97 protein-coding genes and 4 pseudogenes (1 of these 101 running past the window's edge) are annotated in these 115,343 nt (G+C 60.5%); 54 read left to right on the plus strand and 47 right to left on the minus strand.

What is annotated here, in order from left to right; genetic code table 11:
• Positions 1-822: 822 nt before the first annotated feature.
• Positions 823-3,447: an EAL domain-containing protein gene (locus LB551_RS24670; protein WP_224660858.1), complete on the plus strand. Its 2,625-nt coding sequence runs from the start codon at positions 823-825 to the stop codon at positions 3,445-3,447.
• Positions 3,448-3,654: 207 nt separating this feature from the next.
• Here LB551_RS24670 and LB551_RS24675 read toward each other — a convergent pair whose 3' ends face one another.
• Positions 3,655-4,899, minus strand: coding sequence for a metal-dependent hydrolase family protein (locus tag LB551_RS24675; RefSeq protein ID WP_224660722.1), 1,245 nt, complete (start codon positions 4,897-4,899; stop codon positions 3,655-3,657).
• A 35-nt stretch (positions 4,900-4,934) separates the two neighbouring features.
• A complete protein-coding gene (locus LB551_RS24680; protein WP_224628808.1) occupies positions 4,935-5,687 on the minus strand; it encodes an SDR family NAD(P)-dependent oxidoreductase in 753 nt (250 codons plus the stop codon).
• A gap of 253 nt (positions 5,688-5,940) precedes the next feature.
• On the opposite strand from LB551_RS24680, the gene LB551_RS24685 reads away from it, so the two are divergent.
• The 4 genes from LB551_RS24685 to LB551_RS24700 all read left to right on the plus strand — a co-directional run bounded on the left by LB551_RS24685 (position 5,941) and on the right by LB551_RS24700 (position 9,735).
• A complete protein-coding gene (locus tag LB551_RS24685) occupies positions 5,941-6,834 on the plus strand; it encodes a LysR family transcriptional regulator (RefSeq protein WP_140552972.1) in 894 nt (297 codons plus the stop codon).
• Positions 6,835-7,026: 192 nt separating this feature from the next.
• A complete protein-coding gene (leuB, locus tag LB551_RS24690; RefSeq protein WP_140552971.1) occupies positions 7,027-8,121 on the plus strand; it encodes a 3-isopropylmalate dehydrogenase in 1,095 nt (364 codons plus the stop codon).
• A gap of 107 nt (positions 8,122-8,228) precedes the next feature.
• Positions 8,229-9,071, plus strand: coding sequence for a fumarylacetoacetate hydrolase family protein (locus LB551_RS24695; RefSeq protein ID WP_224660723.1), 843 nt, complete (start codon positions 8,229-8,231; stop codon positions 9,069-9,071).
• Positions 9,072-9,126: 55 nt separating this feature from the next.
• Positions 9,127-9,735, plus strand: coding sequence for a flavin reductase family protein (locus LB551_RS24700; protein ID WP_140552968.1), 609 nt, complete (start codon positions 9,127-9,129; stop codon positions 9,733-9,735).
• A 63-nt stretch (positions 9,736-9,798) separates the two neighbouring features.
• On the opposite strand, the gene leuD is transcribed toward LB551_RS24700, so the two are convergent.
• From leuD to LB551_RS24730, 6 genes are all read right to left on the minus strand, one after another.
• On the minus strand, positions 9,799-10,425 hold the full coding sequence (leuD, locus tag LB551_RS24705) for a 3-isopropylmalate dehydratase small subunit (RefSeq protein ID WP_140552966.1): 627 nt from the start codon (positions 10,423-10,425) through the stop codon (positions 9,799-9,801).
• A gap of 7 nt (positions 10,426-10,432) precedes the next feature.
• Positions 10,433-11,839 carry a 3-isopropylmalate dehydratase large subunit gene (gene leuC, locus LB551_RS24710; protein WP_224660724.1) on the minus strand — a complete coding sequence of 469 codons (1,407 nt, stop codon included), beginning with the start codon at positions 11,837-11,839 and terminating at the stop codon, positions 10,433-10,435.
• A 380-nt stretch (positions 11,840-12,219) separates the two neighbouring features.
• On the minus strand, positions 12,220-12,912 hold the full coding sequence (locus LB551_RS24715; protein WP_224660726.1) for an ABC transporter ATP-binding protein: 693 nt from the start codon (positions 12,910-12,912) through the stop codon (positions 12,220-12,222).
• Between the two features lie 2 nt (positions 12,913-12,914).
• Positions 12,915-13,661, minus strand: coding sequence for an ABC transporter ATP-binding protein (locus LB551_RS24720; RefSeq protein ID WP_181172622.1), 747 nt, complete (start codon positions 13,659-13,661; stop codon positions 12,915-12,917).
• Between the two features lie 43 nt (positions 13,662-13,704).
• A complete protein-coding gene (locus LB551_RS24725; RefSeq protein ID WP_224660727.1) occupies positions 13,705-15,600 on the minus strand; it encodes an ABC transporter permease in 1,896 nt (631 codons plus the stop codon).
• Positions 15,601-15,679: 79 nt separating this feature from the next.
• Complete coding sequence (locus LB551_RS24730; protein WP_224628797.1) at positions 15,680-16,894, minus strand: ABC transporter substrate-binding protein; 1,215 nt, start codon at positions 16,892-16,894, stop codon at positions 15,680-15,682.
• Between the two features lie 378 nt (positions 16,895-17,272).
• Here LB551_RS24730 and LB551_RS24735 point away from each other — a divergent pair, with 378 nt between their 5' ends.
• Positions 17,273-17,497, plus strand: a complete 225-nt coding sequence (locus tag LB551_RS24735; protein WP_263496028.1) for a hypothetical protein — start codon at positions 17,273-17,275, stop codon at positions 17,495-17,497.
• Here LB551_RS24735 and LB551_RS24740 read toward each other — a convergent pair.
• From LB551_RS24740 to LB551_RS24755, 4 genes are all read right to left on the minus strand, one after another.
• Positions 17,462-17,755 carry a hypothetical protein gene (locus LB551_RS24740; RefSeq protein WP_224660729.1) on the minus strand — a complete coding sequence of 98 codons (294 nt, stop codon included), beginning with the start codon at positions 17,753-17,755 and terminating at the stop codon, positions 17,462-17,464. The genes LB551_RS24735 and LB551_RS24740 overlap by 36 nt on opposite strands.
• Positions 17,756-17,818: 63 nt before the next feature.
• The gene (locus LB551_RS24745) at positions 17,819-18,052 is read right to left on the minus strand and encodes a DUF1127 domain-containing protein (RefSeq protein WP_140552953.1); all 234 of its coding nucleotides are present in this window, start codon (positions 18,050-18,052) and stop codon (positions 17,819-17,821) included.
• A 92-nt stretch (positions 18,053-18,144) separates the two neighbouring features.
• On the minus strand, positions 18,145-18,384 hold the full coding sequence (locus LB551_RS24750) for a DUF680 domain-containing protein (protein ID WP_224628791.1): 240 nt from the start codon (positions 18,382-18,384) through the stop codon (positions 18,145-18,147).
• A gap of 298 nt (positions 18,385-18,682) precedes the next feature.
• Positions 18,683-19,594, minus strand: a complete 912-nt coding sequence (locus LB551_RS24755; protein WP_140552949.1) for a LysR family transcriptional regulator — start codon at positions 19,592-19,594, stop codon at positions 18,683-18,685.
• A 122-nt stretch (positions 19,595-19,716) separates the two neighbouring features.
• Here LB551_RS24755 and LB551_RS24760 point away from each other — a divergent pair, with 122 nt between their 5' ends.
• A complete protein-coding gene (locus tag LB551_RS24760) occupies positions 19,717-20,871 on the plus strand; it encodes an HlyD family secretion protein (RefSeq protein WP_224660730.1) in 1,155 nt (384 codons plus the stop codon).
• Between the two features lie 131 nt (positions 20,872-21,002).
• Positions 21,003-22,586, plus strand: a complete 1,584-nt coding sequence (locus tag LB551_RS24765; protein ID WP_224660862.1) for an MDR family MFS transporter — start codon at positions 21,003-21,005, stop codon at positions 22,584-22,586.
• A gap of 430 nt (positions 22,587-23,016) precedes the next feature.
• Here the strand turns inward: LB551_RS24765 and LB551_RS24770 are convergent, their stop codons facing one another.
• From LB551_RS24770 to LB551_RS24780, 3 genes are all read right to left on the minus strand, one after another.
• Positions 23,017-23,328 carry an aldo/keto reductase gene (locus tag LB551_RS24770; protein ID WP_224660731.1) on the minus strand — a complete coding sequence of 104 codons (312 nt, stop codon included), beginning with the start codon at positions 23,326-23,328 and terminating at the stop codon, positions 23,017-23,019.
• A gap of 70 nt (positions 23,329-23,398) precedes the next feature.
• Positions 23,399-24,277, minus strand: coding sequence for an NmrA family NAD(P)-binding protein (locus LB551_RS24775; protein ID WP_224660733.1), 879 nt, complete (start codon positions 24,275-24,277; stop codon positions 23,399-23,401).
• 37 nt (positions 24,278-24,314) lie between these two features.
• On the minus strand, positions 24,315-25,595 hold the full coding sequence (locus LB551_RS24780; RefSeq protein WP_224660735.1) for a serine hydrolase domain-containing protein: 1,281 nt from the start codon (positions 25,593-25,595) through the stop codon (positions 24,315-24,317).
• A gap of 194 nt (positions 25,596-25,789) precedes the next feature.
• Between LB551_RS24780 and LB551_RS24785 the strand changes: the two genes are divergently transcribed.
• From LB551_RS24785 to LB551_RS24805, 5 genes are all read left to right on the plus strand, one after another.
• Complete coding sequence (locus LB551_RS24785) at positions 25,790-26,710, plus strand: LysR family transcriptional regulator (protein ID WP_140552940.1); 921 nt, start codon at positions 25,790-25,792, stop codon at positions 26,708-26,710.
• An 85-nt stretch (positions 26,711-26,795) separates the two neighbouring features.
• Positions 26,796-26,987, plus strand: a complete 192-nt coding sequence (locus LB551_RS24790) for a PIN domain-containing protein (RefSeq protein WP_224660736.1) — start codon at positions 26,796-26,798, stop codon at positions 26,985-26,987.
• Between the two features lie 19 nt (positions 26,988-27,006).
• Positions 27,007-27,255, plus strand: coding sequence for a hypothetical protein (locus tag LB551_RS24795; RefSeq protein WP_224660737.1), 249 nt, complete (start codon positions 27,007-27,009; stop codon positions 27,253-27,255).
• A 537-nt stretch (positions 27,256-27,792) separates the two neighbouring features.
• Positions 27,793-28,092 carry a DUF1236 domain-containing protein gene (locus LB551_RS24800; RefSeq protein ID WP_140552938.1) on the plus strand — a complete coding sequence of 100 codons (300 nt, stop codon included), beginning with the start codon at positions 27,793-27,795 and terminating at the stop codon, positions 28,090-28,092.
• Positions 28,089-28,406: a hypothetical protein gene (locus LB551_RS24805; RefSeq protein ID WP_318012757.1), complete on the plus strand. Its 318-nt coding sequence runs from the start codon at positions 28,089-28,091 to the stop codon at positions 28,404-28,406. Before LB551_RS24800 ends, LB551_RS24805 begins: the two co-directional genes overlap by 4 nt.
• A gap of 1,185 nt (positions 28,407-29,591) precedes the next feature.
• Here the strand turns inward: LB551_RS24805 and LB551_RS24810 are convergent.
• The 3 genes from LB551_RS24810 to LB551_RS24820 all read right to left on the minus strand — a co-directional run bounded on the left by LB551_RS24810 (position 29,592) and on the right by LB551_RS24820 (position 31,180).
• Positions 29,592-29,981, minus strand: coding sequence for a low affinity iron permease family protein (locus LB551_RS24810; RefSeq protein WP_224660739.1), 390 nt, complete (start codon positions 29,979-29,981; stop codon positions 29,592-29,594).
• Between the two features lie 165 nt (positions 29,982-30,146).
• A complete protein-coding gene (locus LB551_RS24815; protein ID WP_224660741.1) occupies positions 30,147-30,656 on the minus strand; it encodes an ABC transporter permease in 510 nt (169 codons plus the stop codon).
• A 107-nt stretch (positions 30,657-30,763) separates the two neighbouring features.
• Positions 30,764-31,180: an ABC transporter permease gene (locus tag LB551_RS24820; protein WP_224660742.1), complete on the minus strand. Its 417-nt coding sequence runs from the start codon at positions 31,178-31,180 to the stop codon at positions 30,764-30,766.
• Here LB551_RS24820 and LB551_RS24825 point away from each other — a divergent pair.
• A pseudogene (locus LB551_RS24825) lies at positions 31,106-31,567 on the plus strand (ABC transporter ATP-binding protein); the annotation flags it as partial. The gene LB551_RS24820 and the pseudogene LB551_RS24825 sit on opposite strands and share 75 nt — an antisense overlap.
• Positions 31,568-31,938: 371 nt before the next feature.
• On the opposite strand, the gene LB551_RS24830 reads toward LB551_RS24825, so the two are convergent.
• The 4 genes from LB551_RS24830 to LB551_RS24845 are packed head-to-tail and all read right to left on the minus strand — an operon-like array spanning position 31,939 to position 35,692.
• Entirely contained in the window at positions 31,939-33,393 is a 1,455-nt protein-coding gene (locus tag LB551_RS24830) for an aldehyde dehydrogenase family protein (RefSeq protein WP_140552932.1), read from the minus strand.
• Positions 33,390-33,581, minus strand: a complete 192-nt coding sequence (locus LB551_RS24835; protein WP_224660744.1) for a hypothetical protein — start codon at positions 33,579-33,581, stop codon at positions 33,390-33,392. Before LB551_RS24835 ends, LB551_RS24830 begins: the two co-directional genes overlap by 4 nt.
• 57 nt (positions 33,582-33,638) lie before the next feature.
• Entirely contained in the window at positions 33,639-34,817 is a 1,179-nt protein-coding gene (locus LB551_RS24840) for an alanine racemase (protein ID WP_224660865.1), read from the minus strand.
• A gap of 11 nt (positions 34,818-34,828) precedes the next feature.
• Positions 34,829-35,692 (minus strand): GNAT family N-acetyltransferase, encoded by an 864-nt coding sequence (locus LB551_RS24845; RefSeq protein WP_224660747.1) that lies wholly within the window; start codon positions 35,690-35,692, stop codon positions 34,829-34,831.
• A gap of 305 nt (positions 35,693-35,997) precedes the next feature.
• On the opposite strand from LB551_RS24845, the gene LB551_RS24850 reads away from it, so the two are divergent.
• Positions 35,998-36,936 carry an ornithine cyclodeaminase family protein gene (locus tag LB551_RS24850; RefSeq protein ID WP_224660748.1) on the plus strand — a complete coding sequence of 313 codons (939 nt, stop codon included), beginning with the start codon at positions 35,998-36,000 and terminating at the stop codon, positions 36,934-36,936.
• Here the strand turns inward: LB551_RS24850 and LB551_RS24855 are convergent, their stop codons facing one another.
• The 8 genes and pseudogenes from LB551_RS24855 to LB551_RS24890 form a co-directional block, all read right to left on the minus strand.
• Positions 36,937-37,296 carry a hypothetical protein gene (locus LB551_RS24855; protein ID WP_224660750.1) on the minus strand — a complete coding sequence of 120 codons (360 nt, stop codon included), beginning with the start codon at positions 37,294-37,296 and terminating at the stop codon, positions 36,937-36,939.
• Positions 37,297-37,519: 223 nt separating this feature from the next.
• Positions 37,520-38,842: an NAD(P)/FAD-dependent oxidoreductase gene (locus LB551_RS24860; protein WP_140552929.1), complete on the minus strand. Its 1,323-nt coding sequence runs from the start codon at positions 38,840-38,842 to the stop codon at positions 37,520-37,522.
• Positions 38,843-39,114: 272 nt separating this feature from the next.
• Positions 39,115-39,252: pseudogene (locus LB551_RS24865) on the minus strand (IS481 family transposase); the annotation flags it as partial.
• Positions 39,253-39,379: 127 nt separating this feature from the next.
• Positions 39,380-40,630 (minus strand): NAD(P)/FAD-dependent oxidoreductase, encoded by a 1,251-nt coding sequence (locus tag LB551_RS24870; protein ID WP_263496030.1) that lies wholly within the window; start codon positions 40,628-40,630, stop codon positions 39,380-39,382.
• Positions 40,631-40,742: 112 nt separating this feature from the next.
• Positions 40,743-41,621, minus strand: a complete 879-nt coding sequence (locus tag LB551_RS24875; protein WP_140552927.1) for an ABC transporter permease — start codon at positions 41,619-41,621, stop codon at positions 40,743-40,745.
• Between the two features lie 33 nt (positions 41,622-41,654).
• Entirely contained in the window at positions 41,655-42,605 is a 951-nt protein-coding gene (locus tag LB551_RS24880) for an ABC transporter permease (protein WP_140552926.1), read from the minus strand.
• Positions 42,606-42,683: 78 nt separating this feature from the next.
• A complete protein-coding gene (locus LB551_RS24885) occupies positions 42,684-44,354 on the minus strand; it encodes a peptide ABC transporter substrate-binding protein (protein WP_224660868.1) in 1,671 nt (556 codons plus the stop codon).
• Between the two features lie 22 nt (positions 44,355-44,376).
• Positions 44,377-46,041, minus strand: a complete 1,665-nt coding sequence (locus LB551_RS24890; protein WP_224660751.1) for an ABC transporter ATP-binding protein — start codon at positions 46,039-46,041, stop codon at positions 44,377-44,379.
• A gap of 659 nt (positions 46,042-46,700) precedes the next feature.
• Here LB551_RS24890 and LB551_RS24895 point away from each other — a divergent pair.
• From LB551_RS24895 to LB551_RS24905, 3 genes are all read left to right on the plus strand, one after another.
• Positions 46,701-48,026 (plus strand): NAD(P)/FAD-dependent oxidoreductase, encoded by a 1,326-nt coding sequence (locus LB551_RS24895; protein ID WP_224628733.1) that lies wholly within the window; start codon positions 46,701-46,703, stop codon positions 48,024-48,026.
• Positions 48,027-48,100: 74 nt separating this feature from the next.
• On the plus strand, positions 48,101-49,126 hold the full coding sequence (locus tag LB551_RS24900) for a tartrate dehydrogenase (RefSeq protein ID WP_224660753.1): 1,026 nt from the start codon (positions 48,101-48,103) through the stop codon (positions 49,124-49,126).
• A 58-nt stretch (positions 49,127-49,184) separates the two neighbouring features.
• On the plus strand, positions 49,185-49,661 hold the full coding sequence (locus tag LB551_RS24905) for an Lrp/AsnC family transcriptional regulator (protein ID WP_140552924.1): 477 nt from the start codon (positions 49,185-49,187) through the stop codon (positions 49,659-49,661).
• Positions 49,662-49,772: 111 nt separating this feature from the next.
• Here LB551_RS24905 and LB551_RS24910 read toward each other — a convergent pair whose 3' ends face one another.
• Together LB551_RS24910 and LB551_RS24915 are read right to left on the minus strand one after the other, a co-directional pair.
• Positions 49,773-51,149, minus strand: a complete 1,377-nt coding sequence (locus LB551_RS24910) for an aspartate aminotransferase family protein (protein ID WP_224628729.1) — start codon at positions 51,147-51,149, stop codon at positions 49,773-49,775.
• Between the two features lie 14 nt (positions 51,150-51,163).
• Positions 51,164-52,003: a GNAT family N-acetyltransferase gene (locus tag LB551_RS24915; RefSeq protein WP_140552922.1), complete on the minus strand. Its 840-nt coding sequence runs from the start codon at positions 52,001-52,003 to the stop codon at positions 51,164-51,166.
• A 320-nt stretch (positions 52,004-52,323) separates the two neighbouring features.
• Between LB551_RS24915 and LB551_RS24920 the strand changes: the two genes are divergently transcribed.
• Positions 52,324-53,013, plus strand: a complete 690-nt coding sequence (locus tag LB551_RS24920; RefSeq protein WP_224660755.1) for a haloacid dehalogenase type II — start codon at positions 52,324-52,326, stop codon at positions 53,011-53,013.
• A 154-nt stretch (positions 53,014-53,167) separates the two neighbouring features.
• Here LB551_RS24920 and LB551_RS24925 read toward each other — a convergent pair whose 3' ends face one another.
• From LB551_RS24925 to argE, 5 genes are all read right to left on the minus strand, one after another.
• The gene (locus LB551_RS24925; RefSeq protein WP_140552920.1) at positions 53,168-54,643 is read right to left on the minus strand and encodes an NAD-dependent succinate-semialdehyde dehydrogenase; all 1,476 of its coding nucleotides are present in this window, start codon (positions 54,641-54,643) and stop codon (positions 53,168-53,170) included.
• A 19-nt stretch (positions 54,644-54,662) separates the two neighbouring features.
• The gene (locus LB551_RS24930; protein ID WP_224660758.1) at positions 54,663-55,706 is read right to left on the minus strand and encodes a tartrate dehydrogenase; all 1,044 of its coding nucleotides are present in this window, start codon (positions 55,704-55,706) and stop codon (positions 54,663-54,665) included.
• Between the two features lie 226 nt (positions 55,707-55,932).
• Positions 55,933-56,289 carry a cupin domain-containing protein gene (locus tag LB551_RS24935; RefSeq protein WP_140552918.1) on the minus strand — a complete coding sequence of 119 codons (357 nt, stop codon included), beginning with the start codon at positions 56,287-56,289 and terminating at the stop codon, positions 55,933-55,935.
• A gap of 14 nt (positions 56,290-56,303) precedes the next feature.
• Positions 56,304-57,227, minus strand: coding sequence for a 2-hydroxyacid dehydrogenase (locus LB551_RS24940; RefSeq protein ID WP_224660759.1), 924 nt, complete (start codon positions 57,225-57,227; stop codon positions 56,304-56,306).
• Between the two features lie 17 nt (positions 57,228-57,244).
• Positions 57,245-58,369: an acetylornithine deacetylase gene (gene argE / locus LB551_RS24945; protein ID WP_224660761.1), complete on the minus strand. Its 1,125-nt coding sequence runs from the start codon at positions 58,367-58,369 to the stop codon at positions 57,245-57,247.
• 233 nt (positions 58,370-58,602) lie between these two features.
• Between argE and LB551_RS24950 the strand changes: the two genes are divergently transcribed.
• Positions 58,603-59,481, plus strand: coding sequence for a GNAT family N-acetyltransferase (locus LB551_RS24950; protein WP_224660763.1), 879 nt, complete (start codon positions 58,603-58,605; stop codon positions 59,479-59,481).
• 260 nt (positions 59,482-59,741) lie between these two features.
• Positions 59,742-61,142 (plus strand): annotated as a pseudogene (gene istA / locus LB551_RS24955) (IS21 family transposase); the annotation flags it as partial.
• 854 nt (positions 61,143-61,996) lie between these two features.
• Here the strand turns inward: istA and LB551_RS30060 are convergent.
• Together LB551_RS30060 and LB551_RS24965 are read right to left on the minus strand one after the other, a co-directional pair.
• The gene (locus LB551_RS30060) at positions 61,997-62,326 is read right to left on the minus strand and encodes a helix-turn-helix transcriptional regulator (RefSeq protein WP_318012759.1); all 330 of its coding nucleotides are present in this window, start codon (positions 62,324-62,326) and stop codon (positions 61,997-61,999) included.
• A gap of 95 nt (positions 62,327-62,421) precedes the next feature.
• Positions 62,422-63,066, minus strand: a complete 645-nt coding sequence (locus LB551_RS24965; protein ID WP_224660766.1) for a hypothetical protein — start codon at positions 63,064-63,066, stop codon at positions 62,422-62,424.
• 119 nt (positions 63,067-63,185) lie between these two features.
• Between LB551_RS24965 and LB551_RS24970 the strand changes: the two genes are divergently transcribed.
• The 8 genes from LB551_RS24970 to LB551_RS25010 all read left to right on the plus strand — a co-directional run bounded on the left by LB551_RS24970 (position 63,186) and on the right by LB551_RS25010 (position 74,820).
• The gene (locus tag LB551_RS24970; protein WP_031252501.1) at positions 63,186-63,431 is read left to right on the plus strand and encodes a helix-turn-helix domain-containing protein; all 246 of its coding nucleotides are present in this window, start codon (positions 63,186-63,188) and stop codon (positions 63,429-63,431) included.
• 238 nt (positions 63,432-63,669) lie between these two features.
• The gene (locus LB551_RS24975; RefSeq protein ID WP_224660767.1) at positions 63,670-64,614 is read left to right on the plus strand and encodes a hypothetical protein; all 945 of its coding nucleotides are present in this window, start codon (positions 63,670-63,672) and stop codon (positions 64,612-64,614) included.
• Positions 64,615-64,947: 333 nt separating this feature from the next.
• Positions 64,948-65,853 (plus strand): tyrosine-type recombinase/integrase, encoded by a 906-nt coding sequence (locus tag LB551_RS24985; RefSeq protein WP_224660771.1) that lies wholly within the window; start codon positions 64,948-64,950, stop codon positions 65,851-65,853.
• Positions 65,854-65,857: 4 nt separating this feature from the next.
• Positions 65,858-67,051, plus strand: a complete 1,194-nt coding sequence (locus tag LB551_RS24990; RefSeq protein WP_224660773.1) for an IS91 family transposase — start codon at positions 65,858-65,860, stop codon at positions 67,049-67,051.
• A gap of 719 nt (positions 67,052-67,770) precedes the next feature.
• Positions 67,771-69,327 (plus strand): type I restriction-modification system subunit M, encoded by a 1,557-nt coding sequence (locus tag LB551_RS24995; protein ID WP_128289666.1) that lies wholly within the window; start codon positions 67,771-67,773, stop codon positions 69,325-69,327.
• Positions 69,324-70,553, plus strand: coding sequence for a restriction endonuclease subunit S (locus tag LB551_RS25000; RefSeq protein ID WP_224660775.1), 1,230 nt, complete (start codon positions 69,324-69,326; stop codon positions 70,551-70,553). Before LB551_RS24995 ends, LB551_RS25000 begins: the two co-directional genes overlap by 4 nt.
• Before the next feature lies 1 nt (position 70,554).
• A complete protein-coding gene (locus LB551_RS25005) occupies positions 70,555-71,718 on the plus strand; it encodes an anticodon nuclease (RefSeq protein WP_224660777.1) in 1,164 nt (387 codons plus the stop codon).
• On the plus strand, positions 71,719-74,820 hold the full coding sequence (locus LB551_RS25010; RefSeq protein WP_224660779.1) for an HsdR family type I site-specific deoxyribonuclease: 3,102 nt from the start codon (positions 71,719-71,721) through the stop codon (positions 74,818-74,820).
• Positions 74,821-74,996: 176 nt separating this feature from the next.
• Here the strand turns inward: LB551_RS25010 and LB551_RS25015 are convergent, their stop codons facing one another.
• The 3 genes and pseudogenes from LB551_RS25015 to LB551_RS30190 form a co-directional block, all read right to left on the minus strand.
• On the minus strand, positions 74,997-75,332 hold the full coding sequence (locus LB551_RS25015; protein WP_224660781.1) for a hypothetical protein: 336 nt from the start codon (positions 75,330-75,332) through the stop codon (positions 74,997-74,999).
• A pseudogene (locus LB551_RS25020) lies at positions 75,269-76,465 on the minus strand (IS3 family transposase). Before LB551_RS25020 ends, LB551_RS25015 begins: the two are co-directional and overlap by 64 nt.
• 433 nt (positions 76,466-76,898) lie before the next feature.
• Positions 76,899-77,090, minus strand: coding sequence for an NUDIX domain-containing protein (locus LB551_RS30190; RefSeq protein ID WP_224660785.1), 192 nt, complete (start codon positions 77,088-77,090; stop codon positions 76,899-76,901).
• Positions 77,091-77,146: 56 nt separating this feature from the next.
• On the opposite strand from LB551_RS30190, the gene LB551_RS25030 reads away from it, so the two are divergent.
• Entirely contained in the window at positions 77,147-77,641 is a 495-nt protein-coding gene (locus tag LB551_RS25030) for a hypothetical protein (RefSeq protein ID WP_031213832.1), read from the plus strand.
• 728 nt (positions 77,642-78,369) lie between these two features.
• Positions 78,370-78,750 (plus strand): hypothetical protein, encoded by a 381-nt coding sequence (locus LB551_RS25035; protein ID WP_224660799.1) that lies wholly within the window; start codon positions 78,370-78,372, stop codon positions 78,748-78,750.
• 539 nt (positions 78,751-79,289) lie between these two features.
• Here LB551_RS25035 and LB551_RS25040 read toward each other — a convergent pair.
• Complete coding sequence (locus tag LB551_RS25040; RefSeq protein ID WP_224660870.1) at positions 79,290-79,928, minus strand: hypothetical protein; 639 nt, start codon at positions 79,926-79,928, stop codon at positions 79,290-79,292.
• 601 nt (positions 79,929-80,529) lie between these two features.
• Between LB551_RS25040 and LB551_RS25045 the strand changes: the two genes are divergently transcribed.
• Positions 80,530-80,847, plus strand: coding sequence for a YMGG-like glycine zipper-containing protein (locus LB551_RS25045; RefSeq protein WP_224660801.1), 318 nt, complete (start codon positions 80,530-80,532; stop codon positions 80,845-80,847).
• A 112-nt stretch (positions 80,848-80,959) separates the two neighbouring features.
• Entirely contained in the window at positions 80,960-81,574 is a 615-nt protein-coding gene (locus LB551_RS25050; protein WP_224660804.1) for a class I SAM-dependent methyltransferase, read from the plus strand.
• Between the two features lie 882 nt (positions 81,575-82,456).
• Here LB551_RS25050 and tssH read toward each other — a convergent pair.
• Entirely contained in the window at positions 82,457-85,228 is a 2,772-nt protein-coding gene (tssH, locus tag LB551_RS25055) for a type VI secretion system ATPase TssH (protein ID WP_224660805.1), read from the minus strand.
• 319 nt (positions 85,229-85,547) lie between these two features.
• On the opposite strand from tssH, the gene tssA reads away from it, so the two are divergent.
• From tssA to LB551_RS25145, 18 genes are all read left to right on the plus strand, one after another.
• On the plus strand, positions 85,548-86,720 hold the full coding sequence (gene tssA, locus LB551_RS25060; RefSeq protein ID WP_224660808.1) for a type VI secretion system protein TssA: 1,173 nt from the start codon (positions 85,548-85,550) through the stop codon (positions 86,718-86,720).
• Positions 86,721-86,726: 6 nt separating this feature from the next.
• Positions 86,727-87,266 (plus strand): type VI secretion system contractile sheath small subunit, encoded by a 540-nt coding sequence (tssB, locus tag LB551_RS25065; protein WP_224660809.1) that lies wholly within the window; start codon positions 86,727-86,729, stop codon positions 87,264-87,266.
• Between the two features lie 3 nt (positions 87,267-87,269).
• A complete protein-coding gene (tssC, locus tag LB551_RS25070) occupies positions 87,270-88,775 on the plus strand; it encodes a type VI secretion system contractile sheath large subunit (protein ID WP_140552898.1) in 1,506 nt (501 codons plus the stop codon).
• A 45-nt stretch (positions 88,776-88,820) separates the two neighbouring features.
• Positions 88,821-89,276, plus strand: coding sequence for an Hcp family type VI secretion system effector (locus LB551_RS25075; protein ID WP_140552897.1), 456 nt, complete (start codon positions 88,821-88,823; stop codon positions 89,274-89,276).
• On the plus strand, positions 89,263-90,018 hold the full coding sequence (gene tssE, locus LB551_RS25080; protein ID WP_224660872.1) for a type VI secretion system baseplate subunit TssE: 756 nt from the start codon (positions 89,263-89,265) through the stop codon (positions 90,016-90,018). The genes LB551_RS25075 and tssE overlap by 14 nt, the downstream gene beginning before the upstream one ends.
• A 1-nt stretch (position 90,019) precedes the next feature.
• Positions 90,020-91,894, plus strand: a complete 1,875-nt coding sequence (gene tssF / locus LB551_RS25085) for a type VI secretion system baseplate subunit TssF (protein ID WP_224628706.1) — start codon at positions 90,020-90,022, stop codon at positions 91,892-91,894.
• The gene (gene tssG / locus LB551_RS25090) at positions 91,858-92,925 is read left to right on the plus strand and encodes a type VI secretion system baseplate subunit TssG (protein ID WP_224660811.1); all 1,068 of its coding nucleotides are present in this window, start codon (positions 91,858-91,860) and stop codon (positions 92,923-92,925) included. Before tssF ends, tssG begins: the two co-directional genes overlap by 37 nt.
• Complete coding sequence (gene tagH, locus LB551_RS25095; protein WP_224660813.1) at positions 92,922-94,385, plus strand: type VI secretion system-associated FHA domain protein TagH; 1,464 nt, start codon at positions 92,922-92,924, stop codon at positions 94,383-94,385. The genes tssG and tagH (LB551_RS25095) overlap by 4 nt, the downstream gene beginning before the upstream one ends.
• 3 nt (positions 94,386-94,388) lie before the next feature.
• Complete coding sequence (tssJ, locus tag LB551_RS25100) at positions 94,389-94,841, plus strand: type VI secretion system lipoprotein TssJ (protein ID WP_140552893.1); 453 nt, start codon at positions 94,389-94,391, stop codon at positions 94,839-94,841.
• Between the two features lie 39 nt (positions 94,842-94,880).
• Positions 94,881-96,215: a type VI secretion system baseplate subunit TssK gene (gene tssK, locus LB551_RS25105; RefSeq protein ID WP_224660815.1), complete on the plus strand. Its 1,335-nt coding sequence runs from the start codon at positions 94,881-94,883 to the stop codon at positions 96,213-96,215.
• A gap of 4 nt (positions 96,216-96,219) precedes the next feature.
• Complete coding sequence (icmH, locus tag LB551_RS25110) at positions 96,220-97,542, plus strand: type IVB secretion system protein IcmH/DotU (RefSeq protein ID WP_224660817.1); 1,323 nt, start codon at positions 96,220-96,222, stop codon at positions 97,540-97,542.
• A gap of 1 nt (position 97,543) precedes the next feature.
• Positions 97,544-101,080 carry a type VI secretion system membrane subunit TssM gene (gene tssM, locus LB551_RS25115; RefSeq protein ID WP_224660819.1) on the plus strand — a complete coding sequence of 1,179 codons (3,537 nt, stop codon included), beginning with the start codon at positions 97,544-97,546 and terminating at the stop codon, positions 101,078-101,080.
• Positions 101,062-101,604 carry a type VI secretion system-associated protein TagF gene (tagF, locus tag LB551_RS25120; protein WP_224660821.1) on the plus strand — a complete coding sequence of 181 codons (543 nt, stop codon included), beginning with the start codon at positions 101,062-101,064 and terminating at the stop codon, positions 101,602-101,604. Before tssM (LB551_RS25115) ends, tagF begins: the two co-directional genes overlap by 19 nt.
• Before the next feature lie 66 nt (positions 101,605-101,670).
• Complete coding sequence (locus LB551_RS25125; RefSeq protein WP_224660822.1) at positions 101,671-102,729, plus strand: DUF2169 domain-containing protein; 1,059 nt, start codon at positions 101,671-101,673, stop codon at positions 102,727-102,729.
• Positions 102,726-103,781 (plus strand): beta-ketoacyl synthase N-terminal-like domain-containing protein, encoded by a 1,056-nt coding sequence (locus LB551_RS25130; protein WP_224660824.1) that lies wholly within the window; start codon positions 102,726-102,728, stop codon positions 103,779-103,781. The genes LB551_RS25125 and LB551_RS25130 overlap by 4 nt, the downstream gene beginning before the upstream one ends.
• Positions 103,781-104,716, plus strand: coding sequence for a DUF4150 domain-containing protein (locus LB551_RS25135; protein ID WP_224660827.1), 936 nt, complete (start codon positions 103,781-103,783; stop codon positions 104,714-104,716). The genes LB551_RS25130 and LB551_RS25135 overlap by 1 nt, the downstream gene beginning before the upstream one ends.
• Positions 104,710-105,243 carry an SMI1/KNR4 family protein gene (locus LB551_RS25140; protein WP_224660830.1) on the plus strand — a complete coding sequence of 178 codons (534 nt, stop codon included), beginning with the start codon at positions 104,710-104,712 and terminating at the stop codon, positions 105,241-105,243. The genes LB551_RS25135 and LB551_RS25140 overlap by 7 nt, the downstream gene beginning before the upstream one ends.
• A 2-nt stretch (positions 105,244-105,245) precedes the next feature.
• Positions 105,246-106,232 (plus strand): type VI immunity family protein, encoded by a 987-nt coding sequence (locus tag LB551_RS25145; protein WP_224660832.1) that lies wholly within the window; start codon positions 105,246-105,248, stop codon positions 106,230-106,232.
• Here LB551_RS25145 and LB551_RS25150 read toward each other — a convergent pair.
• From LB551_RS25150 to LB551_RS25160, 3 genes are read right to left on the minus strand one after another with little or no spacing between them, the layout of a single operon-like run.
• The gene (locus LB551_RS25150; protein ID WP_224660834.1) at positions 106,219-107,286 is read right to left on the minus strand and encodes a HEAT repeat domain-containing protein; all 1,068 of its coding nucleotides are present in this window, start codon (positions 107,284-107,286) and stop codon (positions 106,219-106,221) included. The genes LB551_RS25145 and LB551_RS25150 overlap by 14 nt on opposite strands.
• A complete protein-coding gene (locus LB551_RS25155; RefSeq protein WP_224660836.1) occupies positions 107,286-107,714 on the minus strand; it encodes a DUF6484 domain-containing protein in 429 nt (142 codons plus the stop codon). The genes LB551_RS25150 and LB551_RS25155 overlap by 1 nt, the downstream gene beginning before the upstream one ends.
• Positions 107,715-107,724: 10 nt before the next feature.
• Positions 107,725-110,052 (minus strand): type VI secretion system Vgr family protein, encoded by a 2,328-nt coding sequence (locus tag LB551_RS25160; protein WP_224660838.1) that lies wholly within the window; start codon positions 110,050-110,052, stop codon positions 107,725-107,727.
• Between the two features lie 252 nt (positions 110,053-110,304).
• Between LB551_RS25160 and tagH (LB551_RS25165) the strand changes: the two genes are divergently transcribed.
• The 3 genes from tagH (LB551_RS25165) to tssM (LB551_RS25175) all read left to right on the plus strand — a co-directional run.
• Positions 110,305-111,360, plus strand: coding sequence for a type VI secretion system-associated FHA domain protein TagH (gene tagH / locus LB551_RS25165; protein ID WP_224660840.1), 1,056 nt, complete (start codon positions 110,305-110,307; stop codon positions 111,358-111,360).
• A 284-nt stretch (positions 111,361-111,644) separates the two neighbouring features.
• On the plus strand, positions 111,645-113,156 hold the full coding sequence (gene tssL / locus LB551_RS25170) for a type VI secretion system protein TssL, long form (protein WP_224660841.1): 1,512 nt from the start codon (positions 111,645-111,647) through the stop codon (positions 113,154-113,156).
• A 22-nt stretch (positions 113,157-113,178) separates the two neighbouring features.
• Positions 113,179-115,343 carry the 5' portion of a type VI secretion system membrane subunit TssM gene (gene tssM / locus LB551_RS25175; protein WP_224660843.1) on the plus strand. It continues 1,393 nt past the right edge of the window, so 2,165 of the gene's 3,558 nt are visible here — the first part of the coding sequence; it begins with the start codon at positions 113,179-113,181; its stop codon lies off the right edge, out of view.

Below are 115,343 nucleotides of genomic sequence, written 5' to 3' on the forward strand. Positions count from 1 at the left end.
AGGGAGGGAGGGGCATCGGCCAGAGGCCTAACCTCTCACGGCATTGGACGTTCCGGGCCGAAAGAAAAAACCGCTAGCTGGAGCCAGCGAGCAGGAAAGAAACTCCAGGACGGACTTTTAGGTTTGGTAAGAGTCCCCTTCGCTTCAGTTTTGAAATCCTCCGGATCTCCAGCATCGGTCAAACGAACGAAGAGCCGTGCGGGTGAGGCCGCTATCAGCGCCCCGCCTTCTTGCGCTTGTTCTTAGGTGCTGGTCTCGCGCAAGGTATCTCAGCCTTCAACCGCTGCTCCCGGAGCCGAGCTGCCTTCGCATCCCGCGCCACGCGCTCGACCTCCATCAGTTCCCGCGCAGCATCCGAGGTGCGCTCCTTTCTGTCTCGTCTTTCCTTCTCGGTGAGCCGTTGACCTTCTCGCATCGTTGCCCTGACTAGACGGTACCGCGCAAATGTTGCCGCACAGAACGATTGTCATCAGATCGGGTTCCACCGGACTGCAAAAGCCCGCCACCTTTCCATAGCGGGAGCGAATCATCCTCCCCGCAGCACGCGCCAGATGTCGGACCAATAGGCGGTGACGAGCGACGCCAGCGCCGTCGCGACTGCCAGCGCTTGGCGCGACACGCGCTTCCGACCGTTTTCGCTTTCCTCCTCGATCTATCGTCCGGACCGACAGATCAGCGTTGATCACCAGCGGCCTTTCTAAATTTTGAGCAGAGGAACCAAGGTTCGATTAAGTCTTCTCCTATACTCTGTAACAGTCGGAAGGTTGCACCGACCGAGATTCCACCTTGCCATTTGCCATTCATCAGCGCTTCCGTACCTTGATGACCTGGACCAGTCTTCCGGCTGTGGTCGCCCTTGTCGTGCTGTTAAGTGCGGGAATCTATGCTGATCATCAAAATAGCATTGTTGCCGAACAGGCATTGCGCGTCGACGTTGCGAAGGAGATGAACCTCGTCCGCGCCAATCTCGAGGGCAATGTCAATGGAGACCTTCAACTGACGCGCGGTCTGATCGCGACCATCGTTACCGAACCGAATATGAGCCAAACCCGCTTTGCCAAGCTGGCAAAGAGCCTCTTTCGCGAGAAGACACAGGTCAGAAACATTGCCGCTGCCCCCGGCCTGGTCATCTCGTTGATGTATCCAATGGAAGGCAATGAAAAGGCCGTTGGATTGGACTTTCGCAAGGATGAAGAATTGCGTGAAGCGGCACTTCGGGCGCGCGATACCAAACAACTGGTTCTGGCCGGACCGGTGGAGCTCAAGCAAGGAGGTCAGGCCTTTATCGGCCGATTTCCCGTCTTCCTTGACCCTGATCGCCCTACCGAGACGTTCTGGGGCATTGTGGCTGCGGTAATCGACATTCAGAAGCTGTACGAGGACAGCGGTCTTTTAGACAAGAGACTGTCGATCGAGATCGCTCTGACGGGCAAGGACGCTCTGGGCCGAAGCGGCGCGCGATTTTTCGGCCCGGCGCGGGTGGCGGAAGACAACCCCGTTACGGCGGAGGTGCGGTTGCCGACAGGATCGTGGCAGATTTCCGCCGTTCCCAAGGGTGGCTGGAATGCGACACCCCGGAACGCTTGGATTTTGCGACTGGCAATGCTCATCGGCGGCGCTCTAGTCGTGGTTCCGATTGTCATTGCGGGACGGCTTTTCGAACAACGGCATAAGCATTACGCCGATCTGCGCCGGAGCGAACGACGGCTTGCACAGCTTTCAGAGAGGCTGGAGCTTGCCCTTGATGCCTCGCAAATTGGCGTCTGGGAACAGGATCTCGACGCGGACATCATATACTGGGACGACCGCCTGAACGAAATCTATGGAAAGCCGGCAGATGGCAAACTGAGAACCTTCGAAGAGTGGTCAAGATCAATCCACCCCGACGATTGTGAACAGGCCAAGCGGGATTTCGCGCAGGGGATAGCGACCGGCATATACTCTTCGGAATATCGTGTAATGCTTCCCAACGGAGCTATTCGACATCTTCGCGCGCGTGCCAAGAGTTACAAGGACGGCACTGACCACAAAATGGTCGGAGCGGAATGGGACGTGACGGCGGACGTCGCCCTGACGCTGGAGTTGGAACGGGCAAAAAACCTCGCCGAAACGAAGAATGCTGAGCTAGAGGCGGCGACGGCGCGCAATGAACATACAGCGCTTCACGATTCTCTGACCGGCCTTCCAAATCGCCGCCACCTCGACACGGTCCTCGATCGTCAGGCCGCTACAGTATCGACGGCTGGCAGCGGCGCCGCGCTTCTGCATCTTGATCTCGATCGCTTTAAACAGATCAATGACACGCTTGGCCATGCCGTCGGCGACGCCGTGCTGATCCATACCGCGAAGGTGCTGACATCGACTGTTGGGTCGGCAGATTTCGTTGCCCGAGTCGGAGGCGATGAGTTTGTCGTAGTCTGCAGCCGCGACATCTCAATGGAGCAACTCAAACAGTTGGCGGACCGGATCATACAGCGACTGCGGCAGCCGGTTCCCTATAATGACCACCAGTGCCGTATTGGGGTCAGCATCGGGATCGCAGTCGATGGGGGCCGTCCCATTGACGGCCCACGCCTGATGGTCAACGCGGACATAGCGCTCTATCGGGCCAAAGGCCGAGGACGCAATCGGTATGAGTTCTTCACCGAAGATCTCCAGTCCGAGATCGTTCGGACCAAACGGGTGGCCGATGAAATCCTCGGAGGGTTGGAACGCAACGAGTTTGTTCCGCACTACCAGCTGCAATTCGACGCCAAAACGTTGGAGGTTGCCGGCGTGGAGGCGCTGGCGCGCTGGAACCATCCGATCGACGGACTTCAGCTGCCAGGTAAGTTCCTGAAAATTGCGGAAGAATTGAATGTCGTTTCGGTTATTGACCGACTGATGCTCAAACAAACTCTCCACGACTTTGATCAGTGGCAGAAAGCACGGCTGCTGGTTCCGCACGTCTCCGTGAACGTCTCTGCGAGACGGCTGCAGGATGAGGAACTGATCAACAGCCTGACTTCACTGTCAATAAAACCAGGAACCGTTTCGTTCGAGCTTCTGGAATCGATTTTCCTCGACGACAACGATGAGCTTGTGGTGTGGAACGTCAACCAGATCAAGGAACTCGGAATCGACATCGAAATTGACGATTTTGGCACCGGCCACGCCTCCATTGTCAGCTTGCTCAAATTGCAACCACGACGGCTGAAAATTGCACGCCAGCTAATTAGTCCAATCGCAGAGTCAGTCCAGCAGCGCGAGGTCGTAGAATCGATTGTGCAGATTGGCAGGTCCTTGGGGGTGGAAGTCATCGCCGAAGGTGTCGAGACAATGCTGCAGGCCAAGATCCTCAAGGATTTGGGCTGCGACATCTTGCAAGGGTATGCGCTCAGCCGACCGATGAGTGCGTACAAGATCATGGAGTTTTTAGGCAGCCGGCGAATGCGCTCAGCATCCTGAGATCGATCCATGCCGTGACGATCATCACCGCTCCGCGATGCGGTCGCGGCTGTCTTTCCCACAGGGCTTTCGCTGCCTCTGCGGCTTCAGGCACGGTCTATTTCTCCACAGCGAGGCGTGGGAGGAATGCTCGGAGTTCCCCTGGCCGCAAATCCGCTCGGAAGCGCCGCTTCGCCTCCGCTGCAGCCCTCATCTCGGTCGAATGCGTCAACGGCTGATGGCAAGTTCGTTCTTGTAGAATACACCACCCTTCATAATCGCTTGGAAGGCTTTGCCTTCGTCGCCGAGCAGCGAGATGTCCATAAGCGGATCGCCGTCGATTACGATCATGTCAGCATAAGCACCCGCGGCAATGGTGCCGACCTTGCCGGGCATCAGGCACAATTCAGCCGCGTTAAGGGTGGTCGAGCGTATTACCTCGATGGCCGGCAGCGCCTCTGCGCGGATATTGAATTCCAGGTTCTGGTACGGGTGCAGGAAGCCGAGATGGTCCGAGCCGTGGCAGATCTTCACGCCGGCCTTGTGCATAATCTCCAGCGATTCCGGTCCACGATCGCGCACCCACTTCAGGCGCTCGACGGCACCCGTATCGAGACCCAGCCTTTCTGCTTCGATGATCTGCGCCTCGTACGCGCTGATCGTCGGTGTCGAATAGGCTCCCTTCTCGGCCATGATCGCGGCCGTCTCGGGGGTGATCAGCGTACAGTGCTCTATCGATTTGATCCCGCAAGCCAACGCGCGTGCTATCGATTCGTCGGAGTGGGCGTGCACGCAAACATAGGTCTTGGCATTGTCCGCCTCCTCCTGGAAGGCGCGAAGCTCGTCCATCGAATAGGCATTCCATGAGCGTGGCATCCGCAGCTGCGCCGCGCCACCGCCGGCCATCACCTTAATGAACTGCCCTCCCTTACGGATCTCTTCGCGCGCAGCGCGGCGACATTCGTCAACGCCGTCGACGATCTTCGACACATTGCCGAGCTGATTGTTGAAGGTCTCGGCCGAGATCAGTTCGCCGCGCTCGCGCGGATCGGTATGGCCGCCGGACTGGACAAAGGCCTTGCCACACATGGTCAGCCTCGGGCCCTCGATCAGACCCGCCTCGAGCGCATGTTTGAAGCCGAGCGTTGCGCCTCCCACATCGCGGATCGTCGTGAAGCCGCGCGTCAGCATGCCCTTGACGATCTTGGCCGCATGCAGCGCAACCAGTTCGTTGGGCATACGCGAACTGGTGGACGGATCTTCAGCCGCCGAATAGACGTGGACGTGGCAATCGATCAGGCCGGGCATCAGCGTCTTGCCCCTTAGGTCGATCCTAATCGCGTTTGTGTCCTTGATCGGCGCGTCGGAAACTTCGTCGATCAGACCTTCCGAAACCCGCACGTGACGGTCGTACTCCCCTTCCTGCGAGGAACCGTCAAGCACGCGCGCGTTTTCGAAAACATATGAATGCATGGGGATCTCCTCTTCGATTGTCTGTTATAGCCGACCTAGTACGTCGCCCGTCCACCCGACAGGTCGAAGACCGCACCGGTGGTGAATGAATTTTCCTCGGTCGCCAGCCAGCAGATCATGGACGCTGCCTCCCTCAGTTCGAGCATGCGCCCGCGCGGAATCTTCCCAAGGATGTAGGCAATGTGTTCGGGCGCCTGGGCCATCGCCCCCGGTGTCTTGGCGACGGCCGGGGTCACGCAGTTAACGGCAATGTTGCGGTCTGCCAACTCCTTGCCCAGCGACTTGGTCAGCGCGATCACGCCGGCTTTCATCGACGAATAGGCGACCGCGTTGGGATTGCCTTCCTTGCCGGCGATGGAGCTGAGATTGACGATGCGTCCGTAGCCCTTCTCCATCATGTGCGGCACGATGGTACGGCAGCAGTGGAAGGTGCCATTGAGGCCGACCTGGAACACCTCTGCGAAGGCATCCGGCGGATACTCCCAGGTCGGCATATTGGGGCCAACGACAGCGGCGTTGTTAATTAGGATATCGACCCTGCCATAGCGCTTGAGCGTCGCCTTCGCCGCCGCCTCCACGGAGGCAAGCACACCGATATCGGCTTTCAGGCAGTGCACGCGGTCGTGCTGTCCCAGTTCGTCAGCGCAGGCGCTCAGCACCGTCTCATCGCGGTCCCAAATGGAGACGTGCGCACCCGACTCGAGCATACGCTCGACGACGGCAAAGCCGATACCTTGAGCACCGCCCGTGACGATCGCGGTGCGGCCTTTGAGATCATACTGGTTCATGTATGGATGGATCCTGTCCTTTCCGGTGGCATCCCGGCTTCACCGCATCGGGCAATTTCGTTTTGTGTTTTCTGCCAAACCGGAATACGACCTTATTGGAGACAGGGCGGGCAGCGCGAAGACTTGATTGGGAATGCGTGCGTCGTGATCCGCGATGAGCCCGCGCAACTGAACGGTCGCGATCGTCGATCCCTTCTTGGCGCGAGGATCGTGAATAGCGGTCGGGCAATCCAAGCATGGAGCTGTGTGACGAGTGCGTTTCGACCTATTGTCATTGGAATTGTTCGTAGCCGTTTGTGAAGAGCAAAGCATAGCCAAGGCCGCCGATCGCGAACACATAGCTGCGTCGGCAGTCAGCAAGCGCATTTCCGATCTTGAGGTCCGGCTGAAGACTCCGTTGTTCGTGCGCAATTCCAAGGGGCTGGAACTGACCGCGGCCGCCTATTCGCTGCTGCATCACGCCCGTGTGGTCATGCGCGATCTGCGCCAGATGGAATCCGAACTGTCCCACCATGCCAGCGGCATGCGCGGCCACGTCCGCGTCCATGCCAGCGTTTCCACCATCATCCAGCACCTGCCGCGCGATCTTGGCGAGTTCCTCGCCCTGCATAACGGCGTGCGCATCGACTTGCAGGAAGGCACCAGCCAGCAGGCCGTCGAGGCAGTGGCGGAGAACGCCGCAGACATAGGCGTGTTCGGCGGCGTTGTGCCGCGCCAAGGCTTGAAGATCATTCCCTACCGGGTCGACCGCATTGTCGCTCTCGTTCACAAGGACCATCCGCTGGCGGACCGCGCGATCATCAAGTTTGCCGAATTCACGGATTTCGATCTCATCGGGCCGATGAAGGGATCCTTCCTCGACTCGCTCGTGCTCCGCGCTGCCTCCGAACTCACCCGCTCGTTGCGGATGCCGGTCCGCGTCAACGGTTTCGAAACCGTATTCAGCATGGTCGAAGCCGGGCTGGGCATCGGCCTGGTGCCCGAGAAGTGCGCCGAGCGCTACGTGACCAGCGGCAACACCGTCGCCATCGTCCTTGACGAATCCTGGGCCGAGCGACAGTGGAACCTTTGTGTGCAGGAAAGCCAGACCATGCCGGCGCCCGTGCGCCTGCTGCTCAACCACCTTACCAACAGCGAGAGCCGGTAAGGCCGCGCTCATCTCAGCCACCTTCGTCGTCGGAGCGGTGGGCCGGCGGCCGTCGAGGCGCATTCGCCTATGGCGATGGACGGCTTCCGAAGGACGACTTCGAGAATTCTAGCGGCAGACCTATAAGACGCCGGACAGGGCGCGGGCCGTGGTGGATTGCGCTCCTGTGAAATCTATCTGGAGAAACAGGACGTGAAAATCGCGGTACTTCCCGGCGACGGAATCGGCAAGGAGGTGACCGCCGAGGCGGTCAAGGTGTTGCGCGTACTCGCCGGCGAGGGCCTCGCCTTCGAGATGATAGAAGGCGTCATCGGTGACGAAGGCATTCAGACGGTCGGTGATGCGTTGCCGAAAAAAACGCTTGAGCTCTGCCGCGAGGTCGACGCCATTCTGCTCGGCGGCACCGGTGTGCCCGCCGACGAACACCGTCCGCCGGCCGAGGGTGCTGGCAACGGGCTGTTGCGGCTCCGGCGGGCACTGTCGCTTTATGCCAATTTTCGTCCGGTGCTGCTCTATCCCGAATTGCTCGACGCATCCACACTGAAGCCGGAAGTGGTCGAGGGGGTCGATATGTTGATCCTGCGGGAGTTGAATGGCGATCTCTATTTCGGCGAGCCGCGCGGCATCTCGGTCAATTTGGCCGGCGAGCGCGAAGGCATCAATACAATGCGCTACACCGAGAGCGAGATAGAACGTATCGCCCATGTGGGATTTCAGGTGGCGCGGAAGCGCAGCAAAAAGCTGTGCTCTGTCGACAAGTCGAATGTGCTGGAGACAATGATGCTGTGGCGCGAGGTGATGACCCGCGTCGGCAAGGACTATCCGGATGTGGAACTGACACATCTATATGTCGATGCGGCTTCCATGGCGCTGATCCGCAATCCCAGGCAGTTTGACGTCATCGTCACCGGCAATGTCTTCGGCGACATCCTCTCCGATGCCGCGGCGATGCTGGCCGGTTCGATCGGCATGCTGCCGTCGGCCTCGTTGGGTGCCGGGAACAAGGGTCTCTACGAGCCCGTCCACGGCACCGCGCCGGACATCGCCGGCCGCAACATCGCCAATCCGCTTGCGGCAATTCTCTCGGCAGCGCTGATGCTTCGCTATTCCTTCTCTCTGGAACACGAGGCGGCGCGCATCGAGGCGGCAGTCCGCTCGGTGCTTGGCGCCGGCTACCGCACCGCCGACATCATGCGGCCCGGCTGCCGTCAGGTCGCCACCAGCGAAATGGGCGACGCCGTTGTAAAAGCCTTCCAGGCTCAAGCCAGCACGCGCGCGGTCGGCTGAGCTTGCCCTGGTATCACGGGCGCCGATCTCCTGCCCGGGCATATCGATTTCACGCTTCCTGACAGACCGAAAACCCCGGGCAGAAATTCAATGGAGTAGGACACGCGATGAAATTGCTGCGATACGGCGAGCCGAACGCGGAAAAGCCCGGCATTCTCGACAGCGATGGCCGGATTCGCGACCTTTCCGGTCATGTCGCCGACATTGCCGGCCGGACGCTGTTTCCCGAGGGTCTCGATGCGCTGCGCACCCTCGATATGGCAACCCTCCCGGTCGTCGGCGGCAATTCGCGCGTCGGTCCTTGTGTTGCCGGCACCGGCAAATTCATCTGCATCGGGCTGAACTACTTCGACCACGCGGAAGAAACCGGCGCTACGGTGCCGCCTGAGCCGATCATCTTCATGAAGGCGACGTCGGCGATCATCGGGCCGTGTGACCGGGTCGAGATTCCGCGCGGTTCCGAGAAGACCGACTGGGAAGTCGAACTCGGCGTCATCATCGGCAAGATGGCGACGTACGTCTCCGAAGACGACGCGATGGACCATGTCGCCGGCTATTGCGTGGTCAACGATCTGTCCGAACGCGCCTTCCAGGCCGAACGACAAGGCCAGTGGACGAAGGGCAAGTCGGCCGACACTTTCGGCCCGATCGGTCCATGGCTGGTCACAGCCGATGAGGTCTGCGACCCGCAAGCCCTGAAAATGCATCTCGAGGTCAACGGCAAACGCTTTCAGCACGGTTCGACGGCCACCATGGTCTACGGCGTGCGCTACCTGGTTTCCTATCTGTCACAGTTCATGAGCCTTCGTCCCGGCGACATCATCTCCACCGGCACGCCGCCCGGCGTCGGGCTCGGCCAGAATCCCAATGTCTTCCTCAAGGCTGGCGACGTTATTACCTTGGGCATCGAGGGCCTTGGCGAACAGCGACAGGAATGCATACAGGCGTAGCGGACCCGGCGAACGGACGCCGAGACCGCCGATTTCGAAACCTACCGGAGCAGGCATGCATTTCAATTTTTCCGAGCTGAAGCCCATCGAGCGCTACAAGCTCCTGTCCTCCACCATCACGCCCCGTCCGATCGCCTGGGTTTCCACCATCAGCGAAACCGGCGAGCGCAACGCTGCGCCGTTCTCCTTCTTCAATGTCTTCGGTGAGGAGCCGCCGGTGGTCGGATTTTCGATCAACGACCGGACGCCGGGTGACCGCAAGGACACCGGCCGTAACGTCCGTGCCACCGGCGAATTTGTCGTCAACCTGGTCGATGAGGACCGGTTGCAGGCGATGAACGCCACAGCCACCGAATACGGCCCAGGCATCGATGAATTCAGCGCCTCGGGGCTGACCTCCAGTCCGTCGCTGTCGATCGGCGCGCCACGCATCGTAGAAAGCCCGGTATCCTTCGAGTGCAAGCTGATGCAGATCGTCGAGCTCGGCCCGTACCGGTCCCTGATCCTCGGCCTCGTGCAAGTCATGCATATCCGAGACGATTTGCTGACCGATCCGGAACGATTCTATGTCGACACCGAGAAGATGCGCATCGTCGGGCGCATGCAGGGTAACGGCTACATCATTTCCGACGACATTTTCGACGTCGCCCGCCTGCTGCCCTGAGCCGGACCACCTTTCAGCTTTCCGATATGGGACGCGGCCGGCAACGCTGCTCGGCTCTTGGGATCATTTGGCTGAAGCCCCGAGATTGAGCCATGGCATCGCCTCCGCTGAGGCTTTCTCATGACTTTCGATCGCCGACAGTTCCGCCAGCGTATCGTCGATAAAATCGTTGCCCTTGAGCAGCCGGTCGCGGTCGGAATCTGAAATGTCGAACGGCACCGTGCCGAGCCGTCGATTCCTGAATTCGCGCCTTTCCAGGTCTACGGTGAAGCGCGCCTCCTGCGGGTTGGCGGCCGCGCGAAGGCATTCTGCCAACACCTCCTCGCTGACGGTCGCGGGAACAATGCCGTTGTTGATGCAGTTCGCCTTGAAAATATCAGCGAACATGGAAGAGATCAGGCAGCGTATGCCGAATGATTTCAGTGCCCAGGGCGCGTGCTCGCGCGACGAACCGGAGCCGAAATTACGCCCCGCGATGATGATCGTCGCCTCGTCGTAGGGTTCCTTGTTGAGTATGAAATCCGGATTCGGCGTGCCGTCCGATCTATAGCGCAGGCTGTGAAACAGGAACGGTGCCATCGCATTGCGATCCGGCTTGCGCAGGAATTGCTGGGGATAGATCAGGTCCGTGTTGACGTCGGACATCGGAAAGGGCGCGGCGATGCCGCTGTGCCTGGAGATCGGTTCCATGTTTGCCTCAGATCAGTTCGCGCACATCTGTCAGGTGGCCCGTGACCGCCGCGGCCGCGGCCATGGCTGGGCTCATGAGATGCGTGCGCGCCCCGCGCCCCTGTCGCCCTTCGAAATTGCGGTTGGATGTCGAAGCGCAGCGTTCGCCGGGCTTCAGCCGCTCGCCGTTCATCGCCAGGCACATCGAGCAGCCGGGCTCGCGCCAGTCGAAACCAGCCTCGATGAATATCCGGTCGAGACCTTCCTGCTCCGCCTGCTCCTTGACCGACCCCGAACCGGGCACGATCCAGGCGCTCGTGCCATCGGCCACCTTGCGCCCCCGCACCACCGCGGCCGCCTCACGCAAATCCTCGATGCGGCCGTTGGTGCATGAGCCGATGAAGACGTGGTCGACGCGGATGTCGGTCAGCGCCTGCCCGGGCTGCAGGCCCATATAGTCGAGCGCGCTCTGGGTGCTGGCCCGCTCGCTCTCGCTATCGCAGGACGACGGATCCGGGACCTTGCCGACGATCGGCAGCGATTGACCGGGATTGGTTCCCCAGGTGACGAAGGGTATCACGTCGGCCCCGGCGATTTCGACATCCGTGTCGAAGATCGCGTCCGGATCGGATTTCAGCGAGCGCCAGCATTCCGCCGCCCGCTCCCACATCTCGCCCGTCGGGGCGTATTTGCGCCCCTCCAGATAGGCAATGGTCTTCTCGTCGGGCGCCACCATGCCGGCGCGCGCGCCGCCCTCGATCGACATGTTGCACAGCGTCATGCGCTGTTCCACGGTCAGCGCCCGAACCGCCTCGCCCTGGTATTCTATGACGTGGCCGGTGCCGCCCGCCACGCCGATCGTGTGCAGGATGGACAGGATCAGGTCCTTCGCCGTGGCGCCGGGGGGCAGTTCGCCCTTCACGTTGACACGCATCGACTTGGACTTGCGCTGCACGATGGTCTGTGTCGCCAGCACATGCTCGACTTCGGAGATGCCGATGCCGAAAGCGAGTGCCCCGAGGGCGCCGTGGGTGGAAGTGTGGCTGTCGCCGCACACCAGCAGCGCGCCAGGTAGCACAAAGCCAAGTTCCGGCCCGATCACGTGGACAATGCCCTGGCGGCGGTTGCCGACCGAATAGACGTCGATGCCGGCCTCCCGGCAATAGGCCTCGATGTCCTGCACCATCTTGCGGGCGTCCTCGTCCTCATAGGCGATCCCATTGGCGCGCGGCGTCGTGGGGACGACGTGGTCGGCAACGCCGATGGTCAGGTCGGGGCGATGCACCTTGCGCCCGTGCGTATGCAGGCCTGAAAACGCGTAGGTCGCGACACCATCGTGAACCAGATGCCGATCGACGAACAGAATGGCCCTGTTGTCGCTCAGCGGCTTGACCACATGTGCATCCCAGATTTTTTCATACAGTGTCTTCGCCATGGTGACCTCTTCGCGACGGGGCCTGGCTGCACATGCCGCGGACGCTCGCTGGACAGCGCTCGCGGCTGGACACCAGACGCTCGTCGCCGGCGAGTTCCCCGCACGTTTCAGGCCACCAGCAATCTAAAAGTCGGCTCCGCCGTCTTGAAGGCTCATTTCGACATGCGTCCGTCGCGAACCACGATGCGGATCGCCCAGTCGATCGTGCCAGCCCAATCGCCTCGGCAAATCAGTGGGTTGGCCGGATGCGTTCGCCCTCTCCGTCAGCATGAGGCGCATGGCGCCGGACAGTGCCCCGGTCGGGGCTCACAACGACCTTGAAAGACTGCTCCCAAGGTCAATTCGGGCGCGGCTTTTCGATGGGAAATACCACGAAGCTGTCAAACGCCAAGATGATCGAGCAGGCTTTGTTCCTCATCGGCCATCTGGAGTTTCGTCAGTTCCTTCACCATTTTCCCGTTCTCGATCATGTAGTACCTGTCCGCGACCTCGGCCGCGAACTGAAGATTCTGCTCTACGAGGAGGATTGTCAGCCCGGTCGACTTGATATCCCTGATGATCGCGCCGATCGCATCGACCACCACCGGGGCCAGGCCCTCCGTCGGCTCGTCAAGCAGCAGGAACGACGCGCCCATATAAAGAGGGCGCGCTATCGCCAGCATCTGCTTTTCTCCTCCGGAGAGCGATGCCGCCTTTTGTGAGCGCCGGGCTTCCAGGATTGGAAAATGCCGGTAGATCCGCTCGAGCGACCATCCCATGTTTCCATGTGGCCGACCGATCGTCAGGTTCTCGTAGACGTTCAACGTCGAGAATATGCCGCGATCCTCCGGCACGAAGCCGATCCCCCTTCTGCAGATACGCTCGGGTGAAAGGTCGATGATTTGCGAACCGTCGAAATGGATGCTCCCCGTTCGGCGCGGTATATCGCCGATGATGGATTTCAGCAGAGTGGTCTTGCCGGCGCCGTTGCGACCCACCAGCGTGACGACCTCGCCCGCTTCCACGGACAGTTCGACGCCTTGCAATATATGGCTTTCGCCATAATAGGCATCGAGACTTCTTATCTCCAGCATGCTCAATGGCGTTTTCCCAGGTAGGCCTCGATCACGCGGGAGTCTTTGCGCACCTCGTCATAGCGCCCGCGCGCGAGGAGAGCGCCCTGTTGCAGCACGATAATCTCGTCGGCGACGTGCGCGATGACTCCAAGGTTGTGCTCCACGACGATGATTGTGCGCTCGGCTGACAGCTGAGCGATCAGCTCGGTCGTGCGGGACACGTCCGTGGTCGTCATTCCCGCAGTCGGCTCGTCGAGAAGAAGGATCTTCGGGTGTGCCGCCAGCGATATGGCCAGTTCCAGAGCCCGCTTGCGCCCGTAGGGAAGATCACTCGCCGGCCGCCCGCGCAGAGATGGCGGAATGCCGACCTGATCCAGCAAGGCGTTCGCTTCAGGTCGGTGATTGTCGTGCCAGTTGGCCTTCGCGAAGGCCTTTATGCCTCCATCGGCCCGCTGCTGCACCGACAGGACGACATTGTCGATGACCGTCAAGTTGGGAAAGATGCTTGTAATCTGGAAACTTCGAACGATCCCGCGCCGGGCAAACTGCTCGGAACGAAAAGGCGTCATGTCTTCGCCGTTGAACAGCAGACGGCCACGCCTGGGTCGATAAAAACCGCTCAGGATATTGAACAGGGTCGTCTTGCCGGCGCCGTTCGGCCCGATGATCCCGTAAACCGGCTTCTTCTCGAACTTCAGGCTGAGGTCGTTGATGGCCGTGAAGCCGCCAAAGCTCATTGTGACAGACTGCAGTTCGAGCAGGGGCATGTCCGTCGACCCCACCCCGCGCACGCAGTTACTAACGCCAGCATCAGGCATCCGCCACGTCTCCGGTTGCTAAGATGCGGTCCGGTTTTGCCGCCATACCGGATGAAGCGGCGCGGTCGACCGAATGATGCACGAGCTCGCCCAGTATCCCGCGCCGGAACAGGAGCACGACGGCCACGAACAGAAGGCCGAGGAACAGGCTGCCGTTGTCCGTGATCGACGACAATGTGTTGCGCATGAGCAAGACGATGCCGCTGCCGAGAAACGGGCCGAAGATGGTGCCGGCCCCGCCGAGAAGCGTCATCATGATAGGCTCGCCCGAGGCGCGCCATCCCACCATTTCAAGCGTGACGAATTGATGGTTGAGGGCATAGAGGGCACCACCGATCGAGCACACCAGGGCCGAAGACACATACGCCTTCACCCTCAAGCCATAGACGCTGTAGCCGACGCTCGTCATGCGCTGCTCGTTCTCGCGGGCGCCGAGAAGCGCAAGGCCGAAAGGCGACTTGAGAAGCCGGAGGATGGCGTAGACCACCACCACTGCGGCGGCCAGGCACACATAATAGAAGACCCGGTCGTTCTTGAGGTCCAAACCCAGCAGGGTCGGGCGAACAAGCCCGTGCAGCCCGTCCTCGCCGCCCGTGTAGTCGGGGAACTGATTGACGACGAAATAGACGATCGACGCGAACGCAAAGGTGATCATGGAGAAATAGATCCCCTTCTTCCTTGCGACGACGAAGCCGAAAAGCAGGCTGACGATCGTACTCAGGACGACACCGCAAAGCAGCGACAGCACCATCGGAACCCCGAACTTGACCATTAGGATCCCAGTGACATAGGCGGAGGTGCCCCAATAGGCGGCCTGGCCGAACGAGAGCAGCCCGCCGAACGCGAACAGCAGATCGAAGCCGAGCGCAAACAGTCCCCACAGAACGATGTCGGTCGCCAGGACCGGATACACCAGCCAGGGAAGCACAAGGGCCGCCGCCAGGGCGATGAGAGCGGCAGGCCGACTAAGGAACACACGCCGGGCGCGCTCCGTCATGGGCGTGTAATGCAGTGCGAAATGCGAAATGTCGATGCCCTGGAAAATCCCGCCGGGGCGCACCAGAAGCACGCCAAGCATGAGGATGTATATGACCGCGGAGGCCGCCGGCGCGTAGAAGATCGCCGCGATGGCCGAGACCAGACCCGACGCAAAGCCCATGATGGCCGATCCGGCGATCGAGCCCATTCCGCCCGCGACGACCACGGCGAAGACGAAATTGATCATCTCCTGTCCCATGAACGGCGACACGTTGCGCATCGGCGCGGAAAGCGCTCCCGCCAGTCCTGCCAGGGCGGAGGCGAAGAAGAACGTGCCGGAAACAAGAAGAGGCACGTTGCCGCCGAAGCATTTGAGGAGATTGGGCCGCTCCGATGCCGCCCGGATCAGCGCGCCCAGGCGCGTCCGCTCAAGCGCGAAATACGTGCCGGCACACAGAACGATCGACACCACGACGACGAAGAGACGGTACTTCGGATACGAGGCGAAGCCGAGGCTCACGGCGCCCTTGAGAAGGTCCGGCACAAGATACGGTGCCGAGGTGACGCCGTAGAATATCCGAACGACGTCCTCGATGATGAGCGAGAGACCAAAGGTCAGGATCAGGATGTAGGCGAGATCCAGGCCATAAAGGCGGCGGATGAGCAGACGCTCCATGACCACGCCGAACAATCCGACCAGAACAGCCGAGATAAGAAAGCCCAGCCAAAGCGAAACACCGAGATGCGACCCCAGAATCACCGCGATGATTGCGCCCAGCATGAACATGGCGCCATGCATGAAATTGACGACGCGCATCATGCCGAAGATGATGCTCATTCCCAGGCTCATCAACGCCAGGACGCCTCCCGTCACAAGTCCGTTGAAGAGCAAAATCGCATAAAAGGACATTAGCCGGCCTCGGTTGCGTTACGGATGAATGCGCCCCGCCTTCGGCGGTAGGCCGACGGCGGGCCGCATGTCTCTTCCGTTACCAATCGTGCTTGCAGGTGCTTTCTGCTTCCGGGTAATATGCCTCGTCGCCCGGAACCGATCCGACGATGTTGAAAAAGTCGCTGTCCTTCTTGACCTCCGATGCGGGCTTGACTTGGCCGATGAAGGTACGCTTCACCACAAGGTGGTCGCGTTTGCGCATGAGCGCGTCCTTGGTGAACATGTCGCTGAAACCCCGGCCTTCGAGGGCCTCCGTCACCTTGTCGGGATCATCCGTGCCGATTTCCTGGACGGTCTTCAGCACTTGATAAACGGCGGAATAGTTGCCCGCGTGTATGTCACCAGGATAGAAGTTCAGTTTATCGTGGAAACGTTTCGCGAATTTTCGGGTTTCGTCGTCCAGATCCCAATACCAGATCAGAGCGGCGTTCACGCCGGCCCAGGTGTCGGGCCCGAGAGCCTTGACATCGGACAGGTTCAACTGTCCTGGAACGATCTTGATGCCGGCATCCATCAAGCCGAATTCCCGAGCCTGCTTGACCGCGTTGCGCAGATCCTGCCCAGATTCGAGGATGCCGATAGCCTCGGCGCCGGCCGCCTGCGCCTTGAGAAGATAGCTCGAGAAATCATCGTTCGGAAACGGCACCATGTCCACGCCGACGATCTCACCACCATTGTCCTTGACGGCCTTGGAAAATGACTCCAGCAGCGACTTTCCGAAGGCAAAGTCGGCCGTGATAAAATACCACTTCTTTGTGCCGTCCTTGGTCATTTGCTTGACCGGCGCCGACATCGCCGAGGTATCGTACCCGTAGTGCCAGGTGTATTTGCCGCAGGCTTCATTGGTTAGCGCCGTGGTTCCCGGGCTGACAAAGGTCGTCAGAATATGCCTTTCGTTGGCCAGCTTGGCTATGGCGATGGCGGCAGCGGAACTCGACACGTCGGTTATGAGATTCACGCCCTGCGAGTCTATGATTTCGCGCGCCTTGTTAACCGAGAGTGCCGGGTCAAGCTTGTTGTCAACGACGATGACGTTGATCGGCACGCCATTGACCTTTCCGCCGAAGTCGTCGACAGCCATCTTCGCAAATTCGACGTCCCCGGGACCAGATGTCTCCGAATAGACCGAAGAAAGATCGGTCAGCATCAGAATATTGAACTGCTTGCTCTTCATCTGGGCGGACGCCGGGACAATACCAGCGGCAGCGGCAGCCACCAGAAGACCAGCGGCGGCCAATGATTTTATATGCATTTCGACTCCTCCTCCTTGAAGACAGGCATCCCCAGCCGTGAGCCACTCCAGTGGCCACATGTTATTGTCAATCAATTTCTAACGGCAACGAGCGGACTGGGAGAAGTCTCATATGAGCAGCACGTCATCGCGTTTGGAGATGCTTTGATCGCCCGGACTTCGACCTCGCCTCCGCCGTCCCCGGGACCGGGCGGAATGGTGGCGATCGAACTGGACAATGGGCGGCGCGTGTTTGCGCCGACCGGCAGCACCCCGGCCGCGGTGAAGCGGCAACTCGCGGCCAAGCAGAAGGCGTCATGATCATCGTTCCGGCCGGCGTGAAAGTGCATCTGGCATTTGGGGCACACCGACATGCAAAAGGAACTGGGTGCCCTCGTGATGCTGATCCAGGAACAGTTGAAGAAAGCCCCGTTCTCGGGCCATCTGTTCGTGTTCCGCGGTGGAACACGTGCGAGGCGCCGCGAACCGGTCGTTGGCTGCTTCAAATCGAATGGCCGCTTCAGTTTCGAAACGAAAGAGCGGCCCGATATCGCCACGTCAATGCCCATGCATGCCTCGCGACATCTTTCATTGGCGCGGCCCAAAGCCTCTATATGGCCGTAGCGGAACAGTGGAGACCATTTCCTGCATACCGCTTTTGAACAGTGGAAGGGCATTGAGCACCGAGCGAACCTCGTCCTCCCCTTCGGCCTCCATGAGAAGACAGGCGCCGCCCATGTCGCCGCGATTCCAGATTTGTCGCACGGTGCTTGCCATGAAAAGCCGGCGAACGCCTTCGGCTTCGGCTTCCAGTCTCTCGGGCGTGTAGTCCGCGTCGTTGAAGCTTTCCGTCCGCCGACGTGTCAAGACCATAAACTGCATGTTCTTTCTCCTGTTGATGAAGGCAAGGCTTTCCGGTTTTTCCCGCCGGGTGCTTGATGCCTGTCACGGTCCTCGGCCGGCAACGTCGGCGCCAGAAAGACCGATGTCTTGCAATTGCGAGTCCGTGAGTTCCATCAGCATGCGGCGGCTCCGGCGCCTTTCCATACCGGCTTCGACCCAGACCTGGATCGCCGCGACGCGCGCCATCAGAATCTGTAAAGCCTCGACTCCACGCCGCTGCGGTGCACTCCTTGTTTCGGCCCGCTCCAAAGCGGCGCCGTTGACGACTGCGTCCATCGCATTTCTCCTTTTTTCGCGACCGGCCGAACCCGAGGCGAAGGCGGCGGATGAGCCCGCCGCTTTGGGGGTTCGGCGGCCCGAGCCGGTGTCTAGCGGTTGCCGAAAAGGTCCCGGCGATGCTCGACCGCCTGATCCTGCGTGATGGCCGCATTGGAGCCCGCATTGAGCAGTTCGTAGGCTGCACTGTGCGGGATCGAGGACGTGTGGGTGTTGTCGAGCTGTTCCCGGGCAATCGCATTGATGTCGGAACCGCCGACATTCGGGTTCTCGGCGAGCGCGGCGCCAGTGATGGCCAGGAACGCGGCGGTGGCAAGAGCGATCTTTTTCATGGAAATCTCCTAAGGTTGAGTTCTGGACTTGGTTCAAGAACAGGTCCTTGCTCGTTCGCCAAGAAGATGCATCTTGGATCCGCCCAGGATAATCTTCGAATATTGGAAAGGATCATCCGCCGAGAGCGGACAATGGATCATGAGCAGGCGCGCTGCCTCAGCGCTGACCCCTCCCCGATCGAGGATTTTGCCATGTCGGTGCTGGCAATCGCTCCGGCCCTTGCCCGCATGTGGCCGGCCAGAAGATCAGAAGGCACATCAGCCCGCCGACTTTCCGGCGGGGACGGTGGACTGCTGTTCAGTACTTCAATTCCATCCATCTGCGGTGTTCGGCAAAGCGCTCGGCCAACAGATCGATGAAAGTCCTGACCTTGGCCGAGATATGGTGACGATGCGGATAAAACGCGTTGATCGCGAACTCGACTCCTGAATATTCCTCCAGCACCCGGACAAGGCGTCCGGCGCTCAGGTCGTCGGCCACGAGAAAGGGCGGCGGTATGAATAGACCACGGCCGTCGAGAGCAAGGCGTCGGAGCGTCTCCTGGCTGTTGGTCAACAAGTTGCCATCGACGCGGACCGAAACGGGCTCGCCGTCCGGGTCCTCGAAACGCCACTCGTTCCCGAAAGGATAGGAGGCATGGCGCATGCAATTGTGGCGTGCGAGGTCATCGGGCCGCCGCGGTGTCCCATGGCGTTCGAAATAGCCGGGTGAACCGCAGACGATGTTGCGCCACGAGGTCAGCCGCCGCACGATCAGGCTCGAGTCGGGAAGCGGCAGCGAACGCACGTCAAGGTCGAAGCCCTCCTCCACCATGTCGACCATTCTTTCGCCGACGGTGAGATCGACCGAAACAGCCGGATAAAGTTTGACGAATTCGGAAACGATCGGCGCCAGAAAACGGATGACGCTCATGCTGGAATGAAGGCGAAGCGTGCCTTGCGGCGTCGCCTGAAGCGCTCCCGCGACGCGGTCCGCCTCCTCCAGATCGGCGAGGATCTGCGAGGAACGCTGATAGTAAGCCTGGCCGATCTCGGTCAGGCTCACCTTGCGGGTGGTGCGGTTGAGAAGGCGGACGCCGAGCCTGTCCTCCAGCGCCTGGACGTGGTTGCTGACCATCGTGGTAGACATATTGAGGCGTCGGGCTGCCGCGGAAAAGCCTCCGCATTCCACAACGCGGCCAAACACCGTCAAGCTTGTGAGCCTGTCCATTCCGATTATCCGCTCTTAATGGATGATCCTTCCGTTCTTTCCCCGATTATCACATCAGGCTTGCCGTTGCATCTTCCTTGACGCCAGTCGGCCACTCGGGCCGACCGTGAGAGGAGATTCAGATGAACGTAAGCGTCAACCCAGCCATCCTAGAATACTCGGTTGAGGTAAAACCGGCGCCGCGGTCCCGCAAGACGATGATCAAGCGCACGGTTGTCGGGTTGGGTCTGGTGGCGGGCCTGACCGCGGCTGCGCTCTACGGCTATGACTATTGGACGGTCGGGCAGTATCTGCAATCGACCGACGATGCCTATATCAAGGCCGACTATACGGCTGTCGCGCCGAAGATCTCGGGCCACATCGCCGAGGTACTTGTCGAGGACAACACTCACGTCAAGACGGGCCAGGTTTTGGCCCGCATCGACGACCGCGATTTCAGGACCGCGCTCGATCAAGCGCAAGCCAAGGTCGAAGCAGCCGAAGCGACGCTGCACAATCTCGACGCCCAGATCGGCCTGCAGCAGTCGGTGATCGAACAGCAAAAGGCCAGCGTCGCCGCAACCGAGGCGAAGCTCAAATTCGCGCAGCAGGAGGGTGATCGCTATAAAACCTTGCTGAAAAGCGGCTACGGCACCAGCCAACGCGCCCAGCAGGCCGCGGCCTCCCTTAGCGAAAGCGAAGCCCAACTGCAGCGGGATCGCGCCGCACTGGTTGCGGCCCGCAAGGCGATCGACGTGCTCACGACGGAGCGCAGCAAGGCGGAGGCCGAGCGCGACGGCAGCCAGGCCGCCCTGCGTCAGGCGAAACTCAATCTCTCCTACACCACGATCACAGCGCCCGTCGACGGCATCGTCGGGGCCCGTTCGCTTCGCGTCGGTCAGTATGTGCAGGCCGGCACGCTGCTCATGGCGGTGGTGCCGCTGAATGCGATCTATGTCGTGGCCAATTTCAAGGAAACACAGCTCGCTCATGTGCAGAGCGGACAGCCGGTCGAGATCGCCGTCGACGGCTTTCCCGGCGTGGCACTCAAGGGCCGCGTCGACAGTGTGTCGCCGGCCAGCGGTCTCGAGTTCGCGCTGCTGCCCCCGGATAACGCCACCGGCAATTTCACCAAGATCGTGCAGCGCATCCCGGTGAAGATCGCGATCAACGACGGCAGGCTCGCCGGCAAGCTGCGCGCCGGCATGTCGGCGGAACCGACGATCGACACGAAGGCAACCATCCTGGCCGAACGGGGTGAACCGGACAGCGGCCGCCGGATCATCGCCGGCTGGTAACTCGTAGCGGCTGCGCGAGGTTCTCCGGGACCTCGCCTGGTGGCCGCCACGCCAGTGTCTCACGTGCTCTTCGTCAAACAAGGAATTCAGCGGTGCCCGCAACCCTCACCACCAACCCCACGCCTGCGCCAATGGCAGCCAAAGCATCGAGCCTGGCGCCCACCGATGCCTCTTGCGCCTCGCTCAAGACCTGGATCGCCGTCATTGGCTCGACGCTCGGCGCCTTCATGGCGGTCCTCAACATCCAGATCGTCAACGCATCGTTAGCCGACATTCAGGGCGCCATCGGCGCGGGCATCGATGACGGCGGCTGGATATCGACCGCCTATCTGGTGGCCGAGATCGTCGTCATTCCGCTCACCGGCTGGCTGTCGCGGGCCTTTTCCATCCGGGTCTATCTTCTGGCCAATGCAATCCTGTTTCTCGCCTTCTCGGTTGCCTGCGCCTTCGCGCAAAACCTTCAGCAGATGATTGTTCTGCGTGCTTTGCAGGGCTTTTGCGGCGGCGTGCTGATTCCGGTCGCCTTCACCATCACCATAACCCTCCTGCCCAAGGCGAAGCAGCCGATCGGATTTGCCCTGTTCGCGCTGTCGGCGACCTTCGCACCAGCCATCGGGCCGACAATCGGTGGCTATCTCACCGAGAACTGGGGCTGGCAGTTCATCTTCTATGTCAACTTGGTCCCCGGCGCGCTGATGGTCGGCATGCTGTGGGTGTCGCTCGAAAGGGCGCCGATGCAGCCCTCGCTGCTGCGCCAGGGCGACTGGGCCGGTATCATCACCATGGCGATCGGGCTCGGCTCCTTGCAGACTGTGCTCGAGGAGGGCAACAAGGACGATTGGTTCGGCTCGCCGTTCATCGTGCGGCTGTCCATGATCGCCCTCGTCAGCCTCTCGCTTTTCCTGTGGATCGAGTTGAGAAGCGAAAGGCCCTTGCTTAACCTCAGACTGTTCGCCCGCTGGAATTTCGGGTTCTCCATCCTGGCCAGCTTTCTGCTCGGAATTGCGCTCTACGGGGCGGTGTTCATCCTGCCCGTCTATCTCGCGCGCATCCAGGGCTACAACGCTCAGCAGATCGGCATGGTGCTGGCCTGGACAGGCCTCCCGCAACTGGTGCTGATCCCGCTGGTGCCGCAGTTGATGAAGCGTTTCGACATGCGCATTATCGTCGCCTTCGGCTTTGCGCTGTTTGCGGCAAGCAATTTCATGAACATCGAAATGACGGCGGCCTACGCGTCGGAGCAGTTCTTTTGGCCGAATGTCGTCCGAGCCGTCGGTCAGGCGCTGGTCATGGTACCCCTGGCTGCGGTCGCTACGGCCGGCATCGAGCAGGAGAATGCCGGCTCTGCCTCCGCATTGTTCAACATGATCCGGAATCTCGGCGGCGCCGTCGGCATCGCCATGCTGCAGACTTTTCTGACCAAGCGCGAGCAGTTCCACTCCAACGTGCTGGTGCAGTCGGTATCGCTGTTCGAAGAGAGTACTCGCGCGCGCATCGAGCATCTGACCCGATACTTCCTGGCCCATGGCGCCGGCGATCGCGCAGCCGCGATGCACAAGGCCGTCATCGCCATCGGACAGATGGTGCGCAAGCAGGCTCACATCATGGCTTTCAGCGACGCCTTCTATCTGCTTGGAGCAGCCCTTGTCGTCGCCTTCTTCGCCACGCTGCTGTTGCGCAACCCGGGCCATATCGAGGCGGGTGGCGCGCACTGAAAGATCGGAAAGGAACGACAATGATCCCGACCTTCGCCAGCGCGGCCTTGCTCATTGCGAGCGGCTTTTGGCGCCGGAGCCGGCGAGGCTCTTGTCCAGGACATGGAAGGCCTTTACCCGGCCTTCACGGACATGGGGCACACCGCCACGCAATTGAGAGCGCACACGAGGCCGCGATGGCGACGGGCGCCATCCGCGAACAGACCATCGAGGAGATCCAGCAGCTTACCTTAGATGCAGGTGGTGCTGCGGCCAGGAATACATTGTCCGCGTCAAGGACATCCTCAACGGCTCCGTCGAGTGAAGGCAGACAAACCGCCGAAGATGATGAGCAAGAGCAGAACAGCGGGAAATCGCATTGCTGGCCTTAACGACTGGAACAATCGGCCGGCGTTTGACCCCGCTCTTGCGTGAAATTCTGATGTGATCGTCACGATCCGGTCGGTGGAAAAGCCGATATGCTGCGCACAATGGCGGACGAAAGGCCACGCTCCTTCAGCGCGACAAGCGCCTCCAGCGTGCCACACCTCGTGGTGACGAAGAACTTGCTGCGCTCGATGCCGGATGCCGCGATGGCGGCCCCGACCGCAGCCTCGTTCTGATACATCGCGGCCGTGTCGATATGCCGATAGCCGAGTGCGATTGCGCTCTCGACGACGGGCTGGGCATCGACGCCGGGCATGCGCAAGGTGCCGAAGCCAAGGCGCGGAATGGCGACGCCCTGTATGATGATGCTGTCCATGATGATGTCCTTTTCGCGAATGCCTTGCCGGTGGGCGCGCCGGCCTTGCGAGGCGGGTGCGATCCCCCCCTCAGGCGGCGGCCGTGACCCGGCTCTCGACGAGCCCGGCGATGACGCTCTCCAGCGTCGTCGTGCCCTTCACAGACGACAGCCCCTGATCGTGGAATTCGATCCAGCCTTCGTTGAAGCCGTCGAGCATGCGGATGCGCGGCAGCGGGTTGCGGGTGCCTTGGGCTCGGAAGATGGTCTCCCATGTTTCGCGAGGTACGATCTCGACCGAAACCGCGTGCTCCAGCGCGACGGCGAAGGCGCGAGCAATGTCGTTGGGAGAAACCCGAGCGGGACCTTCCAGTTCGACGACCCGCGTCCCGCTCCAGTTCTCGCGCAGCAGGGCGGCGGCGGTGCAGCCGACGTCCTGTGTCGCGACCATCGGGAATGCCTTGTTCGCCGGTTGCAGGAAGCTGCGCAACACGCCTTCGTCTCGTGCCGCAGGGACATCCCACTGGGCATTCTCTATGAACCAGCCGGGCCGCAGGAAGGTAACCGGCAGGCCGATGCCGCCAAGCGCTTGCTCCAGCAGCGTGCGCTGGGTGAGCAGGTTCTCGTGCGGCGCGTCGGCGCCGATCGTCGACAGGCACACCGCCCTGGCGGGACGTGCCTCGACCAATGCCGCACTCACGGCGTCGATCAACCGCCTTGCTTCGGGAAAGCCCGGCTCTGGGTCAAACTCCGACGGCGGCAGGATGAAGACACCATCGGCGCCTTTGAAGGCTGACGCGAGACTTGCCGCATCGTCCATCTCGGCCAGAGCGACATCGCAGCTCTTGGCCTTCCACTCCACCGCCTTGGTAGCATCGCGCAGGACGGCGCGGACGGGCAGCCCGTCGGCCAGGAGGTTGCGGGCGAGCGCGCCGCCGACTTTGCCGGTGATTCCGGTGATTGCGTACATGATGGTTCTCCAAAAGGATTGATGTGGAGTGCGCGTGTCAGGCGAGGCTCGCGTAGAGCTCCCGCTCGAACGCGCCGTAGAGGGCGACAACCCGCTCGTCGTAGAAGGGCAAGATTTGGGTGAAGAGCGCGCCGGTGACGTGCTTCACCGGGTCAAGCCAAAAGTAGCAGTTGAGCAGGCCGGCCCAGGAAATGCTGCCGGCGGAACGTCCATTCGGACCCGGCTGCGTATTGATGTCGAAGGACAAGCCCCATTTGTGCGGTTGACCGGGGAACTGGTCGAAGCTGCGCGAGAAGGGCGGCTGCGCCGAGCGCATCTCGTGAACGTTCAGCTCACCGATCTGGTTCTGCATCATCATAGCGACCATTTCCGGCCGTAGGATGCGCACGCCGCCCAGTGCGCCGCCGTTCAGCAGCGCCTGCAGGAAGGTCATGTAGTCGCGCGGTGTCGAGAACGCGCCGCCGCCGCCCATGAAGAACTCCGGCCGCTGCGGCATCTCGAAGGGGGCCGGCTCCAGCCCGCCATCGGCACGGCGGTTGTGGAACGTGGCGACGCGCCGCTTCTGCTCCGAGCCGATGAGGAAGCCTGAATCTTTCATGCCGAGTGGCGCGAAGATGTTTTCGCGGAAATAGACTTCCAGCGATTGGCCGGACACCGCCTCCACCAGCTTGCCCACCCAGTCCATGCTGATGCCGTATTCCCAGCGCTCGCCCGGCTCGAATTCGAGCGGTGCGGTGAAGGCGGCGTTCTTGCAGGTCGCGATATCGGGCATGCCCGTCACCTGTTCGTAGCGGGTCAGCGCCTCGCTCCAGATCGAATAGGTGTAGCCGGAGGTGTGCGTCAGCAGGTGGCGTACGTTGATGGCGCGCTTGGCCCGGCGCAGGCGCGGCGTTCCGTCCGCGGCGAAGCCTTCTAGGATTTGCGGCGACACGAGCTCCGGCAGGTATTTGGCTGCGTCATCGCCGAGACCGATGCGGCCTTGCTCGATGAGCTGCATGCAGGCCGTCGTCGTGAAGGCCTTGGTCATCGACAGCAGCCAGAACACCGTGTCGGCGGCCATCGGCGTGCCTGTCTCGACGTTCGCCTTGCCGAAGGCGCCCTCATAGGCAATGCCATTCGGCGTGGCAGCCATGGCGACGACGCCGGCCACATCGTGCCGGGAGACGCCGCCGAGCAGGGCGGCGTCGATCGCGGCGGAGTTGCGCAGCGAAGCCAAGGGTGCTGTCCCGGCCAAGGCGGGGTTGACCGCATCGAGAGCCAGAATGGCCCCCACCATGCTCCCCCGCTGAAGCATGGTCCTGCGTGTGATCGGGTTCATGGCTCATTCCTTTCCGGCTCGTGGGAAGACCGATTTGTCGGCGGTTCACCACTGACGGCGTTGCGATGCCGATGTTCTAAGCCGCGCCATGATGTGATTCACACGCATTATCGTCCGTGCTACATTGACTCAGATTCACTGCGCTTATCATGGAACCCGCCTGACGAGCTGCCGCACCGGCAAAGGGAGATCGCATGGCTTTTGACACCCGGCTGCTGACCGGCGTCGGCGTCCTGGCTGCCGTGACGGAGGCAGGGAATTTTGCCCGCGCGGCGGAAATGCTCGGCTTGACGCCTTCAGGCGTGAGCCGGGCGGTCGCGCGCCTCGAGGCGCGGGTTGGCGTTCGGCTCTTCGACCGCAATCCGCGGGAGGTCAGTCTTACCGAGGAAGGCCGACGGTTTCACGGGCAGGTGATGCCGCTTCTCGCCGGCCTCGACGAGGCGGCCGCCGAGGCCGCAGGCGCGGCGGCAATCGTGCGGGGCCGACTGCGCGTGTCGGTGGACCCGTGGTTTGCGCGGATGGTGCTTGCGTCGAGACTCCAGCAGTTCCTAGTCCGCTATCCTCTGCTGTCGCTCGATTTCTCCACCAGCAACTATCGGGAGGAGATGATGGCGGGCATCGATGTGGCGGTACGGTTCGGCCAACCTGACGAGTCGTCTCTCATCGCACGCAAGCTCCTGGAAACGCCCATTCTGACCGTTGCTGCGCCGGCCTATCTCGAACGGCACGGCACGCCGCGATCGCCGCATGACCTCGTCCATCACGAAGCACTTCTCTTCCGCGATCCGCAGACAGGTCTGCCCTTTCCGTGGGAGTTCCACCGCGACGGGGAAATCGTCGATGTTAAGGTTTCAAGCCGCTTGGTCCTTGATGATCCCTTCGTCGCGGTATCCGCCTGCGTGGCGGGCCAGGGTATTTTCCAGAGCCTCGCGATTGGCTTGGCGCTGTTCGTGGAACGTGGAGAACTCGTACCCATCCTGCCGGAATGGTCGGAGGAACTTTATCCCCTCTACGCCTATCATCCCTCGCGCCATCTGCCACCCGCGAAGGTTCGGGCGTTTCTGGATTTCATCCAGGAGGTCGCCAGGAACCAAGCCTCTCTATGTCGTCAATGAGGCGCAGCGCCACTGATCGAGTACGAGGCGGTCACGACACGGCCCGAGCACCCGAGGCTCCGGCCTCTCGGCGTTGCTAGATGCCGTGGCGGCCGTCTCCGAGCCGGTTCGCCTTCTCTTCCTCTGGCGACCCGCCGTTCGCGACCCGGACGACGACACGGTGCTGGAGGCTGCGGTAAACGGACGGGCGAATGCTATAGTGACGTTCAACTCCGCGACTTCGGCAAGGTGGCCGAGCGCTTCGGTGTCATGGTTCTGTCGCCCGGTGAGGCGCTGACACGATTGGAGAGAGAGACATGAGGAGAAGCAATTTCGCACTGCGGCTTCAGCTTCCGCTTCTCGATGAGGCGCGTAAGGTGGCCGACAGCGAGGGCGTGCCGCTCAACCGATTTATTAACGTGGCAGTCGCCGAGAAACTTTCGGCGCTGCGCACGGAAACCTACTTTCAGGAACGCGCTGCCGTGCCAACATCCCAAGGCGCTGCACTTCTGAAGCGGGCCGGCAAAGGGAAGGCGCCGATCAAAGGTGACGAATTGCCGGAGTAGCACACCCCTGAGGTGGAGCGGTATCGCTCGTAGTGGAGCCTTGCCTGCGTCCAAAGCGGCCGTCGGGCCGAAAACTGCCGGTCAAGGCTGGTACAGTACGCGTCACCGCGAAGCGGCTCTGCTGGGTTCTTTGGAAAAAATTACGACCGGACGGCGATTTCCACGGGCAGCGGCGAGCGTTGGTTCTTCAATGAAGCGGCAGCTCGCCGCTTGAAAGGAGTGAACGAATCAACTGAGTGTAATCCCGAACACCATGAAGGCGATTGCCACACCGAAGATCGGGGCGAGCAGCCATCGCGCTTGAACAACACTGTTCTCCATCAGTTTTTCTCCAGCAACTTGTAAACCCGACAACGGCGGCAAACGGCGGCTGTTCCGATTGGGGCCTCAGACAGGACTATTGCGTGTTGCGGTCAGACTTACGTCCTAGTCGCGTCCGACCGAAGCCCAGGCGCAGGAACTTTTGCAATGGTCCCCGAGTTTGCTGGCGGGCGTGGGAAACGACATTGCTGCGCCATCTTCACAAAGGAGGACGTCATGAGAATGCATCTAGGCGCCGCTGCTGCGGCTTTGTTGCTGCTTGCAGGAATCGGCGCTGCCGCTGCCGAGGACGTGATTATCCAGCCCGAGCAGGAAACAGTCATCAAGGAATACGTGAAGAAGCAGCCTTTGGCTTCGGTGAAGCTTCCCGGCGTAGAACTCAATGTCGGCACCGCTTTACCCGACACCGTCGAGCTCCATGAAGTCCCCAACGTCAAATACCGCTACACAGTGATCGATAACCGGACGGTGGTCGTGGATCCGGGCACCCACAAGATCGTCAAGATCATCCAGTGAACCAAGCACCAGAATCAAAGCCCGCCGCCCATCTTGGCGGCGGGCTGCCAAGACAAAAGGACTATCGATCGATGCCAAGCGGCGGATCTACCCAGTCCAATGAGTTAAGAGTGGGCGTGGCCGACCTTAGGGCCAGAATGCAGGAGGCACAGATCACAGGGGGCGAATTGAAGTCCCTCCAGAAGGTTGCCGCGTTGATGGATGACGGCTCGGGCCGGATCAGCGGCGACGATTTGATTGCCGCCTCCTTCGTCAACGACCTGCCGCACCAGAATGCCGTCGCCGACCAAGCCGACAATCAGCAGACTCTTTGATTCCCACGCCGAAGCAATCAGGGCCGCAGGCGACCTGGTGGCAATGGGAGTTCCTCGCTTAAAGATCGCCGTTATAGGACCTTACAGCGCCGAGTTGGCTAGTTTGGGGATGGTTCCAGCCGCCAGTCTTGGTGCGGCGGTCGGCGGGTTGGCCTGCTTGGGCGCGTTTGTTGCGGGTTACGGAATAGACCCTCAGGCACCGATGCCATCGCCGATAGCTCTGGCCGCCATGGTCTGTGGCAGCATTGCTGGCGGGCTGCTCGGATCGCTGGCAACTGATGCACTGCGGCCGGGTATTGCAACTCTTGTCGAGCGGATCGTCCTGGTGACGGCGCGTGTCAACGATGGGGGAGCTGAAATCGTGCAAGGCGGTTCTCGACAGTTGCATCTCCATCGCCGAAGAGTGCGGGAAACCCGCCCCGGCATCTCGCCGAGACGGGCTCGTTCCCGTTTCCAGTGCTTGGAATTGGACAATCGACAGAAGTCTAACTTCGAGGAGCCGCGAACGTTCCGGCATTTGTGGAAGGCCGTCGAATATCGTCCACCAGCCGGATCGCAGTCGGCCGAAGAAGCAGCACCACAGTGCGGCGCCAGTCGATCAGTTGCACCCGGAAAATTGCCCGCGGTTTCCCTGAAGACGCTAGGCTTCTCTCTTCCGTAGCGGAAATGGATCCGGATTGGCTGACGAAACTGCTGGCAAGACGGAAGTAGCTGGTTGAAAGCCCACTATCGGATCAGCAATTTCTGTTATCCTCGGCTGAATCCGCCAGCACTCAACCTGTCGCTGCAACGCTTCAGAAAATGCCGCAATGTCAGCTTGGCGCCTCAAGCCGGCATGCTGGGGGACAGCTCTACGGCCACAAGCTGCCGTCAGCCGATGCCAGGCCCTCGCTCGCTGGCAGTGAGAAGGCTGACGGGCGCGTCTGGATTGGCTGGTGGGTCGCGGCGTCCAATTCGTCTCCTTGCGGTTAGCCAGCCTGCCCGCAATTGCCCTTGGGGCGAAAAGCCTGCAACGAGCCCGGCGAAAGACCATACTTTCCCATGGTCGCAGGCTCAGTGCCAGCATGGCCATCATCCCCAACCACCGATTTGGTTGGACGGCGCAAAAGTAGCGCGGTGAGCGCTAGATCAAACCTTTGCGAACGCCCTATCTTGTCGAAACCGCAGCCTCACGACGTCCGGCGCTCAGGCCACTGCCTTGTGATGGGCCGTAGCCGCTCTTTCTTTGCTCTCTTTCGCCCGCATACATAGCGCGCGGAACTCTTCGACCTCGGCCTCGGTAAGGTGCTCGATGCCGATGAAGGCGTTCTTGGCGGCACCCGAGCGGATCAACTCATCGAGTTTAGCCTGTATGGCGGCACCGTCGCGGTTCTGGGTGTTCTGAATCAGGAAGACCATCAGGAACGTTACGATCGTCGTACCTGTATTGATGACCAATTGCCAGGTTTCGGAATAGTGGAAAACCGGGCCGCTCACGGCCCAAACCAGTACAGACGCCAAGCATAAGGCAAAGACCCACGGGCGGCCAGATGCGTGCGCGACGACGGTCGCCACGCGATTAAATGTCTTTTCCATTGGGTGTCCTGATGACGAAATGTGAAACTGGCCCCAACAATGTACAAAGCCCGATTTTCGTTCCACGCGCATCGGACAAATCGGGCGCAGCCGACGCCGACGCCGACTGTCGGCGTCGGAACCTCTGGATGACCCCGGGGTTAGCCATCACCTGACACGGGAGACTCAACAATCTGAATCTGGAGAGTTCCAATGGTTACAAGCAAGAAGGCCGCAGCTGCTGACCACCTCCCGGTCGAGTTTCTGCCTGCCGCGCTGGTCGGAAGAGGCATCGAAAGACATCGCTACGTCCTTATGCGCGTTCAGGCGCGCCACCACGTTGCCGAAGACGATCGCAAGCAGCAGCACCAGGCCTTGGAAGATACCGGTGTAGAAAGAGGAGACCCCTCCCGAGAACAGCACCTTCTGCAAAAGCATGAGCGTGCCGGCTCCGAGGATCGATCCGACGAGGCTGCCGCGGCCACCGCTAAGCGGTGTGCCGCCGAGCGCCACCGCGGCAAAGGTGAGCATCAGGAACGGCGTGCCCGCCGACGGATTGCCGGTCGCGGTCTGAGCGCTCAGCATGAAGCCGGCGACGCCGTAGAGGATGCCGGCGCCGACAAAGGCCTGTGATACGCACGCCTGAGACGGCCACGCCGGAGAAACGGGCCGACTGTTCGTCGGCGCCGATTGCATAGAGGCCGGTGCCGGTGGCGGTGCGCCGGAAGCCAGCCATAGCAAGACGACGGCAACCAGGAACAGCCCGGCAATCGGAACGACGCCGAAAAGCGTATCGGTCAGGGTTAGGTGACGAAGTCGGCGATCATGCCGTCGGGCGCGTCGAGAATGACGAGCGCGAGCCCCTGACAAATGATCATCGTGCCGAGCGTCGGCGCGATGGTCTGGAGCCCGAGCCTGGAAACCAGAATGCCGTTGATCAGGTCGACGAAGGCTCCGATCGCGCAGCACATGAGCGGGCTGACAAACGCTCCGCCCGGGCCGTCGAGCGGATAGACGGCCACCAGTACGTTGGTCAGCGAGACGACGCCGGCGACGGACAAGTCGAAGCCGCGGCTGATGACGACAAGCGTCTCGCCCGCGGCCGCGAGCGCCAGCGGCGTCGAATTGTTGATGAGGTCGGTGAACGTGTAGACCGACAGCGCATCGGGCCGCCAGAACGCATAGAGCGCATGGAGCAGCGGCGCGACAAGTATTGGCACAGCCTTTCAGGCGGTGAGCGCCAACGCGTCCACATCGCCCGCGCTGTAGCCCAGACCCCAACCGAAATCTTGCTGGACGAACCGACAAACCATCTGGACATCCAGCATCAGATCGAAGTGCTGCGGTTGATTTCACAGCTGTCACTGACCAGCATCATCGCGCTGCATGACCTCAACCATGCCGCGATGTTCTGTGATCAGTTGGTGGTGTTGGACAAAGGCCGCATCGTCGCATGCGGTGCGGCCGGATCGGTAATTACAGAGGCTTTGCTACGTGACGTGTTCCGAGTGGAGGCCCGCGTCGAGACGAGCCCGTACCACGGGGGACCGCACATCCACTATCTGGCCGAAACAACTCCAGCCAGATCCTCTACCGTTATAAGGTAGTGCTGAGTCAGAGCGCGCGGAGGCCTTCTCAGCGTCTCCGAGCGCGGCTTGTGCAAGCGCGCTGCGTTCGGCCTCGACGTCGCGGCCCACAGCCACCGCGGACGCGAGTAGGCTGGGATCGGGGTGCTCGGCCCCCGCGACCGCGGTCAATCAGATGCGCGGCAACAAATCGCTCGCATCACCTTGAGGCCAGTGGGTTGTCTTGACGTCATGGGCAGTCGCTTCAGGCAAAATGTAATTCGGGCCAGGATCGCCCTTAGCGACAACGGAATAATGGAAGATAGTGCCTGAATGCGGGGATGCCCATTGAAGGCGGCCTACTGACATGGATGGCGCCGCCGGCGCGCCTCTGCGCCGGGCAAAGTTGTCGCCTAGAAATAGCCGAGGATGGATTTGACCTCGAGATATTCCAGCATGCCTTCGACGCCATATTCGCGCCCGTTTCCCGACTGCTTGAAACCGCCAAACGGGGCGTGTGGATCCCAGGCCGGGTAGTTGAGGTGCACCTGGCCAGAACGGATCCGCGACGAGACGTCCCTGACGACCTCCAAGTCCTCGCCTTGCACATGGGCCCCCAAGCCGTACACCGTGTCGTTGGCGATAGTGACGGCCTCCTCGACTGTGTCATAGGGGATGATGCAGAGAACCGGCCCGAAGACCTCTTCCTGCGCGATCCTCATGTGCGTGCGCACGTCCGAAAAGATGGTCGGCTTTACATAGAATCCGACATTCAGACCGCCGGGCCGACCCTCTCCGCCGGTCAGGAGTTTCGCGCCTTCCGAAATGCCGACACCAATCATGGTTTGGATGCGATCGAATTGAGCACGGTTGGCGATTGCACCATGAGTCGAGGCTTCGCAAAGAGGATCGCCAACAACGATCTGGGCAGCGGCTCCTTTGGCGATTTCCTCGATCTCGGTGAGCAGCGGACGTGGCACGATCATGCGCGTCGGGGCGCTGCATGACTGGCCGAGATTGCGGAAGGCGGCGGCTATGCCCAGAGAAACGGCACGGTCGAGATCGGCGTCCGGCAGGATCACGTTGGGCGACTTGCCACCGAGTTCCTGCGCGACACGCTTGACCGTCTGCGCTGCCGCCTGCGCCACCGCAATGCCCGCCCGGGTGGACCCGGTAATGGAGATCATATCGACATCCGGATGGGACGCGAGACCAGCACCCACGCATGCACCATCACCTTGGATCAGATTGAACACCCCGGCAGGAAAGCCGGCTTCCTCGATCGCTTCGGCGAACAGCAGGGCGTCCAGGGGAGAAAGCTCGCTCGGCTTCAACACGACCGGGCAGCCTGCCGCGAGCGCCGGCGAAACCTTGGCGGTGATCTGGTAAAGAGGCCAGTTCCACGGAGTGATCAAGGCGCAGACACCGATCGGTTCGTGGGTGACGGCGGTTTGCCCCCGCTGCTTGACGAAGGGAAAGGCTGTCAGCACATCACGCGCAACCTTGACATGCGCGATCGCCAGCGGCACCTGAGAGCTGCGCGCATATCCGATCGCCGCGCCCATCTCGAGGGTGAGGCATTGCGCAAGCAGTTCACTGCACCCTTCGAGCAGCACCTGTAGGCGATCGAGCAGGCCGGCACGATATTCCGGCGTGGTCCGGCTCCAGGCGGCGAATGCACGGCGGGCCGCCGCAACGGCCACATCCACGTCCAAGCTGTTTCCAAGCGGAAACCGAGCCACAACCTCTTCGGTGGAGGGGTTCACCACGACGCCCTTGGCGGTGCCGCTCGGCTCGACCCATTGACCGTCGATGAAGAACTTGTCCAGGTGGCCGTTGCGCGACAGATGTTCGAGGGGCGTCATCACGCGACAAGATCCTTTATGCGGTAATAGGCACCCAGAACCGGCAGGAACCAGGGGTGCCCGAAATAGCCGGGGATCACCGGCCAGTTGAAATCCTTCCAGGGATTCAAGTCGGGGCGCCTATCCATGACATCAGTCATGGTGCTGCCTATCAGCGTCGACATATACAGCCCGTAAGAGGTAGACTTCATTTTCTTGACCACCAATGCTGATTTAAGTGGGGCGGCATCCGAGGCATAGTTGCGCGCCTACCAGCCGCGCATCCGCTCCCAATGCGCTTCAATCCTGGGGCTGTCCCCTCTGACGACACTGTAGAAATCATGCTGCGCGGCCATCGCGCACGCATGATTAGGCAGGATCCGCACCCGAGACCCGAGCGGCAGTTCGGGCATGGATTTCCCTGAACCGGCACGCATGGCAAGGATACCGTGTTCCTGGCTGGCCTGGGCCACGATCACATCGTCAAGCACCCGCCCCTTTTCGTCGCAGACCACGCCGTAACCCTGATCGATCCGCTGGTTTGCGGTTCCCCGGTCGCGCGAAAGCGCCATCCACCCGGCGTCGACCAGCACCCATCCCTTTTCCGGCTTCGAGCCGATCACCGTGGCCAGTACGGAAATCGCGATATCGTCGCGGTCGCAGACCCCAATCCCGTGCTGGACGAGATCGAAGAACATGTAGACCCCAGCCCGCAGCTCCGTGACACCCTTGAGATTCTGGGCGAAATGCGCTGTAGGCGTCGAGCCGACGCTGACGATCGGGCAGGCATGGCCTTGGGTGCGCAAGATTTCAGCTGCGCGCACGGTGGCTGAACGCTCGTTCTCCGCTGCCCTGACCAGTACATCGGGCGTGTTCAAGCCGTAGGATTCGCCCGCATGAGCGAGAACCCCGACGAGCGTGGCACCGGCAGCGACGACCCTGCTGGCCACGACGGGCAATCTAGGGTCGTCCGGCTTCAATCCGCCGCGATGGTCATCGCAGTCCAGTTCGATGAAGACCGACGGCGTCATGCCGGTGGCTTGGCGCGCGCCGGCCAGGGCGTCGGCCTGCTCCACAGTATCGAGCAACAGCTTCACATCAGCGCCGGTACGGCGACAAAGCTCCATGGCGCGCCTGGCCGAAGCCGGCGAGATGCCAACCGCATAAGTGATGTCGCGAAAGCCGTGGTCCGCGAAATACTCCGCCTCGGCGATGGTCGAGACCGTGATCGGACCGGGCTCGCGAGGGAACGCGTATCGGGCGACGTCGATGCTTTTGGCCGTCTTCATATGCGGGCGCAGCACCACGCCAAGCTTCTTGGCACGCTCAGCCAGCCGTTGAATGTTGCGCTCGAGCCGTCCGCGATCCAAAAGCAGCGCTGGGGTAATCAAGGCATCGATCGTCTCAGTCGTCTCGCTCGCTGCCAGATTTGCCGCCATCTTGTTCATCATCTCGTTTCCTAGGTGAACGACTGGTTTGCCAGCGCGTACGTATGGGCTGAGCCCTCGGAGACAGGCCGCTGCCCCTTGACCATGGCGGTCGCCGAGCTGACCTGCTGGAGGCCGAGGCTCTCGAGCCAATCGCCCAATCCATCTTCGGCATAGATATCGATGCGAACGAATTGATGATGAAGCTTAGAAAGCTGCGCCAAGATCAAAAGCCGCGCATCCTGGTCACTCTCGGCCGCACAGGGACCGATGACATAGCCACGGCCGAACCTCCTGCTGATGGCGTAGCCGGCAATCCGCCCGTCGCGCTCGATAACGACGACTTTGCCCGCATCGGCAAGCGCCGCCACCAACGACGAGCGGGGCATGCCCATGGCCCGTTCGTCGAAAGCCTGGATCGCCGCGAGGTCGGAGATCGTCGCCTGACGCACACCGTCACCGGCCCCCCGCGTCACCGCAGTGGTCAGAAGGGCTTGGTGCTGGAGCACCGTGCCCCAGGCAGTGAAGCCGCGCCGCTTGTAGAGCGCGAGCCCCTCTTCGGTGGACGTGAGCAGCACGTTGCGACCCTGCGCCGCCTCAAGCAATCCATCAAACAGCCGCGAACCGTTGCCACCGCCTTGCGCAGGGCCAGTGACGATGATCATGCCGACGGTGGCAAAAGCCTTGCCGTAAATCCACGACATGGCGGTGCCAATCACCTGCCCTGCCTGCTCGAGAACCAGCCCCCTGCCGAAAGTGGCGGCGAATTCCCAATCCTCCAGGCGATAGGGCCAGCCCATCTCCTGCGACAGCTTCAGCGCGCCCGGCAGATGGCGGGGCTCCAATTTCATCAACTCGCTAGGGATGACGACGTCTCGCTCGAGTTGCGGGGCCATGGGGAGGTGCCGTCTCTTGATCACTGTCGAATCGAAGTCGGACCTTAGAATTGCGCCCCAACAGCAGATTTCTCTGCTGTTTTTCCCTTTCAAATAAGCGAGATCATTCGTTTTCGGCAGTTCCTCGGCACGCCAAGTTGCACAAATCGGGCGAAGAATGTCCGGCAGCTTGAGTCCCGTTTGTGATTACCCTCGCTGGGCGAGTCGTCCGCACCATCCAAAATGGATGCGATCTCAGCCTCTACGATGGCATAGCCGCAAACACTTCCCAGCGATGAGCACTTGATGCTCAGAAGGAATTTCGGATGATCTATATCAGCGAGGAGGAATCAGCCGCCCTCGTCACCCATGAGCTTGCTTTCGAGGCGGCGCGGGAGGCTCTTGTGGCAGCAGCATCGGGGCAGGGCTGGGTATTCCCTGCTGTGATCGGGCGCACACGGGAGGCGACCAATACCTTCTCTATCAAATCCGGGTCGTCTGACGACCTGACCGGAGTGAAAATCGGCTCCTTCTGGTCGGGCAACCCGGCACGTGGCCTTCCCCGCCACAACTCCACCATCGTGCTGCTCGATCAGAATACAGGGCGGCTCCGCGCTGTAGTCGAGGCCGGAAAGGTGAACGCCTACAGGACGGCCGCAGCCGACGCGGTTGCAGCTGATCTTCTTGCGCGCAAGCAGGCCAAGGTTTTGGCGATATTCGGCGCCGGCAATCAGGCGGGCTTCGAAGTGAGGGCGCTCGCACGCATCCGCGCAATCGAAAGCGTGTTGGTGGTGGCCCCGTATTCGCCGCGGCGCGACGTTTTTGTTGATCAGATCGGCGAATGGGGCCTGCAGGCGCGCGCTGCCTTGCCCGATGAAGCCGTGCGTGCGGCCGACATCGTGGTCACGGCGACACCCTCACGCGAACCGCTGTTCGATGCCGCTTGGGTGGGACCCGGAACCCATATCGTCAGCATGGGGTCGGATGCTCCAGGCAAGCGCGAATTGCCGAGCGAACTATTCCCCAACGCACGTCTGTTTTGTGATCTGCTTTCCCAGTCCGTTCAGATCGGCGAGTTCCAACACGTGCGCGACGTGATCGACGCCGGCGTGCTTGCAGTAACACCAATCGGCGACGTCATTGCCAAGCGTGCGTCCGGACGCCTCTCCGACACCGAAATCACTGTCTTCGACAGCTCCGGTATCTCCCTGCAGGACCTCTACATGGCTGACGCGCTGATCCGCGCCAAGACGCCCCACCGCTGATCAGCTTCGCACCGAAAAGTCCCCGCCTCGATGGTGCGGCTGCACTGGAACAAAGAGCCTTACGACAGAGCTCCGCGGCCCCGTACGAGCGCAACCACACACGGCAGCCCTGAGTGGGAAGACCTCAGGAATCGGAAAAGTCTCAAGCGCGCGCACCGGCGCGATCTTGGCGGTCCCGAAAACCTCGGGCGTATAGGTCTTCGCGCAGATGGCCTTCAGATCGGCGGGCGGAATATCGTCAATGTAGAGCGACAGGATCTCGAAGGCGAGGTCCGGATAGGACAGCCTCCGCCACCGATCCAGCATTGCGTCATCCACACGCGGGTAGGTCTCGGGCACCATCCGGCGCCAGACCTTCAAGCAGGATTTCGCAGAACTTCCTGCGTTCGGGATGGCCGCGCGTGGGCATGTAGTGCATGTGACGCTCCCCTTGTAGACGCGATCGTTCAGCGGGCCGCAGCGCCGCAGGGTCAATGGGCCGCCAGCTTCAGCCGTCAACGTTAGGCCCGCCACCACGCGATCTTGTCCTGCAGGCCATAGCGGCGATTGTTGGTGCGCGTCAGGCCTGACTTCCGGCTGATCTTCAGATAGCGGCGATGTCCAGCTTCGAGCCGTCGACCAGACGCGACAGGCGGAACGGTGTAGGATCGACGCAAGGCGTGTCGTTTACGACAAGCTCGGCGGCCAGACAACCAAGCCCCGGGCCCAAACCGAAGCCGTGGCCCGAGCAGCCCGCCGCGAGGACGAGGCCTTTCACCCCGTCCACCTGCGATACCACAGGCACTGCGTCCGGCGTGCAATCGACGAAGCCGCCCCAGGCACTATCGATCTCTATATCGCCGAGTTGGGGGAAGGTCTTCCGAACACTCTCCACCACTTGGCTTACCAGCCATTTTAAGGGTGGAGGATCCAGCACCCGATTCTGTTCGAAGATCCGATCGTCGCTTGTCAGCAGCGCCGACACTGAATCCGGCCCCCAAAGGAACGATTGGCCGATGCCGAGCCTGACGTTCTTTAGGCGACGCAAGAATTGCAGCATGAATTCCCGGCTATACCGGATAGCCTGGGGCGTGATTTCGAGGTTCGCCTTGCCGCTGATCGCAAGCGTATAGCTGCCGTCCAGTCGGCGCGTGATCGTGCAGTAGGGTGTGGAGATTGCCTCGCCTATGTTGATTGTCGGGGTGGAACGCAGCGCGGTCTGCCGGATGCTCGCTTGGGGGAAACTGATCCCGAGCGGCCTAAGGAAGCGCGAGGACCAGGCGCCAGCGGCGCACAGCACCGCGCTGGTTCTGATGTAGCCCTTCTCCGTGTGCACGCCCGCAATCTTGCCATTGGCCAAGTCGAGCGCCCGCGCGGCGCATTCCTGGTGGATGGTGGCGCCCAGAGCTCTGGCCCCATCGGCGATAGCCGGCGCAGCGAGCGCAGGTTCGGCCTTACCATCCCGTTCCGAATAGGTCCCGCCGATCCATTTGTCGCGCGCTTCGGGGACGCGCTCGGCCACCTCCGCCCGGCTCAGCATGCGGGTGTCGACCTCGTACTCCCTGGCGACCTCGCGCCACCTTTCCCAGCCGGCGAGCACAGCCTCGTCGTGAGTCGCAAAGACGAGACCGCAGCGTCGAAATCCAAGGTCCCGATTGATATCGCGCGTCAGCTCGTCCCACAGTCGCATGGAGATCACCGAGAGCGGCAGTTCGCGCCGATCGCGGTTCTGCTGACGGCACCAACCCCAGTTTCGGCTCGATTGTTCACAGGCGACGTGCCCCTTCTCGAGCAGAGCCACAGAGAGGCCACGCTTCGCCAGGAAATAGGCGGCCGTAGAGCCTAGGATGCCGCCGCCGACTATGACGACGTCGACCTCGGCCGGGAGACGCTCATCGCTGTGAATGCGTTCGACTCGGGGCGACATGTTCCAACCAACCTCGGCTGCCAAGAATGCGGAAGCATAGTTCCGATCAGCCCTTCATCGCATCGTGCGCTCGAAAGAATGTGCCGAAATCATCTAGGACTTCGCCAGATGTGTGGGTTTTTGATCCCTTGATCGATACGAACTGCTCAAGCCCGACCGAGTTCCAGTTCGGCGCAGGGCGGCGTAACCTGCTCGCGAGTCCGTTGGATCGCGCTTGAGGGTCTTGAGCTTGCAGCGAAGTGGTAGGCGGCAACGAAGTCGGCGAGGTGTTACCTGAGCTGATCGTGGGTCTCGTAGTAGAAGCGTTTAACCGTAGCGTCCTTGATCGTGCGGTACATCCTTTCGACCTGTCCATTGGTCCAATGATGCTTGGCGTTAGTCGTATGATGCTCGATGCCGTTCGTGGCGCAGCATATTCGAAGGCATGCGCCCAGAAGCGTTCGCCGTCGGCGATAGCCTCTTGATCTGCGGCACGGCCGAGGTGCCTCCAGCCGGGCCGCAGCGACGAATGGTCAAAAAGGCCGTCACCTTTGGCCGTCAGCGGCTGGCGCGCCAGAAGGCGATACGGTCCTGCAACCGATAGCCCTGGATAATCGCCGGCATGAACCATGGATTGCCGCGATAGAGCGGAATGGCGGAAGGCGGTCGAAAGTCGAACGCCGTGCGCGACTGCTCGCCATGCCCCATAAGCTTGTGGGCCGCACGCATACCGACCCATGGTGCCCAGACCACGCCCGAACCGCAGAAGCCGGTGGCATAGACCACACCGTCCTTCTCGAAGATGCGGGGCAGCATGTCGCGGTTCATCGCGACGTTGCCGAACCAGCAATGCGAAAGGCGCACGTTTTCCAGCTCCGGGAAAAGGTTCACCAGGCCCTTGCGTAGGAAAAGTTTCGGGGCAATCGGATCGCCGACGCGAGAACTGTCGCGCCCTCCCAGCAGAATGCGCTTTCCGTCAGGCGAGGGACGATAATAGAAACCAAGTTGCCGGTTCTCGGTGATCGTCATTAGCTTCGGCATCAGGCGGGCCATGACATCGGGCGCGAGTTCCTCTGTCACGATGATCCGACTGCGGACCGGAACCAGGCGGCGGCGCAGAAAGGGGGCGGCGCCGTCGGTGTATCCATTGGTACAGACCAGAACCTGCCGTGCATCCACGGTCCCTGCCGAAGTCACGACGCGGAACCCCGAACCATTCCTCTCGATCGCTTTGACCGCTGTATGCGAATGGACTGGCAACCCGGATGCGAGCGCCACCCGCAGGAGTTCAGCATGGAGTTTTGCGGGGTGCAGGCCGCCAACGTCCATCCGAACGGTTCCGCCGCGGTAGAAATCGGTGCCGATATAGTCTCGCTGCTCGGCATGCGGAACGGCGTAGGACTCGATCCCCAGTTTCTTTGCCAGAGTCTCGGCGCTGCGTGCCATCTTCTCGTACTGTCCGTATCCGAAAGCGCCTTTGAACTGGCCAACCAGTCGGAAGTCGCAGTCGAGCCCTTCGGTCTTGATGAAGTCGTAGAGGAATTCGCGCGCAACCTTGCCCTCGGCCTCGATCGCCATGGCTTTCTCTTCACCGAAGCGCTTGGTGATCGTGGCGTAGTCCGGCCGGATGCTTCCGCTCGTAATCCCGCCATTGCGCGTGGAAGCACCCTCGCCCGGATTCATCGCATCAAAAGCGGCGACCGAGCGTCCCTCGCGCGCCAGCACAAGCCCGGCCGAAAGCCCGGCATAACCGGCGCCGACAATTGCCACGTCAAGTGTCTTTGCCACGCGCTGCGGCGGCAGCGGCATGACGGGCGCCGCTTCCCACCAGTATGGCGTGTTCTTTTCGATTCTGGGCTCGTGCACGTTGCTGACTTCTCTTGATGTTCCAGGGATTAAGAAAGCGATCGCTCGCGGCACTTCAAATATGGTCATCCCGGACGTCCAGCGCGTCACGCAGTCCGTCGCCAATGAAATTGAAGCTGGTTACCGCGATGGTGATTGCCGCTCCGGGAATGATTGCCAGCCATGGTGCGCTGCCCAGATATTGCTGGGCGCCATTGAGCATGTTGCCCCAGCTTGGCAGTGGCGGCTGAATGCCGTAGCCGAGGAAGCTGATGTAGGCTTCCATGAGAATGGCGCGCGCGACCGTCAAGGTCGAAGCAACGATAATTGGACCGATGGCGTTGGGAAGTATCTCCCGAAACATGATATGCGTGCCGCTCAGCCCCAGCATTCGCCCAGCCTGGACGAATTCGCGCTCGCGGAGCGAGCGGACCTCGGCCTCCACAATTCGGGCTACTTCCATCCAGCTGGTCGCAGCGATGACGACGGTAATCATTATCGGGCTGGGTTTCAGCGCTGCGGCAAGTGCCAGCACAAGAAAGATAGACGGGAAGGCCAGAAAGGCGTCGACCGTGCGCATCAGCGTCGCCCCGATCCAGCCGCCGCGGTATCCAGCAATTACCCCAACGAGCGTGCCAATCAGCGTCGACAACAGCATGGCGAAGAAGCCCACCAGCAGCGAGATACGTCCTGCCATCAAGAGCCTTGCCGCCAGGTCGCGGCCGAGCGGATCTGTGCCTAGAAAGTGGTGACCCGTAAGCGGAGGAGCAAAGCGAGCCCGCAGATCGATATACAGTGAGTCATACGGCAAGAGATGGGGGCCGAGGACGCAAGCAAGGGTCAGGAAGACGATCATCGCCAAGCCGAGCAGCGCCAGGCGATGTCGCATGAAACGAAGCGCCGCGCGGTTGTTTGTCCAGCGGCTTGGAGCTGCATTTGCGGTGAGAGCGGTCATGTCGGCTGTCTCCTGTCGGGGGAAGTTGCGCGCTCAAGCCAGACGAATGCGCGGATCGACGATAGCGACGACAATGTCGGCGATCAGGTTTCCAAGCAGAACGAGGATAGCCGAGAACATCAAAAGCCCCATCACAACCGGATAGTCGCTGTAACCAAGGCTATCAAGAAACAACCGTCCCATTCCTGGCCAGGTAAAGACAGTTTCGGTCACCAGCGCGCCAGTGAGAACGCTGGGAAGCTGCATTCCGGCCAAGGTAATCATCGGCAAAAGCGCGTTGCCGACGACATGCTTCATCAGAATCCGGCGTTCACTCAACCCCTTGGCCCGAGCCGTCTTGACGAAGTCCTGGCTGATGGCGTCGAGGGTCGCCGTCCGCATATAGCGGCTCCAGATCGCGACATGGACCAGCGACAGAACGATGCTTGGCAGGATCAGATGGTGGAGATAGCCCAGGACCGAGCTATCGCCGATCTCGGACATATTGCCCGCCGGCAGCCAGCCCAACTTCAGGGTAAAGATGTAGATGCCGACGAGGCCGAACCAGAAGGTAGGGACCGACAATGCAACCATAGCACCGACAGTTGCGAGATAGTCGAACAGCGAGTAGCGGCGCGTGGCGCCGCGGATTCCAATCCAGGCGCCAAGAGAGATCGCAATCGCGGTTGAGGATCCCATCAGCAGCAGTGTGGCAAAGAGATGGCTGCCAATGATCTGCAATACCGGCGCTCCGTCACGGAAGGAGTGACCCCAGTCGCCCTGCACCAGCCGCCAAGCCCAGTCCAGATATTGGATCCATATAGGCCGATCGAGGCCCAGCAGCCCCTTAAGGCGCTCGATATCCTGCTGGGTCATTCCGGGATCGAGTCCGAATTGCGCCAGCGGGCCGCCGGGAAGGAGGTTCAGAATGCCGAAGCCGATGATCGAAACGATCACAAGCAGCACCAGGCTCTGCGAGAGGCGATTGAGCAGGAAGCCGCGCATTCTGAATCCTCCGTTGTAGGTTGACGATTTCAGTTGTTGCCGCCGCACCAGTGAAATTGGGCCGCGGCAACTGCGTGATTAGGCCTTCCACTGCCAGGCTGCGGCATGCCACGACGCAGTGCGCGTGTTGGCGTTGGGCTCGAAACCATCCAGTCCCTTCTTGCGCCCAAGGACGTTTGTGTACGCGAACAGCGGCAGGAAGGGCAGGTCCTGGCGCACCAATTCCTGCACGCGATTATAGATCCCGCGCCGCTCTTCCGGATCGAAGCTGCGAGCACCCTTTTCGAGCAAAGCATCGACCTCAGGGTTGGAGTATTGCCCGGTGTTCGAACCGTGTCCGCCTTGGGCAGCGATTGCCTTCGTATGGAGGCGGTTTGTGGCGTCGGGGTCCGCGGCAATCAGATAGGTGACTCCTACCATGGCGGTGTCGAATTGCGACTTCAGCCAGAACTCGCCCCACATGACGGCTGGAGGTAAATTCGAGATGACCATCTCGACGCCGATCTCGGCAAATGTCTGCTGCAGGAATTGCTGTGTTTGCTCACGAAGGTTGTTGCCTGACGTCGTCGAATTGGAGAAGGACAGTCGCACCCCATTTTTTGCGCGAATTCCATCTGAACCCGGCGCCCAGCCGGCCTCATCAAGGATTTGGCGCGCCCGGTCCAGGTTAAACTCCTGCGCGGGCAGGTTCGGATTGTAGTAGTAGGACTCCTTAGGCATGAAACTCTCGGTGAGTGTACCCACGCCGTAGTAGATCGTGTCGACGACCGCCTTCCTGTCCAGAGCGGCATAGAGCGCCTGGCGCACCGCCAGTTCCTTGAACTGCGGACGCTCAAGATTGAGATAGATGGACTCGAGCGCCGACCCTGTCTCCAGCGTCACCACGCGATCCGGCAGTTCATGAGCCTCCGTGTAGTGGTCAGCCGTGATGTAGGCTTGGTCGACCACGTCCACGTCGCCGCTCTTGAACTGCGTGTAGAGCACGGTCATGTCGGGGATGTATTTGAAGATGAGCTGCTCGATATAGGGACCTTCGCCGGCATAGTCGGGATTGGCGACGAGTTCGATATGATCGCCCGCGACGCGCTGGCTCCATTTGAATGCGCCGGTGCCGACCGGCGCCTGGTTGAACGCGCCAGTATTCGGATCGGCCTCTTTTTCCAGCATGTGCTTGGGCACGATGAAAGTCTCGGCCAGGAACGACAGATAGGGCGCGAAAACCTCCTTCATCCGCCATGTGATCTCGGTGGGCGAAACCACCTTAATGTCCTGTACGAGCGAATGGCCGCTTGTACGCCAGGCGCGAAACTTCGGGTTTGTGATGAGCTCAAGGGTGTACTTCACGTCCTCGGCTGTGAAGGGTTCACCGTCGTGCCAGCGGACATTGTCACGCAACCGGATGCGCCAGTTGAGGCCGTCTTCCGAAATGCCGCCATTTTTCTGGCTTGGCACCTCGGCTGCGAGATTCGGCTGGAGGACGCCTTTAGCGTCCATCCTGACCAACGCATCGAAAACCGAGAAATGGACCGCGTCATCGACTTCGATGTGCGCCATCAACGGATTGAAGACCGTTGGTTCTTGTGAAAGACCGACGACGACGCGACCGGACGGACCCGCGGCAGGAGTCTTGGCGAAAGCGGGCTTGCCCAGCAGATTGGGCGCGATTATGCCCGCGGCTCCACCTATGGCCATCAGTCGCAGCGCCTGGCGTCTCGAGTAGTTGGAAGTAGTCGTTGAATTTTTGGTCATGATAGTTCCTCTCTTGTTATTCTCATGCGTTTGCTGCAACGGGACGGGCATTGCCCGGCCGCTCCCCTGGGATTGCCGCTACCAGTTGGCGCGTGTAGGCCGCCTGCGGGTTCAAGAATATCTGCGAGGGCGGTCCGCGCTCGACGATCCGGCCCTTCTGCATCACGGCGATTTCGTCACAGATCTGGCTGGCCACGCGCAGGTCGTGCGTGATGAAGACCATCGACACGCCGGTCTCGCGCTGGATCTGGTCCAGGAGCTGCAGGATCTGCGCCTGGATCGAGACGTCGAGCGCGGAGACCGCCTCGTCAGCAATCAAAAGCCTCGGCTTAAACATCAAAGCCCGAGCGATGCCTATGCGCTGGCGTTGCCCACCCGAAAACTCGTGCGGATAGCGGTCGAAGGCGCCAGCATCGAGACCGACATGGGCCAGAAGCACCCGCGCTTCTTCGCGCGCTTGCGTATAAGGCATCCCGTGTGCCACGGGGCCAACCGTGATGATGTGGCCGACCGTTGAGCGTGGGTTCAGGGACGCGAAGGGATCTTGGAAGATCATCTGGATCCGCGGTCTTAGCGGGCGGAACTTCGCTTCGGAAAGCTTTGCTATGTCGGACCCCTCGAACAAAATCTCGCCGCCGTCGCTGTCCAGCAATTTGATCAGAAGCCGGCCCAGCGAGGATTTTCCTGAACCGCTCTCGCCCACGACCCCCAGCGTCCGGCCAGGCGCCAGTTCGAACGAAACCTCGTTCACAGCTTTCACAATTCGCTGCGCGCCGAACAACGCACCGCCGCCACGATAGGTCTTCACCAGACCCTCGACCTTCAGGATTGGCTCCTTGCTGCCAGGCTCCGCACGAGGGCGATCCTCGCCGATCAGATGCGGTACGGCCGCGATCAGGCGCTGGGTGTAAGGATGCTTGGGCGCCTTCAAGACCTGCTCGGCGCTGCCCTGCTCGACAATGTGACCCTTTTCCATCACCACGACACTGTCGGCGATCTCGGCCACCACGCCGAAATCGTGGGTGATGAACATCACGCTCATGCCCTTGCGGCGTTGAATGTCTCGGATAAGTTCCAGGATCTGTGCCTGGGTGGTTACGTCGAGCGCGGTGGTCGGTTCATCGGCGATCAGCACCGTCGGCTCGAGCGCCAGGGCCATGGCGATCATGACGCGCTGCCGCTGCCCGCCAGAAAGCCGGAAAGGATACTGGTGATACATGAGTTCGGGATCTGGCAGGCCCACTTCGGTGAGCAGCTCGATGGCGCGGCTGCGGCAGGTTTTTGGCGTGCCGTATCCATGCGCGGCCATGACCTCGTCAATCTGCGCACCCACCGTCATCAAGGGGTTGAGCGCGGAGAGCGGGTCCTGAAAAATCATCGACACGACCCGTCCCCGCAGGTTGCGCAGCTTGTCGGGAGACATGCCGATGATGTTCATCCCCTCCAGCTGGATCGCACCCGTTGAGACGCGGATCACCTTTGGCAGAAGGCCCATGATCGCGTTTGCCGTGACCGACTTGCCCGATCCGGACTCGCCTATGATGCAAAGGATCTGGCCGCGTTTCAGATCAAACGAGATATTCTCGACCGCATGGACCCGCTCCATGCCGGCCGGCAGACTTACGGTCAGATCGCGCACCGAGAGCGCCACTTCATGAGGAGCTACAGCTTGGATGCTGGCGATCATCGAGACCTCTCCCTTTTCAGCCGCGCTCTTCAGCCCGCTGCGGATTGCGTTGTCGATCTCCGCCCGGGGCGATCAATCGGTCAAACTGTTCCCTATCGTGAACTCTCCGGCTCACTTACAAACCTCCCTGCCATCGTGGCACTGTGTGGCGGATGTCCGGGGAGTAACGGACCTTAATCGACAATGAGTGTGACCCATTCTGGCCGGCAGAGTCGTTGAAATTCGGCACGCAGGCAGCACGAACTTCTGCAAAGGAGGCCAAATTTGGCATTTCACTCTGCGCCTGTTCCAGCGCCACGGGACAGATCAGGCAAGTGCATCCTTGCGACGACAGTATGTGCCTACCATGGCAAGGAGCCGTGGCTGCTGCCACGGCCGAATCCCTCGAAACCGGGGCGACCATCGCTCCGCCAATGGTGCCAGAGTATCGTGACAGCAGGAGCAAACTCATTGCAGCGTCACGCTCATGGTCATCCCGGGCCGATCCGAACAGGTGAGGATATGCCCGGTTCCGGTGGTGAGGACGCAACCGGTCTCGAGCCGCAACAATTGTCCGTCCCCCACGGCTCAAACGGCAGGATATTTCGCCCGCCTACGAATTTCGCGGGTTATGGCTGAAGTCCATGCACTAGGCTGTGTCAAACACAGGTTTCCCGCCCATGCCTGCACCACTCATGCATATCGAAGCCAGTCCATCACTGCCTCGCGAGGCGGAGGTCGTCGTCATCGGGGGCGGCGTGGTGGGCGTGTTCACGGCGTATTATCTCGCACGCCGCGGCGTCAGCGTCGCCCTGGTCGAGAAAGGGCGCGTGGCGGCGGAGCAGTCCAGCCGAAACTGGGGCTGGTGCCGCCAGCAGAACCGCGATGCGCGCGAGCTGCCGATGGCGACCAAGAGTCTCGATCTCTGGGAGAAGGTGGCACAGGAGACTGGCGAGGATACTGGATTTCGCCGTTGCGGGCTCCTCTATCTCTCACAGGACGAACATGAGCTGGCGGGCTGGGCGAAATGGCGTGACTTCGCCAGGACGGTAGGCGTTACGACGCATGTTCTGTGCGCGGAGGAAGCCACCGAGCGGGGCAAGGCGACCGGACGCGAATGGAAGGGCGGCGTTTTCTCACCGACTGACGGAACGGCGGATCCCTCCAAGGCGGTGCCGGTTGCCGCGCGCGGAATCATGGCGGCGGGCGGCACGGTGAATCAGCATTGCGCAGCGCGTGGACTGGAGTTGAGCGCCGGCAGGGTCAGCGGCATCGTGACGGAAGCGGGAACCATCCGTGCGAAGACCGTGGTCATGGCCGGAGGCGCCTGGGCTTCCTCCTTCTGCAACCAGCTTGGTATGCGCTTTCCGCAAGCTGCCGTGCGTCAATCCATTCTAGCCGTGGCGCCAGGCGCAACTGGCCTGCCTGATACCCTGCATACCGCGAGCGTCTCGCTGACGCAGCGCAGCAACGGTGGATACACGCTGGCGATCAGCGGGCGGGCTCGCGTCGATCCAACGCCACAGCAGTTCAGGTTCAGCCGCGAGTTTATACCGATGTTCGCACGCCGCTGGCGCAATCTCGCTCCGGGCGCCTTCGAGGGCTGGCGTCAGGGCCATGAAAGCCTGCGCAAATGGGGCCTTGACGATATTACGCCAATGGAACGGAACCGGATTCTCGACCCGAAGCCTGACATGGGACAGATTCGGCTGACATATCGAAGAGCCTGCGAATTGATCCCCGAACTCCAGCGCGTCGCGATCTCCGATGTCTGGGCGGGTTATATCGACAGTACACCCGACGGCATTCCCGCAGTCGGCGAAGTGGAGGGGATTCCGGGTTTCATCCTGGCAGCGGGGTTCAGTGGTCACGGCTTCGGGATTGGCCCCGGCGCAGGGCATATGATCGCCGACATAATTTCAGGCAGCGAGCCTATTGTCGATCCGCGTCCTTATAGGCCCGAACGCCTGAAGAGCGCTGCGTGGGGCAAGGTCGCTGAATTCTAAGGAGATCAGCTTGCCAAGGTACAACCGGCGCACGCGAGATTGAGGCCGCGAGTGCTCAAAACAGGGAAGTGACGATGCGCGAATATGAGATTGCCGCCATTCCTGCCGACGGGATCGGCCCAAAGGTGATCGCCGCCGGCCTCCAGGCGCTTGAGGCGCAGCAGCAGCGCTGCGGCGACTTCAAGCTGCGCGTCCAGCACTTCGACTGGGGCTCGGACTACTATAAGGCCAATGGCCGGATGATGCCCGAACATGGCATGACGCAACTCAAGCGCTTCGACGCCATCTTCTTTGGCGCGGTAGGCGTCCCCGATCTGCCCGACGACATCACGCTCTGGGGCCTCCGGCTGCCGATCTGCCAAGGCTTTGACCAGTACGCGAACGTGCGGCCGACCAGGATACTGCCTGGCATCGCTTCGCCGCTGTCGGGCGTCGGCCCTGGTGATGTGGATTGGGTGATCGTGCGGGAGAATTCGGAGGGCGAGTATTCGGGCCACGGCGGCCGCGCCCATCGCGGGCTTCCCGAGGAGGTGGGAACCGAAGTCACCATCTTCACGCGCGTCGGCGTCACCCGCATCATGCGCTATGCATTCCGGCTGGCGCGGTCACGGCCGCGAAAGCTCCTGACTGTTGTTACGAAGTCCAACGCGCAGCGTCACGGCATGGTAATGTGGGATGAAATCGCAGCCGAGGTGGCGCAAGAGTTCCCTGACGTCGCGTGGGACAAGATGCTGGTTGATGCTATGACGGTGCGTATGACGCTCAAACCTCGCAGCCTCGATACGATCGTCGCCACCAATCTTCACGCCGACATTTTGTCGGACCTTGCAGGCGCGCTCGCGGGCAGTCTCGGCGTTGCACCGACCGCCAACATTGATCCCGAGCGGCGCTATCCCTCGACGTTCGAGCCAATCCACGGATCGGCTTTCGACATCGCCGGCAAGGGCATTGCCAACCCCGTCGCCACCTTCTGGACCGCTGCCCAGATGCTCGAACATCTGGGCGAAGGCGCAGCCGCCTTCCGGTTGATGAGCGCTGTAGAAGCGGTGACGAGTGAAGGCGTGCTGACGCCGGACGTTGTTGGGACAGCGACCACGTAGGAAGTGACGGACGCCGTCTGCCGGACGGTCCGCGGTTCAAAGGTGTGACAGGTTTGCGATGAAGCTCGACAAGATCGACATCAAGATCTTATCCCAACTGCAAAAGAACGGGCGCGTCACCAACGTCGAGCTTGCCGACCTGGTCAACCTTTCGCCGAGTCCTTGCCTGATGCGAGTGAAAAAGCTTCAGGCGGAAGGCTTCATTACCGGCTATTCCGCCCAGATCGACGTGTCCAAGCTCGGACAGACTCTAACGATCTTCACCGAGGTTACGCTCAAGCACCATCAACCGTATGACTTCGCGAGATTTCTCACCGCCATTCAGAAAGTCGATTCTGTTATCGAATGCCATCTGATTTCGGGCGGATACGATTACCTTGTGAAGTTCGTCACGGCGGGCGTAAGCGAGTATCAGACGATCATGGAGCGCATGCTCGAAATGGATATCGGGATCGACAAATATTTCAGCTTCGTCGTGCTGAAGTCACCGATCGTAAAATCCCATTTGCCTCTCGACATCATTTTCGACAGATGAAAAGGCGCGCTCCGCGGTCCTGAGAGCCATACACTGTTCCGCCACGTTTGTGCAACGTGAGGACGTTCCACATAGCTGAAATTGCCAAGTTCGCTTCGGCGATGGCATCGGTCAACCCTTCATCGCTGCCCGCACGTCCTTGTCTTCGAGCGTTTGATCCAGCGTCATTCGCGTGCGTTCGAGGATACCATCGATATCGTCGTCCGTGCAGCAGAGCGGCGGCGCAAAGCCGAGAATACCGCTGTTGAAGGCGCGAATGACAAGGCCGTTCTCCCACGCGCGGTCGAAGATGCGGCGCCCCGGATCGGCGGCCGCCGGCAGTGGTGTTTTGCGCTCCTTGTCCGTGACAAGCTCGATTGCGGCCAGCATGCCGCGACCGCGAATATCGCCAACCAGCGGGTGATCGGCGAGCGAGCGGAGGCCGTCCATCAGGCGATTCCCGGCCTTGCGCCCCTTCTCGAGCAAGCCATCTTCATAGAGACGCAGGCATTCGAGCCCGACTGCCGCGCTCACCGGATGGGCTGAGTAGGTATAGCCGTGGCCGACAGCCGCTTTGCCGGCTCCGTCCGCGATCGTATTATACACATGGTCGGTCATGAAGACGGCGCCCATCGGCACGTAGCCCGACGTCAGTCCTTTCGCGGTGGTCATCAGATCCGGCACGACCTCGTCCTCCTCACAAGCGAAAAGGGGGCCCGTGCGGCCAAACGCAGTGATGACTTCGTCGGCAACGAACAGAACGTCGTGTTCTTTGCACACGGCGTGCAGGGCCTTTAGCCAGCCTGCTGGTGGAACCAGGACACCACCCGAACCCTGGATAGGTTCAGCGTAGAAGGCCGCGACGCGATCGGCGCCCAGTTCAGCGATTTTGGCGCGCAGCGCCGCGACCGATGCATCGATGATCGCCTGCGGGTTGGCACCGACCGGATTGCGATAGGCGTAGTGCGAGGGGATCTTGTGCTGCCAGTCGTAAGGCACGCCAAAGCCCGCATGGAAAGCCGGCAGCGCGGTCAGACCTGCCCCTACCGTCGAGGATCCATGGTAGCCATACTCGACCGAGATGAACTGGTCTTTTCGCGGCGTACCCTTGGCGTGGTAATAATAGCGAATGAAACGGATCGTGCTGTCTATCGCGTCGGAACCGCCCAGCGTGAAATAGACATGGTTCAGATCGCCAGGCGCCAGTTCGGCAAGCCGGGCGGCAAGACGAATGGCCGGCTCCGACCCCAGCCCGAAATATCCCGTCGCATAAGGGAGCTCTCTTAGCTGCTTGGCCGCTGCCTCGACAACACTTTCCTGCCCGTATCCGATGTTTACACACCATAGACCCGCGAATCCGTCCAGCAAGGTTTTCCCGCTTGCCTCGGTCACCGTCGCGCCCTTGGCGGATTTGAGCACCCGCACGCCCGTCTCTTCGTGGCTCCGATAGCATGAAAACGGGTGAACCAGATGTGCGCGATCGAGTTCGATCAGGGAGTTTGCAAGCATTTCTTCCTCCGATTTCAGCGTAGCGCCTGACTGACGAGCGCATAAGTCCGGTGTGGTGTGGTTTCGTCCTTCGGCTCGCCTGCGGTTCGTCGCATCGTTATGCCATCGCCGACGCGAGCCAGTCGGCGCCGGGTAAACCATTCGCCGAGGTCTGTGGATTCGTCCGTGTCGATGCGGACAAACTCGCCCGGACAGTCGGCCAGCAGGAAATCGATCACGCATCTCGCTTCGTAAAGGTTCCTCGCCACCACCGGCCCAATGACCAGCCCGCGGCCAAACCGACGAATTGCCGCAAACGCCTGAACATCGCCTTGATCGCGAACGACGGCGAACTTCGCGCGCTCGCGCAACGAGCGCATGAGCGCCGACCGGTCATGACCAAACGCCGCCCGATCCAGAGCGACAAGGCGCGCCTGGTCGCCGTCCTCGCTCCATGACACATGTTCCGGCGCGTCTACAGGCGGCGCCAGGCCTTGGTGCTGCACTATCTTGCCGGTCGCGACAAATCCCAGCTTCTCGTAGAGCGGAAGCCCTTCCTGAGTCGCCACCAAATAGCAGGTGCGCTCGCCTGCCTTGGCAAGCGCCTCCTCCATCAGCCTGCGCCCGAGCCCGCGACCGCGCATTGCGGCATCGACGATGACCATGTTGACGGTAGCGGCATCGTGGCCATAGGGCGTCATCAAGATCGTCCCCACCACGCATCCTTCCTCCTGGACAACCACGCCTTGGCTGAGCGATTGCATCAGTTCCCAGTCTTCACGACGGTGCGGCCATCCGACCTGGCGGGACAATTCGACAGCATCGTTCAAATGCTCGGTTGTCATTGTTTTGAGCGTGACGCGCTCTGCGGTCATGGGGGGTTTCCCGGCCTGAATTCTTCAATGCCAAGTTAGGCTGCGGCCGACAGCAGTTCCTCCCGACGCGTTCCGGTAGGTGAGGTCTTTTGACTTTCCTTTGCGGCCGGCGCCGCATTTTATGCCGACGAGCCGAGGCGAGGAAGCTCCTGGCAAATTCGCAACCAGGTCGTGCGCAACTCTCTGCCAAAGCCCTACCACGATACAAAACAATCTGCTTCGAGCGGCAGAGAATGCGGCGACTAGTCCTTTCCGCTGCTCGTTATGATCCTTGTCGTAAAAGGCACGCTGTGCCGCCAGAATAGGAAGGATAGACGGCAATGACGCAGTTTAGACCGAAATACATCACCTTCGATTGCTACGGTACGCTGACCAATTTCGACATGGCCGGCGCGGCGAGACGAGTTTACAGTGCGGAGCTCTCCCCAGCCGCAATGGCGCAGTTCATCAAGGATTTCTCGGCCTATCGCCTCGATGAGGTTCTTGGCGCTTGGAAGCCCTATAGCGAGGTCGTGCACAATTCCGTGGAGCGCGCCTGCAAGCGCAACAACGTGACGTTCCGGCCTGAGGATGCGCAGCGCATTTATTCGGAAATACCGACATGGGGTCCGCACCCGGATGTCCCTGCCGGACTGGCCAAGGTCGCCAAGGAAATCCCGCTGGTGATCCTGTCGAATTCCATGAAGAGCCTGATCATGTCGAACGTTGAGAAACTCGGCGCACCCTTCCACATGATCATCACGGCCGAGGAGACTGGCGCCTACAAGCCGCACATGAAGGGCTTTGAATATATGTTCGACAAGCTCGGCTGCGGCCCGGAGGACATTACGCATGTGTCGTCTTCATTCCGCTACGATCTCATGACCGCCTATGATCTTGGCATCAAGAGCAAAGTGTGGGTGAACCGTGGCCACGAACCCGCGAACCCTTACTACGAGTACACCGAAATCAAGGACATCGGCGGTCTGGCTGGCGCCGTCGGACTGGAGCCCGTTCGCGAATTGGCCTGAACGTCTGTTGCCAGTGTAGTCGGGCCAGGTAGAGGCGCTTCCACCAGGTTAATAACCACTGGGCGCAATACAAGGAAGGGGCGGGTTTCACCGCCCTTTTTCTTGTTGCTCCAATGCTTGGAGCAGCAGTTGTTTCCACCTGCTTGCAAGAGAACTAGTTAAGCCCGCCAACATGAAGCGTCTTGACCTCGAGATATTCCTCGATGCCGAGCTGCGATCCTTCGCGACCCACCCCTGACTGCTTGACACCGCCGAAAGGCGCTACCTCGGTCGAGATCATGCCTGTGTTGAGCCCGACCATACCAAACTCCAGCGCCTCGGCAACACGCCATGACCGTTTGAGATTGTCGGTGTAGAAGTAGGCGGCAAGGCCAAAGGGCGTACCGTTCGCGATCGCGATGGCCTCTTCTTCGGTCTCGAAGCGAAACAGCGGGGCCACCGGGCCGAACGTCTCTTCCGATGCCAGGAGCATTTCGGTGGTAGCCTCTCCCAGCACAACGGGCCGTGCATACTGCTTGCCGTCCGGCACCGTCTCGCTTTGGGCGATGATCCGCGCGCCTTTCGCCTGTGCATCCGCGATGTGACGCTCGATCTTGTCAATCGCGGCCGCATTGATCATCGGGCCGATCTCAGTGCCGTCGTCGGTCCCTGCGCCAACCTTCATTCGCGATACGCGCTGGCTCAGCTTTTCTGCGAAAGCGTCGTACACGCCCGTCTGCACGAGAATCCGGTTCGCGCAAACGCAGGTTTGACCGCCATTTCGGAACTTGGATGCGATTACCCCCTCCACTGCATTGCCCAGATCGGCGTCGTCAAAGACGATAAAGGGCGCGTTGCCGCCGAGCTCGAGGCTGAGCCGCTTGATGCTATCGGCCGCGCCACGCATGAGCAGCGCTCCGACGCGGGTCGAGCCGGTGAACGAGATCTTGCGCACCGTCTCGTTAGCCATCAATTCGTTGCCGATTTCGACGGGCATGCCGGTCACAATGTTGATCACGCCGGCAGGAATACCTGCCCGTTCCGCCAGGACGACGAGCGCCAGCGCCGAGAATGGCGTGAATTCCGACGGCTTGATGACAACCGTACAACCCGCGGCCAGCGCCGGCGCCACCTTGCGCGTGATCATCGCGTTGGGGAAATTCCATGGCGTGATGATGGCACAGACGCCGACGGCCTCCTTCAGCACCAGAATGCGGCGATCGGGCGTGGGCGACGGAATGGTCGCGCCACCGATCCGGCGTGCTTCTTCGGCGAACCATTTCACGAAGGAGGCGCCATAGCGGATTTCACCGCGTGCCTCCGCCAGAGGCTTGCCCTGTTCCAGCGTCAGCAGCAACGCCAGGTCCTCTTCATTTTCCAATATCAGGCTGTGCCAGCGTTCCAGAAGCGCTCCGCGTTCGGCATGGGTCCTGGCCTTCCAGTCCTTGAACGCCGCCTGGGCGGCGTCTACTGCAGCCCTTGTCTCATCCCGGCCCATGTCGGGCACGGTTCCAAGCACCTCCAGACTGGCCGGATCGGTCACATCGACAGTCGCGTTGCTGTGCGCATGCTGCCAGACATCGCCAATAAGTCCCCGCTGGCGAAACAAATTCCCATCCTTCAGGAAACCGATCTTCGTTATCGCGTTCATGGTCTTTTCCTCTGCTCCTTCAGCTTAATCCTGCCAGCACGGCTTGCGTGATTGCTTCAGTCGTGTCCTTGCCTGCAATCGTGCCTATCCCACGTGTGGTTGCGGACTCGATCGCCGACATCACTTCGGCCGCGGCCTGCCCCTCGCCCAAATGGCCGAGCATCATGGCGCCGGACCAGATCGCGGCGATCGGATTGGCGATGCCGAGATGCGCGATATCGGGTGCCGAACCATGGACAGGCTCGAACATGGAGGGCGCGCTGCGATCGGGATTGATATTGGCGGAGGCGGCGAAACCCAGTCCGCCCTGAATGGCTGCTCCAATATCGGTGAGGATGTCGCCAAAAAGGTTCGAGGCGACGATCACGTCGAGGCTTTCAGGCGCCAGGACCATCCGGGCGGCAATGGCGTCGACGTGGTAGTGCGAGACCTCCACATCGGCATAGTCTTTCGCCACCTCGCGCGTGACCTCATCCCAGAAAACCATCGAATGTCTCTGCGCGTTGGATTTGGTGACGGATGCGAGCTGCTTGCGACGCGTCCGCGCCTGTTCGAAACCGAAACGGAGGATTCTTTCGACGCCCTCACGCGTGAAGATTGCCGTCTCGATCGCGACCTCATTGGCCGTGCCGGAATGAATGCGCCCACCGGCGCCGCAATATTCGCCTTCCGTGTTCTCGCGGATGCACAGGATGTCGAAACCATCACGGCGAAGGGGTCCCTGAACGCCTGGCAACAGCCTGTGCGGGCGTGTGTTGGCATACTGCGTGAACCCTTTGCGGATCGGCAGAAGCAGCCCGTGAAGCGATACGGAGTCTGCCACCTTCGCTGGCCACCCCACAGCGCCGAGGTAAATCGCATCGAACTTCCGCAGCATCTCGACGCCGTCAGGCGGCATCATCGCACCGGTTTCCAGATAGTAGGCGCACGACCATGGAAATTTCGTATGATCAAGGGCGAAACCGCCTCGCTTTGCCGCCGCCTGCAGCACCTGCCATCCCGCCTCGGTCACATCCTTGCCGATGCCGTCGCCGGGAATGAGCGCTATCGTGTAAGCCTTCATTGAGATCCTCCTGGAGACCGATGGGTACCGAAGGTCGCAGCTTGCTCAACACGCAGCGACAATAGGTGTCTCGTACCGAGTTTCATCGGGACAATAGTCGACAGCGCGCCGCATTTTCCGCCGAGGATGAGCCGCCCGACGGCGTCGAATCGCGTTGGGCGTGACCTGGAAAGTCGATTGTTCTGGATCCGCCGCGCGCTCTTTGGCCGGACTTTGAGCGTTGAGCTCAGTCGTAAACGCTGACGTAGATCTTGCGCACGGTTTCGATCGTGCGCCACACGCCGACAAAACCCGGCTTCATCACGAAACTGTCGCCGGCACGGTAAGTCTTGGTCTCACCGCCTGTCTCCTCGATTTCGACGAGACCCGAAACGATGTGGCAGAATTCGCAGGTAGTGCCTTTGATCGAATGTGTCTCGCCGGGCGTCGCCTCCCAGACGCCGGTCAGGACCTTCTCGCCTTTCGATGCGTCCTGCGCCCAAGTCTTGAAGGAGGGATTGCCGGAGATGAGCCGCTCCGGAGCCGGTAATGCCTGCTTGGGCGCGAAGGCTGGATCTGTGTCGATCGTGATCAGAAGTGACATGTCATGTTTCCTGGTTAGTAGCCGAGTGTCCGATCGACGAGGCCGATCAGTTCTTCTCCGGCGCGGTGGCGCCGGATATTGTCCACGACGGATTTCGCCGCAGAATCTGCTTGCGTTACGGAAGCGATGTGCGGCGTGATCGCCACCTTCGGGTGCCGCCAGAGCGGATGGTCGTCTGGCAGCGGCTCGGGATCGGTGACATCGAGCATCGCGGCAGCGAGGTGACCGTTGTCGAGAGCCTGGACCAGGGCGGTTTGATCTAACTGCGGCCCGCGGCCGACATGCAGCAGCCTCGCCCCGGCTGGCAGCCGGGAGAAGAGTTCCGCATCGAGGATGCCGCGGGTTTCGTTCGTCAGCGGCAGCAGGCAGACGAGAATATCTGTCTGCGCGAGAAAACCGGCAAGCTGGTCGGCGCCATGAAAGCAGGTGACCCCTTCGATCTCCTTACTGCTTCGGCTCCAGGCGGCGAGGGCAAAGCGAAACGGCAGCAATCGCTCGATGGCGGCCTGCGCCAGCATGCCAAGGCCAAGAAACCCCACCCGGCGTTCAGTCGCCTGCGGAGCGGCAAGACCCCGCCACGTCCGGCACCTCTGGTGTTCACGATACGCCACCATATCCCGGTGGAGGCTCAGCACGCCGAGGACGACATATTCCTGCATCATGCGAATGATGCCGTCCTCGACCATGCGCACCAGTTTCACCTGCCGAGGCAGGCTTTCACGCTTGAACTGGTCGACGCCGGCGCCAAGCGAAAACAGCACTTCGAGATTGCGATAGCGCCCGATGTTATCGGGCGCCGTCCAAGTCAGAAGGTATCGCACCTTCTCAGGGTCGACACATTCGCTGCTGTGGAACAATTCCACGTCCGGAAGCTCGCGTGCGAAAACCTTGCGGAAGACCGCTGCGCGCACCGGGTCGGAATTGAAAAGAAAAGCCATGAACCTGCCCTCTCCCGCTATGCGACAAGGCGCATGCCAAGACGCTCGATCATGCTCTGGCAGGCAGCAAGTTCGCCGATCTCGATATACTCGTTGGCACGATGAGCCCGGCTGATATCGCCGGGACCGCATATGATCGCATCGATGCCGGCCTGCTGATAGAGGCCAGCCTCCGTGCCGTAACTCACCGCAGGCAGCGGCTCGCGCCCCGTCAACTCGCCCAGAAGGACCGCCAATTCACTCCCTTGCGCGAGCGAGAGCCCCGGATAGGCGCTCAACTCACGCCACGCCACCTCGAAGCCGCTGTTACGTAGAGCCATTAGCTGGCCCTTTACGGGCTCGAGCAAAGATGATGGGGAAACACCCGGCACGGCACGGACCTCGATCTCGGCGGTGCAGCGATCGGGGATGATGTTGACGGCTTGGCCGCCCGCGATGACACCGACCTGCAGTGACGAGTATGGAGGCTCGAATTCCGCGTCGAACGGCCCGTTCGCAAGGGTCTGGCCATAGGCCACGACCTGCGTGACGAGACCTGCCATTGCGTGCACGGCATTCAGTCCCAGCTCGGGCCGTGAAGAATGGCCGGACCGTCCGCTCACCTCGAGCCGCGCAGCCACCTTGCCTTTGTGCCCCCGCACGGCTTCCATCCGGCTCGGCTCACCGATAATCGCGCCAAGCGGCTTCTCGCACAGGTTTGGCAGAGCGGCGATGAGATGCGGCACACCACGGGCACCTGCCTCCTCGTCATAGGAGAATGCGAGATGAATGGGCCGCTGCAAGTTCATTGCCGCAAGCCGCGGCAGGGCGGCCAGCACGCAGGCGAGAAAGCCCTTCATGTCGGAGGTGCCTCGACCATGAAGCCTGGCGCCGTCTTGACGCAGCACAAAGGGATCCGAGTTCCATTCCTGTTCCCCGGCCGGCACGACATCCATGTGGCCCGACAAGATGTAGCCGCGGGCGCGCCGCGGTCCGATTGTGACAAACAGATTAGACCGGTCGCCTTCGGGCCCGCGAAGGACGGTCGCTTCCGCTCCGGCCGCCTCGCAATATTCACGCACCCAGTCGACGATCGCGCCATTGGGCGAGCCCACGACCGAGGGGAACGCAATGAGCCTCGCAAGAATTTCCTCAACATTCACCGGGCGCCGCTCCACACGCAGTTCGCTGGATGCGACAAGTGTGGCAGCAGGCGAGAGCATTCCGTGCCGAATGAAGCTATGCTTTGGCGGAAGATTTCGAATATCGGCCCGGAACCAGCGAAACCTGCTGGCTTTCGGGTGCAATCATAGGGCAAAAGACAGCTGCGGAACCGTCAGCGGCGTCAGGACGTGCTAGCAAGCACTGGACTTGGACAAGGAGCGGGTCGACTGAAATGCAGAGATCAGTGCGCCTGAAGTCTTTCGAACTGGTCGCGCGGGACATCGACGAAGTCGAAGTCGATCTGCTCCACGCGCTCTCGATCTCAGTCCGCTGGCCGCATCGGCCGAAGGACTGGGATATGCTGCGCCGTGCGGGCCGCGGCATCGTTGCCGTAGACGGCATTGGCCGGGTTTTCGGCAGCGCGATGTGGTTTCCGCAAGGAGATGATTTCGCCACCATCGGCGTGGTGATCACAACGCCCCGCACACAAGCGCAAGGCGGCGGCCGATGGCTCATGGACCAGGTACTCGAGCAATGTGGCGATCGCAATTTGGCGCTTAACGCCACCCATGCCGCCTATCCTCTCTATGTCTCACTTGGTTTCACGACCGAGGGAATCGTATTCATGCGCCAAGGGGAGGTTTCGTCGGCACTCCCGGCTATGCCGGCCATGGATGGTGAATTGCAAGTGCTGCCGAGCGACAGGCTGAAGGCAATCATGGCGCTCGACAAGCGTGCATTTGGGACAGACCGCGAGAGGCTGCTCGCACTGCTTTCGGCGAATGCCTCAATCCAAACTTTGAGCCGTGGCGGCGAGATCGTCGGCTATTCCATGTGTCGCGAATTCGGGCGTGGTTATGTGATCGGTCCGGTGGTCACGCGCAGCGATCTGGACGCGGTCCATCTCACCGCCGTTCATTTGAGAAATCTTGCAGGACGCTTCGTCCGAGTCGATACCCGGGAGAAGGAAGGCGTGTTTGCCACGTTTCTCGAGCAGTGCGGCCTTGGCGTTGCCGAGACCGTTACGACCATGTCCAAAGGGCGCCGATTCCTGAACCGGGAAGAAAACGGACCGTGGGTTTATGGATTGGCCGGCCACGCATTGAGCTGAGGGCCGCACCACAATGTGGCCAAGACGCCTGCTAGGCGAGTGTGGGATGCCGTTCCCACCCTTGTCGCCGCGGCGTTGGCATCTCTGGTTTGCCGTTCGCTTTAGGGCTGAGGGATTCTTCGTTCGGACCTCTCCCCATGCATTGTGAATCGGCGTGCAAAATTGACCCTATAAGCCGGGGAATCGGCGTCCAATTTTGACCCCCCTTGATGCTTTGATTTGCGACCATCAGCTCGTCGTGGCGAGCGGATGGTGTGGGGATGAAGTCGGTGGATACGATTGCCCGGGTTCGGCGCGCCTTCCATGTGCAGGGATGGTCTCTCAAGCGGATTTGTCGCGAGCTGCATGTGTCGCGGAACACCGTCCGCAAGATTCTTAGATCCAATGAGACATTGTTCTCCTACGAACGCGAGCGGCAGCCCAAGCCGAAGATCGGTCCGTGGCAGGATCAGCTTGACGGGTTCTTGAATGGCAACCGTGGCAAGGCGGCGCGCGAGCAACTGACACTGATCCGGATTTACGAAGAGCTTTGCAGTCTCGGCTACGAGGGTGGCTATGACGCCGTCCGCCGCTACGCGAAGAGCTGGGCGAAGGCGCAGGAGTCGGCGACGGCGGACGCCTATGTGCCGCTGTTCTTCGCGCCGGGCGAGGCCTACCAGTTCGACTGGAGCCACGAGATCGTCCTGATCAACGGCGTGACGGTGACCGTGAAGGTCGCCCATGTCCGGCTCTGCCACAGCCGCATGATGTTCGTCAGGGCCTGTCCGCGCGAGACGCAGGAGATGGTGTTCGACGCCCATGACCGGGCCTTTGCCTTCTTCGGCGGCGCCTGCACGCGCGGCATCTATGACAACATGAAGACGGCGGTGGAAACGATCTTCGTTGGCAAGGACCGCCAATACAATCGCCGCCTCCTGCAGATGTGTAGCCATTATCTGGTGCAGCCGGTCGCCTGCACGCCGGCGTCGGGCTGGGAGAAGGGTCAGGTCGAGAACCAGGTCGGGCTGGTGCGCGAGCGCTTCTTCACACCGCGACTGCGCTTCAAGAACTACGAAGAGCTGAACGCCTGGCTGCAGGACAAATGCGTCGCCTACGCCAAGGCGCATCGTCACGTCGAGCAACCGGAACGAACGATCTGGAACGTGTTCGAGGAAGAGCGCGGCAAACTGGTCGAGTATCGCGGTCCCTTCGACGGATTACACACGGTGCCAGCCTCGGTATCGAAGACCTGCACGGTGCGCTTCGACAACAACAAATACTCGGTCCTGTCGACGGCCGTCGGCCGCCCGGTCGAGATCCATACCTATGCCGGCAAGATCGTCATCCGCCAGGACGGCGTGGTCGTCGCCGAACATGCCCGCTCCTTCGGGCTCGGCGACACGATTTACGACCCCTGGCATTATGTTCCGGTCCTTGCCCGCAAGCCCGGTGCCCTGCGCAACGGTGCGCCCTTCCAGGGCTGGGTCCTGCCCTCGGCGATGGAGCGTATCCGACGCAAATTGAAGGCGGCGCATGACGGTGATCGGCAGATGGTGTCGATCCTGGCCACAGTGTTGACCGACGGCATTGATGCCGTGGAAGCCGCCTGCCAAGAGGCGCTCGATCAGAATGTCTGCTCGTCCGCCGTCATCATCAACATCCTGGCGCGGCGGCGCGATCCTGCACTTTTGGCACAGCAGCACGGTCAGGGACTGCTAATTCGAGATCTATTCGATTGCTTCAATGTGTCGAAAGAAGTCGAACTGGAAAAACTCAAGGTTTTCCCCCCTAAATTTCTTCCAAGCCGCCTTGCTTACATCCAAGACTTCGAAATTTCGCGGGCTCGTTTTGCAGCAGACTGTGTGGCCAGCCTTACTGAAGGTGAGGTAATGAAATTGCACGCTCGGCTTTTCGGACGGGAAGCTGGTTCCGTCCTAGATCCGATAGTGCGTTGAACGGGCAGCGAAAGATAACCAGCCCGCAATTCGGCTGGAGACGCTAGCCAGAAAGTTCGAGAAGCTTCCAGGAATCCAGGTAAGCCAAATGCCCGCGGGTACTTGGCCTCCGAGTGCCTATCCCTCGCCTTGGCTTCATAGCCTAGGTTTGTAGCGCTCTTGACTGCCTGACTGGGCCGGATAAACTCCATGCCGTGCCTTGAGAGAAGCGGCCCTGGGCATCTTGGCGAAGCCGCGTGATAACCGACGATGGGGAAGCCCGTACGTCGCAGACAACGAGCAGCACGGCTGCCCAACAAAACTGCTTGAACACATCAACTGGCCCGCTGACCTGTTCATGCACGTCTGCGGCCGAACGAACATGTTTGGAGATGGAGTCATGCGGATACAGAGTGGCTATTGGTGGGCGATTAGCATTCGGCAGGAGGATGATCGGCCCGAGATCATCGACGTAGGTTCTTATTCCTTTGGCCAAATGGCCAATCGCGTTGGGGATGCCGATCCATTCGACTTGATAGAATTCGAGCTACTGCAATGGCTTGATACCAGCCTCTGGCCAACAGAGGTCGCCGTCGATCCATCTAGAATTCGCGAGGGCTATTGGTGGGCGCTTGACCCGGCAGGCCTTCGAAGAAGCGGCCCACCGGAACACCTAGTGAACTAGCGATCTCGTAGAGCATGGAAGCGCTCACGCGGTTTCTCGCGTTCTCATATTTTTGAAGCTGCTGAAAACTGATGCCTATAGATCGGGCAAGCTGGGCCTGCGATACGTCCGACTGCACGCGAACCGCGGCGATCTGCCTGCCCACATATTGATCAGCAGGGTGCGGGCCACCCTCGATTCCATGGTTTACCGGTGCGTTGAAGACGCTGCGGCGCCCTGGCTCCGCAAATGCTTTTCGGAACTGCATCAGTCGCTCCATGTGTAGAGAATTTGTCTCGGTAAGCCCCGCGAAAATCACCAAACCGACGAATGATCGCGATTCCGATACCTTAGTGCCGAAGTTCAGCTCGAGACTTCCTGCTCTCTAATCCGAGCTATATCGTCTAAGGCCGAGCGGATCTGTGGCCACGGGGGCTCACTGTCATGTAGCGAATACTCCCCTTCCCTAAGCGCTGCATTTAGCTTGGCGGCTACACCAGCAAGCGACGTTGCAGCAATTTGGGATAAGGCTTCGAGTAATTCCTTCGCCCGCTCGCCAGCTTCGCGCTCAGCAAGTAAGGCTGTCGAATAACCAATCTCCCTAGCGGCGGCATCCCAGCGCGCCTGATGGGCCACGATTTCAGCTTCAGCTTGGGTGCGGGCCACTGTGTTAGCCGGACGAACACCCAGCAACTCCTGGAGGGCTTCAACGGAGTGAACTGTCACGCTCTCGCCGTCGGACAAGGTAACTGTCGTGCAAGGGAAGCCAACGGTCTCGACAAGTACCCTCTCCAGCCGCTGCTGCTGATTGCAAAGCCGTTCAGCCTCTTCCCAAGCCGCCTGCCATCGTTTCCACACCGCCACCGCAGGATCAATGGCGTCATCACCCTCCAAGTCGATGCGAGCAAACGATGTAGCCTGCGTCGCCGCCGTTGCGGTTGCTGTTCCCGCAAGCACCTTCCTGCGGGTGACGAAAGGCAAAGTCGTGTTATTGTCGGAATCAGCCATGATCCGAGCTCCGCAAAGCGTGGGCGTGGTTAGACTGTTGGAAGCGGGGGAACCACTTCCAACGGGCGTTTCCTAAAACAAGCATATTTGCACTTTTTGTGCAACAGGGCATTTGAACAATGAAGGTAAGTGCGGCCCAAGTTCGCGCGGCCCGTGGGCTTCTCGACATTTCTCAACAGGAACTGGCGGATCTATCCAAGGTAAGTTTGAGGACGATCGTGCAGTTCGAACGTGGTTCGAAACCAGCATCTGAATCAATCCTGCAAGCGCTGAAGCTATCGCTCGAAGCAGCCGGAATAGAATTCATTCCAGAGAATGGCGGTGGCCCTGGTGTGCGCTTGTCACGCGGTACCGCGAACACTTAGACGAAGGCGGCATCTACAGGCGACTTTAGGATTATCTGAAAGCGGACATCGGCGTAGCCACGCAAGTTGCCACCTTTGCACTACCAGCGGAAATCCTTGAATCGCGCGTCGAATAAGGCCATCGATGACGGCGTCGCGACTCGGTAATTGTGTAAGTCTCCTCTTCGGCGATGCTGTGCACTGTGGCAGGGTGAACCCGAAGCGCCGTCGCAGCAGTTCGGGCTTGGGCGAGTAAACGATGGCCGAGACGGCAACCGAAAACACGAATTTGCTGGCGAAGGGCGGCGGGAATGCGCCCGCCGGCGGCGTCACCATACAAGCTTCGGTTGCCGCCTCGATTGCGGTCCGACTTCTAGCCGCTGTCGCGTTAGATAAGCGGCTTGGACTGGGCGCTGCGAAACCGACCGCGATCCGATTCGAAACCGAAGTACCTGTGGACGATGTCTTAGTCGAAACCGATTCTGGCGGGTGGGTGTTTATCCAATCAAAAAACTCGCTTACGGGACGTTTCGTTCTGACGAGCGAACTAGGAAAAACCTGCGATGAGTTTGCACGTCTATGGCTGCTGACCAAAGGCGGCCAGGGCGAGAGAGGGTGGGATCGCCCTCTCGTCGGTGGCAAGGACGCGATGCTTCTTGCGGTCGGACACGAAACGTCCGGCCCCATCAAAGTGGGCCTTGCAAAGGCGCTCGATGCGGTGAGGATGCAATCGACCGCAACGCTCACGGACGCAGAGCGGAAACTCCTGGCGTCTTTCAAGAAATTGGTGCGTTCGGCTTTCGATGCGCACGGCGCCGCGGCCGACCTCGATCTTGAGGCAATCCTAAGATTCATTCACGTGATCGACTACGATTTCGGCGGGCCGCAGCGCGAGCTTGCCGAAGATAGGCTCAAGGGGATGCTTGAGCTTCCGGACGAGGCTCCGGCTGCGTTCAAGGCGATCGAGCGCGATTGCCAAAATATGATGAAAGAAAGAGGTCGCCTCGATGGCGAGAGCTTTCGAGCGTCGCTTGCCGCAGATGGGCTTCTTATCAAGACCGCTGCAAAAGGCCTTCTGGAAACGCAGGCCGCCATAAGCGCAGACACGCAAGCAATTTTGGTAGGCCAGCGGGAGATCGCTCGCGCGCTTTCTGGAGCTCCCGCAGAGAACTCGGTTGTCGACGACTTGTCGAGGCCGGTCTAGGCTCTAAGACAGTCGGTTAGCCAGAACCAGGCGGCACATGACTCAAGAGGAATTGCCAGAGCGCTGCGGCCTGATCGCCCGCTATACCCGCTATATAAGTGCCATTGAACGCGTTGATGTTTCAGCAAGTGTGCTTGGGCGCATCGCCGACGCGTTAGGAATGGAGCCGGAAGCACTCATTCGCGAAGCGAACGGCGGCGGGTTTGCGCCCTCATGCACGAACCCGCTTCGCGGGAGGGGCGCCTCGTTCTGAAATGGTGCAACAGGCATTTGTCTTGAGCGGGTAGAAGCTGCGACCCGACGATGGAGTTCCTTCAACGAGAGGAACTTGCCATGGATACTCTGTCGACCGATGCACCGATCACGCCGCTTCGCCAGCGCATGCAGCAAGATATGCTCATGCGGGGTCTAGGACCCCATACCCAGCAGGACTACGTTCGTCACGTCCGGCGCTTCGCAGCCTTCCTCCGACGCTCTCCCGATACTGCGACGCCCGAGGACATCCGTCGCTTCCAGTTGTATCAGCATGAGAACGGCGTCGGGCCTGCGACCATCAACGGCGCCGTCTCAGCGTTGCGGTTCCTGTTCCTGGTGACGCTGAAGCGGCGGGATCTAGCACGTGTGCTGGTGATCATGCGCCATCCACGCAAGCTGCCGGACGTGCTGAGCGTGGAGGAAGCGGCGCGGCTGCTCGAAGCCGCACCCGGCATCAAGTACAAGGCCGCACTCGGCGTCGCCTATGGCGCGGGCCTGCGCGTGTCCGAAGTCGCGCACCTCAAGGTCGACGACATCGACTCGACACGCATGCTGATCCGGGTCGAACAGGGCAAAGGACGCAAGGATCGCAACGCCATGCTCTCGCCGCAGTTCTTGGAACTGCTGCGGCTGTGGTGGCGCGAAGGTAGGCGTCGCGGGGTGATGCTCCCCCATGGCTGGCTGTTCCCGGGGCGCAGTTGCACCGATCCGATCTCGTCGCGGCAACTGCATCGCGCGGTCCAGGAGGCAGCCGAAGGCGCCGGTATCCGCAAGCGCGTCAGCCCGCATACGCTGCGGCACAGCTTCGCCACCCATCTGCTCGAGCAGGATGTCGACATCCGCGTCATCCAAGTGTTGCTCGGGCACAGCAAGCTCGAAACGACAGCGCTCTACACCAAAGTCTCGACCCGGACGATCCACGCGGTCGCAGGGCCGCTCGACCGGCTGATGGCTCTCATGGAAGGCAAGACGCCTCCCGGTTGAACCGGTGCGCGCGGACCTGGAGGTCGCCGAAGTCTTCCGTGCTGCGGGTCCCGGATACCGGGTCGCCCATGCAGGGCACCTGAGCCTGCAGCATCTCAAGGTGATGTCAGCGATCGAGAACTGCCGCACCGCAGCCCTTGGCGGTCACGTCGAGGCCTGCGAGGACTGCGGCCAGTGGCGCATCGCCTACAACAGCTGCCGCAACCGGCACTGTCCCAAGTGCCAGGGCGCGGCCGCACGTACATGGCTCGCCGAGCGGGAAGCCGACCTGCTGCCGGTCGGCTACTTCCATGTCGTGTTCACGCTGCCCGCCGAAGTCGCCGACATCGCCTTCCACAACAAGGCGATGGTCTACGACCTGCTGTTCCGCGCGGCGTCGGAGACCATGGTGACGATCGCGGCTGATCCCAAGCATCTCGGCGCGCGCATCGGCATCACCGCCGTGCTCCACACATGGGGCTCGGCAATGACGCACCATCCCCACGTCCACATGATCGTGCCGGGCGGTGGCATCGCCCTCGACGGGACCCGCTGGGTCTCCTCGCGCCCGGCCTTCCTCCTTCCGGTGCGCGTGCTCGGCAAGCTGTTCCGCCGCCTGTTCCTCGCCCGGCTGATCGCACTGCACGATGCCGGACGGCTCACTTTCTTCGGATCGATGGCGCACCTCGCCGAGCAAGGGGCCTTCCTACGCCACCTGGCTCCCGTCAAGAAGAAGAGCTGGGTGGTCTACGCCAAGCCGCCCTTCGCTGGTCCCGAGGCGGTGCTCGCCTATCTGTCGCGCTATACCCACCGGGTCGCGATCTCGAACCGCCGCCTGATCGCCTTCGAAGAGGCTGGCGTCACCTTCCGCTACAAGGATTATCGGCGCGACGGCACCGACCGGCAGCAGGTCATGACGCTCGCCACAGACGAGTTCATTCGCCGCTTCCTGCTCCATGTCCTCCCGCGCGGCTTCCATCGCATCCGCCACTATGGCTTGCTTGCAGGCGGCTCTCGCAAGGACTGCCTCGCGCTCGCCCGCCAACTGTTGGCGGTCGCGCCTGCCGGCACGAATGATCCTCCGGCGGAACCGGACGACTTCCGCCTGCCGTGCCCATGCTGCGGCGGGCGTATGATCGTCATCGAGGTGTTCGAACGGTGCAGCCAGCCGCGCGGACCGCCGGGCGCACGGACGACGAACCGGGAGACCGCCCCATGACCCGGCATGGCCCGTCTGGCCACACGACCGCGCTACGCCGCAGGTCAACGAAAACGCATGTGCGCGTCGCTGCAGCGCCAGTCTCTCGGCACCCAAACCACACCGTCCTCATCGCGACAGGCTACCCGGCCAAGCCGGAAGGCTACTTCCTCGACGCCCTGACAGCACCGCGCGCGGACGTTCGCAACAGGCGCTGGCACACCTCGAAACACAAATCCCCATAGCTCACCGCCTGCTGACCGCGGGTTCCTGCATGAGAGGCTTTCGTACGCCTGATGGCACCCGAAACCCTTCAGCATTCCGGTCGTTAGCTCGTCGTTCTCCAACTCCCGAAAGCGGACATGCGCCTCAACAATGAGCACTAGGTGGCCGTTGAGTTCGCGGTGGGCTAAAGTGGTGTACGAGACCTTAGATTGCACCTCCAAGAGGGCTATACGTTGTACGACCATGAAGTCCATCCCTACGAGCGTAGCAAGAATCCCGCCCCGACCCTCGCCCAGCCCTTCACCGGAGATCGACGCCACGCCGCCGTGAAATACTTCCGCCTTGATCTGCCAATTTCAGTTTCTCCTGACGGAGTTTAGGCGGCACGATGCGCTGTCGCTATTTCAAGCGCGTGGTTTATCAAAAGCAGCTGATTGCTGGCGGTGGCGCCGCAGCACCCATTCCCTTGAGCTCTCGCCAGAGCCCAATCCAACGAACCAAACTGGACTTTAGCGATGACTAGCACCCAACAACGCGCCGCCCTGCAACGCCAGATCTGGCAGATCGCCAATGATGTGCGTGGTGCGGTCGACGGCTGGGATTTCAAGCAGTACGTGCTTGGTACGTTGTTCTACCGCTTCATCAGCGAAAACTTCGCCAGCTACATCGAAGGCGGCGACGAAAGCATCAAATATGCCGAGATGGCCGACAGTGTGATCACGGCCGAGATCAAGGAGGATGCGGTAAAGACCAAGGGATATTTCATTTATCCCAGCCAGTTGTTCGCCAATGTCGTCGCCAAGGCCCATGGCAATGAGAAATTGAACACCGACCTGGCAGGCATTTTCGTCGCCATTGAGGCCTCGGCCAACGGCTATCCCTCCGAACTCGACATTAAGGGCCTGTTTGCCGATTTCGACACCACCAGCAACCGTCTGGGCAATACCGTCAAGGATAAGAACGCCCGCTTGGCTGCCGTGCTCAAGGGCGTGGCAGGACTGGACTTCGGCCACTTCGATGCCGCCCATATCGACCTGTTTGGCGATGCCTACGAGTTCCTGATTTCCAACTACGCCGCCAATGCCGGCAAGTCCGGCGGCGAGTTCTTCACCCCGCAGCATGTCTCCAGGCTCATCGCTCAACTGGCCATGCACAAGCAGACCAGCGTCAACAAAATTTACGACCCGGCCTGCGGTTCGGGCTCGCTGCTGCTGCAAGCTAAGAAGCATTTTGACGTCCACGTCATAGAGGACGGGTTCTTCGGCCAGGAGATCAACCACACCACCTATAACCTGGCGCGCATGAACATGTTCCTGCACAACATCAACTACGACAAGTTCAATATTCAGCTGGGCAACACGCTGATTGAGCCACATTTCGGCGGCGACAAACCCTTCGACGCCATCGTCTCCAACCCGCCGTATTCGGTGAAATGGATCGGTAGCGACGACCCTACCCTGATCAACGATGATCGCTTCGCCCCGGCCGGCGTTCTTGCGCCAAAATCCAAGGCTGACTTCGCCTTTGTACTGCACGCGCTCAGCTACCTCTCCAGCAAGGGGCGCGCAGCCATCGTCTGTTTCCCTGGCATCTTCTATCGCGGGGGTGCCGAACTGAAGATCCGCCAGTACTTGATCGACAACAATTACGTGGAAACGGTGATCGCGCTGGCACCCAACCTATTCTACGGCACCACCATCGCCGTCAACATCCTGGTGCTGGCCAAGAACAAGACCGACACCCAAACCCAGTTCATCGATGCCAGCGGTCTGTTCAAGAAGGAAACCAATAACAATGTGCTGCTGGATAAACACATAGAGGAGATCATGCAGGCCTTCGATAGCAAGGTCGACGTGGACCACTTAGCCCGCTCGGTGCCGTTGGAGCGGATCGCTGGCAACGACTACAACTTGTCAGTGTCCAGCTATGTGGAAGCCCTTGACAGCCGTGAGGTGGTGGACATCGCCACACTCAATGCCGACCTCAAGATCACCGGCGCCCGCATTGACCAGCTGCGGCGGGAGATCGACGCCATCGTTGCCGAGATCGAGGGGGCGGAGACGGAGGCATGAGCGAGATGAACTATCTGGATAAGCTAATGAGTGAGGTAGCGGTGGAGTGGTTACCGCTCGGGGACGTGACGCAGTATGAGCAACCAGCTAAATATCTGGTATCTACAATAAACTACAGCGACGAGTATGACACTCCCGTCCTGACGGCGGGAAAAACCATTGTGCTTGGTTATACGGATGAAGTAGACGGCATCTACAATGCCTCACAAGATCCGGTAATTATATTTGATGATTTCACTACAGCCAACAAATGGATTGATTTTGATTTTAAGATAAAGTCATCAGCCGTCAAGATGATTACGTCGAAAAGTGAAGAAAAGACTCTGTTAAAGTACATCTACTATTGGTTAAACACTTTACCCAGCGAACTGTCTGATGGTGACCATAAACGTCATTGGATCGGGAACTACACAAACAAGAAAATCCCCATCCCCTGCCCGGACTCCCCCGAAAAATCGCTGGCCATCCAGGCGGAAATTGTCCGCATCCTCGACGCCTTCACCGAGCTTACCGCCGAGCTTACCACCGAGCTTACCGCCCGCAAAAGACAATACCACTATTATCGTGACCACTTGCTGCGGTTCGAAGGGAGGGAAGTGGAGTGGAAGACGCTGGGGGAGATTGGTGAGTTTATTCGCGGCAAGCGCTTTACCAAGGCGGATTACGCGGAAGACGGCATCAGCGCTATCCATTACGGCGAGATCTACACTCGGTATGGCGCTTGGACAGCCGAGACGTTTTCAAAGGTTCGGCGAGAGTTGGCCGGCTCCTTGCGCTATGCAAAACGTGGAGATGTTGTGATCGCCGGTGTTGGCGAAACGGTCGAGGATGTTGGGAAGGCTGTGGCTTGGATTGGCGAGCAAGACATCGCAATACACGACGACAGCTACGCATTCCGGCACTCGATGAACCCCAAATTCATCTCCTACGCGATGCAGACGGCGACGTTCATCTCAGAAAAGGCGAAGCACGTATCCCGGGGCAAGGTGAATAGATTGCTGATTGACGGGATGGCTAAAGTTCGTGTGCCGATCCCCTACCCAGGCGACGCTCGCAAATCGCTCGCCGAGCAAGCCCGCATTGTCGCCATCCTCGACAAGTTCGACACGCTGACCAACTCTCTCAGCGAGGGCCTGCCTCGCGAAATATCGCAGCGTAAGCAGCAGTACGCCTATTACCGGAACCTGCTTTTGAGCTTCCCCAAGCCGGAAGAAGTGGCGGTCTGACATGGGGGCGACGCTGACCGAGATCGCCCAACAGCTGAAAGACGCGAACAAGAAGGTGCAGTTGATTTATGCCTTCAACGGCTCGGGCAAGACGCGTCTTTCGCGAGAGTTCAAGCGTTTGATTTCGCCCAAAGCCGATGGTGGAGAAGACGACGAAGGGGCGGAACAGCCCGAGCTGTCGCGCAACAAGATTCTCTACTACAACGCCTTTACTGAAGATCTGTTCTATTGGGATAATGACCTGGCGCTGGATGCAGAGCCGAAGCTGAGAATCCAAGCCAACACTTTCACGGATTGGGTGCTGAAGGATCAAGGTCAGGACTTGAACGTCATTACGACCTTTCAGCGCTATACCAACAACAAGCTCACGCCGCGCTTCAATGAAGAGCGCAAGGACGACGATACCGGGGAGGTCGTTGCGAAAGCCTTTTCGGAGGTTACCTTTTCGCTCGAGCGCGGTGATGATGAGCATTCGGGAAATCTGAAGATCTCCAAGGGCGAAGAAAGCAACTTCATCTGGAGCATTTTCTACACGCTGCTCGAGCAGGTGATTGGTGTGTTGAGCGTGCCAGAACGTGGCGATCGTGAAACCAACGAGTTCGATCAGCTGGAATATGTGTTTATCGACGACCCCGTGAGCTCGTTGGACGAAAACCATCTGATCGAACTGGCTGTCAACTTGGCAAGCCTGATCAAATCCAACCAATCCGATCTGAAGTTTATTGTTACCACACACAGCCCTCTATTCTACAACGTGATGTTTAATGAGCTGAACGGCAAAGCCTGCTATATGCTGGGGCGCTCTGAAGATGGCAGCTTTTCGCTAACTGAAAAGAACGGAGACTCCAACAAGAGTTTCTCCTATCATTTGTATCTAAAACAGACCATAGAGCAGGCTATTGCTGATGATAAGGTTGAAAGGTACCACTTCACCCTATTGCGAAATCTTTACGAGAAAACGGCCAGTTTTCTGGGCTACCAAAAGTGGTCGGAGATTTTACCCGACGACAGACAGCTATATTTGAGCAGAATTATCAATTTCACAAGCCATAACACTCTATCCAACGAAACTGTTGCAGAGCCGACATTACCTGAAAAGGCAACGGTCAAGTTGTTGCTCGATCACTTGAAAAATAACTACGGATTCTGGCAGCAGGAGCAATAGATGGTTGAACCCGCCAAGACGATAGTAGAATCCAATAATTTCATTGTCCTCGATAAGTACACCCGCGAATGGACCGTCGCGGAAGGCTACCAGAGCGAGGATGCGCTGGAGCGTGAGTTCATCCAAGACCTGGTAAATCAGGGCTATGAGTTCATGTCCGGCCTGAACACGCACGAGGCCCTGCTGGCCAATGTTCGCGTGCAGCTACAGGTGCTCAACTCCGTGCAGTTTTCCGACGGTGAATGGCTCCGCTTCGCAGAAACCTTCGTCGACAGGCCCAGCGACGGTATCATCGAGAAAACCCGCAAGATCCACGATGACTACATCCACGACTTCGTGTTCGATGACGGGCGCATCCAGAATATCTATTTGTTGGACAAGAAGACCATCGCTCGCAACAAGGTGCAGGTGATCAAACAGTTCGAGCAGAATGGTAGCCACGCCAACCGCTACGATGTGACCGTGCTGGTCAATGGCCTGCCGCTGGTGCAGGTGGAACTGAAGAAGCGCGGCATTGCGATCCGCGAGGCTTTCAACCAGGTGCACCGCTACAGCAAGGAGAGTTTCAACAGCGAGTATTCTCTGTACAAGTATCTGCAGCTATTTGTAATCTCCAACGGAACCGACAGTCGCTACTTCGCTAACACGACGCGTCGCGACAAGAATAGCTTCGACTTCACCATGAACTGGGCGAAGGCGGACAACAATCTGATCAAGGATCTGAAGGACTTCACCGCCACCTTCTTCCAGAAGCACACGCTGCTCAACGTGCTGCTGCATTATTCCGTGTTCGACGTCAGCGACACATTGCTAGTGATGCGGCCCTACCAGATCGCAGCCACTGAGCGCATCCTGCGGAAGATCAAGAGCGCGCATGCCGCCAAGAGCTGGAGTCAGCCGGAAAGCGGCGGCTACATCTGGCACACCACAGGTTCGGGCAAGACCCTGACTAGCTTCAAGGCGGCACGTCTGGCCACCGAGCTGGACTTCATCGACAAAGTGTTCTTCGTGGTTGACCGCAAGGATCTGGACTACCAGACCATGAGGGAATACCAGCGCTTCTCCCCAGACAGCGTGAACGGTTCGGACTCCACCGCCGGTCTTAAGCGCAATCTGGAGAAAGACGACAACAAGATCGTCGTCACCACCATCCAGAAGCTCAACAACCTCATGAAAAGCGAGGGCGACCTGCCCATCTACCAAAAGCAGGTCGTGTTCATCTTCGACGAGTGCCACCGCAGCCAGTTTGGCGAGGCACAAAAGAACCTCAAGAAGAAGTTCAAGAAATACTACCAGTTCGGCTTCACCGGCACGCCGATCTTCCCACAGAACGCACTGGGTGCAGACACCACCGCCAGCGTGTTCGGCCGCGAGTTGCACTCCTATGTCATCACTGACGCCATCCGCGATGAGAAGGTGCTCAAGTTCAAAGTGGACTACAATGATGTGCGTCCGCAGTTCAAGGCCATCGAATCCGAGCAGGATGAGAAGAAGTTAAGCGCGGCGGAAAACAAACAAGCCTTGTTGCACCCGGACCGCATCCGCGAAATTAGTCAGTACATCCTGAACAACTTCAGGCAGAAGACGCATCGCTTGCAAGCGAGTAGTAAGGGTTTCAACGCGATTTTCGCGGTGAGCAGCGTTGACGCGGCCAAGCTATACTACGAGTCCTTCAGGGACCTGCAGAAAGGCAAAGACAGGCCTTTGCGAGTGGCTACCATCTTCTCGTTTGTCGCGAACGAGGAGCAGGACGCCATCGGCGACATCCAGGATGAAAGCTTCGATGTATCGGCCATGAACAGTAGCGCCAAAGAATTTTTGAGCGCCGCCATCGCCGACTATAACACACTCTTCAAGACCAACTTCAACGTTGATAGCAACGGCTTCCAGAACTACTATCGCGACCTAGCGAAGCAGGTGAAGGGAAGGGAGATCGATCTCCTGATCGTGGTTGGCATGTTCCTCACCGGCTTCGATGCGCCCACGCTCAACACCTTGTTCGTGGACAAGAACCTTCGCTACCACGGCCTGATACAGGCGTACTCACGCACCAACCGCATCTTTGACGCCACCAAGACCTTCGGCAACATCGTCACTTTCCGGGACCTCGAACAGGCGACCATCGACGCAATTACGCTGTTCGGTGACAAAAACACGAAAAACGTGGTGCTCGAGAAGGGCTACAAGGAATACATGGGAGGCTTCACCGACGTGCTCACCGGGGAGGCGCGGCGCGGCTTCGTTGACGTGGTGCACGAGTTGGAGGGACGCTTTCCCGACCCCGCCGCCATTGAAAAGGAAGGCGACAAGAAAGCCTTCGCCAAGCTTTTTGGCGAATACCTACGTGTTGAGAACGTGCTGCAGAACTTCGATGAGTTTGCCAGCCTGAAGGCCCTGCAGAACGTGGACAGGAACGATCCTGCGGCGATGGAGGCGTTGACGGTCAGCCACTACTTGAGCGATGACGATCTGGCGGCACTGCAAACGATCAAGTTGCCGGCCGAGCGAAAGCTGCAGGATTACCGCTCGACTTACAACGACATCCGCGACTGGTTGCGCAAGGAAAAGGCCGCCACTGAAAAGGAAAAGTCTACTCTCGACTGGGACGACGTGGTGTTCGAGGTGGACCTGCTGAGATCGCAGGAAATCAACTTAGATTACATCCTAGAACTGATTTTCGAGCACAACAAAAAGACTAAGAGCAAAGCCGACCTGGTGGACGAAGTGCGTCGGGTGATCCGCGGCAGCCTAGGCAACCGCGCCAAGGAAAGTTTGATGGTGGATTTCATCAACCAAACCGATCTGGATCAGATTGATGACAAGGCCAGCGTGATTGAGGCCTTTTTCACCTTCGCGCAGGCGGAACAGCGACGTGAGGCTCAAGAGCTGATCAGCTCGGAAAACCTGAATGCCGAAGCGGCCCGCCGCTATATCACCACCTCGCTCAGGCGGGAGTTCGCCACCGACAATGGGACGGAACTCAATGCGGTTCTGCCGAAAATGAGCCCGCTTAATCCTCAATACCTCAACAAGAAGCAAAGCGTTTTTCAGAAAATTGCCGCCTTTGTAGAGAAGTTTAAGGGCGTTGGTGGGCAGGTCTGAGTGAACCATGCTGAACCGGTCGCCCGACACTTTCACCGCATCGGAGGATGACAGCGCCTAGCGCCACTAGGTCCACGTCACACGGCGTCCGCTAGGATGACTGGACCTCAGAAAGCGGTCGGTCAGCAACCTGCCCCTTTGCCGGCATGAACAAGTCTAGGCAGCACATATCTCGTCTAGTCGAATTTTGCCTGGTACCGCTCCTGCGGTGCCCGCCAGCTCTCGATGAAATCCAGCGGATCGACGCTTTCCATCATTGCTCTCGCGAGAGCCAGACGCTCCTCCAGGCGCTTGCGGCGATCTTCGTCGTCCGTAGTGTTCAACCGCTCTTCGGCATCAAGGAAAAAGCGCTCGATGGTCATCGCCCTGCCCCACCTTTCAATAATTTCGGCGAGCTGCTTCTGGCTATCGGCTAGTGCCTGAGCCACCTTGCGGGCGTCATCCTGCTTTAGATAGCGCTGCCACTCCTCCTCTCTTTCTTTCTTCTGACCTGAGACCCTTGTTCCCTCCATTTCAATGGAGAGTCCGGCGCTTCATTTCTGGCCTCATGCGGCCTGTTTTTCCAGCGCCATTTTTATGGCGAATTCGATGGGCGTGATGTTGCCCAGGGCTGAGTGTGGTCTGTTCTGGTTATAGTCCTCCTTCCATAGATCGATTGCTGCCCGCGCTTGCGTGAGGGTAGAGAACAGCGTTTCGTTCAAGCATTCGTCGCGAAATCGGCCGTTGAAACTCTCCACGAATCCGTTCTGCATCGGCTTTCCGGGTGCGATGTAGTGCCATTCGACGCCGCTCTCCTGGCACCATTTGAGGATCGCCATCGACGTCAGCTCGGTGCCGTTGTCCGAGACGATCGTGCAGGACCTGCCGCGGCGAGCGATGATGGCATCCAGTTCCCGAGCGACGCGGGCGCCCGACAGCGATGTATCCGCGACCAGCGCCAGGCATTCCCGCGTGAAGTCGTCGACGACGGCCAGAACCCGGAACCGTCGTCCGTCCGTGAAGGCGTCGCTGACGAAGTCCAGGCTCCAGCGCTCGTTCGTCCGGCCCGGCGCGATCATCGGCCGTCTCGTTCCCAAGGCCCGTTTGCGGCCGCCACGTTTGCGGACCTGGAGCTTCTCTTCCCGGTAAAGCCGCCGCAGCTTCTTCTGGTTCATCACGATCCCTTGCCGTTCAAGCATGATGTGGATGCGCCGGTAGCCAAAGCGGCGGCGCTCGGCAGCCACCGCCTTCATCGCGGCTCGAACGATGGCATCGTCCGGCTGGATGCTTGTGTAGCGAACGCTCGAGCGATCGACGAAAAGAGCCTTGCACGCCCGACGCTGGCTCACCCCATGCTGCTCGCAGGCGTGGGCCACAGCGCATCGCTTGGCATCGGGCGTCACCATTTTTTTGCGGCGACATCCTTCAGGATGGCGTTGTCCAGCATCTGCTCGGCCAGCAGCTTCTTCAATTTGGCGTTCTCCTCCTCCAAAGCCTTCAGCTTGCGGGCGTCGGAAACGTCCATGCCACCAAACTTGGCCTTGTATTTGTAGAAGGTCGCTTCCGAGATCCCGTGCTTGCGGCAGACATCGGCGGTCCTCATTCCCGCCTCCTGCTCCTTCAAAATCGCGATGACTTGTTCTTCCGTGAACCGTGAACGCTTCATTCGTCCGTCTCCTTGAGCGGGACGGACTCTACCAAAAACTGGAGGAGCTTCAGGGTCTCAGGTCACCGCCTCCAAAGCGAATCTCACCGCCTCCTCCACCCTCTCATGTGCATCATCTGCAATCGCCCAGAGTGTCGGGTTGAGAGCGTGTCTTTGCCTAGCATCCTCCAACAAGAGATCGACCATGCGCGGCAAGTCGGCAATAGTGGCGGCTCTGATAATAGCAGGCATATCGTTCCCACGTCGCAATGCGGATTACGCCAATCCTGTTGGCGGCGCCACGGCACCGAGCACCAAGAGACTCAAAGCTGCCTTAGCTGCTCTCGCAAATGAACTCCCGCTCGGCTGTGGAACTGTCGGCCCGTATCAGGAAGAATCGCTCCTCGGCGATGACATGTTCGCCGTCGGGCAAATGAAGCACAAATTCTCGCTCTCACACCTGGGGCGCGACGCGATCCACAAGGATTCCGGTTTCCTCGCGCAGTTCGCGGATTGCGGCCTGTTCGAACGTCTCCCCCATGCTGCAAGCCTCCACCGGGCGTCGCCCAGTAGCTCTGCCCCGCGAGCGCGCCTTTAGATTGTGCTTACTCGAGAGAGACTTGCCCTCCGCGACCGAAGGCGGCATCTTCGCTGACCATGGGAGACGGTGCAGCCAAAAAGCCGAAGGTATATGGATCGGGAATGACGCCGTTCGGCGTCTTTCTTTTCGCCCAGACGTATCGGGCGAACGCTGATGCTCTTGCCTTGGTCTCCCCCCAAATTCGGCCGAGCATTTCCGATCATCCTCGCAGATTCCTCTACTTTCAAGCGTTAGAGCACTACCTGCGAAGCTTCCTCCTTCTCCAAGGAAAAACACCGGCTGACATCCGGGGCTATCAGCATCATTTCTTGGACATGCTGGACGAAGGAAGACACCTCGGGTTGGAGATGCCGAGCGAGGTAGAAGACTTCATCCGCTCGCGCACGGTCGCGAACGAATACACGCAGATCCGATACGACTACAAGCTTGACAAGGACGGGCCGCGTAGGACTGCGCGAACCATGGAGCGATTGCGGCTGGTGGTTTGGGAGATAGAGAAAGCCGTCGGTCTGGCTATCCGGAAGACGGGCATCGAGGCTGTGTATGGTGAACGACCATCGGCAAGTCCACTAAACGGATCGTTTGCCAAAGCATGAGGAGACCATTTCGGCTTCGGCACTGGCAACTCCCGCAGACCCACGGCGGCGCCAGGTTTTGTACGGCTGCCCGACCAGGTCGAACAGGGAACGAGGCGTCGGCCTCGGCAAAAGTGTCCGATCAGCAGATTATCAATTGGCTTCACGGCTTGCCTCTAGCATGCCGGGTCATTATTTCGGTGCTTGGCACAAAGCCCAAAGGTCATATGAGTGAATGGTCGTTCTACTCGTTCGACAAAAAGGGCTTCAGCTTCCAAAACTGGTTAGATGAGAATGCACCTGGGTACATCGTCTTAGAGCGACCAACATTCGATTTTACCCCCGTACCGGTCGAGATCTGCCAACAGATATTGAGCGACGTCCAGAAGTGCGAGTCTAACTTTGGCTACATTCCAGTGATCATGGATTCGGGTGGGGTGGGCAGGACTGGTCAGGTGTGCCGGTGGATGAAAGCTGTGGAACGAAGCGACAGCTAACCCTGGCTTCATAGCCTAGGTTTGTAGCGCTCTTGACTGCCTGACCGCGCCGGATAAATTCCATGCCGTGCCTTGAGAGAAGCGGCCCTGGGCATCTTGGCTAAGCCGCGTGATAACCGACGATGGGGGGAGCCCTTACGTCGTAGACAACGAGCAGCACGGCTGCCCAACAAAACTCCTTGAACACATCAACTGGCCCGCTGACCTGCTCACGCAGTCGGCGGCCGAACGAACACGTTTGGAGATGGAGTCATGCGGATACAGAGTGGCTATTGGTGGGCGATTAGCATTCGGCAGGAGGATGATCGGCCCGAGATCATCGACGTAGGTTCTTATTCCTTTGGCCAAATGGCCAATCGTGTTGGGGATGCCGATCCATTCGACTTGATAGAATTCGAGCTACTGCAATGGCTTGATGCCAGCCTCTGGCCAACGGAGGGCGCCGTCGATCCATCGACAGTTCGCCAGGGCTATTGGTGGGCGCTTGACCCGGCAGAGAACGCATATCAGATCGTCTTGGTGGGCAAAGATAGAGCAGTTCGAACCTTCAATGGCGATTTCGATAGCTGTCTGGACGAGTTCGAATTTCTGATGCCTCTGGATCTCATCCCCACGGCTCGCTCCGATCACTAGGGCCTGTCGCCGTCACGTTGGCTGCTTGCGCGTCACCCCGAACCTTGGTCATGTCGCCTCCTGATCCGTTACGCGATACGCTCCATGGCCAACCTTGATGAGTAGGCGCTCGTTACACATCCGAATGAGATAGCAACGAGCTGAACGGTGCGCGGACAGAGGCAATTCTGCCGATGCGGCTATCTGAACCCCTTGATATCAGCGCATCAACTCGGTTGAAGCAAAACGAGATCTAATCGCATTAACTCACCGCGAATGGTCCGTTAGCAGACTATTTCAACAACAGCGCTGTATTGGCGGTAGCCCTCTCCCGACTCGAACCCCCGATGGCGAGCGAACCTCTCCGATGATCAAGTTTGACCCGAAGTGTGATCAGACGCCCCAATCTCTTGAACACGCAGCTTCATTCGACTGGAGGAGCACGACACAAATTCGAAGCTTCCAGGAACCCTAGGCAAACTGGATGTTCTATGGACAATTTCGTCCTGGTGGCATGGCTCGACGCCGCTGCACCTGACACAGCGTTCCGGGGTCGCCAGTCAGCGTAAGAGCCCATCGCTATCGAAGTCTTCCCATCCGCGTAACTTGGGGCGGGTCGCCTCATCGCGGCTTTTGTCGGTATCATTTGCAGCCCCGCGGTCCCTCTTTTGCGAGCGCTTCAGGGTCGACTTTGCGGCGGCCCGTCGCCGGTTCTCAGCGGCCGTGGCCGCGTCTTCTTCGCGCCAGACGGTGACCAGGTCGCGATCGAGCACATCTTCAATCTGGCGTGGATCGAACACGTGAAAGGTGATCTTGCTGGCGCGGCCACGAAGTTTGACCGTCCTGGTTCCGGTGCTCTGCAAGCGACCGTCCTTCAGCCAGCGGTGCCGCTCGCTGGAGGAGATCGTCAGGATGTCCTCGACCTCGCGAGGGATTACCGGCAGATCTTCGATAGCCTGCATGGCTTTGGACACAATCGCCTCTGCCGCTCCAATATCGGCATCCGTGCCCTCCGGCAGGCGCAGGGTCAGCACGCGGGATTCGATATGGAGCAACTTTTTCCAGGGCACTGGAAGGCGCGCGCGGATCTCGAGAAAAATGCCCCTCGCCCGTACTGACGATCCAAGCGTTGCAGCCGCAGACAACGGCCACTCTGCTACTAATTTTGCGGTCGGGGCGATTTTTCGGCGCTCAGGCATGCCAGCTAAATAGGACTCTTTCAAATTAGCTTCTAGATGGATGAACTTCATGCAGTTGAGCAACGCCGGGCCATCCTCAGGGTTCTCCGCATTGGCGCCATGCATGTTGGAGATGATGAAATCGAGGACTCCAGGATCGATTGGAACTGCGCAAACCGCTCTGGAAAATTCTAAGCCAGGGACTTCATCACCCGCACGTTCCGCATGGTCCTGTCCAGGTAGCCCCCGGCCGCGACGAGTTCGAGATTCCAGACGCCACTGAGTGCCGCGGCAGTCTGATACTCGCCGCACACGTCGGCTAGCTCGGCTTCCATAGCCGCCATCTCCATGGGATCTATGCCAACGAATTGCTGCCGCGGCGTCGAAGGATCGGCAAGTTGTGAAGGCGGTGTGCTGGTGCCGTTGAGGATCAGCTGAACGCCTGGTGGTTACACTCGCGAAGAGGATCTTTCCCGTTTGGCAACCAAGGCGTTCAACGGCTGGGAAACCCTGATTCAGTTCGTGAGAGGGCTCTGCCGCCGTTCCGCCGCAATGCGGCCGCATTCCGGGGCTTGTTCGCCCCAGCCTGTCTGTCACCCGGCGCTTCAGAGGAGTTCGAGTGATGTTTATCAAGAAGGCCATACTCGCGGTGCTGATGACCGCGGCGCTCGCCGGATGCGAGACGCAAACCGAAGGCCAGCAGCGGGCCACTGCCGGCGCATTGGTCGGCGGCGCCGGCGGCGCGCTCGTTGGCCAGGCGATTGGCGGAAACACCAAGAGCACGGTGATCGGCGCGGCCAGCGGTGCACTGCTCGGCGCCGTGGTCGGCTCAGCCACCACGCCGCAGCGCCGCGGCGAGCAGCTCTGCCGCTACCAGGATCGCTCCGGCCGCATTTATACGGCGCCCTGCGACGACCGCTACTACAACGGTAATTATTGATTGAGCTGCTCACCGAGGGAGCCGGTGCATTGGCGCCGGCTCCCTCTCGCTGTCATTCTTTTGTACGATTTGCGCGATAGGGAGATTCTCAGCGGGCAGGAGGAGGTCGAGTATGCCAAGCCTTGCCGATGCTCTGAGGAACCGAAGCCGACATGCCGTAAAGCGGCTGCTTCGCTACGACAGCCGCAACTGGCTGCGCATCCGTCAGATCGAAGCTTTCACCATGTTCCTTGAAGCGGCCAACCGCAAGTCGCGGGACGTGATCGAGATTTCGCCGGGCTGGAACCGCTACTGGCGGGCGCTCTGCCCCAATTATCGCTCCGTCGACTTTCCGGACTTCGATATCTGCAAGGACCGCACACCAGAACAATATTCCATCGTCATCGCCGACCAGGTGCTGGAGCACGTGCAGCGCCCGATGACGGCCGCCGCCAACATCCACGCCATGACCAAGCCCGGCGGCTGGGCGATGGTGGCCACGCCCTTCCTCTTCCGGGTGCATGCACGCCCCCACGACTATAACCGCTGGACACCGGCGGGGCTGAGACAGTTGATGATTGAATGCGGTTTCGCCGAAGATGATGTTCAGGCGTTCGGCTGGGGCAATAAGGCATGCGCCAAGGCCCATATCGGCGGCCCGGTACGGGCGTATGGACTGTGGCGCGACCTCAGCAACGATGAGGAGTACCCGCTGATGGTTTGGGCGTTCGCCAAAAAACGGGGGTGACGACAAGCCTTGCCGGCGAGCTGAAACTTCTTGCCAAAGAGTGGGTGACGCACCGCGCTCCGGCGCATTTCGCATGGCACGCGCCGCGTCTGTAGCGGTGAGAGGTCACCATTTAACAGCGCACGCTCGACCTCGGCGTTCGTTTCCACCCATATCGGCGAGATCTGGATGGTCAATGACAGCCATCACCGACCGGGTCGGCATCGGACGCCGTGCTGCCTACATGGCATCCGCAGCCAGCGTCCGACCGGGCAGTGTAAGGCGATTCCGCGGCCGGTTCGTGCGCTCAGGCCGGACTGATGCGGGCGCTCTGGGCCTGGGCATTCATAGATCAAGCGTGCTTGTGGAAATTGTGGTACAGGTATGACGCTGTCTTTTTTACGGAGATTGCGATGAGGCAGAGAACGATCGAAAGCGGGCTAAGTCCGCCAATGCAGCAGGCCATTCCGATAATTCGACGTGTTTTTAAGCAATACGCGCCGAGGCACCTTGAACTTGAGCTCACCGCTGGAAAGGAGTGGTATAATCACTCTCGTTGGTCCCTTCATCATTCCGGTAACGCAATCGATATTAGGACAAGAAAGCTGGCGGATCGTGGGACAGGTATATTGTCAATCCTTTTGGGGCACTTCTTACAGCAGGAACTTAATTCTGAGCTTGGCAAGGCAAAGTATTTAGTCCTCGTGAACGACCAAGGGCCTATGTTTCCGCATATTCACATTCAGTATAATCCCGGGGCTAGGATGAGCACACCCGGGGACTACGATGGAAAGCGACAAAGCAAGACGGTCTAGTCGCCTCGTCGAAGAAAAGAACTCCTTTGCGAGCGCCATGCCAATCTGTGGCGAGAGATGGTCCAATGCGCAAACCATAATCCAATCATTACTCGAAAGAATATGTAAAGCCGCCCTCGGAGGCTCCGACCGTCACCTTCGTCATCTTCTCACCCTCCAGCGACCGGTTGAGCACGCCGCGGCTTAATTCCGGCAGAAGTGTGTTGGTTAAGATGGTATCGATCATCCGCCCGCCGGATTCGATCTCCGTGCACCGTGCCCTGACCAGATCGATGACACCGTCGCTGATCACCAGTTCCGCGTCACTGGTTGCACGCAACCGGCGGGCGATCTTGGCGAACTGATGACGAGTGATCGTCTCGATCATCGAATCAGACAGCGGATAGTAAGGAATGGTCACCACCCGTCCAAGAAACGCCGCAGGAAAAACCTTCAGCAAAGGCGCGCGCAAGGCCTTATCCAGATCGTCTAGTCCGGCCCGAACCGTGCCGTTCCTCGTCCGGTCCATGATGACTTCAGAGCCGACGTTCGAGGTGAGCAGGATCAACGTGTTCTTGAAGTCGATGCGCCGCCCTTCGCTGTCGTCCATCATGCCCTTGTCAAAAACCTGGAAGAAGATCTCGTGGACGTCGGGATGCGCCTTCTCGACCTCGTCGAGCAGGATCACCGAATAGGGCTTTCGTCGAACAGCCTCTGTCAGGATACCGCCCTTACCATATCCGACGTAGCCGGGCGGCGCACCCTTCAGGGTCGAGACAGTATGCGCCTCCTGGAACTCCGACATGTTGATCGAAATCAGGTTCTGCTCGCCACCATAAAGCGTCTCCGCCAGGGCCAGTGCCGTTTCGGTCTTGCCGACACCAGAGGGCCCACAAAGAAGGAACACGCCCACCGGCTTTTCCGGCGCGCCAAGCCCGGCGCGGCTGGTCTGTACACGCTTGGCAATCATCTCCATGGCATGATCTTGGCCGACGACGCGCTCGCACAGAGTGACGGCCAGCCGCAGGGCTTTTTCGGTCTGGCTCGACAGCATCCGCCCAGTGGGGATGCCAGTCCAGTCTTGGACCACCGCAGCCACGGCATTGCGGTCAACCGATGGCAGGATCAGCGGCGCCTCGCCTTGTGCCTCCGCAAGTTCGGCCATGAGTTCGCGCAGACGGGCAAGATCGGCGACCGGACGTGGAGGTTGCTCGGCAACAGCCGGCATTTCGAGCTCTGTCCTGGATACCTTGTCTTCGATCATTTCGGTCTCAGACAGCCCAGCCCCAAAGGCGTCGGCATCTGCTGTTTCGGACTCCGGCGTTTCTGCCGCATCGAGCGGCATACCATCGCCCCGTATCCGGGCACGCAATTCAAGTATCTCGGCAACCAGGACTTTTTCTCGATCCCAACGTTGTTGCGCAGCGATCAGTGTGACCTCTGTTTCGTCAAGTCCGGTTTCGACCCGTGCCTGCCGCTCGGTGACGTCGATGCCGATCGCCGCCTCGCGATCGATGATACCGTGCTCGACCTCCAGCGCTTGGCGACGCCGCATGATGTCCTCGACCTCGGCCGGTGTGGCATGCTGCGATATGGCGACCCTGGCGCTAGCGGTGTCGAGAAGGCTTACCGCCTTGTCCGGCAATTGCCGCGCCGGGATATAGCGGTGTGACAGGCCGACTGCCGCCTCGATGGCCTCATCCAGTATCTGGACCTGGTGGTGCTGTTCGAGAACGCCGGCCACCCCGCGCAACATGAGAACGGCCACAGCCTCCGAGGGCTCGTCGATCTTTACCACCTGGAAACGGCGGGTCAGCGCGGGGTCTTTTTCTATGTGCTGCTTGTATTCAGCCCAGGTCGTTGCCGCGATGGTGCGCAATTCACCGCGTGCCAGCGCCGGCTTCAGAAGATTGGCCGCGTCGCCGGTTCCAGCAGCGCCGCCTGCGCCGATCAAGGTGTGGGCCTCATCGATAAAAAGTATAACCGGCGTTTCGGACGACTGCACCTCGTCGATCACAGCCTTCAGCCGTTTTTCGAACTCACCCTTTAGGCTTGCCCCGGCCTGCATCAATCCGATGTCGAGCATGCGCACGCTGACGCCCTTTAGCATAGGCGGCACATCGCCCTGGGCAATACGCAACGCGAAGCCCTCGACGACCGCAGTCTTGCCGACCCCGGCTTCGCCCGTCAGGATAGGGTTGTTTTGCCGCCGTCGCATGAGGATATCAACGATCTGCCGGATCTCCGGGTCGCGGCCAACGACAGGATCGATTTGGCCGTCGCGGGCACGCTGGGTCAGGTCGGTCGCATATTTCGCCAGGGCCGCATCGCCGCCGGCTACGCGCCGTGGCGCCTGTGGTGCGGAGGTCATGGTCGAGGTGCCAGCTTCGAGTGAGCCCTCCATGACATCGGCGAACCGCGCGATCACCGCGTCGGCGTCGATCTTGTCGAATGCGCCGCTGATCTTCGACAGCAGGCCTTCTAGCACCGGCGTCTTCAGGCAAGCGAGCAGAATATGCGCGCTGCGGACTTCCTCAACGTTGAACTCAAGCGTCGCCAGGTTCCAGGCCTCCTGGATGGCATGAAAGATGTGGTCGGAGAATTCCTCGATCGATGTGGCGCCGTAGGGCAGCTTGTCCACGGCGCGGGTCATATCGGCCGTGAGCCGGCTGACATCCACTCCCGCATCGGCGATGATCATTTGCACGTCCGAGCGATCGGAAAGCACGAGTTGCTCGATGAAGTGGACGAGTTCGACGTAAGGATTGCCGCGCAGCTTGGCGCTGTCCGCAGCTGCCTTGAAGGCACGCACCCCGACAGGATTGAGCTTGCCGACCAGTTCCTTACGCTTGAAGCTCTGTGACGACCGGCGCTGTTCCATCGAACGTGCTCCTGCAATCTGCCAATGGATACCCTGCCACATAAGCCGCCACTTGACAAAGCGCCCGATGGATGCGGGCGCGCCGGTGGTTCGGTGCCGTCAGCCTTTGGAAGCTCGGACGACTGGCGGCAGACGAATTCGTGCATCCATGGGGGCATTTTACCGACTGTGTTGGGCAGTCTCGCCAAGCCCTCCACATCGCGAACACGCGGTTGGTCAGCTTTCGTTAATTTTTAAGCGGCGGCTTAATTGGCGTACGGCACGTCAGTGTGGTAACGTTGGGTTAGGTGCCGTTGAGGGCCGGTCGCTGGGGGTCTGTGTGATTGATGTCGCACTTTGGCTTACTCCGCTCGACGGTGAAAATCCGTCAGGGGGAGATTTGCGCAACGATCCGGCCTTCCATGAGCTGGAGCGCCTGACGGAGCAGCAGAAAAAGATCGAGTTCCGGGGCAGCAAAAACACGGAAGTCGACGTTCCGATCGACTGGCCCGCCGTGCTCACAAAGGCCGAAGAGCTGCGCCCACACGGCCGGGATTTGCGCCTTCTCGTCATTGTCACGCGTGCTCTGGCCAACGAGTACCGCCTGGCCGGTCTAGCCGACGGCCTGACCCTCATAGCGCAAACCTTCGATCAGCATTGGGCGACCATGCATCCGGCCTTGCGACCGGGCGCTACGCCGCGCGACGCCGCATTGCGCCGCATCAACGCGCTTACTGACCTTCAGAACAGCCAGAATGGCCTGCTCAAAGATTTGCGGAAAATGACCTTCTTTGCGCCGCGTTCCATCGGATCTGTCCTGGGCGAGGATCTGGAGAAGGGTTCGCTCGACGAGCGGGTCATGCTTCAGGAGGCTGCTTCGGGACTGAACATGGCAGAAAAGGCGAAACTCGCAAGCGAGCACGGGCAGTTGGTCAACCGGGTGCGCAGCGCGTGCACGGCGCAGATCGAACAGGCCGCGGCAGAAATGATGTCGCTCCTCGCCGACGCCCGCGCCGCGATCGCCGGCCTCGATGCAGTCGACAGCGCCCTCAACGCCCGCCTTGGAGGCGGTGGCGCTAGCGTTCCGGAATTAAAGCGGTTTCTGCAACGTTTGCTGACGACTCTCGAACGGAATTCGGCAGCCGGCGCCGCGGGGAATGGCGCGGCCAAACCGGTGCAAGCGCCCGCAGAACCGGCAACAGCTGTTCGCAACGGTTATGGAGCCGACACGATGGCAAGCGTGGCAGGCAACGCAGAGTCCGGCAGCGGCGGCCTGCCCGACCGGATCTCGTCGCGCGATGACGTCGTCAAATGCCTCGACCTCGTGGTCGCCTTCTATGACCGCACCGAACCGTCCAGCCCGATCCCGCATCTGGCGCGGCGCGTGCGCCGAATGGTGCACATGGATTTCGTTGAACTGATGGAAGATCTCGCCCCTTCGGGGCTGAAGGAATTCCGGCTTCTTGCCGGCGTTCCAGACGTCAAGAAGACGGCTCAGAAGGATGAAAGGTAACAACACATGCCAGCTGAAAGCAAATCCAAGGTCATCGAACGAAATCGTGCGCCGCGCGTGCAGATCTCCTATGACGTGGAAACCTATGGCAGCCCGACGACGATCGAACTGCCGTTTGTCATGGGCGTGATGGCCGACCTTTCCGGCGCTTCGCAAACCAAGGAAGCGTCAAAGTCGGTGCTGGACCGCTCCTTTGTCGAGACCGACGCGAACCGCTTCCCCAAGTTCATGGAGGCGCTCGGGCCTCGGGTCAAAGCCCGGGTGAGGAACACGCTGCCGCAGGCCGAAGGCCAGGAGCGCGACGAGGAACTGGCGCTCGATCTCACCTTTACCAGAATGGGCGATTTCGCCCCCGACAAGATCGCCGAGCAGGTTCCGCAACTGGCCGAGATCCTCAAGATGCGTCGTCAACTCGAGGAATTGCTGGGCTTCATGGATGGCCGCGTCGATGCCGAAAAGCGCATTGCGCAGCTGCTGAACAACGAGCCGCTTCTTGGCAAGATCGCCGGCCAGGCGCTGGCCGACGACGACAAGACGGGAGAATAGATCATGGCTGAACAGCAAAAAACCGCCGACGTCGCCGCCGAGGCCGAAGCCATAGACCTTGGAGAATTCAGCGGGCTCCTCGAGAAGGATTTCAAGGTCAAGAAGGACGACAGCGAGAAGCTGCAGCAACTCGTGCGCAATCTCGCGCTCGCGGCGCAGTCGCGTTCCGAAACCACGACCATTTCGTCCAATGCCATCAAGTCGATCAAATCGCTGATCGCCGGCATCGACAAGGTGCTGACGACACAGGTCAACGAGATCCTGCACGCGCCGGAAGTGCGCGAGATGGAAGGCACTTGGCGCGGCCTCTGGTATCTTATCAACAACACCGAGACGGATCAGAAGCTGAAAATTCGGGTGATGAACATTTCCAAGGAGCAACTGGCCGACACGCTCGAAGACTATGAAGGTCAGATGTGGGATCAGAGCCCGATCTTCAAGAAAGTCTACACAGACGAGTATTCGATGCTTGGCGGCGAGCCGATCGGCTGTGTGATCGGCGCCTATGAATTCTCCAACCACCCGCGCGACGTGGGTCTGCTGCGCAATATCTCCGGCATTTGTGCCTCGGCGCACACGCCGTTTATCGCGGCTGCCTCGCCGCGCCTGTTCCGTATGGACAGTTGGCAAGAATTGCCGAACCCGCAAGACCTGCAGCAGATCGTCTCCAACGCGGCCTACGCCTCGTGGCAGTCACTTCGCGAAAGTGAGGATGCCCGCTACATCGGCCTGACCATGCCCCGCGTCCTGGCACGGCTGCCCTACGGCACCGAGACCGTTCCGGTAAAGGGTTTCACATTCGAGGAAGAGGTGCACGGCGACCACAACAAATATGTCTGGATGAACGCCGCCTTCCCGATGGGCGTCAACATCAACCGCAGTCACAAGTTGTTTGGCTGGGGCACCCAGATCCGCGGGGTCGAGAATGGCGGCACGGTCCTCAACCTGCCGGTGCATAGCTTCCCCACCGATGATGGGTCAGTAGCGATGAAATGCCCGACCGAAGTCGCCATCGATGACCGGCGTGAGGCGGAGCTTGCCAAGCTTGGCCTGATGCCGATCCTGCATCGAAAGAATACCGATCTTGCGGCCTTCATCGGCGCGCACTCGCTACAGGACGACGAAACACGGGCGGGGCGGCTGGTCGATCCCGATGCGCAGGCCAATGAGCGCCTGAGCGCCAATCTGCCCTATCTGTTCCCGGTTTCACGCTTTGCGCACTATCTCAAGGCGATTGCGCGCGACAAGGTCGGCTCGTTCAAGGAGCGCTCCGACATGCAGATATGGCTGACGGAATGGATCAACCGCTACGTGTTGGCCAACCCGGCCTTCGCAGACGACAAGGCGCGCGCCAAGCGTCCGCTTGCTGCCGCGGAGGTTACAGTGAACAGCGTGGAGGGGCGGCCGGGCTACTACAATGCCACCTTCGCTTTGCGCCCGCATTACCAGTTGGAGGGCATCAACGCCTCGCTGCGGCTGGTGTCGGAACTGCCCTCCGTTAAGACTTGATCTGCAGCAACAACATCTTGGTTTTGAACGTGGTGGAGAGAGACAATGCCAGTGAAGATTGACGGTTTTCTGAAGGTTCCCGACATCAAAGGCCCCAGCACCCGCGATGGTCACGACGACGAGATCGAAATCCATGGCGTCGACTACAAGATGGTCGCACCCTATGACCCGAATTCGCTCTCACGTCGAGGCCGCGTGTCCATGGGCATGATCAAGTTCATCAAACATTACGACAAATCATCGCCCTATCTGAAAAAGGCTTTGTTCGAGAACAAGGCCCTCGACGAAGTGGTGTTCTCGGCACGCAGGACAATCGATGGCGAGACCAAGGATTATCTGGTCGTTACCCTCACCGATGCTTCGATCATGGAGTACGACATGTCGCAGGCCGAGGATGAGGAAGACCTGATCGAGGAAGCTGTCAGCTTCGCCTATAAGAAAATCAAGTTCGTCTATGACGGCAATGATGAAGCCGAAATGGATGTCTATGTCGGCAAGTGAGGTACGGCGGCCAGGCGCGGGCAGGCAGCAGCTCACGGGCAGCTTGCGAGCAAAAAGCGAGGCCGTCCAGCCGTCGCTTTGGGATCGCCTCGTCAATGACCTGCCAGGCCTGACCTCGGAGATAGACGGGCTGCGCCAAGTCTTGCGGGACGAGCTTGGCGCGGACCGTTTCGATAGCCTCGTTGCCGGCAGTGCACGGACCATCGATGCGGATGCGGAACTGACAGCGGACCAGAAACGCCGCCTGCATCGATTTTCCTTTCAGACCCAGCACCGCCTCGAGATCGAAGGCCGTCGCGTGGTGGTATCGGCCCGTGTGCTCAGGGAAGCGGTGCGGCGTGACATCGAGGCGCTCTTCAACACCGAGCGATTCGAGGCCACACCGCTTCTGTCCGATTTGGAAAATGAACAAGTGTCGGACAACCCACCTTCGCTTGCCGACTTTCCGGAGGTGCGCCGAAGTGTGGTCAATTACGGCGTGCCGTCCTTTTCGGGCCGGTCGTCGCGCGACTTTGATCGCGATGTGCTGGCGCGTGAGATCCGCGCGGTGCTCGCCACTTTCGAGCCGCGCCTCAAGGATAGGGAGACAAAGGTCACGGTCACCCTTGGCGACAAGACCATGGGCCTGAAGATCGAGATTGACGGTGTGCTGATCATGACGCCGACGCCGGAACGCATGCGCCTGCGCACCACGATTAATCTTGATAACGGCTTGGCGCGGACCGAAATCAGGGACGCCTGACATGGATAGGGTCTTCGTCGAATATTACGAGGAGGAACTAACCCATATCCGCGGCCTTGCGGCGGAATTTGCCGACATGCACCCGGCGGTGGCGCGCAACCTTTCCCTCGACACGGTCCCCTGTCCGGACCCCTATGTCGAGCGGCTGCTGGACGGCGTAGCTTTCCTTGCCGCGCGCACCCGGCTGAAGGTCGACGCCGAGCGTTCGCGATTCTCGCGCAGTGTCCTCGACGTCCTTTATCCTGATCTGATCACGCCGGCGCCAGCAACGGCGATGGTGGTGCTAAAGCCGGGCCAGCAGGTGCAGACCATGCTCGACGGCCATGTCGTCAAGCGCAACACGCGGCTGGTTTCCAGCCTGCAGCCCGGCCTGTCGACGCGCTGCACTTTCTCGACCGCGCAAGAAGTGACCCTATGGCCGATAGCGATTAATTCAGTCAGCTATTTCCAAGACCGCAGCGCCTTGGCGGCAGGCGGCATAGCCACGATCGGCGGTGTGCACGGCGAGGCGGCGCTCCGCATCACGCTGGCCCGGACCGGAAAGGGCAAGCTTCACGAATTGGCGCTCGACCGGCTCGACCTCTATTTTGCAAGGCGCACCAAGGCGTCGCTGCTGTTCGACGCGATTTTCGGCACTTGCTCGACCGTTGGCGCACGCGCGCAAGGCAACACCAACCCGTTCTCGCCCTTGCCGGCACCAGACATGGTCGGCATCAGCGACGACGAAGCCCTGATGCCGCGCACCCGCCCGACATTCGAGGGATACCGCCTGCTGCGCGAATACTTCATGATGCCCGAGCGCTTCCACTATGTGCGCGTTTCGGGGCTACAGCCCATCGTGCGTCGATGCGACGCTGGGCTTGAGATCGTTTTCCTGTTCAGGCGTCCGGTGCCCGAGTTGGCCGATCTGACGCCGGCGGACTTCGAACTTTTCGCAACGCCGATCATCAATCTGTTCGAACGTGAGTGCAACGTGGTCGAGGTCGATGCGCGCAAGACACGCCAGGTGTTGCATGCAGACCGAACGCGCGCGCGCGACTTTGAAATCTATCGGATCATCCGCGTCGAGGACGCCGACACGGAAGGCAACGAGGCCGAAATTCCCGAACTCTTCAGCCTGGGGCAGAACAGCGGCAGTGGCTGGGTCTACTCAACCGAGCGGCGACCGCGGCGGGCGACGGAAGAGGAACGGCGCGACGGGCTGACCCGCACGTCATACACCGGCGACGATGTTTTCCTGGCCGTATCGCGGCCGCTTGCCACTCCGGCGAACCGGCCGCTGAAGCGTCTCGACGTCCTGGCTCTTTGTACCAATCGTGACCTGCCGATCCTCGACGACAGTCCGACGTTGACGCTGGAGGCCGGCGACCCGGTCGAAACCGTCAGGCTTCTTGGAGCCTTGCGTCCACCGCAGCCGGCGGTCCCTGCGGCACTGCCCACAGGGGCCGACGGTGAATCGCGCGCCGACGACCTAGCCTGGCGATTGATCGCACAGCTCATGCTCAACTTCGTCAGCCTCGCCAAGGATGGCCGCGGCGTCGACCCGTTGCATGCGCTGCTCGACATCTACGCCGACCGCGGCGATCCGAGCCTTGCTCGCAACGTCCATTCGATCGTGCGCGTCGATTCCCGGCCCGTCGTCGAACGGCTGCAGATCAATGGGCCGATGTGCTTCGGACGCGGTACTGAGGTGACGTTGCACGTCGATGAATCGGTCCTGGCCGGCCAAAGCACCTTGCTGCTTTCGGCCTTGCTGGCACGGCTGTTTGCCCGCTATGTCGGAATAAACGGCTTCGTGCGGACCCGCACGCGGCTGCTGCAGAAGCAGGAGGATGTGCCATGGCCGATGACGCCCGGCAATCGCTACCTGATCTAGACAAGCCCACCCCAAGCACCGCCGAAGCTCTGTTTGAAGGGTTCGACTTTTTCGAACTGCTGCGCCGTCTCGAACAGGGCAACGGCCTTTTCGGCCATTCAGGCCGCCTCGACCGTGAGCCGGCACGGCTTGGCCAGCATGTGCGCCTCGCCTTTTCCGCGCGGGATCTGGTTCATTTCCGGGGAGCCGAGGACGGCAAGCCGGCCCGGGTCACGATTGCAAATCTCGGTCTGTTGGGACCTGAGGGTCCAATGCCGCTGCATCTGACGCGCTGGGTGCTCGACCGCCTGTCGCAGCGCTGGTTCGCAGGCGCCGACGCACAGCTGACCAGCGATACGACCTTCGTGGACTTCGTCAACATTCTGCAACACCGCATGATCGCCCTCTATTATCGGGCGTGGGCGGATGCGCAACCGGCCGTACAGGTCGAACGCGCGGTCGGTGGGCGCATTCGCGCCATGCTTGCGGCCATGGCTGGGATCGGCCTTCCCGGCACCCAGAACATCGAGCTCGATACGGTGAAGCTTCGCCAGGCGGCTTCGCTTGCCAGCCAGGTCGAGGGCCCGGAACGATTGACGCTGTTCCTGGCCGAAGCGTTCAAGGTACCAGTACAGATCAAGGAATTCGTCGCCGCCTGGACAACCATACCAGCCGGCCTCCAGACCTGCCTTGCAAAAGCCTATGCAGCGCTCGGCCGGGGGGCGACGATCGGCCCACGCGTTTTCAGCCGCCAAAGCAGGATCGAACTGCGGGTCGGCCCGCTGAAGTATGATGATTTCAAGGCATTCCTGCCTGGCAGTCAGCGGCTCAAACTGTTCAAGCAGGCCGTTCGCGAAATGGTCGGGGAATCGCTCGATGTCGACCTGCGCATCGTGCTTGCGCGTGATGCCGTGCCGCCGCCCCGTATCGGAGCGGTACAACTTGGCCGAACCGCCTGGCTTGCGCGGCCCGCTGAAAGGGGCGATGCTGACGATATGCGGCTGCAGACAATCGTCGGATGGCGGCCGGAAATGGCGAGGGTCGCGGCATGAGCCTGCTGCTGACGCTGGAGCAAGGGCCACGCACCCAGGCGGTACGGCAGACTCGCTTGGACGACGGTGAGCTGGTGATCGGCCGCAGCGCGGACGCTGGCTGGCAGATCGACGATCCCGACATGTTCGTTTCGCGCGCTCATTGCAAGATCTCAGGCGGGCGAGACGGATATTTCGTTACCGACACGTCGAGCAGCGGGTTGTTCATAAACGATGCTCACAGCCCGCTCGGTCCGGGCAAGTCGACGCGCCTTCAAAGCGGCATGCGGCTGAGACTGGGCGACTATGTCGTTTATGTCGATGAGCAGCCGCCAACCGCTCAAGCATCCCCGGCCAGCCAGCCGGTTGCAGAACGCCTGCCGCCGGCATCGCGGGCGCCAGTGAGCATCGGCGGCGATGACTTCTTTTCCGCAAAGGTCGAGGAAGTGCCGCCACGGCCACGACCGGCCGACCTGCCGAACCCGTTCGAGCAGCCGATCCCTGGCGCGTTCGAGCGCGCCAGCCAGCGCAGCTCGCCTGCTTTCGATGACCCGTTCAGCCTCGATCCGGTTTCAACGCCGGTGTCAAATAATGCGGCCGCTTATCTCGAGCCGGATAACGCGGCGAACCAGGCGGACCCGTTCAGCCTCAACCCATCCCCCTCTCCCAGCCGCGGAGCCGATACCGCTGCTGGAAAGCTGCCCGATTTCAACGATGATTTTGGTTTCGGACCGATCTCGACGCCCAGTTCGGCAGGCGGCACCGGCTCGACCGGACAGCGCGAGCGCGCCCAACCCTCGCAATCCGCCAGTCCTTGGGATCTGGCCAGGCAACCAGCCGATGTCGTGCCTCTATCGCACGCAGGTGCTGCTTCTGAATCTGGCCGCCCGGCGGCAACGGCGCAGCTGGGGGAGATGGCGCTTCGCTCCGCATTCCTGCACGGCATGGGCGTCGAGGAAGCCGATTTCCCCGGGCGCGACAGCATCGCGGAAATGGAAAAGTTCGGCCGCGAATACCGGCTGATGATGGAAGGCCTCATGCAGCTTCTGCGCAAACGGACCGAGGAGAAAGGAAACGCCCGCGTCGCCCAGACAATGGTCGGGGCCTCCGAAGTCAACCCGCTCAAGTTTCTGCCCACGGTCGACGACGCCATCGTGACGCTTATCGCCGAGCGCAGCCCCGGATTTCTCGCCGGTGAGGCGGCAATCGCCGATGCAATTCGCGATCTGGCGCAACATCACGTGCGCGCCTGGCGAGGCATACAGGCCGCTTTGCGACGGATGATTGATCGTTTTGACCCGGCAGTGATCGAGGAAGAGCTGAAATCGAATTCGGCGATCGGCACCCTGCTTTCTGGCGGGCGCGGCGCCAAGCTGTGGGAGCTCTATCAGAAACGCCATCGTGAAATTGCCGAGAGCGCGGAAAAAAGTTTCCTTGGGGAAATCGGTACTGATTTTCGAGAGGCATATGAGGAGGAGTGAGCCATGATCGACCGACGTGAATTGATGATTGCCCTAGGCGCGACCGGGCTGCTTGCGGCGTGCCAGAGCGGTCCGCCAAAGCCGTCGGTGATCACCGTCAATGTGAGCGGCGCGGCCGGGATGAACCCGGGGCCAGGTGGCGGCGACCGGCCGGTGACGGTCCTCGTGATGCGCTTGAAAAGTACCGGCAAATTCAATTCCGCTGACTACTTTGCGCTGCAGGGGGATGCCGGCAGCGCACTCGCAGGAGATCTTATCGGGTCCGACCAGATCGCCGTTGCGCCGGGAAAATCCGCATCCAAGACCATCACGGTCGAGCCGGACGCGACGGCTCTGGGCTTCGTTGCACTGATCCGCGAACCTGGCGGCAGGAACTGGCGGACAACCAAGTCAGTGTCGCCGGGATCGCAATTCACCATCAATGTCACGTTGGGCAGCGGCGGCATCTCCGCCTAGCAGCCAAGGCAAGGGGAGCTCAATGCAGAGAATAGCGGCATGAGCGATGCAAACAGGGTGCTATGGTCCGAAGGACTTTTCCTGCGAACCCAGCATTTCCAGCAGCAGGATCGCTTCTTCGAGGCGACGGTGCGCGGCGCGTTGCAGGCCGGACAACTGCATACGTTCGGCTTTCGACAGCTGACGCTGGACCAGGCATTGCTGGAGGCCGGCCAGGTCGCGATCCTGTCGGCCCGGGGCATCTTCCCGGATGGGACACCTTTTTCCATTCCAGATTTGATGGACGCGCCGCGACCGCTGCCGGTAACCCCCGACACGGGCGCAGGGCCGGTGCTGGTCGCCTTGCCGCTGGAGCCTCCCGGTGGTGTCGGCTTCGATCCGGCACACGCCGCCGCCTCGGGAGCGCGCTATCATGGGCGGATCGTTTCCGTGCGCGACGCTGTCCAGGGCGGTTCGGATCCTGAAGAAATCGAAATCGCCCGTCCGCAGGCGCTGCTGCTTGCACCTGGCAAGTCGGTCGGGGGCTACACCGCCTTGCCGGTAGCCGAGCTCAAGGGAGTTCGGGCCGATGGCGGCGTCTCTCTGGACGAGGCCTTCCTGCCACCGGCACTGGTTACCGGCGCGGTGGCCTGGTATCGGCAACTGCTTCTGGAAGTTGTCACCGGCCTCGACCAGATCGCCGAGGCGCATGGCAAGATGGTCATGGGCGGGCCTGGGCGCAGTGTCGAAGATCTGTTGATGCTCAATCTCGCCAATGCGGCGCGTCCGCGATTGGCTCACATGCTGGCGCAAGATGTCTTCCATCCGGCCGAGCTCTATCTGGAGCTCGCCGGGCTCGCCGGTTCGATGGCAACTTACGGATCGAGCGCGCGGCGGTTGGGAGAGTTGCCCGCTTACGATCACATGGCGCCCGGCCCTGCTTATTCGGCGCTGGCGGATGCCCTGCGCTCGCTCATTCTCAGCCTGCGTTACATCGAGCCGAAATCGCGCGCCCTGCCTGTCATGCGGCACTCGACCAATGTCTGGAAGGTTCGCATCGACAACCCGAAACTGCTGGTGGCCAGCCGGATCGTCATCCGGGTCGGTTCTGAGCTGTCGGAGGATGCGTTGCGAAAGATCTTCGTCAATCAGGCAACCGTCGGTTCGGCCGACCAGTTCGAGGGCCTGTGGAAATCGCGCTTGCCCGGCATTCCGCTGAAACCGCTTCATTCCCAGCCACGCGAAATTCCTTACGATGGCGATCGATTGTGCCTCGAGCTGGACCAGAAAAGTGAGCATTGGGCGTCGCTGCTCGATGCACCAGGCTTCGTCATCGGCGTTTCGGGCGTGTTGCCAACCGAGCCGCAGGTGGACTGCTATTCGGTGAACAGGTGAGATGATGAGCGGCGATGATCCTTTCGGACTGTCGGAGGATCGCGAACGCACTCGCATAAAATTGAGTGGCGCCCCGATGCCGCGGCCCCTGGCGCCCCTTTTGCCGGGGGCGCCAGTAAAGCGGTCTCGCACCCACCCGAATGCGCTTGTCAACGCATTCGCGCCGTTGCTCGAGTTCGCTCCCGAGCTTGAGAGCGCGCTTCCGCCAGAAAATCCGGAAATATTGCGGACCCGATTGCTCGAAGAACTGGTTCGTGCACGCGACACTGCAATGTCAACGGGGTCCTCGATGGAGCGGGCCGACAAGGCAGCCTGGCTGGTGGCGGCCTTGCTCGACGACCTGGCCCTGAACACGCCATGGGGCGGCGCCAGCGCCTGGCCGCGGCAGCCGCTCGTGGTCATGCTGCGCGGCGATGTCGATGCCGGCACGCAATTCTTCACGCGTCTCGACGAACTTGAGCGCCATCCGAACCGGGATCGCGAATTGCTTGAGCTGCAGTATGATTGCCTGGCGCTCGGCTTCCGTGGCAAATATCGTGTGCCTGGCCGGTCAGGCGACCGCTCGCTCAATGCCGTTCGCTTGGCGGCCGCCCGCGTCCTGCGTGATGCCGATGCCGAAGGCGCGCCGCTGGCGCCAAACTGGAAAGGTGTCATCGCGTCCGACGAGCCGCAGCGCTTCATCGTGCCGATCTGGGTTATGGCGCTCGGCGCGGCGGTTATTGCCACAGCGATCCATATCGGGCTGTCAATGGGATTGAGCAGCCAGGCGGTCGAGCTGTCCGCACTTGTTCGCGCCCTGCCCCCGCCTGCGCGCGGCGACATCATCCGTGCGTCGCCCAAGGTCGATGCCCCGCCACCGGAGAAAGTGGATTTTGCGCTGTTGCCGGAATTTCAGGCCGCCGCACCGGCCGAGCTAAAATCTGCCCTCACCGGCACCGAGAGCGTTTCGCTTGCCAAGCTGATCATCCAGGCTTCCAATCCCGAACTGTTCCAGTCGTCGCGGCCACAACTGACCGACGGCTTCGAGCCCCTGATCGGGTCGATCGCCAAGGTGATCCTCGCCAATCAGGAGCTGATCGGAAACATCACGGTGGTCGGTCATACAGACAGCGTTCCACTACAAAAATCCAATCCGCTGTCTACCAACCAGCGCCTGTCCGAGGCTCGCGCCCGCACGATCGCCGACATGCTGGTCCAGAACGGAGTGCCGCAGGACCGGGTGCATTCCGAGGGCCGGGCGGCCACCGATCCCGTGGCCAGCGACAGCACGCGCGAGGGGCGAGCCTTGAACCGCCGCGTCGAGGTGATGGTCGAAAAGAGGCTGTGAGATGTTCATCCTGCGCTTCATCTGGGCAGTCCTGACTTCGCGCTGGCTGTGGACGCTGATCGGCCTCACCCTGCTTTCCTTGGTAATCTGGATCTTCGGTCCGATCGTCAGGGTCGGTCCCTACGAGCCCTTCGCCTCCGAGAATGTGCGCATCGTCATCATCGCGCTGCTGGTCATTTTCTGGTTGGTCTGGCTGATCGTCGCCCAGCGCCGGGCAATCCGTGCCAACCGCCTGTTCGTCGCCGAGATTGCCGCGCCGGCGGTGGAAAAGCCGCTTAGCCCGGGCGAAGAGAACGTCGCTGCCGTCGGTGCCAAGTTCGCTGATGTGATGGCCGAACTGAAGCGTCGCAAGCTGGGCGGGCGCAAGTTTCTGCGCGAGATGCCATGGTACGTCATCGTTGGGCCGCCGGCGACCGGAAAAACCACGGCCTTGCGGCAGTCCGGGCTGAACTTTCCGATCGACCTTACCGACGATTTGCAGGGGGTCGGGGGCACACGCAACTGCGACTGGTTCTTTTCCGAGAACGCGGTTTTGATCGATACTGCCGGTCGCTATGTCCAACAGGAGAGCCAGCCCGATGTCGACGCGGCGGAATGGCTGGGCTTCCTCGACCTTTTGAAGAAACACCGGGGCCGGCGCGCGCTGAACGGTGTGATCGTCGCGCTTTCGATTGACGTGCTTTCGGAAGGCGACGAAACCATCAAGGCGCATGGCCGCAAGATCCGCCGCCGGTTGGCCGAGCTCAACGACCGGCTCGAAATCCGGCTGCCGGTCTATCTGATGCTGACCAAGGCCGACCTGATCAAGGGTTTCGAGGCTTTCTTCGGCGGCTTGTCCACCGCCTCGCGCGAGCAGGTATGGGGAGCGACCTTCGCGCTAAACGCACGTGTGGATGCCAAGACCATCGAGCGCGAAATCTCAACGCTCGCGACTGAGCTCGAGCGGCGCCTGGTGCCACGCCTGGAGGACGAAGACAAACTCGCCGCCCGTGCCGAGATCTTCCGGTTTCCTGCCCAGCTCGCAAGCCTGTCCGAACCGATCCAGGTGCTGGTCGAAGCGATGTTCGGCGAAAGCAGGTATGAGGAGGCCGCCTGGCTGCGTGGCCTCTATCTGACATCGGCAACGCAGGAAGGGGCACCCATCGACCGGCTGACCGCCGCGCTGTCTTCTTCCTTCGGCCTTGCGCCCCGGCGGGCCCTGCCCGCACCAAGGGTCGAGAAGCGCAGCTTCTTCCTGAAGAACCTGCTCACCGAAATCATCTTCAAGGAAGCAGGTCTCGGCACGTTTGACCCGCTGGCGCAACGCCGCCGCGCCTGGATCTGGCGGGGTGCGGCTGCTGGTTGCGCGGCGGCGGCGTTGCTGGCTGGTGGGCTGTTCGCCTGGGCCTACTTTGACAACCGCAACGCGATCGCGGCCCAGGCGAGCCAGTTCGAGGCGCTGCAAGAGCCGCTGACCGCAATTGCCGCAAACCCTGCATCGGTTGAGCAACCTGCCATGGATGGGGCGCTCGAGGCGATGGATGCGGTTGCCAACGCTCGCACACCACCGCCGGGCGCGGCTCAGGATCTGCTAGGCCCATCAGCCTCGGCGGAACTGGCCAGAGCACAGGCCGACACCTACGATCACGCTCTGCGTAACTTGCTCGAACCACGGATGGTGGCACTGCTCGAGGCGACGATGTGGCGACAGATTCGCGATCCAGATTTCATGCTCGGTGCGCTCAAGACCTATCGCATGATGACCGGCCTGTCGCAGATGGATGCCGACTACGCCCAGAACTGGTGGGTGAACAGCTTGCCCGAATTCGCCGCCGCGGCACCATTTCCGACAGCCGATGCCGAAGAGCATCAGCTTGCCGCCATCCGGCGGATGACCGTCGATGAAAGTTATATCGCACCGGACCAGGCCCTGTTTGCCGAAGCGCTCAAAACGGTGTGCACCATTTCGTTGCCGGCACGTGGCTACAAGCAGTTGCTGGCCGACCCCGCAGTGACCGGGCTGAAGGAATGGATACCGGCCAATTTCGCCGGCCCAAACGGGGGCAAGGTGTTTGCGCGGCGTTCCGGCAAGACACTTCGCGTTGGCATTTCGGGAGCTTTCACCTATTCCGGCTTCCACGACGTCATTCTCGACCGCATCGACGATGTCGCCGCCCAGGCGGCGCTCGATCGTGCCGTTTTCGCGGGCGGCTGCTCGGAAAACGCCGAGACCTCCGTTTCGGCGCTGTCCGAGGATATTCTAAAGCTCTACTATGACGACTACATTGCGCAATGGGACAGCTTCTTGCGGGACATGAGGCTCGCGCCATTGACCGATCTCAATGTCGCCAGCGAAAATCTGAAAGACCTTTCGAGCGCGGATTCGGCGCTGAAGCGGCTGCTTACGGCGGTCGTCCAGGAGACCGAACTGACGCGCTCCGATGACGCGCCTGCCGACAACAAGGCGGCGACCAAGGGCGCTTCGAAGCTGCTCGGCAAGCTGGGCAAGCTCGGCAAGCTGGCGACATCAGGTGCCAAGCTGCTTCCCCGCGCCGGCTCCGCCGACCAGGTGGATCTCACCGGAAATCTGGTGGCCGAGCATTTCAAACCGCTCAAGAGCACCATCGCCGAGGTCGACGGGCAGCCGCCGGCACTGGACGCCGCCGTTGTAGCGCTGACCGCGCTTTCGAACGTGCTGCAGACGGTCACCGCCAACCCCAACCCGCAGGACGCGATCAAAAAGCAGGGCGGCCTTGCCGAACTCACCGGTGCGGTCGCCAGGCAGGCTCAGATCCTTCCCGACCCCATCAACAGTTGGCTGGGCGGGATTGCCGGCGACACCAGCAATTTGACCCAGAAGGCGGTCACTTCAGAACTCAACGCCATCTGGCGCGCCGACATACTGCCTTTCTGCCAGGCAGCGCTGAACGATCGCTATCCCTTCAGTGAAGACAGTGCGGTCGACGTCAATGTGCGTGATTTCGCCAGGCTGTTCGGACCGGCCGGACTGATCGACGGCTTCATCAACGATCACCTGATCAACTATGTCGATACGACCGGCCAGCCATGGAAATGGCGCGCCGATTTCGGCCTCGATCCTTCGGCTCTGGCAGCCTTCGAACAGGCCAGGCACATCCGCGACGACCTCTTTCCCGGCGGCACCGGACCGGTGATGAGCTTCACGCTGGAACCGAAGGATCTTTCCCCGAACGTGACCCGTGTCACGCTCAATCTCGATGGCCAGAATCTCGTCTACTACAACAACGCTACGAGGCCGCAACCAATGACGTGGCCCGGTAAGGACGGCACCGGCGTCATTTCGCTCGCCTTCCAGCCGATCGACGGATCGCCCGAGATCCTGCTCAACGAGACCGGCAGCTGGGCGTGGCTCAGAATGCTGCGCAGCGGCCGCTTCACCGGCACTTCGCTGACCGATGTCTACAGCCTGCGCCTGGGCACGAAGGGAATGTGGGCCGATTTCGAGCTCAAGGCCGCGAGCGTCGAAAATCCCTACAATTTGGAAATGTTCAAGAAATTCTCATGTCCACCGCAGATATGACCCTGCCCGGCTTCTACGGCAAAATGCCCGCCACCGGCGATTTCGTGGCGCGGCGGCTGCCGGGGGACTTTGTTCGCAACTGGGACCGCTGGCTAGCGCAGCATATCGTTTCGCTGATCGGCTCGGAGGCGTGGCCGCGCAGCACCGCGCTGCGCTTTCTGGCCGGCCCGGCTTCCTTCGGCGCATCGGCGGGCATCATTTTGCAAAGTGCCGACAGAGTTGGCCGACAGTTCCCTTTGACCGTCGTTGCGCCGCTTGCTGAAGCTCCCGTTCGGCTGACTGAGGCCGAGGCGTGGTTCTCCGGCATCGAAGAGGCGGCCATCGCCGCCCAACAGGGCGAGCTGACACCCGACGAACTGGATGCCACGCTGGCCGGACTGCCGGTGCCGCACGTCGAGCAAAGCGAAGAAGTCATCAGCGACATGGTGATGTGGACCGCCCGTTCGGATATTTTCGACATCGATCCGCAATCGCCGCAAGCGACGCTGGAACAGATATTCGCCGCCAGTTGGGAGACCAGTTGATGCAGATATTGCCAAGACAGTTGAAGGCCCGCTGTTTCACCACCGCGTAAGGATACGTGGTTTCAAATGTGGATACTGTCCAACCAGACGCCATTTGCCGCCCAGGAAAGCTGGACGCGTGACGAGCGCGGACATGAGGTCTGGCTGATCGCAATCAAGGCGTCGTTCGAGATCGATCCCGACGGCAAACAGCGGCTGCTGAAGGAACAGACGCCGGTCAACCTGGCGCCCGTCTATGGCGCGGATCCGAATGAGCTTCTCGACGACACGGACCTCAATCTGGAGAAGAAGCACACCGACATCCTGATCGAAGGGCACGTCCATGCGCCCGGTGGGCGCCCCAGCATCGAGAGTGCCGCGCGCATAAAAATCGGTGACATCGACAAGACGGTGAAAGTAATCGGCGATCGAGTTTTCATGCCGGGCCCGATTTCAGTGCGGATGAGCAGCCCTGAACCTTTCACGAGAATCCCGATCAGCTGGCGGCGAACTTATGGTGGGACGGACATGGAGGCATCGAAGCCGGATTGGGATCAGCGTAATCCGGTCGGCGCCGGCTTTGCTGTCGATCCACAGCGGCTGATCAGCAAGACCGGACCTAACTTTGAGTACCCAGATGCTCCCTATCGCGACCACAGAAGCGGCAAACCGGCAGGTTTTGGGCCAGTGGCACGACACTGGCAGCCGCGTATGAAGTATGCCGGTACTTATGGTGATGACTGGGAGAAAACGCGCGATCCGCTTTTGCCCCGCGATTTCAGCCGCATGTATTACCAATGTGCGCCAGAGGACCAACAAACCAAGACGCCGCTCATCGGCTATGAGCATGTGCGGCTAGGTAACTTCACTGAGAATGGTTTTTGGCAGTTCCTTCTGCCGCGGATCACCTTCGAAATTACAACGCAGTTCTACAATCGTCCGGATCGCGAAAACGGTGAAGCCACCATCCATACGCTGCGCATCAAACCTGACCTCAGGCAGTTCTCGATCGCATGGATGTCGACCCTGGCAGTGCCTTACGACGAGGAGCGCCTGAAGATGACTACCCTCAGGGTGCGTGAGCGTACCGGCATTTCTCCAACAATCGCGACGACCGGGATCTGGCTAGCGGACGAAGACGAATGATGGTCAAGGGAGACACGATTGTCGTCGTGGGCGTGGGGGCGCGTACACCACTGGGTTTCGACGCGACCTCAAGTGCTGCGGCAGTCCGCGCCGGAATTTCCGCCATTCAGGACCATCCCTATATGATCGACCGGTTCGGCGAGCGGATGAAGGTAACTCGCGATACTGGCGTCGACGTCGATCTGCGCGGACCTGACCGGGCTGTTGAGATTGCAGTGTCGCCGGCCATTCAAGCGCTAGGGCCGCTTCTGGGATCGGGCCGTGCCGAGGTTACGCTCATCCTGTCGACAGGTGAGTCCCGGCCTGGTCAGCCGGATGGCTTCGCCGCGCAAGTCGACACGCGGCTCCGTAAGCGGTTGGCGCAGCATGTCGCTTTGACAGGTGGGGGCTCGACCGCGGGCGGCCATGCCGGAGGCTTGCTCGCGATCTATCACGCTTGCAAGTCGTTGCGCGAAGGCAGGGCTAAATTCTGCCTCGCTGGTGGCGTCGATACATATCTCGAACCCGAAACATTGGAGTGGCTTGACGAAAACGAGCAGCTTCATTCGGAGGGCAATATCTATGGCTTCTGTCCAGGCGAGGCGGCGGGGTTTACCCTGCTGACGACGCTGGCCACGGCGCGTGCCTCTGGGCTTCACCCGCTGCTCGAAATCGTCGGCTCCTCGATTGCGAGTGAGGAAAACAGGATTAAGACCGAGACGGTGGTATTGGGCGAAGGCCTTGGCACGGCCTTCCGTTTTCTGTTCCAAGATGGGCCGATCGATCCGGTCGATCGCATCATCTGCGACATGAACGGTGAACGCTATCGCGGTAACGAGTATGGTTTCGCGGTTATCCGCAACCCCGGGCACTTCAAGAATGCAGCGGATTTCGAGACGCCAGCCGACTGTTGGGGCGATGTCGGCGCTGCGTCCGGTCCGCTGTTCGTGAGCTTGATAACCGAGGCCGAAGCGCGCAACTACCAGAATGGGCCGCTGTCGCTGATCTGGGCTAGTTCCGAAAAAGGCTCCCGCGCCGCCGTGCTGCTGGGTGGACCAAGGAGAGCCGCCTGATGCCCAGTCATATCGTCGTTAACAGCCTAGGCCTGACCTACAAGGGTACAATCGGCATTTCGATCGCGACGATTCCCGATGTCTGTAAGACGCCGACCCCCGGTGGCCCGGTGCCGTTACCTTACCCCAACTTCGCGAACCAGGGAACGCTGAAGGACGGAACGACGACCGTCTTTGCCAAGGGCGGCAAGATGATCGCCATCAAGGGCTCGCAATACGGAATGAGCACCGGCGACGAACCGGGCACGGTTGGTGGCGTGAAGTCCAACGTGTTCAAGAAGGCGACGGATTGGATCACCTATTCCTTCGACGTGACGATGGATGGCAAGAACGCCTGCCGCCACACTGATAAGAAGTTTCATAACGACAAGAACACGGTCGATCTGGGCGGCAATCTGGACCCATCGACCTGGACTGACGACGACGGCAATTTATGCCTCGATTGCGCGAACGCAAGCTATGATGGCGAGGAACTCAGCAAGTGCCAGAAGGAAGAAATCTGCGGAAAGATCGCGAACTACGACGACGCAGTGAAAGGCAAGGGCAGCAGGACAGTCAAAAAGGCTGGAAAAGCATATAAGGCCAACCGCACAGCGGGTAACAATGCGTGCAAATCGATCAACCGCTACGCACGTGACGATCGGGGCGCCGGCGGCGTGGGGAAGCCGGAAGACATGGGTTTCCATCCCATGTCGAAGAAGTGTGCCGAGGAGACGCTTGCAGACGCGAAGGCAAACGACTTCAAGGGCTACAGCCCGGATCACATGATCGAGATCCAGCATAACGGGCTTCCGACCAGCACTAGCAATTTGGTTTGGATGTCGCAGGGAGCCAACGAATGGTCGGGTACCTGCATGAGGCAGTTAAAAACCAGCGGACCGAACAAGCACACTGGGGTCAAGGGAACCTGCTGTAAAGGAGATCAGAAATGCTGACGCTGCCCGAACTCATTGAACAGTTCCAACAACGAAGCAAGGAATACGATCTTCTGGCCCTCGACGAGAACCTGAGCGACCCGCCCAATCCGCCGGCTACGGAGCAGGACATTCGGCGTTTCGAGAAGGAGATCGGCTATGTCCTGCCCGAGGACTATCGCGCCTTCCTGCTTCTGCACGATGGGTGGCCCGGGTTTGAGGGCGATGCGCCACTGCTCGGCATAGGCAATCGCAATAATCCGGAGACGGTCAAGATACTGCGCGGACGTTCGGGCCTTTTCGATCAGTTCAGTGACGAGAATCCGATCAAGTCCGGCGCGCTGCCGATCCTGATCGCGCCGGGCGTCGACGACATGCTGTTCTATTTCCCGAAGGGCCCCGACGCCGGAAAGTTCGTGTCGTACGACAACGTCGATCGGGAAGACGTGTTCGACACATTCGCGGATTTCCTGCGTGATCGCATAGACACGCTCGACTACCTGATCCGGCAGGAAAAGGAGGGCGTCGATCCGGGCGAGGAAGATTAGCGATGTCGGAGACCCTGCTCGACCTTCAGCGCAAGATTGCGGACGATCTAGCCAGGATCGCGTTCGAGGTGACGGTGTATCCGTGGCGTGTGACCGTCCCGAACTTCGAGCGGATCGTCAGGATATTTCTCGCCTTCTGTCCGCCGGAACAGCTCAAGTTCTTCAGGATCTCGGAGCTTCCTGTCTGGTCTCGGCTTTCTGAGCCGGCCCTTACTCGTTCCGGGCGTGAGGCGCAGGCGGACGGCATGCCGATGCCATTCTTCGAGCCGGTGCGAAAGCGGATCCGGGAAGACCGTGCCTTTGTCGCCCGGTTGTGGGACGGCCGTGAGATCGACGACCCACTTGGATCATGGAGTCTGACAATCGTCCGTGAGAAGTATGCCGGTGAAGGCCTTTTTTCCTATGCTCGGGTCTTGGTGCCACTGGAATCCGACCCCAACGTGCTCGTCGCCCTGGCGAGGCAGTTCGCCGAAGAAATCGAATTGCTGAGCGGGCACGGCGGGCCGGTCTTTGGTTTCAATCCGGTGTTGCCCTATGCCGCCTTTACCAAGATTTATACCCACTCGCGCAGATATCTGGGCATCGACATCGACATGCTGGACATGTGTCCGAGGCACATGAAGCATCGGCTGAAGTCGCCGTGCTGGATAAATCTCATCGGTCACGAGTTGACCTCAACCAACGATCTGCCTTTGTCTCGTGGCGCCAGTTTCCAGGAATCCGGGATTCGTTCGACCCGGCAACGATTCGCGGACGTTCATGTGATCGGCAACAGGCCCGTGCCGCTCGATGTCAATAGGCAGGCGGAGGGCGCTTCCGGCTATCGCGCCTATGGGGAGGCCATTTCAGACTTCGTGCTGTCCGAGGCCGATACGGGTCCGCTCGACGGCGAGGGGTTTTTCAACAACCCGGGCACAACGGACGACTGGCTGCATCGCTTCGGCAGGGCTTCGGCCTGGGTGCCGGACGACATATTCAAGACAGGATAGAACCCCACCCCTTCACCTTCTCCGCCACTGGCACCTTCACGCCAAAATCCCCAAAGTGCTCCTCGAAGGCCGGGCCAAGCTCAGCCGGGTCGAGCGTGAACAGCCCGTCCACACTGCGCGCTTCCGGGAAGGTTTCCAGGAGCGCACCACCCGCCGCCACGGCAAGTGCAGGCGTGCGCATCTGATGCATCAGCCAGTGCAGGATCGTGCGGTCGCCCAGCATGCCCGCTCCGCGCACGGCGAGCGGCGCGGTCTCGGGTGATTTGAGCAAGCCGCCCATGAAAGCGCGTACCTCCGCTTCGGGCCCGGCCTTGACCAGTGCTCTGAGTGCCGCAAACGCATCTGGTCCATTCGCCAGCACCTGTCTCTTCAGTTCCGGTTGTGCCAGATCGCCCGAGCCAAGCTCGTTGAGCGACCAGGCGCTCCATATCCGCACCCGTTCATGGTCCGCCTCAAGTGCTTCGGACATCTCTTGCACGAGGTCTGCCCGCCTCAATGTTCCGGCAAGGCGCAGGCTTGTGGCGCGCACGCGGACGTCGGGATCGCGAACAAGGCGGCCGAGCATCTGCTTTGGATCGACTCGATGTTCCAGGCAAGCGGACACGCCGAGAAATCGCTTGAAGGCATCCGGGGAGCCGATCCAATCGCGCACCAGCGGGGCGATCGTCTTTGCCTTGTGCCATGCCAGCGCGCCGATCAGGCCGTAGGCGTCGTCTCCGGATGTGCGGGCCATCTCTACCGCCTCGGCAATTCGGGAGCCGTCACCCTGCTCGATCGCCATCCATCCATAGAGGAACAATTCGCCCTTTTCTGGGAAGTCCTCATACGCCGCCACTACAAACGGCCAAGCGGCCGGTCCAGCGATACGCAGACCATCCAGGTTGGCTTCCAAGCGCCGGTCGATGCCGGCGACCACATGAAGATCCGGCGGATCATCCTCCATCAGCGTGTCGCGCTGCGCCCAGAAGAACGCGGCCTGCTCGGCGTGCTGTCTGACGACATCCGGTACTATTTGCCGCTGCTCCGGTGCCCCTTCTGGTTTCTGCGCCAACATCAGTTGAGATCGATCGATCCGCCACGGATACGATTGGCGGCGCTCGCCTGGCTGGTGACAAAAGTGCCGCGAATGGTGATGCGGCCGTCTTTTTCCATCAGGATCGTCGCCTTGCCGCAACGTAGTTCGATGCGCTCTTCCCCGATGATGCGAACGCGCTCGCCGTCTCTCACGACTTGCGGCGCAGCGGTCTTCCGTGCCGGTTCGACGACGCGGCCGACGATAAGCGGCTTGGCGGGGTCACCCTCGTGAAAGAGCAAAGCCACCTCGGAGCCGATCATATCGGACGTCAGGGCGGTCAGGCTGCGCGCGGGCAAGGCTGTCTCTTCCGGATTGCCCGGGAATACCACCAGCGGCGACGCGGCATCGTCGAAACCGAGAAAGATGCCGATCACCACACCGTCAATGCGTTCGCGAACGTCGCTCATCGCTGCACCCTTAATTCTCCGCAATCTTCGAGCCCTTCATGGTAATATCGCTCGATGCTTTGATGCTGATCTTGCCAGACGCCTTGACCGAAATATCCTTGCCCTCAATGCCGATCGTGCCGTCTTTCTTCATCATGATTTTGGCCGAGCCGCACTGGATCAGGATCTCGTCGCCCGCGTCGATCACCAGCTTCTTGCTTATCTTGATCGAGCTATTCTTGTCGATGCTGATCGAACTATCCTTTGCGACGCTCAGCGAATGAGCCCCTCCGACGCTTGTGGAATCGTCGTCCGCGATGCTGGCGCTGCGCGCCGCGCCGACGCTGAAAGTCTGGGCGCTGCCAATAGTAACGCTCTGGTCGGCGCCTACATTGACGGTTTGCGCCGCCGCGATGTTCCAGCTATCCGCGGCCCCGATGTCATGGCTTTGCGCCGCACCAACGGTCACCGACCGCGACGCGCCGATCGTGTTCGTCTGCACCGCCCCGACGCTTCGCGTCTCGGATGCACCGACCGAATCAACCCGGGCCGCGCCTACGCTCACCGTCTGGACGATCGCCACAGTCTGCGTGTGATTGGCACCAATCGTTTCAGTCGAGTTCGAACCGATGCTGATGGTCTCGTTCGATCCGACCGTCAGCGAACGGTTGACACCCACTGTCTCGGTGTCGTTGTTGCCGATGTTGGTGGTCTGGTCGACGCCGACCTTGACCGTCTTGTTGTTGCCGACGTCCTCGTCGAGGTTGTGGCCGACTGAGTGCTTGGCGTCGTGGTCGATACGGTCGGACTGGTCGTGCTGCACGAGCTTGGTGCGGTCGTGCTTGATCAGAAGGTTGTGGTCCTTCTGCGCCTGGAAATTGACCAGTTCGGAGCCGGCCTTATCCTCGAACATCAGTTCGTTGTAGCCGCCGCCGCCTTTGGAGGAATCCGATTTCCAGCCGGACTGCGTGGCGCTGCCCGGCAGCCCGTAAGGTGGCATCTGGGAGGCGTTGTAGACCCGGCCGGTGATGATCGGCAGGTCCGGGTCTCCCTCAATGAAATCGACGATCACCTCCTGGCCGATGCGCGGTATCTGGATGAACCCCCAGCCGCTACCGGCCCAGGTCTGCGATACGCGCACGAAGCAGGAACTGTTCTCATCCTTCTTGCCCAGCCGGTCCCAATGAAACTGCACCTTCACGCGGGCATATTTGTCGGTGAATATCTCCTCGCCGGATGGACCGACCACCGTCGCCGTCTGCGGCCCGCGCATGATTGGCCGTGGCGTGATCCGTGGCGGACGATAGGGCAAGGCGGTCGGCGCCAGGCCAAGGATCACCTGGAAGTTCTCGCTGTCGACGTCGGCATGAGCCCTGTAGCCAGGGTCGAACAGCCTGTATTCGGCGCTGACCACAAGATATTGCTGGTTCTGGTCTTCGCGCGGAAAGCCATCAAGCTTGAATGTGCAACCCGAATAGAGGCCTCGCACGGTCCCTACGGCAGCGATGCGCTGGTGCACGGCCTGAATTTCCTCGCGCCGGACCGCAGCCAGGCTGTCGCCCCGGCCCACTTCGAGATGAGCGCCGGGCTGGCGGTAGTTCTCGCCCGCAGCCAGTTTGTGACTGAACGGCTGGGCCGACTTGGCCATGAGGTCGGCGCCCGGCTTCTTGAAATCATAATCGGTGTGGGCATAAGCCCCTGGGCGCACCGAACTGCCCGGTATCCATTCGGTGATGTACTCGACATCGCGCCGGGAACCTTGACCTTCAAAGTTGTAGAGCACTTTCTCGTAGCCTGGCGCAGGCTTCAGCTTGCTCATCGCGTCAGCCAGGACAAGCGTGTGCTTGCCGTCATCGTGCTCGAAGAAATATAAGATGCCCTCATGCTCGAGCAGCCGCTGGACGAAGTCCAAATCGGTCTCATCGTACTGCACGCAATATTCGCGCGGGGGATAGGACCCCTGCAGGCGCAGATCGAATTCCGCCGCGCTGTATTTCTTGAAGATGTCCTTGACGATGTCGACGACGCTCTTGTTCTGGAAGATCCGGCAATCGCTGGTGTTGCCGAGAAACCAAAGCCACGGCCTGATGACTGCCTCATAGTAGGCCAGCCGATCCTCAATCCCGGTGAGCCGAAACTCGGATACGATGCCACTGAACCAGCGCTTCGGATCGGATTCACCTTCGATCGAGACCGGGCCACCCAGCATCTTCAGCGGATCAATATTGGAGTCGGTGCTCACGAACCCGACCGTGTAGGCAAAACAACGGCTGATCTCATCGCGCCCGACAAGATGCGTGAAGGTCAACAACTCGGAGCCGACCGGTGTCTTGACAACGGTGGCACGTTCGTTCGGCATGGTCGTGCCCCTCCTGGACGCGGCCGCTGCTGTGGTGGATTCAAAGGTCCCGCAACCTGTTAAGGAACTTCTGTTGGACCCACCTCACCCAGACCGTGATGAGCCTAGCACATGTTGTCCTGCTGACCAAAGAGGCCGCATGATCATGGGAGCTTGCCCGCTCGATGAAGCAGCCCGAAACGCTGCTGTCCCGTTGTGCGCGCAAACTGCTACAATGGCATAATATCGGTAACCGATCGACGGCGATCCAGGATGTACATCAGCCTGCAAATCAACAATGCCGACGCCCTACCCGCTGGCAATTCGACCCGCTACGCGGCGCGCGATCGTGGTTTCGAAATCGGCCGGGAGGCCTGTGACTGGACATTACCGGACCCTGCCAAGTTCATCTCCGGCCGGCACTGCGAGGTTCGATACGAGTCAGGCGCGTTTTGGTTGCATGATGTCTCGCGCAACGGGACCTATATCAACGGGTCAAACCAGCGCATGACCGGCACGCACCGGCTGGACCACGGCGACCGGGTGCTGATCGGCCGCTATGTCATCTTCGTATCCATCGACGATGAGGGCGCCGCGACAGGCCATCCAAGCCACGGTTCGACGCAACGAGACAGGCCCGTCGCGACGGATAAGCCGTTCGAATTCGCCGATGAGCCAATCGTCACTCCGGCTGACCAAAGGCTCGAGCAGCGCGTTCCTGGATCGCCGCCCTCGTCGCGACCTGCGCCTCTCCCTTCGACCAGGGACGACGTGCTGCGCGAAATTGCTATAGGAGCCGGTATCTCGCCGGAATTGCTTCAATCACGCGACCGCCATGAAGTCGCGGCCGAAATCGGCGTGGTGCTGCGGGCGGTGGTCGAGGAACTGAGCGCGCTGCTGAAAGCGCGCGCGGCCGCGAAAATGCTGGCCAAGAGCCCACAACGGACGATGATCAGCGCCGCCGACAACAATCCGCTGAAGTTCGTCCCAGGAACCGACGACATCCTCGAAATCATGTTCGCCCGTCGCCGGGCCGGCTATCTTGATGCGAGGCGCAGTATTGAAGACGCATTCCGTGATCTCAAGACGCACGAACTTGCCACCTATGCCGCAATGCAAGCCGCGCTCTCCCGGCTGCTTGACGACCTGTCGCCTGAGGCGATCGGCAGGAAACTTCCCCCTACCTCGTTTACGTCGAAGAAGAACCAGGCCTGGGATGCCTATGTCGCGATGTGGCGGACCATGGAGGAAGCACACGAAAATGGCATGCTGGACATATTCCTGGCCTATTTCAGTGAGGCCTACGCCAAAGCCGCAAAGCAAAAATAGACTGCTGCAACGCAGCCGTGGTGCGGTCGTCGGCGAGGAAAGTGGCTTCCGTGTAAGACGTCGGTTCCAATCGACGAATTCTGAGATTACAGTCACTACGACAGTTCGCCAATCGGGTAAGGTTGATTAACCTGGGGTCTGCGGCAAATGTCATGTTACAGCGGGATAGCGTCTGTTAACCCCCCTTGCTGCGGACACAGCCCTGGACAGCAGCGTCTGAATTTCCTTTGTCCGTTCACAATCCACCTTGGGACCCTCTGGCGCCGCCTGCGGGACGGTGGGCGATGAGCTCGAAAGACGATCCTTTCGGCCCGGCGGGCAAGACCGTCATTCGCGCCACTCCAAGGCGCGAGCCGAAACCGGCGCCGGCCCCTCCGGAGCCCGTCGCGGATGGCGGGCTGTCCTCCCGGATGAAGGAATCAACGGTGTTCGATCCCGGCATCGGCCTGCGCAATGCGCCGGGCTGGACATCTGGGACCGTAATTGATCAAGGCGCTCGGTCCGGCGCGGCAGAACTCGGCCCTTCCGCGGCAGTGCCGACGCCAGCCATCCGGCAGGAGACCCTGGTCGGTGCTGCGGCCAACGTCAGTTATTGCGCCGCAAACCCGATCCTTGCAGCCGCTGCACCATTGTTGATGCTTCTCGGCCAGCTCAGGCTTGTCCCGGTGAAGAGGCAAGCGGCGCTGCTGGCTGACCATGTTGCCGAAGCGATTGAGAAGTTCGACAGAGCGCTGGAGAAATCAGGGGTTGCCGAAGAAGATGCCCGGATTGCAAAATTTGCCCTGTGCGAAACCGCCGACGATCTCATCGGCAACCTACCCTGGCCGCAAACCGACGCCTGGGCGCGGCACAGCATGCTGTCGCAGTTCTTTCACACCGACTCGGCTGGAACAGGCTTCTATGAAGCCCTCAACAAGATCCTGGCCGATCCCGAAAAGCACTACGATCTGCTCGAACTGATGCATGCCTGCCTGTCGCTGGGTTTTGAGGGCCAGTATCGAGGGCTGACGCGAGAAGAAAACAACCTCGAACGCGTTCGACGCGACGTCTACGAGACACTGCGCTACTTCAGAGCGCGCGCCAGTGAGGACATCTCGCCGCGCTGGCAGGGTCTGGTGGCGACGATGGCGCAGCCGTCGGCCCGTGTGCCGCTCTGGGTCGTTGCGGCAGCGGCGTCGGCGCTGCTGACAGCGGCATTCTTCGCGTTGCGGGTCTTCATCACCAATGAAGGCGACGCCACCGCTGACGCACTGCTGGCACTCAATCCCTCCACACCACTCACCATTGAACGAGCTAGCGTCGCGCCATTGGCTGAGCCGGTGAAAGTCACCCCATCCGCGGCCACAATCAAGCAGATCGATCGTATTCGCTCAGCACTGGCCAAGGACGTCGAAGGCGGTGGGCTGACCGTCGGCACGAAGGGCGACTTCATCGTGGTGGAAATCAACAATCTTCTGCTGTTCCAGTCCGGCAGGGCCGAGGCGAAGCCGGAATTCCAGCCCATTGCTGCGGATATCGCCGCAGCCTTGGAGCCCGAACCCGGTCCAATCCGGATTGTCGGCCACACGGACAATGTGAAGCCGCGAAGGTCGGGCCCCTTTAAATCCAACTACGACCTTTCTGTCGCCCGGGCGAAGGCTGTCGAATCGATGATGGCATCGAAATTCAGCGATTCCTCGCGGCTGTCGGTGGATGGCAAGGGCGAGGACGAGCCGATCGCCGACAATGCGACGGCGGAAGGCCGCGCCAAGAACCGCCGTGTCGATGTGATGATCGCCAAGGAAGAGACATTATGAACGCGTTCTGTTGGCAACGCCGATGAGGCTGTGGCTGCTGCGAATATTCAGCATGATGGCGCTGGCCGGTTTCGCCGCGGCAGTCTGGTTTGCGGGGCCGTTGATCCGTTTCGCCGATACTCCTCCTCTGGGACCTGCCTGGCGGCGCGTGGCCATCATTTGTGTGATCGCCTCGATGTTCGTCGTTTTTTATGGGCTGCGGTTTTGGCAAGCGAGAAGGGCGCAAAAAAAGCTTGAGACTGCCGTTGCACATAATGACGACCTCAGCGACGATTCGCGGGTGCTTCAAGCGCGCATGGATGAGGCCGTGGCTGCCCTCAAGCGATCTAGCGGCAAGCGCAACTTCCTCTATGAGATCCCCTGGTACGTCGTCATAGGTCCGCCGGGCGCGGGCAAGACGACGGCCCTGGTCAATTCGGGTCTGAATTTTCCGCTTGCCGGTTCGGGCGATGCTCAGCCGGTGGCGGGCGTTGGGGGCACTCGCTCCTGCGACTGGTGGTTCACCGACCAGTCCGTGCTGATCGACACGGCCGGGCGCTACACGACGCAAGATTCCAACGCCGAACGCGACAACAAGAGCTGGCTCGCCTTCTTGTCGCTGCTCAAGAGATACCGCGCCAGGCAACCGATAAACGGTGTCATCCTGGCCATCAGCCTGGCCGATCTCATCAGCCTCGACGGTCAGCAATTGGATGCGCACATCACCGAGATACGCAGCCGCCTGCGAGAAATCTACGAGACGCTGAAAATCCAGTTTCCAGTGTATCTGCTTTTCACCAAGGCTGATCTGGTTTCGGGGTTCATGGATTATTTCGGCGGCTTCGATGAGCCGCGCAGACGCAAAGTATGGGGAGCCACATTCCAGACCGCAGAGCGCGACAGGAACATGTCCGGCCAGGCCCCCGCCGAATTCGATGCGCTGGCAAATCGACTGGCGGAGGAGATGACTGACCGCCTCCAGGAAGAAACCGATCCGGTCACGCGCATCGCCATCTTTGGCTTCCCGGCACAGTTCGGCGCCCTCAAGGTCCGAATTGGGAAGTTTGTAGCCGGTCTGTTCGACCCGGTGCGCACCCAGGTCAATGTCAGCCTGCGCGGGTTCTATTTTTCGTCAGGCACGCAAGAAGGAACGCCGATCGATCAGGTGCTGGGCGCCATTGGCCGCGATTTCGGCAGCAACTCCCGACCTCATCTCTCCGGAACCGGCAAAAGCTTCTTTCTGCACGATCTGCTGACGGACGTCATTTTTGCCGAATCCGGTTGGGTTTCATCCGACAGATCAGCTGACCGGCGGGCGGCGATCGTCAGATATTGCGGGCTTGCCGCAATTGCTTTGACCGCAACCGCCATATTGGGGGCGCTGGCCGTGAGCTTCGCGGCCAACCGCTCGCTCATCGCCTCCACGGCTCAGGCCGTGGCCCAATATCGCGAAACAGCTGATACGCTGCTCAAAGCGACGACGGTGACCGATGTCGACCTGGAAAACGTCATCGGCCCGCTCGACCAATTGCGCGACCTGCCGGCCGGGTTCGATACCGGCGGCTTGCCGACACCGGTCAGAGAGACATTCGGCCTCAGTCAGCGGGAGAGACTTCTTTCGGCATCCGAAACGGCTTATCGGCAAGCGCTGGAACGCATGTTCCGCTCGCGCCTGCTCATTCAGGCGGAGCGTACGATCCAAGCCAAGATGGGCGATCCCGTCGCACTCTACGAACCTTTGAAAATCTACTTGATGCTTGGCGGCCAGGCACCGAAGGTCGATGACGCGCTGATCGTTTCCTGGATGAAGCAGGATTGGGAACAGAACCGATACCCAGGCGAAAACAACCGAGAAGGACGCGGCCACCTCGAAAAGCATCTGCGCGCAATGCTTGCATTGGACGACGCCTATGATCCCATTTTCGAACTGAACCAGCCGCTTGTTGAAGCCGCCCAACGCTCTCTCGGTCGCATGAGCCTTGCCGATCGGGCGACCGCTTTGATCAGGTCGGCAGCATACGCGGCCGCGCTGGATGACTTTTCCGTTTCCTTCAAAGGTGGCCCGGAAGCGCAGCTGCTGTTCGAGCGTACCGACGGCAGTGATGTGTCGGGCCTTCGCGTTCCCGGGATCTACACCTATGCCGGCTTCAACAAGTTCTACCTTGCCCAGCTGTCGCGCCTTGCGCAGATGCTTGTCGACGAACAATG

Origin of the sequence: Mesorhizobium sp. BR1-1-2 (assembly GCF_020165435.1) — a bacterium.
Classification (GTDB): Bacteria; Pseudomonadota; Alphaproteobacteria; order Rhizobiales; family Rhizobiaceae; genus Mesorhizobium.

Coding starts and splice junctions, on each gene's coding strand:
- LB551_RS24910 (WP_224628729.1), bottom strand. CDS start 51,149: ATGCTTGCAAACTCCCTGATCGAACTCGATCGCGCACATCTGGTTCAC.
- tagH (WP_224660813.1), top strand. CDS start 92,922: ATGAGCCTGCTGCTGACGCTGGAGCAAGGGCCACGCACCCAGGCGGTA.
- tagF (WP_224660821.1), top strand. CDS start 101,062: ATGTCCACCGCAGATATGACCCTGCCCGGCTTCTACGGCAAAATGCCC.
- tssE (WP_224660872.1), top strand. CDS start 89,263: ATGTCGGCAAGTGAGGTACGGCGGCCAGGCGCGGGCAGGCAGCAGCTC.
- LB551_RS24845 (WP_224660747.1), bottom strand. CDS start 35,692: ATGGCCCCGCAACTCGAGCGAGACGTCGTCATCCCTAGCGAGTTGATG.
- LB551_RS24720 (WP_181172622.1), bottom strand. CDS start 13,661: ATGCCCCTGCTCGAACTGCAGTCTGTCACAATGAGCTTTGGCGGCTTC.
- leuD (WP_140552966.1), bottom strand. CDS start 10,425: ATGGAACCGATCTCCAGGCACAGCGGCATCGCCGCGCCCTTTCCGATG.
- LB551_RS25135 (WP_224660827.1), top strand. CDS start 103,781: ATGCCCAGTCATATCGTCGTTAACAGCCTAGGCCTGACCTACAAGGGT.
- tssJ (WP_140552893.1), top strand. CDS start 94,389: ATGATCGACCGACGTGAATTGATGATTGCCCTAGGCGCGACCGGGCTG.
- LB551_RS25040 (WP_224660870.1), bottom strand. CDS start 79,928: ATGCCTGAGCGCCGAAAAATCGCCCCGACCGCAAAATTAGTAGCAGAG.
- tssH (WP_224660805.1), bottom strand. CDS start 85,228: ATGGAACAGCGCCGGTCGTCACAGAGCTTCAAGCGTAAGGAACTGGTC.
- LB551_RS24780 (WP_224660735.1), bottom strand. CDS start 25,595: ATGAACCCGATCACACGCAGGACCATGCTTCAGCGGGGGAGCATGGTG.
- LB551_RS24800 (WP_140552938.1), top strand. CDS start 27,793: ATGAGAATGCATCTAGGCGCCGCTGCTGCGGCTTTGTTGCTGCTTGCA.
- LB551_RS24750 (WP_224628791.1), bottom strand. CDS start 18,384: ATGAAAAAGATCGCTCTTGCCACCGCCGCGTTCCTGGCCATCACTGGC.
- LB551_RS24745 (WP_140552953.1), bottom strand. CDS start 18,052: ATGGACGCAGTCGTCAACGGCGCCGCTTTGGAGCGGGCCGAAACAAGG.
- LB551_RS24765 (WP_224660862.1), top strand. CDS start 21,003: ATGGCAGCCAAAGCATCGAGCCTGGCGCCCACCGATGCCTCTTGCGCC.
- LB551_RS24875 (WP_140552927.1), bottom strand. CDS start 41,621: ATGACCGCTCTCACCGCAAATGCAGCTCCAAGCCGCTGGACAAACAAC.
- LB551_RS25035 (WP_224660799.1), top strand. CDS start 78,370: ATGCGGATACAGAGTGGCTATTGGTGGGCGATTAGCATTCGGCAGGAG.
- LB551_RS24760 (WP_224660730.1), top strand. CDS start 19,717: ATGAACGTAAGCGTCAACCCAGCCATCCTAGAATACTCGGTTGAGGTA.
- LB551_RS30190 (WP_224660785.1), bottom strand. CDS start 77,090: ATGCCGCCTTCGGTCGCGGAGGGCAAGTCTCTCTCGAGTAAGCACAAT.
- LB551_RS24810 (WP_224660739.1), bottom strand. CDS start 29,981: ATGGAAAAGACATTTAATCGCGTGGCGACCGTCGTCGCGCACGCATCT.
- tssL (WP_224660841.1), top strand. CDS start 111,645: ATGAGCTCGAAAGACGATCCTTTCGGCCCGGCGGGCAAGACCGTCATT.
- LB551_RS24930 (WP_224660758.1), bottom strand. CDS start 55,706: ATGAAGGCTTACACGATAGCGCTCATTCCCGGCGACGGCATCGGCAAG.
- LB551_RS24920 (WP_224660755.1), top strand. CDS start 52,324: ATGACGCAGTTTAGACCGAAATACATCACCTTCGATTGCTACGGTACG.
- LB551_RS24785 (WP_140552940.1), top strand. CDS start 25,790: ATGGCTTTTGACACCCGGCTGCTGACCGGCGTCGGCGTCCTGGCTGCC.
- tssB (WP_224660809.1), top strand. CDS start 86,727: ATGCCAGCTGAAAGCAAATCCAAGGTCATCGAACGAAATCGTGCGCCG.
- LB551_RS24970 (WP_031252501.1), top strand. CDS start 63,186: ATGAAGGTAAGTGCGGCCCAAGTTCGCGCGGCCCGTGGGCTTCTCGAC.
- LB551_RS24775 (WP_224660733.1), bottom strand. CDS start 24,277: ATGTACGCAATCACCGGAATCACCGGCAAAGTCGGCGGCGCGCTCGCC.
- LB551_RS24770 (WP_224660731.1), bottom strand. CDS start 23,328: ATGGACAGCATCATCATACAGGGCGTCGCCATTCCGCGCCTTGGCTTC.
- LB551_RS24725 (WP_224660727.1), bottom strand. CDS start 15,600: ATGTCCTTTTATGCGATTTTGCTCTTCAACGGACTTGTGACGGGAGGC.
- LB551_RS24795 (WP_224660737.1), top strand. CDS start 27,007: ATGAGGAGAAGCAATTTCGCACTGCGGCTTCAGCTTCCGCTTCTCGAT.
- LB551_RS24925 (WP_140552920.1), bottom strand. CDS start 54,643: ATGAACGCGATAACGAAGATCGGTTTCCTGAAGGATGGGAATTTGTTT.
- LB551_RS25005 (WP_224660777.1), top strand. CDS start 70,555: ATGGGGGCGACGCTGACCGAGATCGCCCAACAGCTGAAAGACGCGAAC.
- LB551_RS24995 (WP_128289666.1), top strand. CDS start 67,771: ATGACTAGCACCCAACAACGCGCCGCCCTGCAACGCCAGATCTGGCAG.
- LB551_RS24840 (WP_224660865.1), bottom strand. CDS start 34,817: ATGAACAAGATGGCGGCAAATCTGGCAGCGAGCGAGACGACTGAGACG.
- LB551_RS24755 (WP_140552949.1), bottom strand. CDS start 19,594: ATGGACAGGCTCACAAGCTTGACGGTGTTTGGCCGCGTTGTGGAATGC.
- LB551_RS25125 (WP_224660822.1), top strand. CDS start 101,671: ATGTGGATACTGTCCAACCAGACGCCATTTGCCGCCCAGGAAAGCTGG.
- LB551_RS24975 (WP_224660767.1), top strand. CDS start 63,670: ATGGCCGAGACGGCAACCGAAAACACGAATTTGCTGGCGAAGGGCGGC.
- LB551_RS25050 (WP_224660804.1), top strand. CDS start 80,960: ATGCCAAGCCTTGCCGATGCTCTGAGGAACCGAAGCCGACATGCCGTA.
- LB551_RS24835 (WP_224660744.1), bottom strand. CDS start 33,581: ATGAAGTCTACCTCTTACGGGCTGTATATGTCGACGCTGATAGGCAGC.
- LB551_RS24670 (WP_224660858.1), top strand. CDS start 823: ATGACCTGGACCAGTCTTCCGGCTGTGGTCGCCCTTGTCGTGCTGTTA.
- LB551_RS24730 (WP_224628797.1), bottom strand. CDS start 16,894: ATGCATATAAAATCATTGGCCGCCGCTGGTCTTCTGGTGGCTGCCGCT.
- LB551_RS24700 (WP_140552968.1), top strand. CDS start 9,127: ATGCATTTCAATTTTTCCGAGCTGAAGCCCATCGAGCGCTACAAGCTC.
- LB551_RS24680 (WP_224628808.1), bottom strand. CDS start 5,687: ATGAACCAGTATGATCTCAAAGGCCGCACCGCGATCGTCACGGGCGGT.
- LB551_RS24940 (WP_224660759.1), bottom strand. CDS start 57,227: ATGGCTTTTCTTTTCAATTCCGACCCGGTGCGCGCAGCGGTCTTCCGC.
- LB551_RS24715 (WP_224660726.1), bottom strand. CDS start 12,912: ATGCTGGAGATAAGAAGTCTCGATGCCTATTATGGCGAAAGCCATATA.
- tssM (WP_224660819.1), top strand. CDS start 97,544: ATGTTCATCCTGCGCTTCATCTGGGCAGTCCTGACTTCGCGCTGGCTG.
- LB551_RS24915 (WP_140552922.1), bottom strand. CDS start 52,003: ATGACCGCAGAGCGCGTCACGCTCAAAACAATGACAACCGAGCATTTG.
- tssK (WP_224660815.1), top strand. CDS start 94,881: ATGAGCGATGCAAACAGGGTGCTATGGTCCGAAGGACTTTTCCTGCGA.
- LB551_RS25000 (WP_224660775.1), top strand. CDS start 69,324: ATGAGCGAGATGAACTATCTGGATAAGCTAATGAGTGAGGTAGCGGTG.
- LB551_RS24935 (WP_140552918.1), bottom strand. CDS start 56,289: ATGTCACTTCTGATCACGATCGACACAGATCCAGCCTTCGCGCCCAAG.
- LB551_RS25030 (WP_031213832.1), top strand. CDS start 77,147: ATGACGCCGTTCGGCGTCTTTCTTTTCGCCCAGACGTATCGGGCGAAC.
- LB551_RS24885 (WP_224660868.1), bottom strand. CDS start 44,354: ATGACCAAAAATTCAACGACTACTTCCAACTACTCGAGACGCCAGGCG.
- leuC (WP_224660724.1), bottom strand. CDS start 11,839: ATGGCGAAGACACTGTATGAAAAAATCTGGGATGCACATGTGGTCAAG.
- LB551_RS24905 (WP_140552924.1), top strand. CDS start 49,185: ATGAAGCTCGACAAGATCGACATCAAGATCTTATCCCAACTGCAAAAG.
- LB551_RS25045 (WP_224660801.1), top strand. CDS start 80,530: ATGTTTATCAAGAAGGCCATACTCGCGGTGCTGATGACCGCGGCGCTC.
- LB551_RS24675 (WP_224660722.1), bottom strand. CDS start 4,899: ATGCATTCATATGTTTTCGAAAACGCGCGCGTGCTTGACGGTTCCTCG.
- LB551_RS25010 (WP_224660779.1), top strand. CDS start 71,719: ATGGTTGAACCCGCCAAGACGATAGTAGAATCCAATAATTTCATTGTC.
- LB551_RS25145 (WP_224660832.1), top strand. CDS start 105,246: ATGTCGGAGACCCTGCTCGACCTTCAGCGCAAGATTGCGGACGATCTA.
- LB551_RS24965 (WP_224660766.1), bottom strand. CDS start 63,066: ATGGCTGATTCCGACAATAACACGACTTTGCCTTTCGTCACCCGCAGG.
- LB551_RS24985 (WP_224660771.1), top strand. CDS start 64,948: ATGGATACTCTGTCGACCGATGCACCGATCACGCCGCTTCGCCAGCGC.
- LB551_RS24735 (WP_263496028.1), top strand. CDS start 17,273: ATGCTGATCCAGGAACAGTTGAAGAAAGCCCCGTTCTCGGGCCATCTG.
- LB551_RS25130 (WP_224660824.1), top strand. CDS start 102,726: ATGATGGTCAAGGGAGACACGATTGTCGTCGTGGGCGTGGGGGCGCGT.
- LB551_RS25150 (WP_224660834.1), bottom strand. CDS start 107,286: ATGTTGGCGCAGAAACCAGAAGGGGCACCGGAGCAGCGGCAAATAGTA.
- LB551_RS25015 (WP_224660781.1), bottom strand. CDS start 75,332: ATGGAGGGAACAAGGGTCTCAGGTCAGAAGAAAGAAAGAGAGGAGGAG.
- LB551_RS24950 (WP_224660763.1), top strand. CDS start 58,603: ATGCAGAGATCAGTGCGCCTGAAGTCTTTCGAACTGGTCGCGCGGGAC.
- LB551_RS24695 (WP_224660723.1), top strand. CDS start 8,229: ATGAAATTGCTGCGATACGGCGAGCCGAACGCGGAAAAGCCCGGCATT.
- tssG (WP_224660811.1), top strand. CDS start 91,858: ATGGCCGATGACGCCCGGCAATCGCTACCTGATCTAGACAAGCCCACC.
- LB551_RS24895 (WP_224628733.1), top strand. CDS start 46,701: ATGCCTGCACCACTCATGCATATCGAAGCCAGTCCATCACTGCCTCGC.
- LB551_RS24890 (WP_224660751.1), bottom strand. CDS start 46,041: ATGATCGCCAGCATCCAAGCTGTAGCTCCTCATGAAGTGGCGCTCTCG.
- LB551_RS24860 (WP_140552929.1), bottom strand. CDS start 38,842: ATGTCGCCCCGAGTCGAACGCATTCACAGCGATGAGCGTCTCCCGGCC.
- LB551_RS24900 (WP_224660753.1), top strand. CDS start 48,101: ATGCGCGAATATGAGATTGCCGCCATTCCTGCCGACGGGATCGGCCCA.
- LB551_RS24815 (WP_224660741.1), bottom strand. CDS start 30,656: ATGCAATCGGCGCCGACGAACAGTCGGCCCGTTTCTCCGGCGTGGCCG.
- LB551_RS25155 (WP_224660836.1), bottom strand. CDS start 107,714: ATGAGCGACGTTCGCGAACGCATTGACGGTGTGGTGATCGGCATCTTT.
- LB551_RS24850 (WP_224660748.1), top strand. CDS start 35,998: ATGATCTATATCAGCGAGGAGGAATCAGCCGCCCTCGTCACCCATGAG.
- LB551_RS25075 (WP_140552897.1), top strand. CDS start 88,821: ATGCCAGTGAAGATTGACGGTTTTCTGAAGGTTCCCGACATCAAAGGC.
- LB551_RS24880 (WP_140552926.1), bottom strand. CDS start 42,605: ATGCGCGGCTTCCTGCTCAATCGCCTCTCGCAGAGCCTGGTGCTGCTT.
- LB551_RS25140 (WP_224660830.1), top strand. CDS start 104,710: ATGCTGACGCTGCCCGAACTCATTGAACAGTTCCAACAACGAAGCAAG.
- LB551_RS30060 (WP_318012759.1), bottom strand. CDS start 62,326: ATGCAGTTCCGAAAAGCATTTGCGGAGCCAGGGCGCCGCAGCGTCTTC.
- icmH (WP_224660817.1), top strand. CDS start 96,220: ATGAGCGGCGATGATCCTTTCGGACTGTCGGAGGATCGCGAACGCACT.
- LB551_RS25160 (WP_224660838.1), bottom strand. CDS start 110,052: ATGCCGAACGAACGTGCCACCGTTGTCAAGACACCGGTCGGCTCCGAG.
- tagH (WP_224660840.1), top strand. CDS start 110,305: ATGTACATCAGCCTGCAAATCAACAATGCCGACGCCCTACCCGCTGGC.
- tssF (WP_224628706.1), top strand. CDS start 90,020: ATGGATAGGGTCTTCGTCGAATATTACGAGGAGGAACTAACCCATATC.
- LB551_RS24870 (WP_263496030.1), bottom strand. CDS start 40,630: ATGCCGCTGCCGCCGCAGCGCGTGGCAAAGACACTTGACGTGGCAATT.
- LB551_RS24740 (WP_224660729.1), bottom strand. CDS start 17,755: ATGCAGTTTATGGTCTTGACACGTCGGCGGACGGAAAGCTTCAACGAC.
- tssC (WP_140552898.1), top strand. CDS start 87,270: ATGGCTGAACAGCAAAAAACCGCCGACGTCGCCGCCGAGGCCGAAGCC.